Here is a 115,343-nt window from a genome sequence, read left to right as displayed (position 1 = left end):
CTCAATTTTTAAGCATTATTGCAATTGGTATCATTCCTTTATTTGTCTATACTGTATTACGTGGGTTTATTGATGCATTAGGAAAAACACGTACAACAATGATTATTACATTACTTTCCTTACCTATTAACGTCATTTTAAACTATGTATTTATTTTCGGTCATTTCGGCTTTCCGAAACTAGGAGGCGTTGGTGCAGCAATTGCTTCTACCGCAACATATTGGTGCATTTTATTTATTACGATTATTATTATCCGTACGAAAGAACCGTTTACATCTTTTGGTATCTTCAGGCGCTTATACCGACTTTCTATTTCAAGCTGGAAAGAATTATTAAAACTTGGGGTACCTATCGGATTTGCCATCTTTTTTGAAACGAGTATTTTCGCTGCCGTAACACTCATGATGAGTAATTTTAGCACAACAACAATCGCTGCACATCAAGCAGCAATGAACTTTGCTTCCCTTTTATATATGACACCTTTAAGTTTAGCAATGGCCATGACAATTGCAGTGGGTTTTGAAGTTGGAGCAAATCGCTGTGAAAACGCAAAACAATACAGTTTTATTGGAATTGGTTTGGCACTTGCTTTTGCCTTGTTATATTCTATCTTACTCTTTTTCTTTGACGATCAAATTGCATCTATTTATACAACAGATATTGCTGTTCATGATTTAGCAAAAGAGTTTCTCATTTTTGCGATTTTATTTCAAATTTCCGATGCAATTGCTACTCCAGTGCAAGGTGCACTCCGTGGTTATAAAGATGTGAATGTTACCTTGATTATGACACTTATTGCCTACTGGATAATTGGTCTACCTCTAGGTTATATATTAGCAACCTATACTTCTTTGGCAGCTAAAGGTTATTGGATTGGTCTTATTATAGGGCTAGCATTTGGAGCTACCTTTCTGCTTGTTCGTCTCTTTCAAGTACAACGTAAATATACATCACAAAAGAGTCGCTAATCCTAGCGGCTTTTTTCATCATGCATAGTTCCTCTTTAAACGTGTAACATAATAAAAAAGAAAGGTGTAAATCTATGGATGAAAAGAAAAAACAGCAGTCCTACGATGAAGAGTTTGCTCCTGAAATCTCACCTGGATACAGGCAAGATATTCATAAACCGCCTCAATATAAAAATACTTCCTTTTTAGTTGGGATTGGTATTTTCGGGACAATATTACTTGTACTCATCATTTTCGTCTACTTTTAATGGGAAGGGAACTATATTATGACCAAACAATCCTCACTCTTTTCTAAAAGAGTTGTAAAAACACAAAAAGGTTATGCTGGTGATTCTATAAATGTGCATAAACAAGTTGAACAAGGCAATCTAGAAATTGCAAAAAAAGAAATTGGGCAACAAAACGAGAACCTGTGAATACAAAAAATGTCCCCACTTTTCGGGGACATTTTTATTCTACACGTTGCCGTTGCTTCGCAATTTTAAACGTATTATCTTCTTTTATAATCTTCATTCTATAACTTAACTGCATTTCATTTAAACATTATGTCCCTCTCTTTTTTCGATATATTTATTCCATATTATCATAGAGTTTAAAAATTCTGATAATATTAATGCATATATCCACAAAAAAGGAGAAAATCATATGACATCTTATATGCGAGATATCCAGCAATCACTACCCAATATTCCTATACACTCTTATGAACAAAACGATAATGGCTGGGATAATGTAGCCATTATTATTAACAATGAATGGCTTTTCCGTTTTCCACGTAAATCCCAGTATGCAAAACGAATACCTCGCGAAAAAGAACTATGCGAAATACTTGCTCAATCGTTACAAGAGATAAAGGTCCCAAAATACCACATCTTATATAAAAATGAATTAGATTCACTTCCATTTTGTAGTTATTATAAACTCATTCATGGGGAGCCATTAACAGTACAAACAATAGAAAGATTAACTGTAAAAGAACGTGAAACAGTTATCTCACAGCTTGCTATCTTTCTCGCTTCTTTACATACCGTCCCAATAGAACATGCTGTAAAATGGGGATTTGATACTGCGAAACCTATCTCATATTGGCGACAGATTCAAACGAAATTACACGTTCATCTTGCTTGCACACTTACATTGTTAGAAAAAAAAGCTTTTGATTGTTTATTCGAGGATTTTTTTGAACATATGTATGCATCTGATTTCCAAAAAACAATGATCCACGCTGACTTTACACATCATCACATTTTATTTGATGGGGAGAAAAGAAGCATTGCTGGTATTATCGATTTTGGTGATGCTCAAATTGGAGATCCTGCCTTTGACTTCGCTGGATTATATAACAATTTTGGTAGTGAATTTACAAATGCCATATATAAACGGTACTGTACTCTCACTCCCCATCATGATTTATCTTTCTTTAAGCGTGTCATTCAATTTTATCAGTATAGTCCATTACTCCATAACCTTGTTTATAACTTTGAAACAAATAACGAACAGGAGATACAGAAGAATCGAAAACATTTACAAACTATACTTCAGGGAAGGAGTTAACTTCTTTCCCTATTCTTCTTTTCCTCGTATATCATTAATTTTTTATCCATTTCTACAATTAATTTATACATTTGAAACGCCTGCAAAATTTGCAATTGGACCCAAAAAGGAGCCTGTTGTTCTTTTAACCATTGAAATACTTTTACTCCATTTCCCATTAAGTATCCCTCCCATCATAAGTTCCCCTACGTATATACCGTAAATGATGAAAAGCTTTTCATGTCAATACCAAAAAGAGATGCAAATTTGCACCCCTTAATGTAGTATAGTATTCTTCGCTATCAATGCATCTTGCATCTCGTCTACTTTGCATTCATTACGAAAAGCACATCCAATACATTCAGAACAAAATGTACGTTCTGTGTAATATTCTGGTTGCTGTAACATTTCTTTCATTCTATATAAATCGTTCATTCCATCCATAATATCTTGCTCTTTTGGAACAGATTCGTACCTAGTTCCTTCTATTAAATTAACAACTTCAATTCTTTCGGGAAGAATCCCAAAAACTTTGTAGCTAAACACTGCCGTAAGCTTTTGAAAAAGAGCAAGCATTTCTTCATTTGCATCAACAACATACTTTTTAATTACAAACGATTGTGTAGACCATTCACCCACTTCAAACGTTAATGAAATGTGCACACCTAACTCGTCCATATATGTTTGTAACTTCTCATATAAAAATAAAGGTGGTGTTTTACTCGCATCATTTTTCACAAACTGTATTAGATGGTCCGTTAACTTTGCAAGAACAATATAATATTCTGCTTTAGAAGCGAACATTCCAATACGCACTTTATCCCAATGTTTCTCTAATCGTTTTAACAACAGCATTGTTGTTTGTTTTTCTACAGGTGATGTGTAATAGTCAATAATAATTTGATTTACAATCGATTGAACCATTTGTTTCCATTCAAACGAAGAAGGTTCTCTTCTTTTTATATAGCGAAAATAAAACTTATGTGGACAACGCATAAAATCATATAAATGATAATCTGTCATCGTTTTAATTGATATTTTCCCCTGCACCCATCTTCATCTCCCTCTCACCATTAAGAAAGGTGTTTTACAAATTCAGCACCAAACTGAAGACATTTCTCTACATCTTCATCTTCTGGCGTTAGTTCTACTTTTAGCCCTTCCATTACAACTTCAGCACCGCGCTCTTGTAACTTTTCTATTAAGATATCAACAGCTGCCCCGTATTTCGGATAAGCAGAATCACAAGATCCAAATACTGCTGCTTTTTTACCTGCTAAATGAATTTCTTCCATTTCGTCATAAAAATCTAAGAAATCATCAGGAAGCTCACCATCTCCCCACGTATACGCTCCTAAAATAATCCCATCATATTCCTCTAATATAGAAGCTTCTGGCGTCGTCATAATATCAATCACTTCAATATCATTTCCTGTTTCACGAATCGCTCCAGCTATATGATCAGCCATCTCCTCTGTATTTCCACTCATACTTGCAAAAATCATTACAAATTTATTCAACTGAATCTCTCCCTTGATTATGTATCGCTTCTTCTTCCTTGTTTCCTTTCTTCTCCTCTACATATTCAGCACGAATTACACGCCGTTGCCATTTTATATCTATATTTTTAATTTCCCTTTGCCCAAGGCGAAATATCTTTTTCATCTCTCCCTCATCCATTCTGCACTTGTGAATACATTGATAATAATTATCAATTTCAACTATACTTTTAGATTAAATGAAAATAATTATCAAAGTCAATAACTATTTTTTAAAAAATAATGAAAAGGTACAAGCTTGTCCGTCAGCTATTCATATACTATAAATGAGCATAGTTCTTTCTCAGCCCTCTCTAACGGAAAGAAATAGAAGCAACTGCGATAAGCGCAGTTGCCTTTTTTTGTACTCTTTTAAGCTTTTAGTAAATTCATTGTCGCCTGTAAAAATAACTCTGCCCCATTAATTAAAGCTGATTCATCCACATCAAACTTTGGATGATGATGAGGATAACAAGTTTTGATTTTCTCATTTCCAGTTCCTAATTTAATAAAACAGCCTGGCGCTTTTCTTAAATATGCCGAGAAATCTTCCCCTCCCATCGAAGGAGCTAGCTTTACAATTCTCTCCTTTCCAAACAACTCTACCGCACTTTCTTCTACTATTTTTGTAATAAACGTATCATTGATAACCGGGTCATATCCATAGCGATATGTATACGTATACGCTGCACCATGTGCCTCTGCAATCCCCTTAGCAATTTGTTCAATCATCTCTTCCGATTCTTTCCTTAGTTTTTGATCAAAGGACCGGACTGTTCCCATTAAATATGCTGTATCAGGAATAATATTATCTGCTGTTCCCCCGTGAAATTGTGTTATGGAAACAACTCTTTGCATAAAAGCGCCTGTATTTCTAGATACAATATGTTGTAAGTTCGTAATGATTTGCGCACCAACTGCTATCGGATCTACTGTTTCTTCCGGCCTAGCAGCATGGCCACCTCTTCCTTTTACTTCAATCGTAAATACATCGGGAGCAGCCATCATAGGCCCATATACAACTCCAACCTTCCCCGTTTCTAATCCAGACATTACATGTAGGCCGATAATATAATCCACATCATCCATCACACCAGCTCTCACCATTTCCTGTCCACCACCAGGATACACTTCTTCAGCATGTTGAAATAAAAGACGAATTTCTCCTTCCCAATCCTCATTCTTATTTGCTATCGCTTCTGCTGTACCTAATAAAATAGCGGTATGTGCATCATGCCCACATGCATGCATAACCCCTGAAATAACTGATGCATATGGTTTAGACGTTTCTTCCTGAATTGGCAGGGCATCCATATCTGCACGAATTGCTATTACTTTGCCTGCCTTCTTTCCTTTTTTCTTTGCCATCACACTATACCGCGTCGGTCTTGTCACCTCGAAAGCTGAAAATGAACATAATGTATCATATATAAATTGTGAAGTTTTTTCCTCGTGGAATGATAGTTCAGGAAATTGGTGAAAATGTCTCCGCCACTTTATAATATTTTCCTCTGACACATATGTCTGCCATACCTTTTTCAAACGCTCCATTCCTGACAACCTCCTTTTCATTCTTCACATTTCTTATTTCACTGTGATTATTTAATTTCCTTGTAAGATTTTCATTTTCAAAAAATCGATTTATACACTCACAACTCATTAAAAAAAGACAAATCCATTACAAATTCATATAGAATGTAATATAATTGCTAAGTTAGGGATTTTCTTTTTTAGTATTTAGTGCTACTATCAAAAAAGAGCCTTTTTGTCTTAATTTTACCTAAAATGTGGAATTTCGTTTTTTTCACAATGATGTAGGACATGATACCTACATATAGTTACTATTTCATAAGAGAGGGAAAGACATGGAAAGATTAAAAGAGATATGGTCTCGACCACTCACACAATGGTTTGCAAAGACGGTTTATTACCTTGCAATTTTATTTGCACTACTTTGGTTGTATGGATTCCATGATACAAACACAAGTACATTTATTTACAATGAATTTTAGGGTGGGAACGTTATGAAGTTATTAGAACAAATCGAAAAGTGGGCGACAGAAACGCCTGATCAAACCGCTTTCGTTTGGCGAGATGCGAAAATTACGTACAAACAATTAAAGGAAGATTCTGATGCATTGGCGCACTGGATTTCTTCTGAGTATCCAGATGATCGTTCACCAATTATGGTTTATGGCCATATGCAACCTGAAATGATCATCAACTTTTTAGGGTGTGTGAAAGCTGGACATGCTTACATTCCTGTAGATTTATCTATTCCAGCTGATCGTGTACTACGTATTGCTGAAAGTTCTGGTGCGAAATTACTTCTATCTCCGGTAGAAGTTGCTGTAACTGACTTACCAGTTCGCATCGTATGTGAAGACAACTTAAAAGACATTTTCTTTACTCATAAAGGGCAAACGCCAAACCCTGAGCATGCGGTAAAAGATGATGAGAACTTCTACATTATTTACACATCAGGGAGCACAGGTAACCCGAAAGGTGTGCAGATTACTTATAATTGCCTTGTTAGCTTTACAAAATGGGCTGCCCAAGATTTCAACTTACAAACAGGACAAGTATTCTTAAACCAAGCACCGTTCTCATTCGATTTATCTGTAATGGACATTTACCCATCGTTAGTAACAGGTGGTACACTTTGGGCAATCGATAAAGATATGATTGCACGTCCAAAAGACTTATTTGCTTCTTTAGAGCAATCGGATATTCAAGTATGGACTTCCACACCATCTTTCGCAGAAATGTGTTTAATGGAAGCTTCTTTCTCTGAAAGTATGCTACCAAACATGAAAACATTCTTATTCTGCGGTGAAGTATTACCAAATGAAGTAGCTAGAAAATTAATTGAGCGCTTCCCGAAAGCAGCAATTATGAATACGTACGGTCCTACAGAAGCTACTGTTGCTGTAACAGGCATTCACGTTACACAAGAAGTTGTTGATAAATATAAATCTCTTCCTGTTGGCTACTGTAAATCAGACTGTCGCCTTCTTATTATGAAAGAAGATGGCAAGATTGCACCAGATGGTGAAAAAGGTGAAATCGTAATTGTCGGTCCAAGCGTAAGCGTTGGTTATTTAGGAAGCCCTGAATTAACAGAAAAAGTATTCACAATGATTGATGGTGAGCGCGCCTACAAAACAGGTGATGCTGGCTATGTAGAAAATGGTCTTCTATTCTATAATGGTCGTCTTGATTTCCAAATTAAGCTTCATGGTTATCGAATGGAATTAGAAGAAATCGAACATCACCTTCGCGCGTGTTCTTACGTAGAAGGAGCAGTTGTTGTTCCAATTAAAAAAGGTGAAAAATACGATTATTTATTAGCGGTTGTTGTTCCTGGAGAGCATTCATTTGAAAAAGAATTCAAATTGACATCTGCAATCAAAAAAGAACTCAATGAGCGATTACCAAACTACATGATTCCACGTAAATTCATGTATCAATCTTCTATTCCAATGACACCAAATGGAAAGGTAGATCGCAAAAAATTATTGAGTGAGGTTACAGCATGACCGCATATGGATCATTTTATTTTTTCGCTATAGTGGGCATTTTATTAATACCTACTATCATAGCTGGATTAAAAGGTAAAATGTTGCGTAAATATAATGCCGTTCTAACGTTAGTAATGCTTGCACTTATTTTCTCTGACAAACCGAAGCAAGCAATGATGTTAGCAGCATTTATCATTTGGCAATACATCCTTATTAAAGGCTATTTATTATTAAGAAAACAAAATAATAATACGTCCATGTTTTACATGGCTGTTATTTTATCGATTTTGCCACTAATTCTGGCAAAAATCGCACCATTTGTACATGAATTAAAATTCATTGTATTTGCTGGTATGTCTTATGTAACATTCAGAGCAGTACAAATGGTATTTGAGATTCGTGACGGTTTAATTAAAGAATTCTCATTCTTTAATTTCTGGGAATTTGTTCTGTTCTTCCCAGCTATCTCGACTGGACCTATTGATCGTTATCGTAGGTTCCAAAAAGATATTCAAAAGCCACCAAGTGCTGAAGAATATCAAAAGTTACTCTATACAGGTATTAATCGTATTTTCCAAGGTTTCCTGTATAAGTTTATTATCGCTTATTTATTGCAGAAGCATTTTGTTGATGCAGTATTTGCGAATCAAGATACCATTTTCTCTAATGCGATTTATATGTATAGTTACAGTTTATACCTATTCTTCGACTTCGCAGGTTATAGTGCATTCGTAATTGGTGTCAGTTATATGATGGGTATTAAAACACCAGAAAACTTTAATAAACCATTTATTAGTCGTAACATTAAAGATTTCTGGAACCGTTGGCACATGACCTTATCATTCTGGTTCCGTGATTTTATTTATATGCGCTTTGTCTTTTTCGCAACAAAGAAAAAGCTACTTAAAAATCGCTACACGATTTCATATATCGGTGCATTTTTAAACTTTTTCATTATGGGCGTTTGGCATATTCTAGGTGAACATGTTTACCAGTACATTATTTACGGCCTTTACCATACTGTTTTGTTTATTTCGTTTGATATTTTCGAACGAAAAAACAAGAAACATAAATTTTGGCCAAACAATAAATTCATGCATGTTCTTGCAGTAGTGATTACGTTCCATTTCGTCTGTTTCGGTTTCCTAATCTTCTCTGGTCACCTTAACAGATACTTTTAATGAATAGCTTCTTTTCTTACAGCTAAGAAGTTACACATAATATATTTCGGATATAAAGGAGATTTTAAAAATGGCAGAATTTAAAGATCAAGTATTAGATATTTTAGAAGAAGTTTGTGAAAATGATATTGTAAAAGAAAATCCAGATGTACAATTATTTGAAGAAGGTATCCTTGATTCTTTCGGTACAGTATCTTTATTAGTAGAATTCCAAGAACGTCTAGATATCGAAGTATCTATTTCTGATTTTGATCGTGATGAGTGGGCAACACCAAACATGATTATTAAAAAGTTGGAAGAAATCCGATGAAAAAAGCAACTTTTGGACCGATGCTCTTAGCATTGGCCCTTTTTGCTGTATTCTTACTTATTCCAACACGCTTTCTACTTCCGCTTGTCAGTGATAAGAAAGTAGAAGAGGCGGCAACTTCTCTAAAATCAGAGAAAATACAAAGTATGATTTTACAGCAAAAAATGTTAGAAGATCCGAAATACCTTCCGATGTATGGTTCATCGGAATTTGCGAGAATGGATGCTTTTCATCCATCCAATTACTTTAAAGTAAAACCTGAAGGATTCACACCATTTCTTCTTGGTCGTGGCGGAACGCAAGACCTTATCCATGTGCTAAACTTTGCATCTACAATGGATCAATTAAAAGATAAAAAAATGGTCTTTGTTCTTTCACCACAATGGTTTGTACCACAAGGCATTGATGAAACACACTTTGCACCTAACTTTTCAAAACAACAAGGCTACCATTTCATTTTTAACAATGATTTAAAGCCTGAAATGAAAAAACAAATTGCAAAACGTTTATTGAACTTTGAAATTGTAAAAAAAGAGACGTTATTAAAAACATCTTTAGAAGGCATTGTCTATGATGATACTAAACATAAGATAAAAGCAATTGCAGCGAAACCATTTGCTTATCTTTACCGTAATATTTTAGATCGCAAAGACATATTTACAGTGATGTTCGATATTAAACCGCATAAAGAACAACTTGATCCAGCATTGAAACAAATGAACTGGAATGAAGCACGTAAACACGCGGATCAAACTGGTGAATTAGAATCAAAATCAAATCAGTATGGTATCGAAGATGATTACTTCAATAGCAAAATTAAAAAGAAATTGAAGCAACGCAAAGATTACTTAAAAAATGACGCTTATGATCACTCTCCAGAATATGAAGATTTACAAATTGCGCTCGATTTATTAAAACAATCTGGTGCAAAACCACTCTTCATTTCTGTTCCTGTAAAAGGTCCTTGGTATGATTATGCTGGATTCCCGAAAGAACGACGCGAATTATACTATAAGAAAGTTCATGAGCAAATTAAACAAGCTGGCTATCCAATTGCTGACTTTTCAAACCATGAGTATGACAAATACTTCTTAAAAGATCATATGCACTTAGGCTGGAAAGGCTGGGTATACATCGACGAAGCGATCCAGCAATTTTATAAAACAAACTAATAAAAAGACCGCTTGAATTATTCAAGTGGTCTTTTTGTATATATGCTTTGTAAATTTTCTACGGTTACCTTTACTTCTCCCAACACTCGTTCAACAATTTGCTGAGCTGATTCTTTTCTTGCTAATGAAGAAGCTTGTCCAGCCCAGAGTGACATATATTCCCCTTTGTTTTGTTTTGCAGCTTCTTGACGTATTTTAGCGGTTAATACATTTTGAACTGGATACATTGGGAGCATTTCTTCTTTTTCTTCATGTTGTTCTATAAATGTATTTCGAACCCCCCTTGCATATTTTCCAGAAAATGATCTCGTTACAGTTGTACTCGTATCTGTACTGTGCAGTACCGCTTTTTTATGTACATTATGTGTAATACTTTCTTCACTTGTTAAAAATGCTGTTCCCATTTGAATGCCTTCTGCACCTAGTGCCATTGCTGCAACAAGACCTTGTCCATTCATAATGCCTCCTGCCGCTACAATTGGGATATTTGATACTGCGGCTACCATTTGTGGAATTAATGCAAATGTACCGATCATAGAATCTTGTTCTTTCCCAATAAAAGTCCCGCGGTGTCCTCCAGCCTCGCTACCTTGTCCAACAATTACATCTACCTCTAATTCAGCAAGCACCTTCGCTTCTGCCACATTTGTAGCTGTTCCAATTATCTTTATGCCCTCTTTCTTCAACGATACAATTTCCTCTTGTTCTAACGTGTGAAATGCAAAGCTTATAACCGGAACTTTTTCTTCCTTTAACACGTGCAATTGTTCTTTATAACTTTTCGGAAGTTGTAATGATTGATTATACTCATCTATACCTAATTCTTTTCGTATCGGCTCTAATAAATTTCTTGCTACTTGTACTTTTTCTTCCTCAATTTGTATTTCTTTCGTAAGTAACAAATTTACTGCAAACGGCCTATCTGTTAACTCTCTTATTTTATAAATAGATTGACAAATTTGTTCCGGACTCATATAACCAGCCCCGAGCGTTCCTAGGCCGCCGCTATTACACACAGCCGCAACAAGCTCTGGTGTCGTAATTGCACCTGCCATACCAGCCTGAATAATTGGATACTTTATTTGTAATACATCATTTACTCTGCTTGTAAACATCCTTCTTCCCCTCCCTATGCCCTCTTATATCTTCTCGACTCAACAAACTTTTCCCTTCTTTTAAAAGGATCGAACTGCTTATAAACGAATATATTGAAAACGAAGGAGGAGATTTAAATGATTCAGCCAAATGTCTTACAACAAGGCGATACGGTAATGCTTATTGCTCCAGCAGGCCCTCCAGTAATAGAACACGTCCTTGCAGGAAAAAAAGTATTAGAAACAATGGGCCTATCCGTAATAATTGGTCAAAGTGTTTACGAGAAATACGGCTATCTAGCTGGAAATGATGCAATCCGCCTTCAGGATTTACATGAATCTTTTTCCAATCCTGAAGTGCAAGCCGTTTTTTGCGCAAGAGGTGGATACGGAAGTGGTCGTCTCCTTCCTCATATTCAATATGAACTCATTCGAAACAACCCGAAGATTTTTTGGGGATATAGTGATATTACTGCTTTACATATTGCCTTTTCACAATATGCAGGACTCATTACATTCCATGGACCTATGATTGAAGAATTAGGAAAAGGAGTGAATTCTCTTTCTTTATCTTCTTTCAATCAACTATTCTATCCGTATTCAAATATTTTACCAGCAGCAGAATGCATTACCACTACATCTACTTGTACAGTTTCCGCACCATTAGTTGGAGGTAATTTAACCGTTTTAGTAAGTACACTGGGTACCCCCTATGAAATCTATACAGCGAATAAAATTGTATTACTTGAAGATATTGGAGAAGAACCGTATCGTATTGATCGCATGTTCAATCAATTACATTTAGCAGGAAAATTGAATGAATGTGCAGGAGTTGTATTCACAAGCTGCCATGATTGTATAGCCTCAAAGCAGTCTCTATCATTACAAACCATATTGTATAACTATCTCGCTTCATACAATATTCCTGTATTACTCGGTCTTCCTATCGGGCATATACAGCCAAATGTCGGAATACCACTCGGTGTTACTGCCACAATGGACACGGAAAGAAATACACTTTCTATCCCTTCAGGTGTGAAATTTTAATCATCCTCACTGATTAAGATTTCACTTTATATTAGGTTAGAAGGAAATACTCTATATAATTTTTCATTCACAGCAAAAAAGGAAAAGCGTGTATCGCTTTTCCTTTTTACTATATATATCCATTTTGATTTTTCAACATATAAGTCGCTGCTATGAAGAAAAAAGGTGACCCACACTCACTTTCTCTCTTTGTTTTCACTTAGCATGGGGCAGGAAGAGGGTCTGACCGCTTTTATGCATGGTCGGATGCTCTCTTCCACCTAAATATTAGGTTTTATGTCGATTTTTCAATTTGTATTTATATATATTTCCTTATACCGAGTTGACTATAAGGAGTGCTGACAACAATTTTTTACTGATAATAATTAAATATACGCCCAGATGCTATATCCGCAACCTCTTCTGGAATAAACGTTTTGCTAAGCTCTGTACCAACATTCAATACCGCCGTTGCTTCTTGATCTAGATTTTCAAATAATTCTTTCCCACGTATCGTAATAAGGGGCGTTTCTTCCGGCAACACCTCTTTCACAAATTCTAATTGTGTAAAGAACGGTACGATCCATCTACCCTCTCCTTGGAAATAACGCAAACGAAGTGTTCCTTCTGATGCAGAATCATCCGCCTCTATAGATCCAGCAACATAAAAATGAGTTGTTAGCAACAATTCATAAAATTCCTTTTGTTTTTGTTTATCCTCTTCTGCTAAAACGAGTACTGTTTCTATTTTCTTTACTGGAATTTGCTCCATATGCTGCCACCCCTATTTTCAAAATAATTATACTTTAATTATACGAAATATTCTTATTTTTTTCTACATAATTATTCAAATATTTTATTGAAATAGTATCAATCATTCATCGTTACAACTGAACCAATCTTACCTTCTCTAATATTTCCGATGTTGTAACGATGGTAGCGAATTCCTCATGAAGATTTACGAGGGTCATATTATGAATTTCTTCTGCACAATATTGTAAACCATCCGGCCCTTTTCGATTAAATGTAGCTGTTGCATCACTTACTAAATACGTTGAAAAGCCTAAATTTCCAGCCATCCGTGTTGTTGTTTCCACACAGTGATTCGTCGTTAACCCAACAATAATAATCGAATTACAATTCTTCTCTTTTAATTGCTTTTCTAAATTTGTTCCCATGAATGCACTGTTCACACACTTTTGAATAACTATCTCCCCTTGTAATGGCTGTACTTCCTCTTTAAACTGACTTGTTTCTGCATTTGGATGAAACATCGATTCTATATTTTCTTTGTTTACATGTTGTATATGAAAAAGCGGCAAATCTCTTCGTCTCCACTCTTCTAATAAACTTTTCATATTCTCTTCTGCAAAAGGATTATTTCGCTCGCCCCAATAAGGTAGATTAAACGCTTTTTGTACATCAATAATAACAAGTGCTGACTGTTTCAGCATTATTCCTTCTCCTCTCCTGGCTGTAATTGAAATAAAAATCCAAGTTGTTGTGAAGCAGTAATAAAGCAAATATATACACAGAGCTCTACAATCTCTGCCTCACTCCAATACTGTTTCAACACATCAAACATCTTATCATCTATCGCTGAACGATTATGTACAAATACATGTGCAAAGGTTACAGCAGTACTAATCTCTTCTACCTTTTGCACATCATCTGGCTTTCCTTTTGCCATGCAATACAAACACTCATTTCCAAAAGCAAGTGTTCTACGTACTTGTTCTTTTAATTCTGCAGAAAGTGCCCCTTTTTCATATAATGTATTTTCTAATACACTCCAAGTATGTAGTATATCTGGACAATGCCCTAATAATTTTTGAAACTTTGTTTCTCCTACATCTGATAATGAAATTCTCTCCATCATTTCTCCTCCTATTCCTTTCTGTTTTATTGTAAAATAAAGTATAGCCTTTTCACATTTCATATGAATCTTTATTTATATATTTTCTTTACAAAAATTATTATTTTACTGGAGGTATAGTTACATATGCAATTAGATCGTGTAGATCGTAAAATTTTAAATGAATTATATAATGATAGTCGCCTCTCTATGCGAGAATTATCAAAACGCGTAAACTTATCCGCGCCTTCTACTGCAGAACGTGTTCGTAAGTTAGAAAATGAAGGAGTCATTCAAAAATATACAATTGATATTGATTATAAAAAAGCCGGGCTCGTCTTAGATTGTATTTTAGAAATCACCTTAAAAAATGGTGATACAACGCGCATGCAACAATTTATTCAATCGTATCCATCGGCAAGCTTTTGCTATCGCGTAACTGGAAGTCTTTGTTATATCGTTAAAATTTCTGTTCCTTCATTAGTTGAACTTGAAGAGTTTATTAATGATGTTTCTTCATATGCAACAACTGTTTCTCATATCGTATTATCGGAAGTATCCCTTACTCCTGATATCGAACATATTTTTCCAGAAGAACAAAATTAATTTTTATTCAAAATATAATAAAAAACCCCTTACAAAAAGAATAAAAATGTTTTATTATGTATTAAAATACATAAAGTTCGAGAAAGGGGCATTACATTGAAAATTTGGTTTTACGAAAAAACGATACAAGAAGATGATTTACTTGGCATTTGGGATAATGTTCCCACCATCCCTCGAATTGGGGAAAAGGTGGAAATTTCAAAAATGGTTCGTACAGTCACAGATATTAAATATGTAAAAAACGGAAACAACTTCCACGTTGAAATTGTTATCCATTAAAATAGCAGCTCTCCTCATTTATATTGGAGAGCTGCTATTTTTCGTTTCCTATACTCTTATCAATGTTCTGCCTTTGTTATAATAATTTTTTCATTCTCTACTACAACCGTTACATAATCATTCTCTTCTAATCTCAACTGATTCACAGCCTCATCTGGCAACTCTACAGCCATAAGTTGATCCGTTAAAATGACTTGACTATACATTTTATTTTGTTGTAATGGTACAACTGCCTTATCTTCATTGATAAAACGAAGAGGTGGTACCCCCACTTCTTTTACAGTTCGCCAATTTTTACGAATAAAAGGTGCCAACCATAATAAACTGATCAGAATTACAACGAGTCCAATCCATAAATTACTTTGTCCTTGTAATTCAGCAATCGAAATGACATCATCTGTTCCTTCACCACTCGTTAATTGGATGGTAGTTGCTATACAATTATTCAACGCATGAACAGCAATATTCGTCCATATATTTTTCGTTTTTATGTAAAGAAGACACATGACAACACCAAATACAAAAGCACCGACTACATCAAAATGTCCTAAACCAAAAATAAGAGAGGACACAATTACAGCACGTTTTATCCCCCACTTAAACGTTATACGCTGTAAAAAGAAACCTCGAAAGATAACTTCCTCCATAATAGGTGCAAAAATACATGCTGAAATAAAGCTAAAGATTTTTGTATATGTGCTACTCATATCAATTACACTATCATCACTTAATACACCCATTAAGAAATCTGGAACAAGATGTGCTAATATGTAAAATTGAATAAAAGATACACCGAATGCAAAAATCATTCCCATTGCGGTTGCAACTATGATTATCTTCCAGTTTAACCGTGATGGTTTATCAAAGAAGCTAGTAAATATAACATTATTTTTTCGTGTTTTTAAATATAACCATAGTAGTGGAAATACAAAAAACACCGAAATTTGCACTGCAACATCCATGACATTTTCTGAAGCGCCCGCAAAGGATAGCGGTAGCACCATTACTACTATACCCAAAATCATCCATGCAAAAAAATTACGAAGTCGTATACGTGAAAATGCATATTGAATAAAAAACACCCCCAAGATGATATATTTATATTTTAATATGAATATCATTAAAATTCTTCCTATTTTTCTCAGTTCGCTTTTAAATACTATACCTATTAAAATATATAATAAGGAATCTATTTTGTAATTTCCTCTTTGCAAGATTTTCTGTTATAATGTTAAATGTCGCTTTTTATACCTGTTTTTTCAAAACACATTATCATGATAGGAATAAGGAGGATTACGCACATGGATTTTTTTGAAAATGTCATTACTCCGATTCATAAGTTTATTACAACAACAAACGAATATTTATGGGGTTATATTTTAATTACATTGTTAATCACTGTAGGTTGTTATTTTACAATAAGAGCTGGATTTGTTCAATTCCGTCACATTCGTGAAATGATCCGTTTGCTAGGCGATGGCGCAAGCCCTTCTACACGTAAAGCACAAAAAGAAAAGCATGGTGTTTCTTCATTCCAAGCGTTTTGCATGAGTACAGCATCACGTGTTGGAACAGGTAACTTAGCTGGTGTAGCAATTGCTATTTCTACGGGTGGACCAGGTGCTGTCTTTTGGATGTGGCTTATCGCTATGATTGGCGGCGCATCTGCTTTCGTTGAAAGTACACTTGCACAAATTTATAAAATTAAAGACGGTAAAACATTCCGTGGTGGACCAGCATACTACATGGAAAAAGGTTTAAACAAACGCTGGATGGGTATGATTTTCTCCGTTTTAATCACAGTTAGTTTCGGTTTAGTCTTTAACGCTGTACAAGCAAATACCGTAACATCTGCATTCGATGGTGCTTTTCATATCGATCCAAAAATAGTTGGAGTTTCATTAGCTGCCCTATTATCTGTTATTATTTTTGGTGGCGTAAAGCGAATCGCACGTGTTGTAGAAATGATTGTACCAGTTATGGCAATCATTTATGTTGCAGTTGCACTATTTGTTGTCGTGACAAATATTACATTGATTCCAGAAATGATAAAAGAAATTTTAGCACACGCATTTGGCATAAAAGAAATCGCGGGCGGTAGCTTTGGTGCAGCTGTTTTACTTGGTGTCAAACGTGGTTTATTCTCCAATGAAGCTGGTATGGGTAGTGCACCAAACGCAGCTGCGACTGCTAACGTAACACATCCTGTTAAACAAGGTTTTATTCAAACACTTGGTGTCTTTACAGATACATTATTAATATGCAGTTGTACTGCTTTTATTATCCTTTTATCAGACGTTCATACTGGAACAGATTTAAACGGTATTCAGTTAACACAAGAAGCGTTAAAAGCACATATTGGTCCTTGGGCTCCAATCTTTGTCGCTGTAGCAATCTTCTTGTTTGCTTTCAGTTCTCTAATCGGAAATTACTACTATGGTGAAACAAATATTGAGTTCTTAAACGGAAGTAAAACCACACTTATGATTTACCGCATCGCTGTAATTGGTATGGTATTCCTAGGTTCTGTTGCAACCATTCAAGTTGTTTGGGATTTAGCCGACCTATTTATGGGCGTTATGGCAATCTTCAACTTAGTTACAATCATATTCTTAAGCAAATACGCATTTGCAGCATTAAAAGATTATATGAAGCAAAAAGAGGCTGGAAAAGATCCTGTCTTCTATGCCGACAGCATTCCTGGTTTAGAAAATACAGAATGCTGGGATCGTGAAAAAACAGAAGAAAAAGTTGGTTAAGAAAAATCCCCGCGAGCGGGGATTTTTCTATTATAGTACATCACGCTTTTGGAATAATGTACTTGATGTAACGAGTAATACTACAAAATAAGCAAGTACTAGCAGTAAAGATGTTGTGAAATTAAATTCTGTAAATGGTGGTTCAGCGCCGCCACTAATTAATTTGTTGCTGTCGTACATACTTAAGTCCAAATGGAAAAACACAACAAATTTCGCAGTACCTTTTCCAAACATCATAAGTGCCATCTTAATTGGCCTTTGTAGGAAAAATAGGAACAATGTAATAATTAATGGCAACACAGATTTTCTAAATACATTTGCCAAGAAAAAGGCAAGTGTTACAAAGAAGAACGGTGCAAGAAGTTGATATGAGATTGATTTAAGCAATATGCTTAACGTTAAATCTGTTTTCCCTCCGTCCATTGCAATTGCACCGATAATCATTGCAATTAACATACCAGCAAAGACAACAAATAACATTGTTAGTAATACAGAAATGTATTTAGAAAATAAAATCATAATTCTTTTTCTCGGACGAATTAATAATTGCTTAATCGTTCCTTTTTGAAACTCCTCTGTAATCGTACGAGAAGCAATCGTAATACCGAAAATTGTTGCAAATAAAATAACTAAACTAATATCTGACTTCGTAAAATCTAAATATGTTCCATTAAAATCTTTAGCTTCACCCCATTTTAATATTGCGAGGACACCTAAAATTTCTAATGCAGCAATTACACCTATTAAAATATACATACCTTTTTTTGCATGTAATTTTAGCAATTCATTTTGAATTAATTTAAACATTACGCTCTCACTCCCCCTGTAATCGCTAAGAACTCATCTTCTAACGTTTTATTTTGTACTGTAACGCCATATACAAGTACATCAGCATGCACAAGTTGTTTTACAATTTGCGGAATCTTTTCTTTTTCTACAGAAGTCACAACTACGCTTCCTTGTTCCTTACCTTTAATGATTTCATTCGCTTTCTGAATTTGATCTACCTCAAATGCCACTACAATCGTTTCATCATGCTTCGCTTGTTCATGTAAGTTATACTCCTGCACAAACTGTCCTTGCTTAATAATAACAACACGATCGCACATCAATTCAATTTCACTCAATAAATGACTCGATACGATGACAGCGATATTTTCCTCTTTCGCTAATCGTTGTAAATAATCACGAATTTGACGAATACCAGCCGGATCTAATCCATTCGTCGGTTCATCTAAAATTAAAATTTTCGGGTTATGCAGAAGCGCTTGCGCAATCCCCAGACGTTGTTTCATTCCAAGTGAATATGTTTTCACTTTCTTATGGATAGCGTGTTCTAATTCTACAAGTTTTACAATTTCAGTAATTCGTTCTTTACTAATCGGCTTAACTGCCATATTTGCAAAATGCTTTAAATTTTGCATTCCTGTCATATAGTCATAGAGTTCCGGATTCTCGACAATCGCCCCAATTTCTTCTAACGCCTTCTCACGTTCTGTCCGAATGCTATGACCACAAATTGTAATATCGCCTTTTGTCATTGAAATCAGACCAGTCATCATCCGAATTGTCGTCGTTTTCCCACTTCCATTCGGTCCAAGAAATCCATATACTTCCCCTTCACGAACCTCAAATGAAAGACCACGAATAATTTCATTTTTCCCTATTTTTTTATGGACGTTTTCTAATTTCACTACTACGTTTCCCAATGATTGTTCCTCCTTTAGACTTCTAGTTTTTTGTCGATGATATGACTTGTTATTACCATCAATAAAAAAGTTAATAATAAACTAAAAATTAAATAAGAAATATTTGAAGCATCATTAAAATAAAAAGATGTTTCGAAAAAACCATTTTTATCTATAACTCCAACATTTTTTATCGAAAATACATATATATTTATTTTGTCTAGCATATTAGTTATAACAAACTGGATTCCACCGAAAACAACAAAGAAAATTATAAATAACATTTTATTTAATGAGGATTTCACATTAAATAGTTTTACAACTATGATTATGAAATACAGAGAAACTAATGTACTCACTAAATCTATAATCCATAAGAAGATAGAGAACAAATGGTGTAAAAGCCCATAATTGTATAACCTATTAATGGCTTGTTGTACCCCTCCATTCGCTTTATTCTCATATATATTGATAGAAAGAAGATGTAAAAAAGCAATTCCTATTAACGACAATAGAGTAAACATTATTATAAAAAATAATAAATTCGCATATATATATTTCTTTGATGGGATGGCAACATATTGAATCATAGACCCTCTTACTATTTTTCTGAAAGAAGAGATCGCCAATAAGAAGATAGAAAATGCAGTCATACAAAATAAGAATATAAATATGATTAATGCTATATCTTGTCTATTTGAAACCCTTATCCCTGAGGACCCCTTCATATTAAATAATAAAATTAATGAAATAGTAATAAATCCAAAATAAATTATCCATACCTTCTTTTTATTACAATTATATAAATATCGAAGAAGTGAACTCATTTCCTGAACACCTCCTTAAACAACTCATTTACAGCTTTTCCCCTCTGAAAACGAAGCTCTTCTACATTCTCATGCAGTACAATCTCACCATCCTTCAAAAAGATAACCTCATCAAAAATGTTTTCAATTTCGCCAATTAAATGGGTCGAAATGATGATAGTACAATCTTCACGATAAAATTGTAATATAAGTTCTAGCACATGCTCCCGTGAAACAGGGTCGATTCCGCCAAGTGGTTCATCTAATATATAAAGTTTTGCTTTTCTCGAAAATGTTAAAATCAGCTGTAGCTTTTCAACCATTCCTTTTGACAGTACTGTAATTTTTTCTTCTAGCGGTATTTTAAATTCAGCTATCGTATCAACCGCCTTTTGAATATCAAAATCTTGATAAAAGTCTCTATAGAAAAATAAAGCCTCTTTTACAGTCATCCATTCATCAAATACTGGTCTATCAGGCATAAATGAAACAATCTTTTTTGTTTCTAAACCTACTTTCTCACCTGCTATTGTGATATTTCCTTCCGAAGGGTGCTGCAAACCTGAGATCATTTTCAATAATGTTGTTTTTCCACTACCGTTATCTCCAACAAGACCAACGATTTTTCCTTCTGTAATCTCTATGTTTAGCTCACGAATCACTGCTTTTAAACCATATCGCTTCCATAAGTTCTCTATTTTTAATAGCTCTGTCATCAGCTCTCCTCCCTTTTCTCTTCCAATGAGGAACGAAGGATTGAGAGAATTTCCTCTTCTGTAAAACCTAAATTGTCCATTCCGTTTATAAAAGAATGAAGCAACTCTTTTGCCATATCTTTGCGCAGCTCCATAATTTTCTCCCCTTCGCTCGTTACATATCTCCCCATCCCTCTGCGTGTTACAACGATACCTTCTCTCTCTAGTTCTTGAAATGTACGCTGAATTGTATTTGGATTGACTTGTAACTCACTCGCTAATTCACGTACAGAGGGAATTTTGTTACCAGGTAATAAATGACCTGTTACAATTTCCTTTTTTATGTATTCCATCATCTGAATATAAATCGGTATGTTAGGAGAAAACTCAATTTTCATTTCCCCCCTCCTTTTGTCTTAGTGTACTAGTTAAATAGTACACTAAGACAAAAGGGATGTAAATACTTGTAAGTTAAAAATATAACAAAAAAAGGTAGTGCAACCTTCGTTGCACTACCTTCCTATTTTATTTCGTTACCATTTCTGCTTCACTTTCTTCAAAAGGCCACTTCGGTAACATATTACGGAGTTCCTTATCAGAGCGATAACCCAGTGCGTATTCTGCCTGCATAATAGTATGAATCTCACGTGTTCCTTCGTAAATAACTGGAGCTTTTGCATTTCGCAAATATCGTTCTACTGGAAATTCATTTGAATATCCATATGCCCCGTGCACCTGCACTGCATCATTTGCCGCTTCAAATGCAGCGTCACAAGCGATCCATTTTGCTAAAGAAGTTTCACGTGTATTACGTTTCCCTTCATTTTTTAACCACCCAGCTTTATAAACCAATAAACGTGATATTTCAAGGTTTGCAGACATTTTCGCAATCATTTGCTGCACAAGCTGATGTTTCCCAATTTCTTTCCCAAATGTTTTTCTCTCTTCACAATACTTTACACTTGCCTCCAAACTTGCTTGAATCAGTCCGCACGCACCTGCTGCTACTGTGAAACGTCCATTATCTAATGAAGCCATTGCAATTTTAAATCCTTCACCTTCTTCTCCAAGAAGGTTTTCCGCTGGTACTTTTACTTCATCTAAAAATACTTCACCTGTGTTGCCAGCTCGAATGCCAAGCTTTCCTTTTATCGCTTTTGTCGATACTCCAGGAAATGTTCGTTCTACGATAAAACAAGAAATACCGCGGTGCTTTAATTCCGAATTTGTTTTCGCGAATATTAAAAAGTGATCTGCCACATCACATAACGAAATCCACGTTTTTGATCCATTTAAGACGTAATAATCGCCTTGTTTTACCGCAGTCGTTTGCATCGCAACAACATCTGATCCTGCATTTGGTTCTGTTAAACCGAAAGCCCCAATTTTTTCACCTTTCGCTTGTGAAACAAGGTACTTTTGTTTTTGTTCTTCTGTTCCCCATTGCAGAAGTGTCATACTATTTAGACCTGTATGTACAGATACAGCTGTACGGAAAGCTGTGTCACCGCGTTCTAATTCTTCACAAACAATAGCCAGCGTATTATAATCCATACCCACGCCGCCATATTGTTCTGGGATACAAACGCCCATAAATTGCAGTTCTGCTAAACGCTTCAAGATTTTTTGTTCAAAATGTCCTTTTTCATCCCATTCTTTAATATATGGAATAATTTCATTATCTACAAAGGACCTCACTACTTTTCTAACACTTTGTTGTTCTTCTGTTAACGAAAAATTCATTTGTACTGCCTCCTTATATCCATTGATTTTTTGTCATTCTCGTAATGATTTCCTGAGAATACCCTAATTTTCGCAAAATCTTTTCTGTATGTTCCCCGTGGAGTGGTGGATATTTTTGCATCTGTACTGGTGTCCTTGAAAGCTTTAATGGTGAACCTACAAGTTTAAGATTTTCAATTGTTGGATGTTTCATATGAACCGTCATATCTCTCGCCACGGCTTGCTCTGTTTCTAGCGCTTCTTTCACATTAAGAATTGGTCCATTTGGAATTCCTGCTTCATCCAAAAGTTGTTTCCATTCCTCTTTCTTTTTCTTCTTCATTTCAATAGCAATCATATTGACGAGCTCATCTTTATGCTGAAGGCGACTTGCATTTGTTTTATAACGTTCTAAGCTGGATAAATCTTGTCTACCTAGCAACAAACAAAACTTATGAAACTGCTCATCGTTTCCGACCGCAACAACAAGATCACCATCCTCCGCTTCAAATACTTGATACGGAACAATATTCGGATGCTGATTGCCAAGTCTCTCTGGTAATTCACCTGTACATAAATAATTGCTCGCTACATTTACTAATGCTGCTAATTGGGAATCAAATAAAGAAATATCAATTTCTTGCCCTTCTCCCGTTCTATTTCGGTGCTGCAGAGCCGCTAAAATCCCGATACACGTAAAAAGACCTGTGAGAACATCTGAAATTGCAACCCCTACTTTTGCAGGCTCTTCATCCTTTCCTCCTGTTATACTCATAAGCCCACTCATTGCTTGAATCATATAATCATAGCCAGGAAGATGTGAAGCAGGACCCTTTTGACCAAACCCACTAATAGAAGCTAGAATAATGTCTCCCTTCACTTCTTGTAACACATCATAACCAAGTCCCATTCTTTCAAGTGTCCCAGGCTTGAAATTTTGCACAACGATATCAGCATGAGAAACAAGCTTTTTCAAAATATCCTTTCCCATTTCTGATTTTAAATTTAATGTAAGCGACTCTTTATTGCGATTCGCACAAAGAAAATAAGCACTTTCTCCTTCTACAAAAGGCGATCCCCATCCTCTTGTATCATCACCATTTCCTATATTCTCAACTTTAATTACCTCAGCTCCTAAATCACCGAGAATCATTGTACAAAAAGGACCGGCAAGAACCCGAGATAAATCAATAATTGTAATCCCTTGTAGTGCTCCCTCCAACTCCTTCTCCTCCTATAGTAAAAACCAGCAAAACCAATGAGAAAAAAAGGAGACATGTTGGTTTTACTGGTTTGTATTTACAAGCTATTGTGTAAAAAATTATTGTACTTTTACTTGTGCCAACACTGATTTAAATGCATTGATTACTGTATCTACTTCTTCATAACTAATTGTAAGCGATGGCTCAATACGAATTGTTTTCGAATTAATTAACGTTCCTGCAACAAGAATTCCTTGATCAAACATCGCCTTCGATACTTCATAACCAATTTCATCCTTATGGAATTCAATCCCAATCATTAAACCTTGGCCACGGATTTCAAATACTTTGTCTTCATGTCCTTCCGCTGCCTTTTTCAACCCTTTTAAGAAATACTCCCCAACTTCCGCAGCTCGTTCTGGTAATTTATCTTCCAATAATACATGGATTGTTGCAATTGCAGCAGCACATGCAAGTGGATTGCCACCAAACGTTGTTGTATGCATGAATGGATTTTCAAACCAGCTTTTGAATACTTTTTCTTTAGCAACAATTGCACCCGCTGGCATTACGCCCCCGCCAAATGCCTTTGCAAGACAAATAATATCCGGTACAACATCATATAATTCTGCAGCAAACATTTTCCCAGTGCGTCCCATTCCTGTTTGTACTTCATCAAAAATAAGTAGTGATCCGAATTCATCACAAAGCTCTCTCACTTGTTTCAAATAATTTTCTGGAGGTAAAATAATACCGCCCTCTCCTTGGATTGGTTCTAAAATAACAGCTGCAACATCTTCTCCAACTAACGCGCATGTTTCAAATGTTTTTCTCATCATATCAATATCACCAAATGGGACGTGACGGAAGCCTGGAATTAATGGTAAGAATGGTTTACGGAACATTCCTTTTGCTGTTCCAGATAAAGAACCAAGACTCTTACCGTGGAAAGCACGTGTTGTGGAAATAAAAGTTGTTCGTTCACTGTACATTTTTGCTAGTTTTAATGCTGCCTCCACACTTTCCGTCCCACTATTTGTAAAGAAAGCATATTTCAAATCACCAGGTGTAATATCCGCTAAAATTTTTGCAAGAATCGCACGAAGTGGATCTAGTAAATCCTGACTATGCAATGCTTGACGCTTTAATTGATCCGTTACAGCTTTTACAACTTTCGGATTACGGTGTCCAACATTATAAATCCCGAATCCACCTAAACAATCAATATATTTTTTCCCATTGATATCCATGAAGCAAGATCCTTCATCAGACCATTCTACTGCTGCAAATTGCCCATCTTTTGTTACTGTTTTTCTATATGCGAGGAAGCCAGGATTTACGTGTTCTCTAAATCCATCTACTGTTTCTTTTTGGATCCAGTTCGCCTCTTCTGCAGAAACTTTCTCTTTTTCAATTAGTTGCAGTACTTTTGTAATATAATCATTTACACTCGTATTCTTCACATCTTGTTCATTAGATTTACTTTTCACATTCGTTTCCATCTATTTCACCTCTACAGTCTTTTTATTTGCAAACCAACCAATTGGTTCTACTTCTAGATTTATATTAATCTGCTTAATTTCTTGGAATTCCTCTAAACCAAACGTTCCTAAGCTACGACCGATACCACTTTGTTTATATCCGCCCCAAGGCGCCTCGTTGTATGTTGGGTGGTAACTATTAATCCACGTAATTCCTGCACGAAGCTTGCGGATTACACGTATCGCTTTAGCACCATCAACTGTAAATACACCTCCAGCTAAGCCGTAATCTGTACCGTTTGCTAGTTCAATTGCTTCCTGTTCATCCTTAAATTTTTGGATAACTACAACAGGACCAAAAATTTCTTCCTGCACAATACGCATATCAGGTTTTACATTGACAAAGACCGTTGGTTCAATAAAGAAGCCATCACCTTTCCCATCCGCCAGTATACGCTTTCCTCCGCAAACAATTTCTGCTCCTTCATCTTTTCCAATCTCTATATAGCGTAATACTTTTTCCATATGCTCCTGACTTACAAGTGGCCCCATCTCTGATTCTGGGTTATCACCAGGTCCAACATTAATTTGCTTTGCTCGTTCTACGAAACGATTAACAAATCTATCGTAAACGCTTTCTTCTACAAGAATTCTTGATCCTGCTGAACATACTTGTCCAGCACCTGCATAAATACCAAACAGAGCATAATCAACAGCTGTTTCAAAATCTGCATCTGCAAAAATAATATTTGGAGATTTCCCGCCTAGTTCTAGCGAAATCTTTTTCATATTATCTGCCGCTGTTCTCATAATGTGCTTTCCTGTTTTTGTTCCGCCCGTAAAGGAGATCATATCAACTTTATTACTTGCTGCAATCTCATTTCCTACTATTGGCCCGGCGCCCATTACCATATTGGCAACACCTTTTGGTAATTCTACTTTTTCCATTATTTCGAATAATTTCATTACAGTGATTGGTGTAACCTCAGAAGGCTTAAATACAATTGTGTTTCCAGCTGCTAAAGCAGGTGCAATTTTCCAAACACTCATTAGTAACGGATAATTCCAAGGAACTATTAAACCACAAACACCAACTGGCTCTCTCACTACCATAGCTTGCATCGGATCAGCTACATGATACGTTTGTCCGTCTGGCTTTGTAATCAACCCAGCATAATAGCGGAAACAAGCTGCCGCATCTCCAATATCTCCTTCTGCCTCTCGATATGTTTTCCCATTATCCATTGTTTCAAGACGCGCAAGTTCTTTCAAATTTTTATCAATTTCATCTGCTATTTTAAATAAATAAGATGCTCTTTCCGCAGCAGAAGTTTCTGACCAAATTCCGCTATCAAAAGTAGCTCTTGCCACTTCAATCGCGTATTTCGCATCCTCGATCGTTCCTTCAGGTGCATATGCGATAACCTTGCCATTCGCAGGGTTAATAATCGGTCTTTTCTCTTGATTACTAGAATCTCTCCATTCACCGTTTAGATACATTTTTAAATCTAGCACTGTATATAGCCCCCCTTTGTCAATCATTCATATATTATATAAGCAATAATTGTGCCAACATTTGAAATACGAAGCAATCATACAAAAACTGACGATTTCTTTAAATAACCTATACAAAGTTATGCATTTTTGCATAGATTATTACATTTCGCATAATTACAACAAAGAGAAGGGGCAGTCTATGTAGACTCCCCCTTTCTCCTTTAAAAATACGAAATTGTATCAATTGCTATTTCCTTTTCATTCATGATTTTTTGATATTTACGACTAACAGAAGACTGGCTTATCCCAAGAGCCTTTGCTGCCTTTGTTGTCGTTTTATACTGCTTCATTGCAAGTAAAATTAATTGTTCTTCTACAGAATGCAATGCTTCTTGTAGTGGCAAAACTCTTGTAATCACTGGCTTTGATTTTTTAAAATCATATCCAGGATTAAGGAATTTACTAACAAATTCAGCATCAATGACTGAATCATCTGCCGATACTACTAAACGTTCAATCATATTCTGTAATTCTCTTACATTTCCTGGCCATGAATAAAACTCTAGTAAATTTAGTGCATCAGGAGTTAAATGATAGTTTTTATTATATTTTTCATTTAACTCTTGTAAAAAATGAAACGCGAGTAGTGGAACATCTTCCATTCGTTCTCTAAGCGGTGGAACTTGCAGTGGGATGACATTTAAGCGATAAAATAAATCTTCCCGGAACGTGCCCGCTTCCACCATTTTTTCAAGACGTTTATTCGTCGCGGCAATAATTTGAACATTGATTTTCGTAGGTATTGTGCTTCCAATTGGAATTACCTCTTGTTCTTGCAATACTCTGAGTAATTTTACTTGCAGATGTAAAGGCATTTCTCCAATCTCATCCAAAAATAAAATCCCTTGATCCGCCCGCTTAAAATACCCTTCTTTTCCATTTTTATCAGCACCAGTAAAAGCACCTTTCGTATAGCCGAACAGTTCACTTTCTAACAATGTCTCTGGAATCGCACCGCAATTTAATTTTAAAAATGGCTTTGAAGATCTGTTTCCAAGTTGATGAATCGCTTGTGCAATCACTTCTTTCCCAACACCTGATTCTCCAGAAATAAGAACATTTGAAGAAAAATCAGCTATTTTTTTTGCTTGAGTAATAATTTGCTCCATTTTCGGACTACAATAAATAAGTTTCTTAAGAAAGCGATCTTTATTTTTAAAGCTGTCCAACTCTTTCTTATATTGTTCGGATATCTTTTTTATCTCATGCAATTCCGTCTTTAATCGCGTTGCTTCTGTAATATCTCTTGAGGCAATAATAATACGATGAAGCTCTCCATTTTCATTAAACACAGGATTTCCAACGGCTAATATCTTTCTACCTTTTTTTGTCTCTTGTACAATCGATACCTTTTTTTGTTGTTCCAACACTAATCGTGTAACTGATGGACTAAATAACCCTTTTTTCTCTAAGTCTAACAAATTTTTTCCTAAAAGATCCTTCAAATCTCTTCCCCAAAAATCATTGATAACGGTTTCACTATAACGGATTAATTCCCCTTTATGATTAACTACTAATATTTCATCATAAATGCTAGATAAAATTGCATGTAAGTCTTTATTTAAATCCTTTATATATTCAATTTCCATAGCCATATCCTCAACCATCGGTAAATCTTGCACAATAATGACCATTCCTTCGATTCTTTGATCGAAGCTTGGTATAGGACTGTAGTCAACTAATACTCCCATCTCATTTGTTATTTGTAATTGATTTAAAATCGTTTTTCCTGTTGCAAATACATTGTTAATATGTTCCCCATTAAAAATCTGTTCTGCTGGTGCATTCATTACTTTTTCAGGAGTAGATTTAATCATCTTCAAACCAGATTCATTACAATTTACAATTTTCTTTTCACGGTCTACTACAAAAATCCCCATTGGAATAGAAGTTAAAATAATTTTCAGTAGATCCACACTTTTATTTTCTTGTTTAAATAGTTCTGCAAAAACATCTTCTCTTCTTATGTATCCCGTTAACTCTCCTCTTTCATTTTTCACTATGGCAATAGGTGCCCCAATAATTTGAAAGAGAGCTGTTAAGGAAATATTTTTGCTAAGATGACATATTGTATCTAATGAAACAGCATTTGAAAGTAACATTTTAGTCGTTAAGCGCTCACTTCTTGATAGCAGCTCCTTAACATGGACGTATGCAGATAATTGATCTTCTCTTTTTAAAAACAGAAAAGATTCTTTCATATTTTCAGCGTCTATATTCCATTCCTGTTCAGATTGATCGATCGATATGGAAACAATAGGTCTAATTTTATCATGAGCAATGGAAAACATTTTGTTACTCCTCCTTTAAACTGCTTAACTTGTATTGTATCATTAAAATCGGATTTTTTTAATTAATCTGACAATATACATTTTTTACTTACTTAAATAAAAAAAGAAGATGGATAGTTCCATCTTCCTCCCTAAAATTAATCACTACCACTAATTAAAATATCTTCTTGAATATACGCTAATACCATCCCTGGGATTACTTTATCTCCTGCTTCTACTTCTAAAGATTGTACTTCTCCGCTACATCCCATTTTAATTACTTCCAGCTTACCATTCATATTTTTAATCGCAAACAGTGGTTCCCATTCATAAATTCGAGAGTCCTTATCAATAGCAACTTTTTCAACTGTTCCATAGCATGGGCTCGTAACTATTTCATAATACAAAATAAATCATTCCCTTCCTTTATTCTATTAATATTGCTCTGCCAACATTTGTGACTGGAGAATCATATGAAAAAAGCTTTGAAAATCTTCTACATCTTCTATTTCAATTCCTAGCTTAGGTGCCCAGTATTGCTCTTCTTCGATATCTTCCTGACTTAATAAAATCATTCTTCCATTTTGAATAGATGTGACCATTGCTTTTCCAAAAAATTGCTGTGAATACGTGACTGCTATATCATAGCGATGATGATTCGACACAATACAGTAATAACCAATTGGTTGCTTTTCAATTTGTTCTAATAAAATGTCCAGTTTCATTTGATTCCTCCCTTTAACTTAAAAATGCAACCATCCTCTTAGACGCGACGCTTCTACAATTTTACGAACCCCTTCTATATAAGCAGCAATTTTCATATTTACCCCAAACCGTTTTGAAGTGTTAAATACATCAGAAAAGCTAGATGTAATTTTTTCTTTTAAACATTGGTCTACATATTGCTCTGTCCAATAATATCCTTGGTTATTTTGGCACCACTCAAAATAAGAAACAATAACACCTCCAGAGTTCGCTAAAATATCCGGAACAACTAAAACATCTTTCTCTTCTAATATTGTTATCGCCTCTTTCGTTGTCGGACCATTTGCAGCCTCAATGATAATCTTACACCCAAGTCTTTCTGCATTATGTTTCGTAATTACTCCTCCAATTGCTGCTGGAATGAGTACATCACATTCTTTTTCTAGCAACTCTTGGTTAGAGATTGTTTTACTAAAGAGGTTCGATACAACACCAAAAGAATCTCGATTCTCTAATAAATAAGGAACATCTAGACCGTCTGAGTTATAAATGCCACCTAAAGCATCAGATACTCCTACTACTTTCACACCAATATCATATAAATATTTTGCCAAATGACTTCCAACGTTTCCAAACCCTTGAATGATTACCCGCATATTTTGAATTGGAATATGTTTTAATTCACTTACTAATTGGAGCGTGTATAATACCCCTTTAGAAGTAGCTGTTTCTCGTCCTTGTGATCCTCCTAGCATTAACGGCTTTCCAGTAATAAAACCAGGAGAATCAAATTCCCTAATATGATCATACTCATCCAGCATCCAAGCCATAATCTGAGCATTTGTATACATATCAGGAGCTGGAATATCTTTAGTAGGTCCAACAATTTGGCTTACTGCTCTTACATAGCCACGGCTAAGTAACTCTAATTCTCTAAAGCTCATCTTCTGCGGATCACAAATAATTCCGCCCTTTGCTCCTCCATATGGAAGTCCTGTAACTCCGCATTTTAAGCTCATCCATCCGGCCAACGCTTTTACTTCCTCTGCTGTAACATCTGGATGAAACCTGATACCACCTTTTGTTGGCCCTGCTGCATCATTATGCTGAGCACGATATCCTTGAAATACCTTTGTTGTTCCATCATCCATTCGAACAGGAATACTTACTTCTAAAAAACGCATCGGCTTCTTAAGAAACTCGAATACTTCCTCTGGATAATGCAAAACATGGAGTGCTTCTTTTAATATGGATTGAAATTCCTCTAAAGCATTTTCCGACTCAACTTTTTCTTGAATAGATTGTGTTACATCCTCTTTTTCTGATTGAATTGCCACGATAACACCTCATTTATTTATTTTTACTAGTGTTATAAAGCAATAATCGTGCCAACTGGAAATATAATGTTTATATTATCGTTTCAACCTCAACTCTTTCTCTTATTTACAAAATGTCTCACGTTCTTTATGAATAGTTGAATGATTTATGCATTATTGCATAATTGTAGCCTCTACAAAATAAAAAACACCGGATAAATCCCGATGTTTTTTATTATTTTACATTTCCTGCACTTCTTCAAAATGCATTTGCGGAGGTGCTGAACGAAACATGTTCGTAATATATAAAAGATAACCGATTCCAATGGCAGCCCAGCTAAGTCCAAGAATAAGCGAATGAATATTGAGGTTAAACCATAACACAGCCACTGTACCTGCACCTAAAATAGGCATAACTAAGAAATTTAAAAAATCTTTTGTTGTTTTATATCTTTTTTGCTTTATAACATAGTAGGCAATTACAGATAAATTAACAAATGTAAATGCAATAAGCGCTCCGAAGTTAATAAGAGATGCTGCTGTTTCTAAATCAATAAACATAGCAGAGAGCGCAATAATTCCCACAAAAATAATGTTATATACTGGCGTTCGCAAGCGAGGATGAATGTATCCAAATATCTTCTGCGGAATTACATTATCTCGCCCCATTACGTATAATAATCGCGATACACTTGTATGAGAAGCTAAGCCTGATGCTATTGTTCCCATAAATGTTCCTACTAAAAAGAAAGTTTGAAATAATTTTCCTCCGACGTATAATGCAATTTCTGGAGCTGCTGATTCTTGATCTTTAAATACGGATGCATCTGGAAAAAAGGATTGTGTAAAGTACGTAGTGACAATGAATAAAATTCCGCCAATTAAAGCAGTAAGAAAAATAGCTCGAGGAATCGTCTTCTTTGCGTTTGGTGTTTCTTCTGAAAATGTAGTTACTGCATCAAAACCTAAAAATGAAAAACAAAGAATTGTTGCCCCTGCAACTAACGGTGATATTTGTATATCTGATTGAAAAAACGGCTGAATGGAAAAGACTTCTCCAGTTCCTTCTCCTGCTATCAATCCTTTTATAACGAGAACTACAAACACAACCATTACTAGCACTTGAAATGTTACTAAGAACGTGTTGAAATTGGCAGTAACATTTACACTAATAATATTGATAAATGTAATAAGTAGAACAAAACCAATGACCCATGCCCAATCTGGAACACTTGGAAAAAGTGCCGACATATAAATTCTTGTTAATAGTGCATTCACCATTGGTAAAAACAAATAATCCAATAATGCTGACCATCCAACAAGAAACCCCAGCCTTGCACTAATTGTCTTTTGTGTATAAGTGTAAGCAGATCCAGCAGTAGGAAAAACCTTTACCATTTTTCCGTAGCTTGCAGCTGTAAATAACATCCCTGCTAATGCAATAAGATAAGCTCCAGGAACATGCCCACCCGTTTTTTCAGAAACGATTCCAAATGTATCAAATCCTACCATTGGTGTCATATACCCAACGCCTAGCATAACAATTGACCAAAGTCCTAATGAACGCTTTAACCCAACTCCTTTTCCCACCTATCATTCCTCCTACTTTCTCTATCTAATTTTCATGTACAGATTGATAACTAAACAGAAAACGCTTTCAACGAACCGTATATGTTATATAATGCATTACAAAACCCCTTTCTTTATTTTTTAAATATTCATGCAATTTTTGAGCCAAAATTGTCTTTGTTAAAAAATTTACTAAACAGCCATATTTTTTTATGCTCCAATGAAATTACAGGTGGGATTATTTTTCTAATTGCTTCGTTAATTTTCTATTCATTTTGACATAACTTATTCAATCTCTCATACCAATAAATACAAATGAAGTGAAACTTTAATCAGTCGGCGAATAAAAACTTATCATGAGATAATAACATTATGTAAACTATTCATAACAAAAAAGCTGCCTTTATATGAAAGACAGCTTTTTCAATCTTATCTATTAAAAATCGAATACGAAATCATCGTCTGATAACTTTTCAACATTTGTTGCTTTTACATAACCATTCCCTTTTACAGAGAAGAAATCATGGTTTTTCGTATCTGTACGTAAACCGTTTAATACGATTGGGTTAATTTCTTCTTCCTCAAAGCGTGGTTCTAATCCTAAGTTCATAAGCCCTTTATTCGCATTGTAACGAACAAAGCGATTTACATCTTCAACAAGACCAATGGATGTATAAATTTCTTCTGTATATGCCATTTCAATTTCATACAGTTCCATCAATAACTCTTGTGTTTCTTTTTGCACCTCTTGTTGTTCTTCTGCAGAAAATTCCGCAAAGATTTGCTGTGCTAAAATACCAACGAATACGCCGTGAATTGACTCGTCACGAATTATTAAGTTAATAATTTCACCACTCGCTGTTAATTTTCCTTGTCCTGCTAAGTAAAGCGGATAGAAAAATCCGCTATAGAACAAGTAACTTTCTAAAAATACACTTGCTACCATAGCCATGTATAATTCTTTTTTCGTTACTTGTGGCTTCAATAAACGACGATAGTAACCTGTAATAATACCTGCTTTTTTCTCAAGCAATGGATGGCTATCTACCCATTCAAAGATCTCATCAATTTCTTCTTCCGTTGCGAGTGTCGTAAAGATATGACTGTAACTCTTCGCATGTACTTCTTCCATAGCACCCATGAAAGCTAATACACTTTTTGCTTGCAAATTCTCAAGATGAACAAGTACAAGTGGCATCCCTTCGCCGCCTTGCTTTGTATCTAAAAGTGTTAAACCACCTAATACACGCTTATACACAATTTGCTCTTCTTTTGATAATTGCACCCAAGTATTTTTGTCAGAAGATACCGCAATTTCTTCTTCTGTCCAAAACTGAGCGATGTTTTGCTTCCAAAACATTAAACTAAAATCGTCTTCTTTTTTGTTCCAGTTTACCGCGCGCATTGAATCGCCCCTTCTCTATCAATAAGCTTTTCTAACATGCGGTAAAGCTTTCAGTTTGTAATGAAAACTTAACCGCATGTTAGACGTCTTAAATTTTATAACTAAGCATGAGCAGGGTCAGAAAAACCCTGCTCATGATGTCTTACTCTTTATTTTGTATATCAATCAATTATAGTTTGCATCAAACTGTACAAGCAACGCACTCTTCCACGCTTAACTTACGTGTTCTTGTATAATACAAACTCTTTAGACCTTTTTTATGTGCATAGATGTAATAACGTGCTAATTCACGCGTAGAAATATCGCTATTTACATAAAGAATTGTACTAATTCCTTGGTCAATATGCTCTTGAATTTCTGCGATTAAATCAATTAGTTTAAACTGATTCATATCGTAAGAAGATTTATAATACCAGAACGTATCTTTTGATAAATACGGCATTGGGTAATATGTTGTCGCATTTGCATACGTTCTTGACTCAATTTGACTTACGATCGGCATTACGCTTGAAGTTGCATTTTGCACGTAACTGATCGATTGTGTCGGAGCGATAGCCAATCTATATGAGTTGTATAAACCGTGCTTCTGTACTTCCTCTTTTAGACTTGTCCAATCTTCTTTTGTTGGAATATAGATTCCTTCAAATAACTGCTGTACTTTATCAGTTACAGGACTATAGTCTGTTGTTTCATACTTTTCAAAGTATGAGCCATTTGCATAATCCGACTTATCGAAGTCTTTAAATGTTTCGCCCTTTTCTTTCGCAATACCCATACTCTTTTCAATGGAGTAGTAATTTAACATCATAAAGAATGTACGAACAAATTCTTTCGCTTCTGCACTTTCATAAGCAATTTTATTTTTCGCTAAATATCCATGTAAGTTCATAGCACCAAGTCCAACTGAATGAAGCTCATCATTTGCTTTTTTCACAGTCGGCGCGTTTGGAATAACAGTCATATCAGAAACAGCTGTTAATGCTTCCATTCCTGCATGAACTGCTTCACGAATTTCTTTATTCTCCATTACGTTTACAATGTTTAATGATCCTAAGTTACAGTTAATATCACGGCGGATAATGTCATCTGTACCATAGTCATTAATTTCAGATGTTTCTTGTAACTGGAAGATTTCCGTACAAAGGTTTGACATCTTCACAGTTCCAACATCCTTTAACGGATGTTGTTTGTTCGCATTTGATTTAAACATTAAGTATGGATAACCAGACTCAAGCTGAATCATAGCAATTTTAATGAGCATATCACGTGCACTAATATCAAGTGGCTTCTTCTTCACATTCGGATTACTCATCAGTTCATCATACATTTCATCAATATCTATATCATCTAAATGTTTTCCGTACTCTTTATATACTGTATAAGGTGCGAAAACATGGAATGGTTCGTTTTTCTCTGCAAGCTCAAAGAACTTACTCGGAACGATAATACCGATTGATAGGGACTGAATACGGCTCTTCTCGTCGGCATTTATTTTTTTTGTATCGAGGAATTCTATAATATCCCAATGGAAAATGTTTAAATATACTGCTCCGGCACCTTTTCTTTGCATATTGTTACTCCATATCTTTAAAACGTATGGGGGATAGTCATTTCTGCTATCCTCTCTATATCGCTATAGAGTTCAGACCATATCTTCTTCTCACCAAATTCTTTGTTTAACCACTCATCGTATTTTTGATGTACATGAATATGACATAAATCACAAAGTGGCAATAAATTCATCATAAGGTTTGCTTGATCAAAGCTTTCAAAAAACGGAATGGAATAATGTGATGTAATCTTAGTGTATTTATATCATATTTTTCTAAACACCTTTGACAACGAAAATCATAAAACTCAAACATATACTCTCGCATCCTGGACCAGTTTTTCCCATACTTGTTCGTTGTGCCGTAATTCAGCTCCACAAAAAATTTATTATTACAACTTTTTGAACAAAAAACTTTTGAATCTCTAACAGTATATGCTGGCCTAGAAAAAGGGTTTTCACAGTAAGAACATATTAAATTTACAAGCTGACTTCTATTCAATGTCCACCTACACTCATGCAAACATGTTTTTGTTACACTTTTATCAGAATAAAATTCACTCGCACATATAACACAAACTAATTTATATCTTTTAGTTTGACATTTCTTACTACAAAACTTTTGATTTATCCTTTTTCCTACAAATGATTTTCCACATCCAAAACATATTAAATTATAGTTTGTATTAATAAGTGCAAGCTTCTTCCGACACTCTAATATTCCACACGTTTTGGATCGTTCCATCTCTCTTTTATTATTCTGATTAACCTCATATTTACTTTTACAAATAGGACATATTTTTGTTATAAAGCTCTTTTTTCTCCCCATAACTGGATACACCCTTTGAATTTGGTTGGTTTGAGAAGCCAGGTTCGAGCTATATAGTCACCTACATAGCCACTTGGTCGTTGAACCTTCTCCCTATCTAATAGACTTAGGAGCTCGGCTGCTGATTTCCTGCAATCTTGGATTTTTAGGGGGCGCTACGTAATTTCTTCGTAGTATCCTACCTAGATATACTCAGGCGTTCCAGCAATTGACCCGGTTTTATAGTTGAGCCATAAGTTAACCCAACTGATTCGCATATGAAAACGAATCTTCAAGCAATTTCATAACTGGTACAACACCGCTTGCTGCGTTATCAATACCTTTAATTTGCTCACCGCGTGCGCGTAGCTTAGAAAGGTTTAAAGCGACTCCGCCACCAATTTTTGATAGCTGCATCGCCGTATTAATATTAAATCCAATCGAATTTAAGCTATCATCCATCTCTAACAAGAAACAAGACACCATTTCTCCTCTTCTGCTTCTTCCTGCATTCAAAAAGGTTGGTGTCGCTGGTTGGTAGTTTTGTTTTACAATCATGCTTGCAAATTGTTTTGCTTTATTAACATCACCGCGTCCTAAGTATAATGACACAATTGATACACGATCTTCGTAGCTTTCTAAGTATTGTTTTTGATTATTTGTTTTTAATGCATAATCCTTATAAAACTTAGATGCCGCCATATAAGATTGGAACTCGAAGTTTTCACCGTATGCAACGTTGTATACTTCCTCTACTTCCTCCAACTTATACTCGTCCAGAACGTTGTAATAGTAATCGTGCTTATTCATATACTCGATTCGCTCTGCCACGCTATCAAAATGAACGGTATTCGCTCTCGCTTCTTCCATAAAGACTTCTAATGCTTCTTTATCTTTATGAAGCTGGTAGAAACCGTCTTGCATTTGCGTGATTTCATTATTCAGTTCAATGTGTCGCAATCTCCCGCACCCTTTCTTTAAAATATTCTACATCTTTATTTGTTCCAGATAACTCAAATTTTGATACAATAGGTACTTCGTATCTGGATGAGATTTTATCTGCACTTGCTCCGAACATATCTCCCCAGTTGCGATTGCCACTTGCAGATACGCCTTTTAAATTTGCATTATTGCGTTCTAAAAATTCTAAAACACGTTCCGGCACATTTCCAAAACCTGTTGTATACGTAATAAGAACAAAATCTTCGTCTAATACTAGATCGTCATTAATTTGAACGGCCGGCATATTTAATTTGTGGATGAAACGCTTCACGTTTCCTGTCATAGAATCATATGCAACTAACATTTCCGACCCTCCCCTTCTTTCTTTAATATCTAGATGTCGTTTCATGATTTCCCTATATATTGTATTACGTTTCAAAACAAGACACAAGATATATGTATAAATTCTTTCTTTTTTTAACTTTTACTTTTCGACATGACAAGTCCTTTTTTTCAATACAAAGACTATGAAACAACATTCTAAAACTCATGTCAATAAAGTGCTTTTCGAAAAAGTTGTCAACGAATTTAATCATATTTACAAAAATGTTATCAATATGTTTTGTCAAAAAACAGTAAATGCTGGAGAAATATATTTCTCCAGCATCACATAAAAAAGAACAGAATTTACGAGATAATCTGTTCGAAACCGGTTACACATTATTCAAATCACACAAGTAAGGATTTCTCTCTCTTGTGGATTAAACATTTATTAAATCGAGTACATATACTTTCTTTTTTGTTACACAATAAAACATATCATTGTAATGAAAAGGACAATTATTATGGCACACCAATTTATTCGTTAGTGTGATGAGAATTTTAAAAAGACTGTACACAAAGCATCGCTCATTCGCAATGTTCAATACGTAAAATATCCTTTATAAATAAATGATGAAAATTTTCGTCTTTATCTTGCATTGTAAATACTGGCGCTTCTTCATCAAAATATACAACCATTCCCTCTACATATTGATTCATATGCTGAAATTTCACAGTTGCTCGAATGTGAATTTCTTGCTCATATGCTACTTTCAATTTTTCTATAACTTCTTCTGTACGTTTCTCAGGAAACATAACCATTCCTACGAATCGTTTTCCTGTACCATCTTTCCACATGTAGTCCCAGTGCGGTAAAATACCTTGTTTAAATTCTCCCATAATTCTCCTCTCCCTTTTCCTTCTATTAAGAACGCGGTGTTTCTATATATGTATAAATAATTTTCCCGCCGTGCTGTGCATTCCCACTGAAATGTTTAAAATCTTCTCGATTTACTACAACCTCACGAAACGTATAAAATACATCCTTAGTTACAATATACTCTTCTATCTCTCCATTTTTCAGTTGATCTAAAATTGTATTTGCTAATTGTTTATCCATGTATTTCACCTCTCTGCAATATTTTATCCTATCTTTCACAAGTCGACAATGTTAAATTTCTTACATTCACAGCAAGTATCATATACTACCATAACGGTTCATCTATACTGAATCAATTCGATATTCAAGCTTATCCTATAAAATTCAAGAAATTGATGAATAACTGGTTGAAACTTTATTTTATGTTACAATAAGAATGACAACTAGGAGGGATAATATGATTCGGAAAGCAAAAAAGACAGATGCGAAGGCAATATCTCCTTTATTGTATAACGCTCTGCATGAAATTGCTGAAAAAATCACAGGTGGGAGAACAGGAACAGAAGTCTTGACAGGGCTTGAAACTTGGTTTTCAAAAAAAGAAAATCGACTTAGCTACGAGAACTGTTTCGTTGAAGAACAAGATGGACAAGCAATTGGAATCATCGTAGCCTATCATGGCAGCCATGCAAAACAACTAGATACTCCCATTGTAAAACACTTACGAAAAATCCATCAAGATTCATCTATTACGCTAGAAAAAGAAGCTGAGCTCGATGAATATTATATTGACACATTATCCGTTTCAAACACATATGGCGGACGAGGGATCGGCTCAAAATTGATTAAAGCAGCAGAAAATGATGCCTATGAAAAAGGCTATGAGAAAATCGCATTACTTGTAAATTTAGAAAACAAGCGAGCTTTCTCTTTATATAAAAAACTTGGCTACCAAGAGGATAAAACGGTTATGCTTGTTGGAGAGCCATATGCTCATTTAGTGAAACCACTATATAAAAAAGCTTTCGTTTCTTAAAAAAAAGCACACGATTCTTTATTGTAATCGTGTGCCTTTATGTTAAATTGGTATTCAATATATTTCCATTCATTGCTTCATGAAATGTATATTCTGTACAACTCCATGGCTTCCCATGAAAAATAGGCGGACCAGACCATCCTCTAGCACGTAGCTCAGCCCCAATCATCGTATTAAAATAACTATGCCCTATGAGCGCAATTTGCCCATGTACTAACGCATATCCGACTAATGTATCAGCTGCTTGCTTCGCTCTTCCTTGTACTTCACGATAAGACTCAACACCTTTAGAATATCCAATCATCCATAATGTACGCCCAATAAATGTCCATACTTCCGGTTTGCACTTCACCCATTTCGGAACAAAGAAACTAGATGGTACTTCTGCCTCTCGAAAAAGGGAGCTTTGTATAAAAGAAAGAGAATTCGTTAATTCTGCTGCTGGCTGTACCGTACGTTTTTGATCACTCGTTACAATAAGCTTCGCAGATTCGATTACTTCAACCGTCTCAATTGGTATGTCCATACTTTTTTCCATACCGTCTAAATCGTACCGCTCCATCCATTTGTGGAACGATGATACTGTCATTGATTCTGTAACATTGTTCAAGCGACCGTGACGAATAAAAGAAATTCGCATCTTCTCCACTCTCCATTCACCGCTCATTACCTATATTATTATGCACTTTTTCTTATTATCATCATACCATGGAGAAAGAGAAAGTCATACTTCCTTACATATCCGCACCGCTCTCATGAGTGACAGAAGCATGCATACCATCTAATCCATCAAAATATGTATCTGTTTCATGGATACGAATTATTTTTAATTGCTTATATGAAAATAAGAATAAAAGGATCATTATAAAACTTCCAACAATTTTAAACAACATTTTTACCGCCCCCAGTTTATTATACCCCTATATACTGATATAAGCACTTTTTTATCAATTCCCTCTCCTAAAATAGAAAAATACTTTATACATTTCTTATGAAAAATGACTATTTTTTGAAATTTTCTCATGGAAACATTTACAAACAGGGGAATATAGTTCAAAATAAAGGGAAATAAAAAAGAACAACATTGTTCTTTTTTTGGTAAAACTGTAACAAGGAGAGTTGCTTATGAAAACCGCAGAAACTGGAGATATTATCGAATTTAAAGGTGGAATGCAAGGCCGTGTTCAAAAAGTAAATAAAAACTCCGTTATTGTCGATATAACAATCATGGAGAATTTTAGAGAACTAGATATGGAACCTCTTACAGTTGTAAATCACAAAAACTATACAGTTATCAATCAACATGCGTAATATAATAGAAAAAAAGGATCTGCATGTATCATACAGATCCTTTTTCATTAACGATTATCGATTGTTTCAGGATATAAATCGTGATTCATCATGCGATATTCTGCCATTTTTTCATATTTTGTACCAGGACGACCATAGTTACAATATGGATCAATCGAGATACCACCACGTGGTGTGAATTTCCCCCACACTTCAATATAACGTGGATCCATTAATTTGATTAAATCATTCATAATGACATTCATACAATCTTCATGAAAATCTCCATGGTTACGGAAACTAAATAAATACAATTTTAATGATTTACTCTCCACCATTTTTTGCTCTGGAATATAACTAATATAGATCGTTGCAAAATCTGGTTGTCCTGTTTTTGGACATAAGCTTGTAAATTCAGGACAGTTGAACTTTACAAAATAATCACGGTTTGGATGATTATTATCAAATGTCTCTAAAATTTTTGGGCTATATTCAAATAAATATTTTGTATTTTGGTTTCCAAGTAACGTTACATCTTTTAAATCTTCATCTAATCTTCCTGCCATTTTTCATACATCCCTTCAATTCGATTCCTTATACGCCTCGTTTATTTCCCCACACTAACGCGTGAAGCTGAGGTAATACTTTTGCGTCATTCATTTCTTTGCAATGAACAGCTTTTTCAATGAGCCATTCATATTTTTGTAGTAAATTCCTAATAAGAATTGCATCATCCACTGTTTTCGTATCATCATTTCCAACTTGTAAGAAAAACGGTACATGCAGATAACGCTCATGCACTTTTATCGCATATTCAAAATCGTGATCATCAAATACAACGACTTTTAAGCTAAAATCTTTTCCTGCTAATCTTTCAATAACAGAATCCAGCATAATAAAATCAGTTTTCATCTGTGAGCTTGGGGGCTTTGGCGAAATTGTTATTTCGTCAATATGAAGCAACCATTCCTGCCATTTACTTCCTTGCGTCTCAATGGCGGTGCGAATTTGTTTTTCTTGTAATAAAGACAGAAAATCGTCTATATTTTTCAACAACACTGGATTCCCACCTGAAATCGTTACATGTGAAAAATTTTCTCCACCAATTTCTACAAGCTCACTCCATATCTCTTCGGGAGTCATTTTCCGAATTTGTTCTTTCGCTGATCCATCCCATGTAAAGGACGAATCGCACCACGCGCAACTATAGTCACAACCTGCTGTACGAATGAACATCGTCTTTTGTCCAACAACCATTCCTTCACCTTGAATGGTCGGCCCAAAAATTTCCAGAACAGGAATTTTACTCACCGATCATCCACTCCCGTCTTACTTCCGCATAACTTGTTGGTGTTTCAAATAGACGAACAAATTCAACCCGTGCTCCTTTATATTCATTTGCACGGTCTTCTTTTGTAAGTGCCTCTGCCATCTTCTCATATATCCAAACGACCATATTTTCAGCTGTCGTATTCATCGCTGGTAATGTTTCATTTAAATAACGATGATCCAAATAAATTTCTATTTCATTTTTCCAAATTTCTTTTATATCTCCAAAGTCAATAGCAAGTCCAATCTCATTTACATATCCACTAATTCCAAAAACAACTTTGTATGTGTGACCATGTAAATTTTTACATTTCCCCTCATAACAGTGCAAATGATGCGCTGCATCAAATGTAAATTCCTTACTTACCATCACTCGTTTATTATGATATTTCAGTTGTTCACGTTGAATGTCCTTGTCCACTTTTTGTAAATTTTCTACAATGCGAAATCCAAAAAAATTCTGTTCCATTATGCGTTCGCTCCTTCGCGTTCTTGTAAATACGTATCTAAACCTGCTTTACGAAGTTTACAAGCTGGACATTCACCGCAGCCATCACCGATTATTCCGTTATAACATGTTAATGTTTTTTCTCTAACAAACTCAAATGCGCCAAGTTCGTCTGACAATTTCCATGTTTCTGCTTTATCAATCCACATAAGTGGTGTATGAATAACAAATGGATAATCCATAGATAAATTTAAAGTAACGTTTAACGATTTCACAAATACATCACGACAATCAGGGTAACCGCTAAAATCTGTTTCACATACGCCCGTTACAATATGACGTGCTCCAACTTGTTTTGCTAGCACAGCTGCAAATGATAAGAATAGTAAATTTCGTCCATCTACAAATGTTGATGGCAATTCACCTTCTTCATGTGTAATCTCCATATCCGTCCTCGTTAACGCATTTGGAGCAAGTTGATTTAATAGGCTCATGTCAAGTACTGTATGTTTAATTCCTAACTCTTTCGCAATATCAGCTGCACAGTCAATTTCTAACTTATGACGTTGATTATAATTAAATGTCACAGCTTCGACTTCTGCGAACTGCTGCATTGCCCAAAATAAACATGTTGTACTATCCTGGCCACCACTAAAAACGACAACTGCTTTTTCTTTTTTCATCTCACTCATTCTCCTTCTCTACTACGAATAAGAAGAAAGAACGTTCTTGAACTGTCACAATAAAAAAACAAAACAATACCTAAGGATATTGTTGTTTCCATAGTTTTTTATAGAGGGAGTTCGCGAACCTCTCCCATGTTATACATGGAATTTCTTCTTTCATTAACAACACATATTGTAACATACTGCACATATCCAGAAAAACATCTGATTTTTCTGTCTTTTTTTCAGGTTTAAGATTCATTTTCTTGTATTTTAATAGTATGATTATACTTATATAAATCCATTTTGATTTTCCAACATATAAGTCGCTGCTATAAAGAACAAAAGGTGACCGCTACTTATTTTCTCTCTTTGTTTTCACTTTGCATGGGGCAGAAAGAGGAGCTGACTGCTTCTATGCATGGCCGGATGCTCTCTCACCTAAAAAGAAAGGTTTTATGTCGGTTTTTCAATTTGTACTTATATAACACCATACATATGAGAATAGGGAGGAGATAAACCTGAAACTCTTTATTATTTATCTCTTTTTAAACATATTATCCATCCTCGTTATGATGCTAATATATCACTCATTTTGGAATCAAAAAGGGAAACATTCACCTAAGTTAAATTCAACCGTATTTATATTATTTTGCAGTGCTGCAACAATTCTTTGTATTTCTTTTGCAGCAAGGATGGATAATGGATTTCAATTTGATATGCGTCATATTGTATTAATTGTTGGTACGTTAACAGGAGGTCCTATTGCGGGTGGATCGATTTTAGCTGTATTAAACATATACCGTTTTTTGTTAGGAGGCATAGGAGTTTTTCCATCTATTATAGCTTCCATTTGCTTATATATTATTCTCCTTGCCACATACAGACTCTTTCAAAGAGGGAGCAATCATATAAAAGTAGTACTTGCTATTTTATATAGTTTTGTATACGTATTTAGCTGGATTCCTTTTTTCCTTGCTGAAGTTTCTAGCACTGAATATTACCTCCCTCATATTATTGTGTATGAATTATGTACCATCATTGGTACCATTCTTATTCTTTATTTACTAAACGTACTACAATTACAAATACGCCTACAAGAAGAACTAATTAACGCTGAAAAATTTCACCTAATCGGAGAAATGGCTGCCTCTATCTCTCATGAAGTTCGCAATCCTTTAACTTCAACGAAAGGTTTTTTACAACTCCTACAATCCGAAGAATGCTCTGAAGAAGATCGAAAATTATATACAGAAATTGCTATACGTGGTATTGAACAAGCAAATCACGTACTCACAGATTATCTAACATTTGCAAAACCAAGTATAGAAAAAGAACAAGTATTACAAATCGAAGATGAATTACTTCATGCTGTATCTCTCATTACTCCACTAGCTAATTTGACAAATGTTCGTATAACTTACACAAAGCAAAGCAACATCTTTTGTATTTCTGGAGAAAAACAAAAATTTAACCAATGCTTATTAAACATTTTAAAAAATTGTATTGAAGCCATGCCAAAAGGGGGAGATCTTATTCTCACATTAATACCGAGTCATACACAGATACAGTTGGCTATAAAAGATACTGGTATTGGCATGGATCTAGAACAACTGAAACGTCTTGGTTCTCCCTTCTATTCAACGAAAGAAAAAGGCACTGGACTTGGGATGATGGTCGTATTCAGCATCGTAAAAGCAATGGGTGGAAAAATCGATATTTCAAGTGAAAAAGACATTGGTACAACCTTTCTATTAACTTTCCCACTCATACAAAAAACGTGATGAAATCATCACGTTTTTTCCGTTTCATCAACAAGTTCCGCAAAAGTCTTTACTTTCCCATGCGGTTTTTGATTTTCTTTTCGTGCCTTCCAACTACGCTCTTGCTCTTTCTTTTTGTGTGACATGCTTTCAACTCCTTCTATGTTCTCTTTATGTATTATTCCAAAATAAAAGATAAAAATATGCATCAATCCAGTTTCTTCATCCTCCACTAATAATTAGTCCTCATTAATTAGGATTTTATAAGTGGTTTATCCCCTACCCATCTTCTTTTTCTGCATCTTAAGGAGTGGATATTACTACCCTCGAAAAGCAGGGATAAATAAGAAGAAGCGAGATAATTACTACCTCGCTTCTTCTTATTTATTCAATATAGTTCCCATGTAAATGGGAATTTTTCTTTACCTTTGCAAAATCGCATATTTTGCTTCTTTTAACTGTGTAAGATGGCGTTGTTCATGTAAATCAAGGAATTGAATCCATTGATATAGATTAAGCTCCTGAAACACAGGATGTTTTAACGAATTTTCGAACAATTCTTTTTCGTCTATAATACTATGCAGCGTATGCAATAATTCTGCGCGTGAATGTTCGAGTAATTGAATTCCTTGTTGTTTTTTCATTAATGTTTCTGTTGGTTGCATTTGTTGAGGTGCTTCTCGTTTATATGTTCGATCAAGAGTAAGTTGGAGATCTTTGAGTGGAACTACTTTTTTGTCTTTTTTCTGTAAAGCATACACAAGGGATGAAGTGACAGATTGTTCAATTAGGTGTAGATGATGCATAATTTGAATGATACTCCATTTATCACGGCGCGGTTTTACATTCACTTCCGTATCATTTAACATCTCAATTTCTGATAATAGTGTATTTCTTGTAGATTGTAACGATTGCAGCAAAGTTTCCAAACTAATATTCATATTAGATTGAAGCATAATTCTCCCCCCTCTTTTTTGGTAAAAAAAGGTGTTTCCAACTTAGAAACACCTTTAGATAAATCTGAATTTTCTTATATTATCTCATTGTTTTATAAATGTGTCGATTACAAAATGTGAAAAAAACAAGGTTGATTTTTACAATTTTGTGTCATCCACTGCATGTAACCACGTTTGAATCTCAGTGATTACGCCTTGCACACACCCATCTGTAAATGGAGATGTCAAATTCGCAATTTCTACTAATTGTAAGAAGGATTGACTTCCACCCTTTTGACAAAGGTTCACATAATCTTCCCACGCTTCTTGTCTATTGTCTCTTGCTCGCTTCCAAAATTGCAGTGCGCAAATTTGAGCCAATGTATAATCAATATAGTAGAAAGGTGAGCTATAAATATGCCCTTGACGCTGCCAGAAACCACCACGTTCTAAATAATCATTGTCTTCATAGTCTCGATGTGGTAAGTACTTTCTTTCAATATTACGCCATGCCGCTTTGCGATCCTCTGGAGATGCTTCCGGATTTTCATATACATAATGTTGATATTCATCAACAGATACACCGTATGGTAAAAATAGAAGTGCTGAACTTAAATGAGAGAAATAATATTTATCCGTATCTTCCTCAAAGAATAATTTCATCCATGGCCACGTGAAAAATTCCATACTCATAGAATGAATTTCACACGCTTCGTACGTTGGCCAATTGTACTCTGGAATTTCAAACTTCCGGCTCTCATATACTTGAAACGCATGACCTGCCTCGTGTGTTAACACATCAATATCACCTGATGTTCCATTAAAGTTCGAGAAAATAAACGGAGCTTTATAATTTTCAATGTATGTACAATAACCGCCACCAGCTTTTCCTTTTTTCGCAACTAAATCTAATAATTCATTATCTAACATAAAGTTGAAGAACTCATCTGTTTCTTTTGATAATTCTTTATACATTGTCTTCCCATGATTAATAATCCACTCTGCATCTCCCTTTGGAGTTGGATTACCTGTTGCATATTCAAAATTCTCATCATAGTAAGCAAGCTTTTCTACACCAATGCGTGCTTGCTGCCTTTTTCGTAATTCTGTCGCAACTGGAACGATGTAATCTAGTACTTGTTTACGATAATTTGCAACCATTTCCGCATTATAATCTGTGCGATACATTCTTGCATATCCAAGTTCAACAAAGTTTTTAAAACCAAGTGTTTTCGCAATCTTCGTTCTTACTTTTACAAGTTCATCATAAATACTGTCTAACTCTTCTTCATGCTCTTCTAAAAAACCATAATAAGCTTCACTTGCTCTTTTACGCATATCTCTATCCGTATGTTGCATAAAAGGTCCAAGTTGTGATAATGTTCTCTCTTCTCCTTCAAAATCAATTTTTGCAGCCGCTAAAAGTTGTGTATATTGCGAAGATAATTTATTTTCTAATTGTAAATCTTTCACAACCTCATCTGAATATGTTTTTGAATTACATTCTGCTAAAGCAAATAATTGTTTCCCATAATAAGCCTCCAGTTCATCACGAAACGGAGAATTCATCAATGCTTTATAATATTTCGTTACATAGCCTTGTACAATCGGAGAATACTCATCAAAAAAATCTTGTTCTTCCTTATAAAAGGGATCCGTTGTATCAACAGAATGGCGGATATAACAAATATTTCCCATTGTACCAAAATCATTGCGAATCTCATTAATTACACCAATTACTTGCTTTTGCTCTTCTATCGTCTTTACATTCTCAAACTGTTCTAAAGCTACAGTGAATTTTTCTTGCAACTCTTCCGTATTTGGGCGTGTATATTCATAGTTCTTAAATGACATGAATATGCCTCCTCTCAATTATATGTACCCTTACTATAATTCCATTTCCTTTTCTGAATCTCCTTTTATTCTTCAACAGAATCCATTAGAAACTGTAACATTCCATCCATACTTCTTGTAGAACGGTGAATGAAATTACTACCTATATAAAATGAAACTTCCATTCGTGAGTTTTTTCTTTATCCCTCAAACCCTCACCTATCTTTCCCGCTTCTCTCTGAATCTTGAGGAAGAGGTTTTTCTACCCGTAAATAGCGGGATAATCAAAAAAGCCTTTGACCATTTTACATCGAAAGCTTTTTTAACATGTTATATAAAACCATTTTGATTTTTCGACATATAAATCGCTACTATGAATAACAAAAGATGACCTGCGCTCTTTTCCTCTCTTTGTTTCCACTTGGCATGGAGCAGGTAAAGGATCTGTCCGCTTCTACGCATGGCCGGTCGGTCGCTCTCTCTCATCAAAAAAAGAAAGGTTTTCTGCCGTTTTTTCAATTTGTACTTATATAAATTGAAATTCCCATCACTACTCGGGACTTTGCGAGATAACCCTTTGTTAACTTCCAACACATAAAGTCATGGCTATGAACAACAAAAGGAAATTACTACTCATTTTCTCCTTTTGTTTTCACTTGGCATGGGGCTGAAAAAGGATTTGGCCGCTTCTACACATGGCCGGTCGCTCTCTCCCATCAAAAAAGAAAGGTTTTCTATCACTTTTCATATTTCCCAACTTTTTTAAGCAAAGATAACAGCTCATTTTTCTCATCTTTTGTTAACATTCCAAAGGAATCCTGTATAACTTTTTCATGCTTTGGAAAAATAGAAGCGATGAAGGTCTCTCCTTCTCCTGTTAACTGTGCATATATAACACGGCGATCATTCGGGCATGGAATTCGTTTCACAAGCCCCTTTTTTTCTAACTTATCAACAACATACGTAATACTTCCACTTGCAATTAAAATACGCTCTCCAATTTGTTGAAGCGGCTGACTACCTTTATGATATATCAATTCTAATACAGCAAACTCAGTTGGATTTAGTCCGTTACTTTGTATTGATTTATTTGTAGCATCCATAACAAAGCGGTGCACACGCGATAATGCAATAAACAATTTTAAAGATTGAGAAATCTCTTCCCTCTCATCACTCAACTTCATACGATTTCAACCCTTCACTTAAATTCACAAAAATTCGAGACAATCTACCAAATAAAAAGTTTTTCCATAAAGCAAAATAGCTATCAATGGTTCATCTTTGTCTCCGAATGATCGCTCAATCATTTCTCATTTTTACTCTTTCCCACATGCTAAGTACTAACTTTCACACATGAAATAAAAACATGACAATTTTAACACAGTTTATATATAATGATAATAAAAAAAGGAGTAGCAATCTTGAATGGAAAATTACGAAGCATAACTTTTTATATACTGCTTGTTATATTACCGACACTGGGAATCGGTGCAACTTTCTATTCTTATCACACCTACCAAATGCAACAGGAAAACAAACAAGCTGCTCATACTGTTTTATTTTTATATAGGGACTACTTAGATCACCGTATTGGCGAAGCAATTTCCGCCTTAGAGATGCTTGCTATGGTCGTAAATACAGAAACAGAAAATACAAACGGAATTCAGCAAATATTACACGATACCGATGAAAAAGACGAGCGTTTTTCTGGATTATATTATACAAATAAAAACGGCCTAATTACTGTAGCATCAAAAGGTTTAACAACAACAATTCAGGTTGCAGATCGGTATTATATAGCAGAAGCTTTTAAATCAAAAAAAACAACTGTATCATCTGTCATTACAGATCGGGTTCTTGGACACCAAGCTATTATGATTGCCACACCCATTTTTACAAAACACAAACAAATTTCTGGTTTATTGTTGGCTAGTTTACGCTTTGATTATATATTGTCTGCTTTAAATGCTATTAAACCACAATATCATTTTGAAGTAACCGATGAGCATGATGTAGTCTTTTTAACAGATGATAATAACGAACCAACTGGGCAACATACAAACAAAATTTCTACTCCACTACAAAAATTAAAATGGAAAGTTGCTGTTTCTCCATTACCTATTCATAAAACAACTTTATACAAAACCGTTGCGGTAGAATGTCTGGTTACTTTATTTTTAATGACAATTTTATTTTTACTCGTTCAATATATTTTGCTGAAACGACAAACAAGATTGGAGAGACAACAAAATGAAATACAAAAAATTGAATTAGTTGGTACTTTTGCAGCTAGTACAGCTCATGAAATCCGTAATCCACTTACTGGAATTAAAGGTCTTGTAACACTCTTAAAGGAAAAACATATACAAGAACAAGACCAATTTTATTTTTCTGTTATCGAACAAGAAATAAAACGTATCAATGAAATTGTTAGCGAATTTCTTATTCTTGGTAAACCAACAGCGATTATCGAAAAAAAGTATGATGTAAGGGATATTATCAAAGAGGTCTCATTAATTATTCGATCCGAAGCAAATTTGCATAATATTATATTCACCTTGCAGTTACCAGACCATCCTGTTCATATCCGTTGTTCAAAAGATCATATGAAACAAGTGGTTTTAAATATTACAAAAAATGCAATTGAAGCTATGTCACCTGGTGATGTATTAACAATTCAGGTAACCAGTAATAAAGAGCACGCACAATTACACATTATTGACACAGGAAAAGGTATTCCAAAGCATATTCAAAAACACCTCTTTCATCCGTTCTTTACCAGTAAAGATACCGGAACAGGTCTTGGTCTTGTCATATGCAAACGAATTATAGAAATGTATGATGGACAAATTGTGATTGATAGCACAAAAAATAAAGGAACCACAGTTCATATAAAGCTTCCATTAGATTCAGCATAATTATCCTTCTCTGCGGAGGGTAATTATGTTTATTTCATAAAAGCAGTCACAAACATTTTCCAAAAAGCACTTGATTTTCCTTCATATTCTATTTGAAAAAAGGGTACCTTCATAAATGCGAACCATCTTGGTGTTTTTTGTTCTTTATATCGTTGATACTGTACAATAAGCTTGTCCAATTCTTGACTCACTTGAATTGTTTCAGTACTGTTTAATCCGTTTGTTAAACCTAAATGAATCATTTCTTCACGCTTCATATGAATATCACGCGAAAGTTTTTCCATTGTGTACTCCCGTTTTGCTGTAAACATCCATATCCCCCTCATTATTCTTCCATACTCTCTACTTCATTTTCACTCCATACATTCAGACTACAAATGTATATTGTAACCGAATTAGAATACTCAGAAATTCTAACATTTTCTCCCTGTAATTTACAAATCTTTATCCTCACTTTGAGAATTATTACAAATTATTCTATCTTTGTAAATACATTCGCAATAATAGACATTTTTTTCATGGTATTTTTTCCAAACGACAAATAAACTCTACTTTTACATTTTTGATTTCCAGTACTTCGACATTTTTCTCGTTTAATTTATGTAAAAAACGCAAATCATAATTATAGATTTGCGTTTCCATCTTCACAAATACAGTACCTTATTTTATTAAAAAAGATAAATTTTCTATAAAGGTAAACCTTAATCAGTGCGAACTTTCTTCATCCCCACTGATTATTAGCACTTACCAATCAGGATTTTAGTGCAGTTCATGCAAATTACATATCTAATTTGTTTCACTAACTAGAAATTTGATAAAGCTTTATTTATAACAAATCACCCACTCAGAAAGGAATTTTTTATATGCGTAAACATATCATTATTTTTTTCATTTTATTATCTACTGTCATTTTTCCTTTTCAAACGTATGCCCATACAAATAAAGTTGCCATTGTAATCGACGACTTTGGAAATAATATGAAGGGAACTGAAAGGATGTTATCACTTCCCATTCCACTTACTGTAGCTGTTATGCCCTTTCTTCCATCTACAAAACAAGATGCAGTAGCTGCACATCAAAAAGGGCATGAAGTTATTATTCATATGCCAATGGAGCCTATTAAAGGAAAAAAAGAATGGCTTGGTCCTAAAGCCATTACAACTGATTTAAGTGATCATGAAATTGAAAGTCGGGTCGAACAAGCGATTCAAGAAGTACCACATGCAATTGGGATGAATAATCATATGGGTTCTAAAGTAACAGCTGATGAAAGAATTATGCGAATCATACTATCAGTATGTAAAAAACATGGCCTATTTTATTTAGATAGTAAAACAAATCCCAATAGCGTAGTACCAAAAATCGGAAAGGAATTAGGAGTTCCTATTGTAGAAAATCAATTATTCTTTGATGATGTTTATACATCATCTCATATTACAAAGCAAGCACAGTTACTTCTACAAAAAATTAAAGAAAAGCCTGTCGTAGTAGCAATTGGTCATGTCGGCCCTCCTGGGGAAATTACTTCTCGTGTTATTGAGTCCACCATTCCTAAAGTACGTGAACATGCAGACTTTATTTTCTTATCCGACCTTGTCCTCTCACCACCACCTGTCTCCAAACAAAAATAGAGAGCAGCTATATGCTGCTCTCTATTTTTCATACTACTACCTTATATATAATCTACATGACTCACGCGAAATCCTTTTTTCTCTATTTTTGCAATTAATGATTCTAATGCTTTTTCACTTAAGTCATCTGTAATGTTCACAATAACACGACGAATATATTGATCACCATTGTCCAATGTAAATAATCCACCAATATGATAAGACCTGAGCAACGTTCCTAACTCCTTAATTGTCCCCTTACAATCTTGCGTTGCGATTGTTATTATATAACCACCCGTTTGCATCCCAAATGAATCTTCAATGACATCAAATATATTAGAATGTGTTAAAATGCCAACAAATTCATTGTACTCATTCAATACAGCTAAAAATGGAAGACGCCTAATTACATAAAAGGCTCGAAAAAAAGAATCCTTTTCAAAAATAAATGCAGATTTATCTTCCATAATATCTTTCACACATACATCTTCTAAACCCTCATTACATTTACGTTCTAAAATATCTACTTTATAAATGATCCCTTTAAATCTCTTCTCATCTTCTGCAAGTACAGGGATTGCTCTATATCCCTTCACGTCCATAATTTTTAACGCCTGTTCCCCCGAATCATTATCCTTACAAAATGTCACCTGTTGTTTCGGCAGAAAATGATATTTAACTCGCAAAATACGTTCCTCCTCACATGACGACATGTAATCTATATATAATAAGGAGACCCATATTTTATGAGTGAAATTATTTTTTTAAAACGCTTTCATTTATTAGTTTGCACGTAACGAATTATTCTCTTTATATAACTGAACTCTTAGTTCCTTTAATCATCAATAATTTCACGTGATAATTCATTAAATACTCTAACCCTTCTAGCCATTTTTTCGTCTCTTCTGGCGAGTTTCCCCATACAATCATTCCGTAATTATGAACAAGTATAGCACCGCCGCCTTCTATAAAATTAGGAACATGATTCTCTAATAAATCAGCAAACTTCTTTTCATTTTCTACAATCGGAATCGTAATCTCTGTAATTCCTTCTTTTCCAAAAACACGTTCTACAGTGCGTTTTTCAAATGTAACTGCTCCTTCTTTTCCATATAACTCTGATATTAAATGACTATCTACAGTTTGAACTTGCAAAATACACTCCGCATTACCTTTTTTATAAATATCTGCATGCATAAACGATTCAACTGCTGGTTTTTCATCATTTGCAAATACAGGCTCGCACATACTATTTACTACAATAAAATCCTCTTCTGCAAATAACCCTTTGTCTCTTCCTTCAATATTTACTAAAAATGTTAATGGTTCTTGTGATGTCCGCATAGATAAACTAATTTTTGTACCATAAAACCAATCACGGAGAGCCAATTCCATTTTTACATCTCTTAACTCTTTCCACTTCTTTAAAAAAAATAACATTTCGTCACCCCCATGAGAATATTACTGTAATGGTTTAGCCATTTCTATGTAAAAGAAGTATTTTTTGATTATTCCAAAAATTTAATTGAATTATCACATGAGAATCTCTTTTTGTCAATACAATTTCTTCATCTACCTGAAAATTAGGCACGTGTTACACAACAAAAAAAGCTCTTTCACAGAGCCTTTTTGTTCATCATTTGAAGCATCTCACTCTTCTCTTTCTCATTAATAATGCCGATTTTTTGTAACATATTTGTATACAATATAAGTTTATTATACAAGCGTTCCGACACCTTTTCCCCTTCTTTCCTCCAGTCAACTTTTTTTCTGTTGGTAAATTATATGAAGGAAACCGAAAAATGTGTCCATTTTTTTTGCACTGATACAAAACTTTTCAAAGTACCTCTCTCATCTATGTGTAAAACAATAAAACAGTAGGCCCTACAACTTTCGGATTGGAAACCTATATTTAACTAATCGTCCAGCGAATATTATTTTTTGTAATAAATTCTTCAAAACTATGAGGCATTTTTTTATCGCAAATTACGTGCCCAATATCAGAAAAACCGGCGATTCGATAATTTCCTTTTACCCCCAGTTTTGTATGATCACATAAAATAAATGCCTTTTCCGCTAATTGAATCATCGCTTCTGATAACTTAGCTTTTTCCAATTCAAAACTCGAGATTCCAAAACTAGGTAACAATCCATCAATTGAAATAAATGCCTTATGAAAATGAAACTGACGAATGACTTGCTGTGAAATAGATCCTGATACACGACAGTGTTTTGGAGATACCTTTCCTCCAATAAATAATACTTCACCATCAAACATTTTTTTATTTATAGAAGAAATGAATTGGGTTGCAACAGGAAATGAACTCGTCACAACAGTTAAGTTTTTCCGATGAACGAGATACGGGACCATTTGCAGGGGCGTGCTTCCATCATCGATAACAATGACATCTCCATCTTCTACAAAAGTTGCTGCTTTATAGCCAATTCTTTTCTTTTCCTCAATATATAGCATTTCTCTTTCTAGCATAGGGGGCTCTATCCCTGCACCCGGAAGTTGAACCGCTCCCCCGTATACTTTCTTCAACTTCTTTTCCCGATCAAGCTCTTCTAAATATCTGCGAATGGTTTCTGTTGATACTGAAAATTCACTTGCTAGCTCTGAAACTTTCACTTTTCCCTTAAACTCTACTTTTTCAAGAATACTACGCTTTCTCTCTTCTCCAACAATAGACATAACTTCACCTCATTTTTCTCTCTCCCACTTACTTTTTCGGTTCTGCTTTTTGCCCAAATTCTTTTTCCCAACGTTCTAAAGTTTTATCGCGATTATCAGCCGCCCATTTAAAATTGTTATTTTTATATAACTTGTCTGTTACATCTTTTGGGAAACCATCCGGAAGTTTATAATCATTTTTAATCGTCGCGAATCCATTTTTCTGGCTTTTTATCATCTTTAAATTGCGGAAGTACACGATCTACACCTTTTGGAGAGTATTCTTTCAACATTTCTTTCTTTTCTAGAGCTAAAAGACTAGAAGCTGCTATTCCCCATACAACATCTGCTTGTGTATTTTTCCCTTCTGCTAACAATTTCGCTGTAATAACCCCTGTTGAATCACGAACAATATTTAATTTCACATCTGGGTATTTCTTTTTAAAGGAATCAAGATAAATAGGTACAAGTTCTTCTTCAATTGCTGTGTAAGCTGCTAATGATCCAGACAGTTTGTCATCTTTCACTTTCGCCCCAGCAGTTTCTTCTTTCTTAGTACCACATCCCATTAATAAAGAAAACATTCCCCCGGTTGCTACAGCTTTAAAGAGTGTTTTTTCACTTTTTCTCTCTCCTTTTATTTTTCTTATGTACAACTCCAATATAAACGCCAAGTGTAAAAACAGTATTAAACCAACATTAATCTTTTGTTTGTTGTTTGTTTTTGTGTAATACGTTGCTACTTCAATGTTTTTTCATATTTTTTCACAACAAAAAAACAGAAAATTTACAATTAATTAAGAAAAGATTAAAAATTCCACAAAAAAATGAGACGTTTGTAAAAAACGCCTCATTTTTGCTTACCCTTTTTTGAATTACGATTTGCATATTTCGCTGGATTTTCATTTTCATACTCTACCGCAAATTCCGCATCCGGTAGGCTTTCTTTTGGAGTTTTATTATGATTCATTGCCGCATGTTGTTTTACTTTTCGTTTTACCACTTACAATACCTTCCTTCACTGTAATGACATCTTACTTTCTATATTAGTTTGAGAAAACTTTCAAAAATTATTGATGGGAAGTATTAACAAGTACAAAGCAACGTATATATGGAAACACTATATCTGAACAGGAAATTCATATTTCCTACTATAATAAAGAAGGAACGATTACTTTGAAGAAAAAACAACAAATTCATTCACCCATTTTAGATGAAACCTTGCCGCATCAAATGAATTTCCCCTCCTTTAAAGGAACAGGAAAACAAATGCAACAACCCTTTATTAATCAATACGATGTTGTAATTGGAGATAGTAAATACAATTCTAAAAATAGCCCACTTAACAATTGGAGTGATGAAGTTGATCCGGCCATTATGGCTGGCGAAGAATGGATCCATCCAACAAATGATATGGGATGGATTTCAGAAGAAAATCAAGAAGTGTTACGAAACAAAACAGACGGGGTTGAAGATTCATTTATGCACCCTCAATTTGGTATTAACGATTAAAAAACCATTCTACCTTTATAGGTAGAATGGTTTCATGTTATCCAATAATAATTCTCTCTTTGGGATATTTATAGCGAGGCGGTTGTTCCCTTCCACCACTTGCTAAAATAAATGTTAAAATACCAACACGACCAATAAACATAAGAACAATTAATACAAGTTTTCCAGCAGTTGTTAAATCAGAAGTGATACCTGTTGATAACCCAGTCGTTCCAAATGCAGAACATACTTCAACAATTAAACTCATAAATGGTGCATTTTCAGTCATCGATAAAATAAATAAAGCAGAAGCACATAATAAAATCCCCATAGTCATAACAACGGACGCTTTTAAAACGTCTTCCTCATGCAATTGCCGTTTAAAAACACGTACCGTTCTGTCACCTTTTGCAAACGTATATAGGGAAAGAATATTCACAGCAAACGTCGTTGTACGTATTCCCCCTCCAACTGAACTTGGAGAAGCACCAATAAACATTAAAACACTCATAAATAAAAGCGTCGGCTGTGACAAGTCACGTATATCCATTGTCGCTAATCCACCACTTCTCGTTGTAACGGATTGAAACAACGTATAAAATACCGTTTCATGCCAGGATTTCCCTAATAAAAACTGATTTCGCTCCAATAAAAAAATAACGATTGTTCCCACAATAATAAGCGAGAAAAATGTCGTTGTTGTCAATTTTGTAAATAGTGAAAAACGAAACAATTGATGTTTTTCCTTACTCAAATACTGTTTTACTTCCATTAGCACAGGAAAGCCAATTGCTCCTAAAATAATAAGAAGCATATGAATTATTTGTACAATATAGTCTTTCTGATATGGAATAAGCGACTGACCAGTTAAATCAAATCCACCATTCGTTGTTGCACTAACAGCGGCAAAAAAACCATGAAAATACGCTTCTTTCCAACTTGGGAAATAGAGTAAAAATCTTGTTCCTAATAGAAGCGCCCCAACCACTTCTATCGAAATAATCAAAATTAAAATAGACCGCATCAACTCAACAAGCCCTGATAAATTTCCTTGGTTATGATCTGCCATAATTAATCGTCTTCGCTGCAAACCTATTTTCTTACCTGTTATCATCCAAACAAATGTACCAAGTGCCATAATTCCTAAACCGCCTAATTGTAATACGAGCGCTAAAATCATAATACCTGCCGTATTAAACGTATCTGGAATAGAAACCACTGAAAGCCCCGTAACACTAACAGCGCTAACAGATATAAATAACGCATCTATAAAAGTCCATTTTACACCTGGCTTAATGACAAATGGTAAACTTAATAAAATTACAGAAACAATTACTGCTATGAAATAAAATAAAACAATAAGCTGTACCGGACGCAATTTTTGCAAAAATTTCTTTATATCTCTCATCCCATCACTTCGCTACCTTTTTTCTATCGATTAAACAAAGAAAAATCATCATTTTCTTTATTTGTAAATAACTGCTGAAATAGTTTTGCAAATACCATTCCATATACAGTTCCATTTCCCCCATACGGTAATGCATAATACAAATTAGAGACTTTATCATCTTCTTTACAAATAGGAAGACCATCATGACTTCCGCCAAATGCAGCAGCCCAATAATATTCAGCTCTTATATTTGAAAGATTTGGAAACATCTCTTGTATAATTTTAGTTAGCAATTCTCGTTTATGCAATAACTTTGTATCACCAAATTTCTGAAGTTGTATCGCTTCATCTAATCCGCCTACAATAATTCTATTTTTGTACGTACGAAAATACAAATACGGCCGAGCAGTTTCCCAAATTAATGATTGTTCGTGCCACCCATTAAAATGCTCTTGCTCATTTGTAACAATAGCATAAGAGGTTTCTACCGTTGTATTTGCTTCTTTTTTCCCAAATAGTGTTTCATATCCTGTAGCCATAATCACTGCTTTCGCTACAATTTTCTTACCTATTTTTGTGTAAGAAACCAAATCTTTTTGAACAGGCTTAATATGCACAACCTCTGTATTTTCAAAAGTAGAAGCACCTAGCTGGTTTGCTTTATGTATAAGACCATGAGCTAACATATACGGGTTCACTTCTGCATCCCCCCCTGTATATAATGCTGCCGGTTTTTTAAATGAATATCGTTTCTTAATATCAGATTCTGTAAAATACTCAACAGGAAATCCGTAACGTTGTAATGTACGATACTCTTCTTGAAGGAATGAAATATCTTCATTTTGACTTGCATAATATAAGCTTCTTCTCGGAATAAAACAAGGATCAATATCTAACATTGGAACAACCTGTTCCAATGTTCGCAGTGCCTCGTAACAAAGCTGATAAGCTCGCACCCCTTTTGCTTCCCCAAATGTATGAATCAAAGATGTCAATGACTTATCATGAACAAATTGTAGTAATCCTGTATTAGCAACTGTGCTTCCGTGTGCAATTTTTCGTTTATCAATCAACGTGACACTCATTCCTAATTTTGTTAAAAAATATGCAATTTGAGCGCCTGATTCTCCGCTTCCAACAATAAGCACATCACATATCATATCATTTTCTAATATCGGATAACAAGGCATACAAGCTTCTTCATTCCAGTATAACTTCCCTAATGCTAATTTCATAACTATTCTCCTACAATTGAATTTCCTCCCTTTTATTTTTTGTTACTTTACATAAAAAAATCCAGCTAGCCTATGCTAGCTGGATTTTCCATTTCATTCGTATGAACAAAAAAGATATTTGTTCAAGCCATATTAATCACTTTTTCACTTCAATTAGAGCGTTCCTCAAGCCAATTTCCAACTGTAGGATACGTTTGTTTTACAGCCGTTCCACCATATACAACTGACATATGTCCTGTCGGCAAGCACACATACTGTTTGTCTGTACTAGAAATATGATCCAGCAACGCCTCTACTTGGCATGGCAATGCAATATGATCACGTTTTGCAGAAATATTTAAGACATTTGCCTTAATGTTTTCAAGTTTTACTTTTTGACCTCGAATCACGAGCTCACCTTTAACCAATTTATTATTTTGATAAAAATCGCGAATCCATTGTCGATACGACTCACCTGGGAATGGGATACCATCTCCAACCCATTTTTGAATTAGCTTCCAGCTTTCAACAAAGCGCTCATTTTCTGAGCGGTCAAGTAAAGCAACATACGGACCAACAAAGTTTGTAATTGGCTTTAACATTTTATTTCCGAAATCAATCATTTCCGGCGGTATATTTCCAAATGTATCAACTGCTTTGTCTAAGTTAAAATACTTTTCATCTAATAATGGACCATATAATCCGGTTTCAGAGAAATCAAATGGACTTGTCATAAAAATTAAATTTCGAATCGGCATATGCGGGTGAAGTGCCGCATAAATGGATGTTAGCGTACCACCCATACAATATCCGAGTAGAGATACCTCGTCCGCTTTTGCAGTTCGCATTACTTTTTTAACTGCTTTTGCAATATAGTCGAACACAAAATCATCAAACTTTAAATGACTATCTTCTAAACCGAATGTGCCCCAATCAAGCATATACACATCAAAACCACGATCTACTAAATATTCCACCAAACTATTTCCTGGTGTCAAATCCATAATATATGGTTTATTAATTAGCGCATAGATCAATAAAATGGGAACTGAATGTGTTTTTTCCTGCTTTGGAATGTAACGATACAGCTTCGTTTTATTTTTCGTCCAAATGACCTCTTTTGGAGTTAAAGCAACTTGTGGCTCTGGTTCACGCAGTAAAACTTCACTCGCTCTTTTAAAACGACGATATGCTTTTCGATATTCTTCTGGGTATAGTTCCAATTGCTTTTCCCATTCTGTTACGAATGTAGTCATTTTCCTATCTCCTTTTTAACTGATTTCCTTCTTCAAGAAAGAAGTGCACTCCTGCTATGGATATGCACTTTTTCCTTGCTTCATTACATATATAATCCGCCGTTAATATTTAACTGTTGACCAGTGATATACGCTCCATCACGGCACAAGTATACAACACCTTTTGCAATTTCATCCGCTTGTCCGAAACGTTTCTTTGGAATCTTAGAAACGATTTTTTGACGAACATCTTCCGGCACTTCTGCTACCATTTCTGTATCAATGAATCCTGGGCAAATCGCATTCACTGTTACATTTGTTTTCGCAAGTTCTAGCGCTAATGACTTTGTAAATCCTAACATACCAGCTTTTGCTGCTGAATAGTTTGTTTGTCCAAATCCACCAGCTTGTCCAATAATAGAAGAAATGCTAATGATTCTACCCTCTTCTGATTCTGTTATGTAAGGAAGTGCCGCACTCGTTGTATTAAATACACTACTTAAGTTTACATCGATTACGCGATCCCAATCTTCACGGTTTAATTTTTTGAAAGTACGGTCTCTTGTAATACCAGCATTATTTACAAGAATATCTACCTTACCAAAATGATTCACAGCTTCATCTACAAGGCGTTTCGCATCTTCTAGCTTAGAAACATCTGCCTGAACTGCATATACATCATGACCTTCTGTTCCTAATTCATTCACTAGATTTTCAGCCGCTTCTTTACTGCTATTATAGTTAATAACAACCTTTGCTCCCTCTTTTGCTAATGCTACTGTAATCGCTTTACCAATTCCTTTTGCCCCACCTGTTACGATTGCTACTTTACCATTTAATTGAACCATTTCTATTCCCCCTTTATTGAATTTGTTAGATATAAGAATGCATCACCTTGATACATATTTTAAAACGATATTCTACATACAAACTATTTTCAGCTGTTCATACCATTCGTAAAAGAGGTTCTTACTTTCCCTTTTTGAACGTATAAACAACACTTCTTAACTACTTTTTATTCTCTGGTTTCAGAGGCGCTTTCGCCACTTCTTTCGCTGGTTCCTGTAATTTTGCTAACACTTCATTTTGTTTTTCAAGTAATCCTAAAATCTTATCCACTTTATCTTCTAATGTACGAATATCTTGTTTCACTTTTGTTACATCACGTTTTAGCGTAGGAGATTGTCCTAAAGAATCTGCTTTTTCTTCCAAAAACTCTTCGATGTTATCAACTTTATTTTCTAAGTTAATAACAAGCGTAGCTACTCTTGCGATATCGTCTTGGGTTGGCATGTTCACTTTTTCTAAATAGCCTTTTGTTGCATCATTCAACATCTTCTGATAAAACAAATTCAAATCTAGAACGCTTCCCATCCAAGCAGAATACTCTTCTGTTTTGATTGTTTCATTGAGCGTTTTTCCCCAAAATGTTTCGGTCTGTTCATAAGCTTCTTTCCATGCTTGCAGTGGATCGAATTTTTGATCAATCACTTCTCCTACACTCCTTTATTCGTTTTTGAAACAATTCAACCTATTCACTATTTTCCAATATTCTGAATAAAACTTCAAGTCTGTATTTTGTTTTTTTCTATATTCCAACAAATGTATTGACATAGAAAACAGATAGGTGTAAATTGCACTTATAAGCAAAAAATTCCATTTAACTGATTCATGAGGTGATGCACAATCATGCTACATAATGAACCAGAACAACAAGAAAGTTTGGAAACAAACCAAGCGAAACAACCAAACTCCATGCCAAAAAACTTCTTAGTTCCCTTCTTACTTCTCTGTCTAAAAGACTGGAGTCTTCACGGTTACAAACTGATTCAAATGCTAATGGATATTGGCTTTTCTTCCGTTGACCAAGGTAATGTTTATAGAACCTTGCGCAAGTTAGAAAAAGAAAACCTCATATCTTCCACTTGGGATACAAGTGAAGGAGGGCCAGCAAAGCGAATTTATTCTTTAACAGAATATGGAGAGCAATATTTAGCAACATGCGCGACCTCTTTTGAACATTACCAAAATATGTTGCGAACATTCTTCACGTTATACACCAATGCATTCTTTCCATTTTCTACTTCTCCAGAAAAGGATGAAAAAAAATCTTCATCTTCACCTGGTGGTACAGCAGAATAATCTGCGTTCACAATATGCAAAAAAATATTTGGAGGTCAAACCATGGAAACTAAACCATACGAACTGGTCGATGCATTTTGGAAAAATTGGTCACATTCTCTTTCCCTTTTCTCTTCAGCAGGGAAACAATTGGAGCAACTTACTTTAGAAACTTTAAAACAACAGCAGGATGCTTTGCATAAATTAACAGCAGGAGTAGATGAACTCGAAAAAGAACTACAACAATTCACTACTCAATTTAATAGTCAATATACAGAATACGTGAAGCAATTCACAGGCAACTCCTTAAATGAACAAATTAACGAATGGCAAGAAAAATGGAACGAACTTTCTAATCATATTCATCAACTTACTGTGTCTCCAACAAAAACATCTTTATCGATTCTTACTCAAACGAACGGCAAGTTTGAAGAAACAACAAAACAATTCATTGAACAACAACAACTTCAACGTGACGAGGGTCAAAAACAATTAGAAGGTTTTTTGGAAGAATTCAAATCTACACAACTGGAACTCGTAAAAAAGTTCGAGGAAAACTCAAAAAATCTATTTACTTCCATCAAGTAAGGAAAATGTGGCAGCTTACCGCAGAACAAACTAAACTCTTTCTTCCTCCCATTGCATCAAGATGGCTTACATTTTTCGATATGGAAAAGAAGGAGGAAAAAATGAATCCATTTCAAGAAGCGCAGTCTGTTCCAGAGCTTCATTATGATGAGATTCAAGTTGGCGATCAAGCATCCTTAACAAAAACGATTACCAATGAAGACATTATCACTTTTGCAAAACTGACCGGGGATGTAAATCCAATTCATATTCTGGACTCTTTTGCAAAAACAACAATGTTTAAAGAAAGAATTGCACATGGTATGCTTGTTTCAGGATTTATTTCGACCATTCTCGGAACAAAATTACCAGGAAAAAACACAATTTATTTATCACAAAATGTATCATTTCGTGCACCTGTAAAAATTGGTGATACCTTACGCGTAGTCGCAGAAGTTATCAAAAAACGTGATGATAAAAAAATTATTACGTTGCAAACAAATGTATATAATCAATGGAATGATATAGTTGTCGAAGGTACAGCAACAATAATGAAAAAAGAGTAGCATGTGTGCTACTCTTTTTTCGTATCCAATAACTTCTAATCTCACCGATTACTTCCGTGTATGACCAAACATATAACACATACACTAACGATACCAGTTTATACAGTGAGCTAGCTTGTATCAGCAAAACATTCCTTTACCGCTCATTAAAAACAAATAAACTGGAATATAAATTAGGATGTGTTATCAGTGGTAAAAACAAATAAATTACTTGTTCCTGGTGCTGAGCAAGCGCTAGAACAATTTAAATATGAAATTGCACAAGAGTTTGGTGTAAGCTTAGGTTCGAATACAGCATCTCGTTCTAACGGATCTGTCGGTGGCGAAGTAACAAAACGTCTCGTTTCCTTAGCACAACAACAATTACGTGGATAATTCTATAAATAATTGATTCAGGGGCAGATATATTCTGCCTCTTTTCCTTTTCAACATACATTGTAATTCTTTTTGACATACTACAAAGAGCAAGCCGAAAGGAAAGGTATATAATATGAAACGGATTAATATTAAAATGAGTCCTCCTCGTGTACTTACGTTATCTTTTATTGCACTATCCATTATCGGAACATGCCTATTAAAACTGCCTATCTCCACTACAACTTCAATTTCTTGGCTAGATGCATTATTTACAACTGTTTCTGCATTTACAGTTACAGGACTCGGCGTTGTTGACACCGGAAAAGTGTTCACCCTATTTGGGCAACTTGTCATTTTAACACTCATACAAGTTGGCGGCCTCGGCATTATGAGCTTTGCTATATTAATCGCGATTATGCTCGGGAGAAAAATCGGTCTCCAAAATCGAATCTTACTACAGCAAGCATTAAATCAAACAAATATCGGCGGAGTGATTCGTCTCGCAAAATCATTATTTCTATTTTCTTTTACCATTGAATGTTTCGCTACTCTTCTTCTTGCTTTTGAATGGGTTCCAAAATACGGTGTTTTTAACGGACTATATTATAGTTTTTTTCATGCCATTTCAGCATTTAACAACGCCGGATTTTCCATTTGGACTGATAATTTAATGTCACAATCTCATAGTATACTCGTCAACATAGTCATTTCCTCTCTCATTATTTTAGGCGGAATTGGTTTCACAGTCATAGTGGATATAAAAAGAAAACGCAACTTTAAGAACCTTACATTACACTCTAAACTTATGCTCTCATCTACTCTTATTGTAAATATTGCTGCTACAATTTTAATTTTTATATTTGAATTCCATAATCCAATTTCTATGAAAGGATTTACACCGTTTGAAGAAGGACTAGCAGCCTATTTCCAAGCTGTTTCCACACGTACAGCTGGCTTTAATACTGTAGACATGGCACAATTAACAAAACCATCTCTTTTACTAATGATGTTGCTCATGTTCATTGGAGCTGGTAGTGCTTCAACAGGTGGCGGTATTAAATTAACAACCTTTTTAATTATGCTACTCGGGGTTCTTAAATTTTTACAAGAGCAAGATGACATTGTCATCTTTAAAAAATCAATAAAAGATGGTTTGATTGTAAAATCACTTGCCATTGTAGTCATTTCAATCTCATTTATTTTTTTCGCCATATTAATTTTAAGTATCACCGAACAAGTTCCCCTCTTAATGAGTGCCTTTGAAGTATTTTCGGCATTTGGGACTGTTGGTCTCAGTATGGGACTTACCTCAAAATTGACAATAATCGGGAAGATAACCATTATATTTATGATGTTTTTTGGAAAGATGGGCCCTTTAACATTAGCATTTTCTTTTGCACGTAAAAACCAAAGAAAGATAAAATATCCAAACGAAGACATTTTAACAGGTTGACAAACATTTACATCACCCATATAATGAAAATACAATAGCATATCTCCAAAGGGGAGTAGCGTCCAAGAATCTATTCTTGGAAACAAAGTCGTCATTACGTAGAACTCTGTTCTTCCGGCTTTGTTGGCATTTTCATTACATATGTCTAGCAAGACCTTTGCCTATCAACGGCAGAGGTCTTTTTTGTTTTTTCCAGTTTATCCCACCGTCGATAGGCTGGAGTATGGGGAAACTAAACAGTGGGGAAACCTCTTCACTTGTTTAATATTTATACAAATGAGAGGAGAATGTACATGGATGTATCATTATTATTGGAGTATGGTTGGGTATTATTAATTTTAGTTGCACTAGAAGGAATTTTAGCAGCTGATAACGCGCTAGTTCTTGCTATCATGGTCAAACATTTACCAGAAGAAAAAAGAAAAAAAGCATTGTTTTATGGATTAGCAGGAGCTTTCGTGTTCCGCTTCGGATCATTATTTATGATTTCCTTCTTAGTCGACGTATGGCAAGTGCAAGCAATCGGTGCCATTTACTTAATGTTTATCGCTGGTAACCATTTATTCAAAACATACGTTAAAAAGAATTCGCATGAGGAAAATGAAGAGAAAGAATCAAAGAAAAAACAAGAAAACTTTTGGTGGACAGTATTTAAAGTTGAAGTTGCTGACATTGCGTTTGCTGTTGATTCTATTTTAGCAGCTGTAGCATTAGCGATGACTTTACCCAAAACAGGTCTTGGTACAATTGGTAGCCTTGATACTGGACAATTCCTGGTTATTTTTGCAGGTGGTATGATTGGATTGATTATTATGCGATTTGCTGCATCAGCTTTCGTACAACTATTAAAACGCAAACCAGGTTTAGAAACTGCCGCTTTCTTAATTGTTGGTTGGGTTGGTGTTAAATTAGCTGTTTATACATTGGCTCATCCTGCTTTAGGCGTTATTCCACACAGTTTCCCAGAATCAGCACCATGGAAAATTGGATTTTGGATTGTACTAATTGGAATTGCAATGGGTGGTTGGTTCTTATCTAAAGATACAAGTGTCCAAAATACACAAAAGAATTTGGATGAAAAAGCGCTGTAACAACAGCGTTTTTTCATTTACCTCACACTAAATAGTCCCCCTTCCAAAATAGATAGATGGAGGATAACTAATCCATTTGCCATCCTTGAAAGATAACGCCCCAATGATAGAAGTTTCATTTTATTACATAAAAAGTTGCCATTTCCCTCTATTTTTACAAACATATGATATCATACCACAATTTGTTAACGCTTTCATTTAGAAGGTATGTCCTTTTTGTGAAATATTGCACAAACTTATTGAAACTAAGAGTAAATACGTGTACCTTATTCATATGAAGAGTACTTACAGACAATGTACTAAAGGAGCGTATTAATTATGCTAGAACAAGGATTAGCTTACGTTGTACAACTTGCGCAGAAAAAGAAACAAATGTTGGATGCAAATCCAATGCAATATTTCATTCGCGCTGCACTAGCTGGCATCTATATTGGTTTTACTATTGTACTATGTTTTAAATTAGGAAATTTCTTCAATGTTGTAAATTCACCCGCAACATATTTAGCATCTTCTATGTTTTTTGGAATTGCACTCATATTAATTATATATGGTGGAGCTGAATTATTCACAGGAAATACAATGTATTTTACAGTCGCAACTCTGCGAAAAGAAACAACAATTGGCGATACACTTCGTAATTGGGTTGCTTGTTATGCAGGTAACTTAGCAGGTGCAGTATTTTTTGCATTGTTATTTTATGCAACTGGTATTTTCCAATCAATCAATCATGGACATTTAATGAGTACAGTCGTTGCAGTAAAAATGGGAACACCTACAATGCAATTATTTTTCAAAGCGATTTTATGTAACTGGCTCGTGTGCCTTGCATGTTTCCTACCTTCTCAAGTAAAAGGAGATACAGCAAAAATACTTATTATGATGTTTCTTGTCTTTACTTTCTTCTTATCCGGTTATGAACATAGTATTGCAAACTTATCATTATTTGCACTATCTTTAGTATCACCACATCCTGATACAATTTCTTTCGCTGGTGCTATCCATAACTTAATTCCGGTTACAATTGGCAACATTATCGGCGGATCCGTATTCGTTGGGATGGTATATCATTATTTAACTCAAAAAAATCCAGAACCTAAAGCGGCAGAAGATAACCTAGAAGCAGTTCAACAAGAAGAAATCATCCCTTTACAAGCACAGATGAAACACTAAAAAAGCTCCAAGGATCCCCTTGGAGCTTTTTAACTTCCAGTACATTTCACCTGTATATTTGAGGAAATCTCTCTCGTTTCTTTTCCTTTATTTATCCGCTCTAACATGTACTGCATACCAATTGAATCATTTGTATGTAAATGAATTTCCTGTACATAAAGGCCTTCCGTACAAAAAACTTCTAAAAAATCCAAACCATTTTTCTGACGCCATCCCATATTATAATCGAGCGATATAATATCTACATCAGAATTGCGCAAAAAATTTAAAGCAGTTTCGGCTGTTGTCGCTAAGACATAACCAAAGGGGCAAGGTCTTTGATCATCCATATACACTTTCATTTTCTACTTCTCCTTTATCCCGCTATTTGCGGACAGTAATACCTCCACTGGTTACAGTTTCACTTTATTCCAGATATATCATAGCCAAATAACATATTGTTCCAAGTGCAATAAACGGTCCGAATGGCAATGGTTGTCTTGATGTAATACGCTTGAGTAACATACCAATTCCAAAGAAACAAAGACTCAAACTAGAAGCACAACAAAGCACAATAAAAATTGCTTTCGCCCCTATTATAAATCCAAGTAGCGAAAGTAATTTCACATCCCCTCCTCCAAGTCCATTCGGAAATAGAATTTGAACGAGATATAACACAATAAATATCGTTCCTCCACCAATCAAACCCTCCCACCAAGGAACGAGTGAAATAAAAATATGTTCTATTACAAATAAACAAGCAAAAGAGAATAAAATTACATCCGGGATTAACATATAGAACAAATCTGTCATTGTAATGATAATGAGTAAAGAAAGTAACGTCCATATAAGAATTAGTTCTTTCTCCATTCCAATCACATACGTAAAAAAAAGAAATGCTCCCCCTGTTATCACCTCAAACAATGTATAAATAAAGGGTACTTTCATTTTACAATGAATGCAGCGACCTCTTTGTAAACAAAAAGAAATAATTGGAATAAGCTCTTTCGGCCTTAGCGTATGACGACAATAGTCACAATAAGAACGAGGAGCAATAATAGATTGTCCAATAGGAATGCGTACTGCTACAACCGTATAAAAAGAACCTAGCACCGTCCCTATTAAAAAAGCATATAAATAAAATATCACACCATCCTCTCCTTCCCCCAAAAAATATAGCAAAAAGAGAGCGACACTTCCATTTCGCATTATCTTTGTTCTAATAAAAAAGCAGGCCATTTCTTAGCCTGCTTTTCCCCATTTTACACTACAAAATAATATGCTTTTAATGGTCCATGTACACCTACAACAAGATTCATTTCAATATCAGCTGAGTTACTTGGACCTGTAATAAAGTTAATACAAGATGCAACTTCTTCTCCATTCTCTACACGCGTATTCATATCATGAACCGCTTGTGTAATACGTGGTACAATTGTTTCACGTGGAATGATTGCAAAATAAATCGTAGGCAAGAAGTGTAAAGAACGACCTTGTCCTTTATGACTTTGCACGACAATTGTACCGGATTCTGCTAATGTGTAATCACTAAAAGCAATACTGATATTTGCTTTTTCAGCTAAGCGAATATTTTCTTCTTTTTTCTCTGGATCCCAAGTGTTTACTTCAACATTTTCGTTCGGAAGTTCTATAGAAAATAGAGCATTCAAACCGTATGTATCAAAACGTTCGTCCCCCGATAATAAAATAGGTCCGCCGCCGTTTTCAGTAATTACTTTTCGAACTACTGCACTCAGTTCATCCTTTGTTGTTTCAATTACAGTCGTATGAATGTTGGTACATTGTTTTTTGAATACTGCTAACAATTCTTCCTCTGAATAATCTTTCAACGTTTCTACGTTTACATTATTCTTCCATACTGGACGCTGTACTCCTTCTGTTTTAAGCGCACGCCCAAGTTCTTTCGCAATGTTGTCTAAAAAGGAATCACGGTTTTGAATTGTCCCTGTCATCAGTCATTCCCGCCTTTCTTATGATCTTTATACCAATCACGGAATCTTTCTTTACTTGGAGCTGGGAACTCGCGAATATCCGTCCAGTTTTTCAGCGGTCCTACACCTTTCGTTACACGATTACCAGACGTAAATGGACTCATAGCAGCCGGAGCAATTTTAGATCCCATTTTGTATAAAGATGCGGAAGACGCACCCATACTAAACATCTTCATTGCTAATTTTTCTGCAAGTGGCGCTCGCCCTTCTTCCTCAACAATGACTTGGCGATGTTTTAATAACAAGTCATGCAATGGAATTTTTACCGGACAAGCTTCTGTACACGCTCCGCATAAACTAGAAGCATACGGAAGCTCTTTATAATCATCATATCCACCTAAAAGTGGTGTTAATACTGCCCCAATTGGACCAGAATAGATGGATCCATAAGAGTGACCCCCAACATGACGATATACAGGACATACGTTTACACAAGCTGCACAGCGAATACATTGCAACACTTGACGGAATTCAGAACCTAAAATTGTAGAACGTCCATTATCAACAACAACTAAATGAAATTCTTCTGGTCCGTCTACTTCCTCTTCCTGAATCGGTCCTGCTACCGTTACATAACTTGTTAATTTTTGACCAACCGCACTGCGGCACAGTAAACCAACAAGAACATCTAGTTCTTCCATAGTTGGAACCATACGTTCCATACCCATTACCGCGATTTGTGTTTTGGGAATAGACATAACAAGGTCAGCATTTCCTTCGTTTGTTACTAGACAAAGAGAGCCTGTATTTGCAACTGCAAAGTTACATCCCGTTACCCCAATTTCAGCATCCATAAATTTTTCACGAAGTTGTTTACGAACAAACTTTGTCATTTCATATGGATCATCAGAATTTTCATACCCAAGCTTTTCTTTAAACACATCACGAATTTGCGTTCTGTTTTTATGAAGTGCTGGTGCAATGATATGAGATGGTGGATCGTTATCTACTTGTAAAATGTACTCACCTAAGTCACTCTCTAATACTTCACAGCCAATTTCTTCAAGTGCATGGTTCATGCTAATTTCTTCCGTTACCATCGACTTTGATTTTACAACTTTTTTTGCTTGCTTCTTCTTTGCTACCTCTTGAATATACTGTGCTGCTTCTTCTTTCGTTTTTGCAAAGAAAACATGCCCGCCTCTTTTAGATACATTTTCACTCAGTTGCATTAAATAGTAGTCTAAGTTTTCTAACGTATGCTGACGAATTTGTTCACCAAGTTCACGCCATTCTTCCCAGTTTCCTAATTCATCGGCTGCTTTTAAGCGATTTGTATATAAACGCGTTTGTGCAGAAGATACTGCCCCGCGCATAAATGAATCTTGAATTCCATCGCCAACGCGATCATTAAATTTTTTCTCACTGATTTTCATAGACATAGCTTATGTTCCCCCTTCATGAGCGACTATTCAATACCTCAGCAATATGCATTACTTTTACTTCTTTACCTAAGCGCTCAATACGTCCGCCAATGTTTAACAAACACCCACAGTCAGCACCAATTAAATAACCAGCACCTGTTTCCATCACACTATCCACTTTCTCATCTACCATTTGTTCAGAGATTGGTGTCATTTTAACTGAAAACGTTCCCCCAAAACCACAACAATTTTGTACGTTTGGTAGTTCTTTTACAGTTAGCCCTTTTACATTTGATAGTAAAATCCCTGGAGCTTCTTTTACTCCTAGCAAACGTGTCATATGACAAGATTTGTGAACAGTCGCTGTTCCTTCTAAGTGCGCACCAACATCTGTAACTTTTAACACATCAACAATAAATTGTGTTAATTCATATGTTTTATCTGCTACTTTTTGTGCACGAGGTGCCCATTTCGGATCATCCTTAAAAACGTGTGGATACTCATGAAACATTGTCGCACAAGAACCAGATGGTGTAACGATATATTCTGCATCTTCGAAAGTTTCAATCATATGCTTCATCGCTTCTTTTGCTGCTTCTACATGACCGCTGTTATATGCTGGTTGTCCACAGCAAACTTGAGCTTCTGGAAATTCAATTTCACACCCCAAATGCTCCAACAATTCAACCGTTGCTTTACCAACATTTGTTTCAAACATATCAACTAAGCAAGTAACAAACAAAGTAACTTTCATAATTATAATTCCCCCTCATTACAACTTCGCCAACAATCATATGGTCATCAGATGACTTAACAGAAAGAAGAAGCTAGGCATAATTGAACTACCTAAACCTCTCCCTAAAAAGAAAACGCTTACTCAATCTTTCTCTATTCTATCAGAAAAATGAATTTTTGAAAGACTAAATCACGAATTTATATCTTGTCTACCTGTGACAATATGCTCTACATTTGTTAAATGATTTAGCATTGCTTGCTGTGCAGATTCCACATCTTGTTTCAATACCGCATCATAAATAACTTGATGCTCTTCTAAAAGTCGTTCTGCTGTTGTTTGTTCACCATATAAAATAATGCGTCTCGACTCACCAATCGTCTCAGCAATCATTTCCGAAACATGATTCATAAGTTCGAGTAAGATGTTGTTATGTGAAGATTCTGCAATTCCCATATGAAAATGAAAGTCCGCTTTTTCACCAGCCCTTTCATTCCCCATGCTTTTTTCCATTTCATCTAACCAATGCTTCATATTTTTCAAATTATCTTCTGTACGTTTTACTGCTGCTGCCCGAACTGCCCCGACTTCAAGCACTTTTCGTACTTCCAATAAATCTAAAATATCTTCCTTCTTCATTAACAACATGTTATTTAAAGGTTTTGTCAATGCTGAAGAATCGAAGTTCTTCACATATGTTCCTTCCCCTTGTTTCATTTCAATTAACCCCATAGCTCGCAAGGCACTAAGCGCTTCACGAACTGCAGATCTGCCAACTTGAAACTGCTCGGCTAATTGATGAACAGGAAGAAGTTTGTCACCAGGTTTTAATGTACCATTTTTTATCATCGTTAAAATGGCTTCAGATACTTCTTCGTAAATTTTTTTCGGCTTAATAGATTTGTACTCCAGTTAAATCACCTCAGTATCATCCAAACAACAATTCAAACGATTTATAAGAACATAGCATCCATAACCATTTTAGAACGAATTAGTAAGAAGTACAAATGTTTTGTTCATAAAATAGCCAAATTTTTGTTATATAGAGGAAATTGATGGTTATTATACCCAATAGCGGGTTGTAACTGGTATTTAATCTGGTATTATTCGCCTTCATTTCCTATTTCCCCCTCTATTCACGAATAGTAAGACCCCCACTTCAAAACGTGTTACGTTTAAGTGGGGAAATTGACAACTAAAACATACTTCCTTCTTCATTCGCAGGTAATTTTATAATAACCGTTGTTCCCTTTCCTTTTTCACTTTCGACTCGCCATTCTCCATCATGGATATGCACGATTTGTTTGACAATCGCAAGACCAAGACCTGTTCCACCATGCCTGCGACTTCGCCCTTTATCAACCCGATAGAAACGTTCGCCAAGCTGCTCTAAATGCTCAGCATCAATACCAATTCCCGTATCCTTTATTTTCAATTCACACTGCCTATCTTTTTTCTTCAATTGTATAGAAATGTTTCCATTTTGATTTGTATAACGAATAGCGTTGTCTAGCAAGTTATGAAGCACCTGTTGCATCCGATCCTCATCAATCGTTACAATAATATCTGGATCAAGATCCGTTGAAATATACAGCTCTTTTTCCATACATTTCAATTCGTACGTTTCTAATACATCTTCAATAAGCTGCGCAAATACAATCGGTTGTTTTTTTAATGGAAAATGGTCTCCTTCAAGTTGCGCCAAATCCAATAAATCATGAACAAGCCGTTGCATACGACCAGCTTCTCTATGAATGAGCTGTGTAAATTTTGATTGTTGCTGTCCCTTTGCAACTCCATCTAATATCGCTTCACTATACCCCTTAATATAACTTAGTGGCGTCCGCAGTTCATGAGAAACATTTGCTGAAAATTCCTTACGTTTGACATCTTCCATTTCTAATGAATTTGCCATTTTATTAAACGCTTTCCCTAAACGTCCTATTTCATCTTCCGACGAAATCGTAATACGCTCAGAAAAATCTCCTGTTGCCATATGATTTGCGACTCGTTCCATTTGTGAGAGCGGTTTTGTAATCGCAATAATAATTTTTCTACCAATCCATATTGTAAGTAAAATCATAACGAAAGCTAATGGAGCTAAAATAAGTCCCATATCATAGATTAAATCTTTAATACTCTTTAATGGAATATATGAGTACACAATCCCAACTAATTTCTTTTCTTCTAAAACAGGAATAACAACTCCCATAATATTACGCTCGAAATGTTCTTCATATCCAACCTTCGTAACAGTCTTTCCATCTAACAATGTTTGTCTATCACTCTCACTAATAAGGGAATGATGATGTACATCAAAAGGTATACAAGCACTTAAATCACGAGGATTACTAACGAAAAGTACATCCGCACTCGAGATACGATCAAATGCCTGAACTTTCTCTCCAAACGCTAACGTACCCTCGTCCTTTTTATATTGAGATACGAGCCTTTTCCCTTCCATTACTAACGAATCTTCAATGTTTTGAACATATAACTTTTCATATGAATATAAGGACACGAAATAAAGAAAAGAAACTGTTACACATACTGCACATACCACCGTAAGCCAAAGCTTTTGTACCATCGTAAACATGTTACACCTCAAATTTATAACCTACACCCCAAACTGTTTGAATGTAGTTTCCACTTTCTCCAAGTTTTAAACGCATCGTTTTCACATGTGTATCTACCGTTCTCGTACTTCCTGCGTAATCATATCCCCATACCTTTTCAAGTAATTGCTCACGACTAAACACTTGTCCATTATGCCCGCAAAGAAAATAAAGTAGATCAAACTCTTTTACAGTAAGAGAAATAGGCTCTCCGTCTATTTCAATTCGACGACTTTTTTCGTTAATTACGATTGGACCAAATTGAAGTTCTTCTTCTTGTTGTTCTTGCTTCGTATATCTTCTTAATACAGCTTCCATACGAGCAATGAGCTCACCTGGACTAAATGGCTTTACAATATAATCGTCCGCTCCCATCCGTAAACCATTAACGCGGTTCCATTCTTCTCCTTTTGCTGTTAAAAAAATAATCGGTACATCCGATGTTTTTCGAATTTCTTTACAGACTGAAATTCCATCCATCTGTGGCATCATAATATCTAAAATAACAAAATCATAATGATCTGTATCAAGCATATGAAGCGCATCTTTTCCGTTCTCTGCTTCTCCCCATTCATATCCGAAATTATCTAAATACATGCCAACAAGCTGTATCATATCACTTTCATCATCTACAAGTAACACTTTATGTTTGTTCATCTCTCTCCCTCTCTCCCTTCTCGCTGCGTAAGTTGAAACGGTCCCTTTCCAACCGCAATCGTTTGTTTCACTTTCATTTTCTGAATATCAATTACATACACTTCATTACTATCATAGCTAGCTACATAACCTTCTTTCCCACTTTTCAAAAAAGCAAATGGATTAGATCCTACCTCAAGAGCTCCTACTTCTTGATATGTTCGCGCATCAAATTTTCTTAATGTATTTGATCCATGACTTAATGCATACACGAATTTTTCATCTCCTGCAAGACTAACTGGCATAAATGGTGCATGTAAAGAGCGAATCATCTGTCCATCTGCTAAAGAATAAACCAATACTTTCTCATTCACTTGCTTCCCATCTCCATGTCCACCAATCCATATTTCCTTTCCATCAGCGCTGACCATTGCCCCTGTTGATGCTGGTGGTACCATAAATGAATGCACAACTTTCTTTTGGTCTAAGTCAATTGTTGATAACTGTGTATCATAAAAATTTAATACATGTAATTGTTTATCATTCTGCACCATTGTTAGCGGGCCTTTTCCTACCGAAACACTCTCTGTCTCTTTTCCATTTGTTGTAAAGAATCGTACTTTTTGTTCATTTTGATCAGCCATAAATAATTGTTTTCCATCATTTGATACGATGACATTCGTAATTCCTTTTCCCGTTTTCCATTTGTTCACTTCGTTTCCTTCTGTTAACGAGTATATATATGCATATTCTAACTGCTTACCATATACAAGCATGTCTTCCCCACTTGGCAGCAGCACGATTCCTGTAATAGGTTCTTTTAATTCCCATGTTGTTAATGTCTTTTTCGACTTTTCATCAATAAAACTAACGCTACCTTCTTTAATATTTGTTGTTATGATGATACTTTTATTTTTAGCAATCGGTGTATATGAATTCCCCTGACATCCTGCTAACAGAAACAAAAAACATAGCAGAAAAAAGTATTTCTTCAAAAGATTCCCTCCATCTTTAGATGATTTCGTTATAATTGTAAAATAGCAAATATTTGTGAGGAAAGTGTGAAATCTTCCTAGTCTTAATAAAACTACATATATAATGTACAACAAATAGAAATAGAGGTGTGCAAATTATGCTTTTTCCCGATTTAGCAAACAAAATTGTCCGTGAAGTTCGAAGGCTAATTACTGAAAATATTATAATTATTGATATACAAGGCACAATTATCGCTAGCACAAATCCAGCACGAATTGGACAATTTCATGAAGGCGCCCTTCGCTGTGCGAAAGAAAAGAAAACTGTCATCATTACAAAAGAAGATGAACGATATTTACAAGGGGTAAAAGCAGGAATGAATCTGCCTCTCCTTTTCCATGATGAAGTAATTGGCGTTATTGGCATTACAGGTGAACCCGAAAACATTTCACAATACGGGGAAATATTACGAAAAATGACCGAATTATTAATTCATGAAAATTATTTTTTAGAACAACTAGAACTCGAGCAACGTTCCTATGAAGCTTTTGTTTTTGATTGGTTGCAAAGCAATGATTGGTCTCCTAGTTTTCTCGACCGTGCGAAAACACTCGGTATCGATTTACATAAGAAAAAACAACTTATTTTATTTTCATTTGATCAAGATGATACAATGCTACAACGGAAAATTTGGCAGCATATTCGTAACTTGTTAGCTAAAGAGGAACTATTTGTACGCTGGGGAAATGACCGTTTTATATTATTTACAACAATGGAAGCAAAGAAAAGAACTTTTCAATTTTTAAAGAGATTGAAACACGATTGTGAATCTTTATTTCCGATTATACTATATATTGGTATTGGACAAACAGTAATGCCAAATGAAATGCATGTATCATACGAACAAGCATTGCGTGCGCTTTCGGTTGCCTTTAAAACAAAAGGCATTATATTTAATGAAGATTTACGTTTAGAAATGTGTTTACAAGATATTACCGCTAACACTCGTGAAGAATTTCTTCAACGCACCATTTATCACTTGCTACCTGCAACTGAACTCATGCAAACACTACGCTTATTTATCGATCATAATCAATCCTATAAACAAACAGCAGAACTGTTACACATTCATATTAATACATTACATTACAGACTTAAAAAAATAGAAGATTATACAGGACTTGACCCAAAACAATTTAAAGATTTAATTATTTTATACTTTGCACTTCTTTTATTAGATAATCATACAAAAAAAGACAGCAAAAACAATTAATCTTCAGTTGATTATACATAGAAAGAAATCCCCTACTTTTTTATGATTATAATGAAAACACTGTTACAACGTGTATATTCTTATTTTCATCATTCAGTAAATAGTCATTGAATGATGAAATGAGTCAAACTCTTATGAATAGGATAAACAAGTTAACAGTTTGAGGGGGATTTTCTAATGTTAGAACAACATATTATTGATTTATTCGTATCCATTGTTGGCAAAGATAATGTAGATACGTCCAACATGGGACGTTTAACGTATAGCTACGATGCAACTCCAAATTTCCAAGCGATGCCCGATGCGGTTGTCGCACCACGCAACACGAACGAAGTAGCTGAAATATTAAAAGTATGTAACGATCATAAAGTTCCAGTTTACGTACGAGGCTCTGGAACAAACCTTTGCGCAGGAACATGTCCACTTGAAGGCGGAGTTGTTCTTATCTTCCGCCATATGAATCATATTTTAGAAATAGATGAAGAAAACTTAACAATTACCGTGCAAGCTGGTGTCATTACACTTGATATTATTAAAGCAGTGGAAGAAAAAGGGCTATTTTATCCACCAGATCCAAGCTCTATGAAGATTTCTACAATCGGTGGGAATATCAATGAAAATTCCGGTGGCTTACGCGGTTTAAAATACGGTGTAACACGAGATTATGTTATGGGCCTTGAGATTGTCTTGCCAAATGGTGATATCATTCGCACCTGTGGTAAATTAGCAAAAGATGTAGCTGGCTATGATTTAACTCGTCTATTCATCGGCTCTGAAGGCACACTTGGTGTTGTAACAGAAGCCATTTTAAAACTTGTTCCAATGCCTGAAACAAAGAAAACAATGCTTGCATTATATCAAGACATCAATGAAGCCGCTCGTGCTGTATCAGCAATTATTGCCAATAAAATTATTCCAGCAACACTTGAATTTTTAGATCAACCAACAATTGAAGTGGTAGAAGAATTTGCACAGATTGGTTTACCAACAGATGTAAAAGCAATTCTCCTAATCGAACAAGATGGCTCTCCTGAAGTTGTGAACCGCGATATTGAAAAAATGGCTGAAGTTTGCCGTTCTATGCATGCGGTTGATGTTCGTATTGCAAAGGATGAAACAGAAGCAGATGCACTCCGTACAGCGCGTCGCAGTGCGCTCTCTGCTCTAGCAAGACTGAAACCTACCACAATTTTAGAAGATGCTACTGTACCACGTTCTCAAATTGCTCCTATGGTTGAAGCAATTAATGCCATCGCTAAAAAATATGATATTTCTATTTGTACATTTGGGCATGCTGGTGATGGAAACTTACATCCAACATGTATGACCGATGCTCGTAATGCTGAAGAAATGCACCGTGCTGAACAAGCCTTTGCAGAAATTTTCGAAAAGGCAATTGAACTTGGTGGTACCATTACAGGTGAACATGGCGTTGGTGCCATGAAAGCTCCTTATTTAGAGTTGAAATTAGGAAAAGAAGGCATCGCTGCTATGAAAGGTATTAAGCAAGCTTTCGATCCACATAACATTATGAATCCTGGAAAAATGTTTGCCAAGGACTCTCGTAAAAGAGTGGTGGTAGAAAGATGACAACATTAAATAAGGGCCAGATTCAAAAAGCATTTAAAGAACGCCTGAATGAAGATGAATTATTAAACTGTATGCGATGTGGATTTTGTTTACCAACTTGTCCTACCTATATTCAATCTGGATATAAAGAGTCTCATTCCCCGCGCGGTCGTATCGCTTTAATGAAGGGCGTTGTCGATGGATTAATTGAGCCGGATGAAGATATTGAAAATACATTAAATGTTTGCCTTGGGTGCCGCGCTTGTGAACCTGTTTGTCCATCTGGCGTAAATTACGGACATTTATTAGAAGAAGCACGCGATATTATGAATCAAAATAAAAAGTTCTCTATGCCCGTCAAAGCTGTTCGCAAAATTGTATTCGAAGGCTTATTCCCTCACCAAAATCGCATGCGAACATTAACAGGACTAATCGGTTTTTATCAACGCTCTGGCTTACAAACGTTAACACATAAAACAGGCATTATGAAGTTGTTCCCAGAAACACTCGCAACAATGGATCTCATCTTACCAAAAGTACCTAAGATGAAAGAAATGAAAAATCGCCCTGAATTTTTACCAGCTGAAACAACAAAGAAAAAACGTGTTGCTTTCTTTACTGGCTGTTTAATGGATACAATGTTTTTGGAAACAAACAACGCTACGATGAAACTCCTTCAACTTGCTGGCTGTGATGTTGTGATTCCAAAAGAACAAAGTTGCTGCGGAGCACTACATGGTCATGCCGGGGAAAAAAGTGGCGCAAAAGAGCTTGCAAAACGAAACATCCAAGCCTTTGAAGATTTAAAAATTGATTATATTATTACAAACGCCGGTGGTTGTGGCGCGTATCTCGTAGATTATGACTACCTATTAAAAGATGATCCAAAATGGGCAGAACGCGCAAAACAATTTGTTACGAAAATAAAAGATATCACTGCTATTTTAGTAGAATTAGATTTTCATAAACGAACTGATTTACGCCTTCCTCCGCAAATTATTACGTATCAAGACTCTTGTCACTTGCGTAATGTCATGCGGACATCTTCTCAACCTCGTATGCTCTTACAAGCAATTCAAGGTGTGACATATCGTGAAATGAAAGAAGCGGATCGTTGCTGTGGTTCTGCTGGTATTTATAATATTGTACATTCGGAATTATCCATGGAATTTTTAGATTACAAAATGGAACGTGTTCATGAAACCGATGCAACAACAATTGTCACTGCAAATCCAGGGTGCTTACTACAAATGAAACTCGGCATTGAACGTGAAAAGCTTTCTCATAAAATGAGAGGTATTCATATTGTAGATTTATTATTAGAAGCAATTGAATCAAACTCGTAATATATGTAACAATGTGAAAACGGCTATCTCTTTCTTCTATGTAAAGAGATAGCCGCTTTTTTATTCGCTACAAGATTAAAAATATGTTACCGTCTATAAAAAAAGAACAACAAAAAGATTACAACTTTGTAAAAAAGCATCCATTATATTCCTCAAAAAAATGGTAAAACCCTTGATGTGAATGGTTTTCATCTTTCCTAAATAGGTAATTTCACCCAAAATATCACCTTTATAAGCAAGGCAGAAAATGCTGAAATTTCCTTTTACAATCTAGTTTTCTCGCATTTCATCTCTTATTTAAATCTAGGATAAAATAGGTAATTTTATAGTCTATGTATTTTTTTCCATCTTTTTTCCGGCAATTTGTATGCTACGATGAATTTGTCAGTCGGACAGGCTGTCAAAAATAAATCTGTGTGAGAACAGTTAAAAAACTTTTACATAGGGGGACACATATCATGAAAAAGCGTGTTTTATTATCTGTAGCAGCAGCAACTGCATTTACATTCGGAGCATCTACTCTTAGTGCCGAGGCAGCAACGGTACAACCATCCACAATAAAGGTTCAAAATATTCAGCATTCTAAAGCCTTTATGCAACATATGAATCAACAAGAATTACAAAAATACTTACAATCTATGGGAATTAACTCTCTAGCACAATGGAATCAAGTAAAATTCCAACAAGGGAACTGCTTCATTCCTGGTCAGCAACCAAACGTACCTACTACACCAGAGGTTACTAAACCAGAAACTACTAAACCGGTAGAACAAAAACCGGCTGAAGAAACAGCAAAACCAGAGGCTCAAAAGCCAGCTGAAGAAGCAAAAGGCTCTTTAAGCGAATTTGAACAACGCGTTGTTGAATTAACAAATGCTGAGCGTGCAAAACAAGGCTTACCAGCATTAAAAGTTGACGCTGAATTAAGTAAAGTTGCACGTGCTAAATCTGAAGATATGCAAAAAAATAACTACTTCGATCATAATAGCCCAACATACGGATCTCCATTCGATATGATGAAGAAGTTCGGTATTTCTTATAAATCTGCAGGTGAAAACATCGCACAAGGCCAACGTACACCAGAAGAAGTTGTACAAGCTTGGATGAATAGTGAAGGTCACCGTGCAAATATTTTAAATAGCGGTTACACTCACATCGGTGTTGGTTATGTTGAAAGTGGAAACTACTGGACACAACAATTTATTACGAAGTAAGTATATGAATTAAAACCTTTCTTTTTAGAGGGGGAGAGAGGATCTGGCCGCACATAGAAGCGGTCAGATCCTTTTTCTGTCCCATGCCATGTGAAACCAAAAGGAGACAATGAGTGCAGGTCTCCTTTTGGTCTTCATAGCCGCGACTTATATATTGGAAAATCAAAATGGACTTATATATATAAGGAGTCTCCTATTATAGAAGACTCCTTTTTTCCCTCTATTCGCGAGCAGTAAGACCTTCATCTCAAAATTCAGCGAAAACAAGACGTTAGGTTTTGGGATCAACTGCCCGGAAAAGCTCGATTGGTGAGGGCCGATAATCAGCGTGGGGAGATAAAGAAGCCCCCACTGATTAAAATTTTACTTTATGTTTCATAATTTTCTAGTATATATGAATACAAAATACAACACATAAAAGCAATAGACCCACAGCTAATCACACCGATTAGTAGATACAATCCCCATTGTAGTTTCAAAAACAAACAAATTAATATGATAAGCGACATGTATTGAAAAATACGCTGACTAAACAAACGTATTTTCTGTAACACAATCGGCTCCTCTTCTTTTTTTCTTCCTTTTTTAAATCCTTTACTAACCATAAAAAGAAACGCGCTAATCCCTATTATAAGACCCGTTTGAAATGGTATATCTATTCCAGTGCCAATAGCAAGAATAAACATATGAATAAATAATAAAAATAGCGATACATTCTCTTTAAATCTCATCACAATATAGTGGTCATTCTCATTAAACTTATATACGTAACGTGAGATTATATACAACAGACCATGAAAAAAAACAATAAGATAAGGAATAAATAATACCACCACTTGCTTCCTCGCATATTCATTTGGTTCACCATTCTGATTCCAGTGCACCGCTAGATAATTCGGTAAATTTGGATATAGAAACAACGTAAATAGAAGGCCAGCAAAAAATATACCCATAATATATTTATATCTTACCAAGTAATCTTCACCTCTCTTTTCTATTTACGGCTTCGATTTTCACAAAAAATTTCCTGCAAAAAATATCTTTCTCAACTAAACAGAAAAACTTTACTTGTTCGACGTTTGGAAAGATTTCATGATGTTATTTAAATAGCTAGGAAGTGGAACCTCTACTGTTATCTCTTCTTTTGTAATTGGATGTAAAAATGCAATCCGCATAGCATGTAAGGCTTGACTTGACATATATGTGGATTGTCCACCATATAACGTATCACCAATTAGTGGATGACCACTATGACTCATATGAACGCGAATTTGATGTGTTTTTCCTGTCTCTAATTGTAACGTTACAAGCGTTACATCTTGATGCTTAAAATATTTCTCTACCCGATAATGCGTTACCGCTTGATCACCTTTTAAAGAAACTCGGCGTCTTGTTGCATGATGTCGATCTCTTCCAATCGCTGCGTCAATTATCCCTTGCTTCTTTTTTACTTTCCCTTCCACCAATGCCAAATACGTTCTTTTAATGTTACGCTCCATTAATAACCGATCCATAATAGCACCAGCTATCCCATGTTTTGCAAATACAACGCCACCCGTTGTATCTTTATCTAATCGATGAATATGCCGTACTTTCGTCTCCACACCTTGCATTTGTAAATGAAAAGCAACAAGGTTTGCAAGTGTTCCTGTTCCACCTTTGCTAGAAGGATGCGTATCCATATGCGCAGGTTTATTTACAATTAATACGTGATCGTCTTCAAATATCACTTCTAAATCACCGAACTCCGGCTGGACACCATATTCTTCCTGGATAAACATATGAACTTGCAATTTATCTCCTTCTGCTAAAGGTTCACTCCATCGTTTTCGTTCTCCATTGACGATGATACCTTTTTCCATACGAAGTTGATGTAATAGTTTTTTTGGGACGCCCCATTCTTCTTTTAACAAAGAATCAATGCTGATACCGCTCCATTTAGCAGGAACCGTAATTTCACACCATTCTCCCTTTCTTTTCATTTCCATGCTTTATCCACCTTATTTCTATTGATTCTACTATTGTAACGGAAAATGATTCATTATGCATTGTTTAAAGCAAAAGACAGTCTATTGCATAGACTGCCCTCTAAGCACGTAATTTCTTCATTTCTCGTAACATTTGTTCTGCTTTTTGCTCATAAGATAAATCTTTAAAAAAATCTGCTAATCGCTTGTAGTCATTGTAAGCATCTAATAAATCATCTATCGTTTCTTCCTGAGAAACTTTTGGCTTCGATTTCATTTTCACCGGGTACCGATAACCGGACATCTCATGTATTTTATAATATTCTTCCTCCACTTGAATTACTTTCACAAGTTCCTCTTCTTCAGCATCCATTGTGTACCCATCAAATTCCCTCAGTAATTCATAAATAATATGAGTCCATTCATCTTTTGGGTAAAACCCTTTTTCTAGTCTATAGCCGACAATGCGATACATGTGCCCATCATTTTCTGCAAACTGTACAGTATCATTTAACTTAAATTTAAAATAGCGAAACATTGTCTTCACCTGCTTTTATATGTATTGTTCTTACCACATACTATTTGCAAAAAGAGGGTGATGCTATTCATAAAAAAAAAGCGCTCATCCTATAAGAGAAACTGCTAAAAAACTTTTCTTTTTGGGTGAGAGAGGAAATGAGAGAAGATCCACTTTTGTGTTCATATCTGCGATTGATATGTCAGTAAATCAAAATGAATATATATGGAAAGAATGGCGGATCAAAAAAGACCACTGAAAAACTTCCGTTTTTCAGTGGTCTCTCTACAAGATGAGCGCTTTTTTAATCCGATGATTTTACTTTTTTCTTTCGGAACGGCAGCCACCAGTTCCAATCTCCGAACATTTTCATTAAACTTGGTACAAGCATAAGTCGAATTATTGTTGCATCAAGAAAAATAGCAAGTGCCACACCGAGTCCCATTTGCTTTACTGGTAAAATATCAGTAAATGCAAATGCTCCTGTTACAACAATCATAATGAGAGCAGCTGATGTAATGATACGACTCGTTGATACAAGTCCTTCTAACGTTGCCGTATCATTATCTCCTGTCTCTTCATACAATTCATGAATACGAGAAATAAGAAATACTTCATAATCCATACTTAAACCGAACACAAGGCCGAATATAAAGATTGGTAACACGAATAAAACTGAACTTTCTTCCAATCCAAAATGCCCACCTTCAAATAGCCAAATCACAATACCAATGGTTGCGCTTAAACTAAGTACATTCATCACAATGGCCTTAATTGGAATAAGTATAGATTGGAATGCAAAGAGCAAAATAAAGAAAGTGGAACCGAATATGACGGACATCCCAACCACAACTTTATCTTTAATTTCATCCTCTAACTCTTGTTGAAATGTTGTCATACCACCTAAATAATACGTAATACTGTCATCTTTATACGTGTCTTTAAAATCACGAACCCATTGCTTCGCAATTTCCGTTCTCGGCTTTGTATCCAAGGAAATTTGAAGAGTTGTTTTATTTCCTTTTGTATATGCTTCCAGTACAGGTTCCACTTGCGTACGCTGTGGGGATTGTAACAATGTAGCAAACTGTTCAGGTTTCATACCGTTTAGTTCATCATATAGACTTTTTACTTTATATACATGCTTATCTTTTTTCAGTTTTTGAATAACATCTTCTAACTTCTGTAAATTTTCTTTCTCTATGACATTACTTTTCATCTCTAGTACTAGTGTAACATCGGCATGTGTTTTTACAATTTTGTTAAATGACTCTTCATACCTTTCATATGCAATTCGTGTATCACTTTTCTCTGGCAATGCTTCTACACCAGGAAATTGCAGATTAGCAGTGCGCAGCGGCAACAAACAGACAATAATAAACAATGTAACAACGATAATCATCATAATAGGATGCTTCATAACAAATTGAGCGAACTTACGCCATATATTTGAAGTGCGAGGTGCAGTTTGATCCCTTTTCAAGATTCGCTTCCCTATTAACGATAACAATGCCGGAAGAAGTGTAAGTGAAAATAACATACTCATTATAACAACAATCATCCCGCTAATCGCAACAGACTGAATATAATCAATTTCAAAGAAAAACAAACCGGATAAACCAACAAAAACACATAACCCTGAAAATACAATAGCACGCCCCGCTGTTTGATATGTGACAGCTATCGCCTCTTTTACTGTCCGATATGCCACTTCCTCTCGAAACCGATTCACAAACAGCAATGCAAAGTCAATTGATAGCGCAAGCCCAATCATAGGTGCAACATTTAATACAAAAATAGATAACTCTTTATCTACACCAATAAAATATAAAATGCCCATTGTACTAATAACACTCAGCGCCCCATTTAAAATCGGCAAGATGGAAGCAAGCAAGCTACCGAATGAAAATAGTAGTACAAGAAAGGCAATTGGCAATCCGATCATTTCTGCTACTTTCAAATCATTTTGTGTCCGCTCATTAATTTCTTCATTAATCTTTGGAAAACCTGTTGGTGATACTTTCAAAGTATCGTTACTTTCCTTTTCTATTTCTTTTGCAAATTGTAATGTCTTTTCATTCCGTTCTTTACTTGTTTTCCCGGAAAATAAAATTGTCGCATACGCAATATCGTCTTGTAACATTTCTTTATTTTCTAATGGATGATGGAATGAATCATACGTTTCTTTCGTTTGAATTCTTGTTGTAATGTCTTCGATTCTTTTTTGAAAATCCTCTTTTGAAATTCCTCTATTCTTCTGGAAAACAAGAAGGAGCGTATCTTGAGACTGTTTAAAATCTTTATCTAAAATTGCTTTTGTCGTTTGATAGTCTCCTTTTGTTTGGAAACCATCGCCCCCTAATACCCCTGGAAGTTTTGGTGCGAAAATGCCGAGTGCTATCGCTAACACAACTAATGTAATTATGACTGTATAGCGAAGTTGATAAAGAAAACTACCGAATTCCCCCCATTTATCTATTTTATGTACATTTGTCTTCACACATCTTCACCTACTTTATATAATTAGTGAATCTTTCTATATAAATCCAGTTTAATTTTTCGACATATAAGTTGCTGCGACGAAGAACAAAAAGTGACCGCTACTTGTTTTCTCTTTCTGTTTTCATTTGGCATGGGGCTGAAAAAGGATCTGACCGCTTCTATCCACGGACGGATCTTCTCTTCCACCTAAAAAATGGTTTATGTCGGTTTTTCCATTTGGATTTATATATATTTTAGCACATATTACCATAATCAATTAGAGAATTTGGTATGAAAAAAACGTCCGAAAAACCCGGTAATCTGAGCCTTTTCGGACGTGTCTCATCTCTCTTGATTCGTTCCAAATCGCTCTGAAAATAAGCGATGAAAATAAATAGCAATAATTAATGCAATACCACTTAAACAATAGCCAGCTAAAATATCAGTCGGATAATGTACAGATAAAATAATCCTACTTAATCCAATCCATATGATTAGCAATGCCATCGCAATCGTAATAACAACTTTCCCAGCCACATTTTTTACGTTTGCAGCAATGATATAAGCAAGAAATCCATACGTAATCATTGATAGCATAGCATGGCCGCTTGGAAAACTATATCCAAGGGCATCAAGCGCTTCATTTAAGCTCGGACGATCTCTTTTCATCATTTCTTTTATTCCTTTATTCACAAGATGTGTCATTAACACGACCGTAGGATACACAATCATCGCTGCATAGTAACGTTTCTTCCAAAACACGAACAGACTAAGAATAAGCGTGCTTATAATCCCAATTGCAGATCCCATTTTTGTAAAATATGTAAAAAACGCAAGTGAACTTTCTGTTTGTAATCCTCTTACAAGATCTTTCACATATATATCAAGTGTTGTTACATCATCTGCTTGTACTCTCCAAGCAATGAGAGCAAATGCAGCAAACAACAAGAGAATACAAGCGAGCTCATATCGATGTAATTTTCGTTTCAAATTTTTCCTCCTATTATGAAAAAATGCGGTTCCTATTTAGAAACCGCATTTTATTATATATCCAGTTTGTTTTTCCAACACATAAATCGCGACTATGAAAATAAAAAGGAATCTCCACTCATTTTCTCCCTTTGTTTTCACGCGGCATGGGGCGAAAAAAGGATCTGACCGCTTCTATGCCCGGCCGGACCCTCTCTCCCACCTAAAAGATTCAGTTCTCTGTTTCTATTTTCCTTTTGTTTTTAACTCTGTCCAGTAACGATCATACTCTTTTAATTTATTGTCTACATCAACAAGCCACTCTGTACGAGCTAATTCGTCTTTCGATAAGAAAATCATATGATTATCACGATACTCTTTACTGTGAAGTTCCCATGCTTTTTCATTTGGATTACTATATCCAATGGATTCATAGTTTTTCACACTTACTTTTTCATCCATTAAGTAGTTCATAAACTTCTCGGCAAGATCTTTATGTTTCGCACCTTTTGGAATTGCTAATGTATCCGCCCAAATTGTACCGCCTTCTTTTGGAACAACATACTCTACATCTTTATTATCTTTTGCAATGAACGCTGCATCTCCAGACCAGACTGTTCCAATCCAAGCATCCTCTGTAATAAACTTTTGTTTAATATTATCTGTATCAAATGCAAGTAAGTTAGGAAGTAATTTTTGCAAGTCAGCAGCTGCTGTCTTTAACTCTGCATCATTTTGTGTGCTGTTTGAAAATCCGTTCTTTTTCAGACCCACTCCTAACACTTCACGAGAATCATTTAATAAAGTAACATGTCCTTTATATTTCTCATTCCATAAGTCGCTCCAACTTGTTGGCGCTTCTTTTACATACTTTTTATTGTAAGCAATTCCTGTTACACCCCAAGTGTATACAAGCGAGTATTTATTCTCTGGATCAAATGAAGGTGTTTTAAAATTTGAAACAAGATTTTTTACATTTGGAATGTTCTTCTTGTCCAATGGCTCTAATAAATCCATTTTTGCCATCGTTTTAACCATGTAATCTGACGGTTGAATTAAATCATATTTTGCACCACCAGCTTGTAATTTCGCAAGCATTTCTTCGTTACTTGCGTATTTATCATAGTTAATTTTCACGTTATATTTTTTTTCAAAATCCTTTAACACTTGCTCATCAAAGTTATCAGCCCAGCTATAAATATTTAGCTCCTCTTTCTTTTCACCACAGCCAGCAAGTACACCGGCAACAAGGCTAAAGCTAATTGCTGCACCAGCTATTGTTTTCATCCATTTCATCGATTCATTGCCTCCTCGTTCTTTGTAATTCTCTCTTATAATGGAAGATGTCCTCCAGAGTTTTCTTCACCATCTGCACCTTTATTACGGAATATTTCCGATGCAACCATTAATCCAACAATAACAACAATTAATATTGTAGAAAGAGCATTAATTTCAGGTGTTACTCCGCGTTTCACCATACTGTAAATATATAATGGCAATGTTGTTGATCCTGGTCCAGACACGAAGAAACTAATCACAAAATCATCGATTGATAATGTAAATGTTAATAATGCCGCTGAAATAACCCCAGGTGCAATTCCTGGAAACGTTACATAACGAAACGTTTGCCATGGGGTTGCACCTAAATCATTCGCCGCTTCTTCTAAATCACGTCCCATACCAGAAAGACGTGCTGCTAAAATCACAACAACAAACGAAATACTAAATGTAATATGTGCAATAATAATGGTAACTTGTCCAAGTTCCATCCCAATTTGACTAAATAAAATGAGTAATGATAATCCCATTAAGATATCCGGAATTAGAATCGGTAAATATACAAGACCATTAATTGCTCCTTCAAAACGATATTTATAACGATGTAATGCAACAGCAAAAATCACGCCAAGAACCGTTGTCACAACTGTCGTCACGATTGCAATTGTAATACTATTTACAAATGCATCAATGACATCTTGCTTTTGAAACAAATCTGTATACCAATGGAAGGTAAATCCTTCCCATTCTGCGTTAATACGCGAATCGTTAAAAGAATATACCATTAGAACCATCATTGGAAAATACAAGAACAATAAAATCAACCAAGAATAAGATACTAAAAACTTCTTCATCTTTGTCTATTCCCCTCCGTTTCCGTATTTATATACTTTCGTCGCACGATAATATAAGTAAATTAACAGAACAGAGAACAGAACAACAATAATTGATAATGCAGATCCAAATGGCCAGTCACGCGCACCTAAGAATTGGTTTTGAATCACGTTTCCGATCAATGCTACTTTTGATCCACCCATGACGTCTGATACAACAAACATTCCGATAGATGAAACAAATACTAGAATCGAACCAGTAGCGACCCCTGACATCGTCATTGGCAATGTCACATTCCAAAATGCCTTCATTGGTGTTGCCCCTAGATCATATGCTGCTTCTAACTTACGTTTATCAAGCTGCTCAATCGCTGCATACACTGGTAAAATCATAAATGGAAGTAAAGAATATACCATTCCTAATATTACAGATGGTGTATTATATAATAAATTTAAAGGTTCATTAATAATGCCTAACTTCAGCAATAATGTATTTACAAGACCTTGTGAACGTAAAATAACAATCCATGCATATGAGCGCACAAGAAAGTTAATCCAAAACGGAATCGTTGCTAATAATAGAAGAATAGAACGATATTTACGATCAACAATTGTAATTGTATATGCAAATGGATAACCAATGAGTAAGCAAAGTACTGTTGTAATAACTGCAATTTTCACTGTTTCCCATAATGTATTCATATACAACGGATCAAACACGCGCGATATATTATCTAATGTAAATTGCATTTCCACTGTCCCGTATGCTCCGCGCTGTAAGAACGCAAATGCTAATACGAATACAAGCGGAAATAAAAAGAAGATTAGCAACCATGTAACTGTAGGTAATGCGAGTAGTTTCCCTTTTTTCAATTTAAGGTCACCTCATCCTCTTGCTCCCAGCCTACATATACATTATCACCGATACTCCACTGCGCTGCTTCTTCGGCAGTTTGATATGCCATTAATAGTTCTGATGTTTTTTCATCGCGTACATAAAGCTTTTCCATATTTCCAACAAATTCAACATCTTCAATATGCCCAAGATGGTATTCTTTTAAAATCGGGTGCTCAACCGAACGTATTTTTACATTTTCAGGGCGCACTGCTACGTAGCTTTCCCCATTTTTTATAATATTATTTTCACCAATGAACGTCGCAACAAACAATGTTTTCGGTTCTTTATAAATTTCCTTTGGCGTTCCGATTTGCTCAATATGTCCTTTATTCATAACAACAATTCGATCACTCATACTCATTGCTTCTTCTTGATCGTGTGTTACATAAATGAACGTAATTCCTAAATTACGCTGCAAATTTTTCAATTCACGCTGCAAATCTTTTCTCAACTTAAAATCAAGCGCTCCAAGTGGTTCATCCAGTAATAACACACGCGGATTATTTACGATTGCTCTTGCAATTGCAACACGCTGTTGTTGTCCACCAGAAAGTTTTGCAGGCTTACGATTACGGAATTCAAGGAGCTGCGTTAAGCGCATCGCTTCTTCTGCACGTTCTTTTTGTTCTGCAGCTGATACTTTTTGCATCTTCATACCAAAACAAATATTTTTCTCCACCGTCATATGTGGAAATAATGCATAATGCTGGAACACTAGGTTCATATGACGCTTATAAGGTGGTAAATCGTTAATTCTATCCTCGTCAAGTAAGACATTCCCTTTTGTAGGAGTTTCAAAACCTGCAATCATACGAAGTAACGTTGTTTTCCCACACCCACTCGGTCCAAGAATTGTTAAAAATTCTCCTTCTTTAATATCTAAAGAAAGAGGTGGTATAATCACTTGATCTCCAAAATGTTTTTCTACTGCTTCAACTTTAATAATCTTTTTCATTTTCCCGTCCTATCTACCTCAAATTTTCAATCTTTATATTCATGAATAAATATTAGTTTTCTATCAATTCTTTTGTTTCGATCCAAACAAAAACGATTGTTTAACAGCGTCCTTATCTATTCTTTATGTAGTATGTTTGATTCATTTTCGCATGATACATATGTCGAACAGAAAAACCCCTTCAGGCGAGAAGGGGTTTTTATCATACGGCTACGCCTACTGATAAACACCATCATCATTTTAACAACTTTCGTATGAATTTTAAAGCACTTTTTGTAGAAGAATAACGAATTTTCATATCAAATACTGTAGATTGGGATAAAATGCTTTTATAGTGTGAAAATGTGCGAAAACTTTGTTTTCCATGATAACTTCCTAATCCACTGCTCCCAACACCACCAAAGGGTAGATATGGCGTAGCAAGATGATATACAACGTCATTTATACACCCACCGCCATATGAGACATTACGTGTAATTTGTCTTTGAATTTCTTTACTCTCTGAAAATACATATAAAGCTAATGATTTAGGTTGTCGCTGAATTCTTTCCATGATGTCTTCTATTTTCTCATACTCTATAATCGGCAAAATTGGACCGAAAATTTCATCTTCCATAACGGAATCCTGCCATGTAATATTCGTTATAATACTAGGCTCAATATGCAGAGTTTCCTCATTATATTTCCCACCAATTTCAACCCTACCATCTTGTAAGAAAGAACATAATCTTTCAAAATGACGTTTACTGACAATCCGAACGTAATTTTCATTTTGCAGTGGTTTTTCGCCATATTGATTTTTAATTTCAATTCGTAGTGCTTCAATAAATTGTTCTTTTACAGAAGAATGAACATATATGTAATCAGGTGCAACACATGTTTGTCCCGCATTCAAGAATTTCCCCCAAACTATGCGCCTTGCTGCTATTTCTAACTTTGCATCATTATGCACAATACATGGGCTCTTTCCACCAAGCTCTAACGTAAGGGGAATCAAACTTTTAGCTGCCGCCTCCATAACAATTTTACCCACTCCAACGCTACCGGTGAAAAAAATATAATCAAACGGCTCTTTTAACAGTGCTGTGCTCTCTTTGGTACCGCCTTCAACAACCGCAACAAGTTCGGCCGGAAATAACTCTTGTAACATATTTGCAAGAAGACTAGAAACATTAGGTGTCAATTCTGACGGCTTTAATACAACCGTGTTTCCAGCGGCTATTGCCCCTACAAGGGGTGCAACCGCAAGTTGAAAGGGATAATTCCACGGAGCCATTACAAGGGTAACACCATAAGGCTCTGGAACCACTTTTCCTTTCGAACCAACATGTGTAAGTGCGGTACGAACGCGCTTCGGCTTACTCCATGAAGAAAGATGTTTCACTAAAAATGAAATTTCCTTTAATACGTATCCAACCTCTGTCGTAAATGATTCATGATCTGATTTATTTAAATCCAATTTTAACGCTTGAAAAATATCAGACTCAAAACGCTGAATCCCTTCATATAATCTTTTTAAATGTTGCTTTCTTTCTTCTATATTTCTTGTGTGACCTTTATAAAAATATGACTTTTGCTCGTTCACAATAGAAGTGATATCCATCTGCTATCCCCACCTTCTATATTTGCATTGCTATTTCAACATATAAATCACTACTATGAAAACAAAAAGTGACCTACACTTATTTTCTCTCTTTGTTTTCACTTGGCATGGGGCAGGAAAAAGATCTGACCGCTTCTATGCTTGGACGGATCCTCTCTACCACCTTAAAAAAAGGTTTTATATTGGTTCTTCAATATATATTCCACCTTTTACTTAACATTTTCCTACTCTTAAAGTTTAATTATATACGAGTTTGCATTTCATATAAAATACATTTGCTCATAAAAAAAGCTGTTGAAAGGAAAACCTTCAACAGCTTCTTCATAATTAACGATATAAGCGAACTGCACCTGCAGACTTATCATCCGATTGGCCAACTACTTCAAATTTCAGGCCAAGTTTTGGTAAAATGCGTCCTGCATCTGGAATTTGCTTATTAATATAAGCTTTAGAATCGTCGAACTTCGCAACACCTGGTAGTCCACTGTATTCAAATGTTCCACGAGTTGGTGATACAACTTTCCATGCTGGTGTTTGATCGAAAGAGAACGCTGCATCAGCAATTTGATAACGTGTGCTATCTTTAAATGTTGGCTTACCATTTAAAGTTCCTGCAATTGCTTCAGGATGAGAATCAACTACACCAAGGAATCCGTATCCTGGATGCACGCCAACCCAGTTATCTGTATAGCTTGAGTCTGCATACCATACAACCATACCTGTGTTATATACTGGACCGCGAGCATATTTTAACGCTTCATCAGCACCAGCAGAGTTTCTCCACTCTACATAGTAGTTGTGCTTTTTCTTTTCAATTCCAGTAGAAGCAACGAAGCCATCTAGTTTGAATTTTGGTGTACCTTCTGCATCATCAGAGAATACAACATTACCATCTACTGTTAATGTTGCATTATCAAGAGTAAATCCATCTAATGCTAAACCACCATCAGTAATATATTCAAATACAAGCTTCACTTTCTTACCTTTAAATTGGCTTAAATCATAAGATTTGTCTACCCATTTTCCAAGAGTGGTATCTGCACCACCTTTTACATTTTTATTACCAATTGTATCGATTAATGTTTTCGATCCATCTTCTGCTACTGCATGTACTTCTAAGAGATCATAGTCTGTTTCAATTTCATATAATGATTTGTAATCAAACTTTGCATTTGTTGCATTTGTTAAATCAAATAAAGGTGTTTCTAATGTTGTATGAAGATCATCACCTTTTGTACTATAGTAGTACTTCTTACCAAACGCAGGCTGAATTCCTTTTACATCTTTATCCGGTAAATTAACACGGATCAGACCTGGGCGATCCGTTTTTGTTACGCTTTGATCTAAGTATGTTGCATAACCAATTCCTCGGTTTAACTTATCATAATCTAATTCCACAATATTCGCCCAGTTTCCACCAATTGTTTTTTGGAAGAACTCTTTGTTTTGCGGAGAGAAACTTGTTGGCGTTGTTCCAGCAATTTTACCTGCCCAGCTACCACCACTCATAATAGACCATGACTGAACTGGCTCGCCGCCGCCAGAATATTTTGTATCATACTCATCTGGAAGACCTAAATCATGACCATACTCATGCGCGAATACACCAACTGCTCCATCTTCTGGTTCAATTGTGTAGTCAAACGCTGCCATTTTCCCATTCCAGTATGGTACTTTTGATTTTGTACCTTCTATTTCATATGGTTTTTGACCAACTGTCCAACGATGTGACCAAATTGCATCATCACCCAATTTGCCACCACCAGCTTCTTGTCCAACACCAGCATGGATAACCATTAAGTGGTCGATCAAGCCATCTGGTTGATTTTGATTGCCATCTTTATTTACATCATATTGATCAAATTGATCGAATTCTGATAAATCAAGACCGCTATCTACCGCTGCTTTTAATGCATCTTTGATCAGGTCACGAGGTCCTAGTGGTCCTTTATTATCATGACCATCTCCAGCATCTGCGCCGTAATCAGCAGCTTTTCCTGGAACTGTTAACCACTTTGTAACTGTTCCATCTACTGTATAGCTACCGCCAGATTGTTCCTCATAATACTTCTTAAATGTTTCAATTTTGCTTCCATCATCTAATGCAAATGGTTCGTCACCAAATAACATTTTTTGATAATGTTCTTGGTTAAAATCACTAGAATACATATAACCAGGTTCTTTATCAATATTGTTATGTTTGAAGTCAGCATACTCTACAAGTAAAACAAGTACTTTGTCTTTACGAACTTTTCCATTATACTCTTTTGCCTTTGCAGAAGTAGTTGGCACTTTACCATTTAATGCGCCTTTAGCGGGAACTGCTCCAGCTCCATTACCATTTGCTGGTGTTTCTAATTTTTCTTTTGTATCTGTCTTTGCATCTTTAACCTTCTTCAGGAAATCAGACGCTTCTTTTGTAACAGAATCCCCAGTTGTTTCTTCTTTTCCAGGTTTGTCACCCTTCTTTTTCTCTACATACTTTTCGACAGCTTTCTTTGTTTCTTCATTTGAAGCTGATGAATCAATCACTCCTCGGTTTTTAAGAGCATTAGCTAAGCGCTCTTCTGGAATTAAATGATCATCAATTGGACTTGTAGATACTGTTTTTGCAGGTGTTTCTGCATAAACAGACTGGCTACCAGCCCCAAACGAGCAACTAAGAACAGCTGCTACAGCAAGTGTTGATAACACTTTAAACGGTTTCTTTTTCATCCCTTTTTTCCTCCCCCAATAAAATATGTACCAATATTTAGATAATAATAAAAATTCAGTAATTTTTCAATATTTTGTTTGATTTTGTGCTATTTTGTAACTTTCGTAACATTTTTGTAAAAATTACATATTTTCCACAAAATATTTCTCCATATATCAGTTATTTCTGAAGATATTGATAATTTTTGATAAAACTATTACAATTTCTTTATAGAATGACAAAACAATAACTTTTTATTGATTTTACCTACAAAATATACAATAAATTAACATTATTTTTACCAAATTAACTTTTCGAAATATTATAATGTGTTTAAAAGATTGTTTATTTTGTACGATTCATTACATATTAGGGAGGAATACACTTTGTACAAAGAAAAGGCAGATACGCTAGATCAGGATTGGATTGATTTAATGCTTGAAGCTTTAGATGCTGGGATTGCTATTCAAGATATCGAACACTTTTTCCAACGTATGAACCAGCCTACCAGAAACTAGCAGAGGCGTTCTTTTTAACGAAATTTGTGTTATAATAATGACATCATAAGCCGACTACATACTTACAGAAAGGTGCACAAAGATGATAGGAGAACGTATAAAACGCCTTCGGTTGCAAAGAGGGATTTCTTTAACAGAACTTGCTGAAAAAGCAGGTGTTGCAAAGTCTTATATTAGTTCCATTGAACGTAATTTACAAAAGAACCCTTCCATTCAATTTCTTGAAAAAATTGCTAATGTTCTGCAAATTCCCGTGGATACGCTCCTTCATGACGAAATACCATCCGAAAATCAATTGGATTCGGAATGGACACATCTCGTCAAAGAAGCCATGAACTCCGGTGTATCAAAAGAACAATTTCGTGAATTTTTAGAGTTTACAAAATGGAAGAGAAATCAGAAATAATATATACGAAAAGAAGTGCATACTGGGGGGCACTCTTTTTTTAGTTACAAAAAAAGCGGGGAATCCCCGCTTTTTTGTCTGTTATTTCCTTATTGATTATCTCTCTTCGCCTTCAGTTTGGTTTGCATTGAATGTCCATTCTAAGTTTAATTTATCGCCTTGGAATTTATTTTGCTCTTGACCATTTTCTTCAAATACAAATTGTACCCATAGGTAGTCTTCTGTTCCAGCTTCTAAGCCACCCTTTTCACCCCACTCTGGAGCAAAGATGTCTTTTGCTAGAAGATCTGGATCAGCATTTTGTAAATCTGCTAATGTTGTTTCATATACAGGCTCGCTTTGTTTATCCCAGTTCCAAATAAATTTCACTTTAATATGCTTACCGAAATCTTCCCCAGCGTTATCACCTTTCGCATCTGTAACTGAATATTTCGTTGCTAATTTAACATCTTTAATTGCTAACGTGCCGCTGTTCTTTAATAAGAATTCTTTCTTAACAGAATCGCCTGGTTTAAGGTCCTTAATATCTACAATTGTTTGAGGGTCCAAAGTAAGATCTAATGTACCCGCTGCAAACGTATTGTTCGATACTTCTTTGTCACTAAAGTAAGCGAATGTTCCTCCACCGATTAAAGATAATCCCAATGCCGCTGAAGCGACTCCCATACCTAATTTTTTCTTTAAACTCACTGTAAATTCCCCCTAGCTATTTTTTTTATTGTTATCTCTTAATGTAGGATAAGAGGTATAACCAATAGAACGCCTGTTATTTTTCTACGGCCAATGTATATACAATACCCCTTGAATTTATCTGTTCTTTAAAAGCTACCTTATGTTCATTATAAAGAACGTAGAGGTGTAATTGCAACTATAAAATAATATTAATTTTGAAACTATTCTCTATTCATCCTTAAAAAGACTTAATCCTTCCGATACTTCATTTGAATATACTTTTTATTAAAATATAATCCACACCATACTAAGCCAAGCCCTATTAAAATCATACTGCTTTGCTGCGTACCTGTACGTGGTAGCTGCCAGTTACTATTAGAATTTATGGATGCAGGAGGTTGCATTTGATTGCTTCCCATTTCATTTTCGGTACCCTCACCATTGCCGGTTGGTCCCTCTGCATAAAAAATAAATTTTACTATTGTTTGTAATCCTTGATACTCATTTCCTAACTCTTTAGGAACATGTATCGTATAGATAAGCTCGTCAGTTCTATCAACTGCTAATGTACGCTTTTCCATACTTTGAAGTTCTTTTAGACTTCCCTCGTACAGCACTCCCTGTTTATCTTTTACAGTGACCGTAAGAGCTTCATATAATTTCGTAGACCCCTCTGAAGCCTCGCTCTTTATACTATATGATAATTTCTTTGTTCCTTCATTACTAATACGTATACTTCGATTTTCCCAGTCTCCTGGCTTCATATTTGAAACATGAAATAGTACTTCTTTTGGCTCAAGACTTATATCTATTTCTCGCCGCTCCTCTGCATACACTTGGTCAATATTTTTTGTAATACCAATGAAAACTACTAGAATCAGACATATACTCATGATAAATAACCACTTCTTATTCATGTGCATCCCTCATATAACAAGAATTGGTATGAAAAAAAGGCAGGAAAAACCTACCTTTTTTCTATCAATCCTATTATTTTTCTGACCCTTCTGTTTGTTCTGCTTCAAATGTCCATTTCAACTCAAGTTTATCACCTTGGAATTGATTTTGATCTTGCTTATTATCTACAAATTCATATTGTACCCAAAGATAATCGGAATCACCATGCTTCAAACCACCCTTTTCAGCAAACCAACCTGCAAAAATACTTTCTTCCACTGCATCTGGAGACATAGCCTTTAAATCAGCCAATGTCGTTGAGAAAATAGGTTCACTTAATTTATCCCAATTCCAGAAGAAATTCACACGGATATGCTTACCAAAGTCTTCTGAATTATCTCCTTTTGAATCTATTACATTATAATTAGTTAATAATTTCACAGTTTTTATATCTAATGAACCATTATTGACAAGCTTAAAGTCACGTGTCATTTTATCCCCTGGCTTAATATTATCAACATCAATAATCGTAGTTGGATCTACAGAAAGATCTAATGTACCTGCTGCAAATGTATTATTTGATACTTCCTTATCACTAAAGTATGCAAATGTTCCTCCACCAATTAAAGATAGTCCTAACGCAGCTGATGCAACACCCATTCCTAATTTTTTCTTAATTCCCATTCCATATTCCCCCTGAACTTCATTTTTTTATGTTAACCTCTACATTTGTAGAAGGTATAACCCAAAAATCAGTGGTTTTCATGTACAGCGCTTGAATCTTGTTTCTGCACTTCTTCTTTATTCTATTCAGGCTGTTGTAATACTGGATTGGTCTTTTTCGCTTATTGAGCTTGATTGACTTGTTCTTGTTTAGGGTTTGACGGTTGCTTTATTTCTTCTTGTTTGTTTGATTTTTTTTGCTCAGAAGAAGGTACGACTTGTTCTTGTGTAGGGTTTGATGGTTGCTTTGTTTCTTCTTGGCTGTTTGACTCTTTTTGCCCAGAAGAAGGTACGACTTGTTCTTGCGTAGGGTTTGATGGTTGCTTTATTTCTTCCTGGCTGTTTGACTCTTTTTGCTCAGAAGAAGGTACGACTTGTTCTTGCTCTGTTTTTCCAGACGTGTTATTAACCTGTTGCGCTTTTTTCTCTTCTATTTTCTTTTGTAGGGTTAGAATAAATCCTTCCATTTTTTGTACTGATATTTGCTTATCAACATTATCCTTAATACTCCCTACTTTAGTAAAACCCGCTTGTACATATTGAAGCACTTGCTTACTTGAATCGCTATTATTTACTCTTACATTTTCTACTGATTGCTTATAATAATCTTCTATTTCTGTATATATGTGTTGCAAGGCTTCTCGTTCCACTTTCACTTTTTCAAACTGTTCTCTCCATTGCTGCGCTTTTTGTTCGAGTACTTCTACAGAATCAGCTTGCGTTTCCTTATTCATTCCTTCAGTTCCATTTAAAATCAAATTCTCATGCTGTTGCGTTTCTTTCACCAAAGTATCAATCGTTTTTGGAAATACAATTGCAGTTGAAACAGTAGAATGTATTTTTGTCTCATTTACAAAAGCAGCCTCTGTATACGTAACTACTTGTGATCCCATATAGAAAGCTATTGAACACATACATGGTAACATGAGTATTGTTTTTATTTTTTTTGATGATTTCATCATTCCAACCTCTCCCATTACTCGCATTCAATTCTCTATAAAGAACATAATTTCATTATATAGAATAAAATCCGAAAATCAAATAAAAAATATAGAATTTTTTTACATTTTTTGTGACATATGACCTTTTTGTATGGTAAAAAAACCTAATTCTATCAATCTAATCTCTCGTATACATATCTCCGTATAATAGTTCGAAAATAATATATATAAATAGACTATCAATTTGATAGCCTATTTATATAATTATTTCTCGCTACCAACTGTTTGCTGTGCATCAAATGTCCATTTCAGCTCAAGCATATCTCCTTGGAATCGATTTTAATTTTTTTCCATTATCTACAAACTCAAATTTCACTTTAAATGTATTCTTGTTTCTCGCCTTAATTCCCTTCTCCTTTAATAACTCCAAAAGTGCATCATTATTAACTGGTATTGAAGGTTTCCCCAATAATATCTTTATATTTATAATCTCTAAAATGAAGAAAATAACGGAATTATACAGATTGTCCTACATCTGCAGATTTCTTTTTCTTTTCGCTATCAATGCTACGGATTGCACTAAAAATAGAAATTGCAGAGTACCCAAGTAAACATATGCCTGGAATAATTAAAAGTAAGGCTGCTCCTGCTTTTGAATTCGCATAATTCAACAAATATCCCACATATGGAACTGTAATATTTCCATATTTCCCAATAACATTTTCTGCTAAGACTGGTTTTAAATCCGGCCCATTATTATTGTCACCTTTCGTTTCATACATTACTTTCCCATTTACGTTTTTCACATCAATAATACGGTGAGTTACAATTTTTTTATCGCTTTCTTTAAAAGTAATTACATCGTCTTTTTTATATTTAGATCCATCTTTCGTTGGTTCGATTGCAATAATTGACCCTGTTAAAAATGTTGGTTCCATCGATCCAGATAGTACTGTTTTAAATTGATATCCCATTACAGTCGGATCCCCGCCGCTTGCTTTTGATGAGATGACAATAAACGCTAAAAAAACCATTAACGCAAATAAAACAAATGAGATGACGTTACTCATAATCTTCCAAACTAGTTTCATCATTATCTCCTCCTCTTTATTATGTATATGCACGTAAAAACTAGGATATCCTAAGTTGTTCTTAAAAAAGAACTCAAGTCAATACTATAATGAACGAATGAAAAACGCAATAAAAAATAGGCAATTGATCATTGCCTATTCCACTTCTGAAACCGCATTCTTTTTAGCTCGTCTTACCACATATAAACCGATTATTATTAAAGCAATAATTCCAGCTCCAATACTTACCATCAACCCAAAAGGATACGTAGGTTCAGCTGGCTTTATATTTTTTTTCGGCATTGCAAATGTAACATCTTCCTTAGAAAGAACATTAATACTTTCAATCTTTTGATTGTTTTTCGTCACGTCTACTATTCCAATTACATCCCCGCGATGAATCCCCTTTTGATATAGTTTTTCTTTATCAACCGGAGCCGTTCTAAAGACTGTTTTTACATTCTTACCTTCATCTTTCTTCAACATCAATTCTGCACTTTTTTCAAGTTCACAATCTATATTTTTATCTAAATATGTTGCTTTCTGATGCCAATTATTTTTATCTAAAACCATTTGCTTAGCAAATTGTGAGAAAGAATGATCTGCAATTTGACGCATATCTTCGTAAATCTCTGGTCTTTGTGACGCCATCACAACATTGACAATACGATTACCATCTTTCTCATTTAATAATACAAGTGTATTGCGTGCTTCATTTGTAAAACCTGTTTTTCCACCAATACTATATGGATTTTCGAAATAAGTAGCCTTATTAAAAATAGAAACCGTTTGTCTAGATGTTGTAACCGTTGTTCGTTTCGTATTCATAGCTTGTAAAATCTCAGGGTATTGTTGAACCCCTCTCGTGATCATTGCCATATCATATGCCGTCGTATAATGATTCGGATCATGTAAACCATTCGGCGTTACAAAATGACTATCCTTTGCCCCTAACTGCTTCGCTTTCTCGTTCATCATATTCACAAAGTTTTCTATACTTCCACCAATACGTTCACCAATTGCATACGCAACATCATTTGCACTTAATACCATTAAAATTGTTAGTGCTGTATTACGATTGATTGTTTCACCTACCTGAAATTCAAGCTGATAATTACTCTTTTCCTGATCTAATGCAGGTTGTGAAAACGTAAATTGCTCCTCTGGCTTCGTATGCTCCATTAATAAAATAGCAGTCAATACTTTCGTCATACTTGCCGGAAATGCATGTTGATGTGCATTTTTGTCATACAAAACATCCCCTGTTTTTGCATCAATTGAAACTGCAAACTGCCCAAACACATTTGGACCCGGACCAGGTGCCGGCACTGGTTCAGTTCCAGTTTCAGCGTACAATGTCATAGGCGTTAAAAAGAATAAACAAATCACCATAATAAAAACCGAAATTTTCTTGCAATTTACCATATGACTCTCCCTTTTCTATTTTCTTTTACCTTATATACTAATTCTACCAATCCGACATTAAATTGGTATTTAAATGGAAAATTAATTGCCGTTTTTCACTATATCATAATTTTACAAGAAAAGACATAATCATGCGCATAAAAATAAGAAGGACTCATTCTTACTTGTCCTTCTCATCAGCCAATAAATCTATTAAATTATTCCCTGCTTCCTCTTCTGTAATCTCATCGGTCATTCCCATGAAGGACCAACCCTTTGAATCTACCCATTCAATAAACTCATCTAAAAACTCATCATGAGAGACATCAACATCAAGAATCGCACCATTTATTGAGATCGTTCTATTTCTAGATACACGTATCTTGAAAGATTTTCTTACCATTTGTATATACCTCTTTAATCTATAAAGTATTTATAAATCTATTTTCTGTTTCTGTTATACCCTATTTCCACGAAATTGTAAAAAGAAGATCCTACCAAAACAAATATAAATTTAATATTTATTTGCTATGTTGCTTAATATAATCCTCATAAGTAGTTATTGCACTAGCATCACCAGCACCAGCTTTTGCACTGTTAAACACATTTCTCGCTTCCAATCTGTTTTGTCCGATATCAAGATCATGTAAAATACGGTGAACATATACTAAAGCTGTTGTATCATGATTTTGAATTGAAATATGAAGCAATTTTCTAGCTCGGTCTAAATCTTCCTTTAAATTGCCTTTAGTCAACGAAGCAGCTTCTTTTAAAGTGGTATCAATTAACTTGAATCCCCATTCGTTCACTTCCCAATCTGGAGCATCGGTCTTCTCTAGATTTTCATACCTTTCCCAACCAGTAATCGTATTTAAATCACTATGCGTTTCTCTTATCTTCATTCCAATATCTTTTGATTTATCTACCTCTTCGATTTGCTCAGTCTTTTCAGCATTCATTTCTTTCTTATCTGTTTTATAAAACAACATAATGCCACCGAATATTAATCCAAATAAAACAAGATACCCAACAAGAATAATTCCTTTTCCGCTCCTTCTAAACAAAGTGATACGCCCCTTCAAATTATTTCCTATTTTAAATTATATCAATTTTAAATTGTGTTATAGGATAAAATTAATATTTAACTTAATGAAACGCAAAAAATCACTTCAGCTTCATGAGTGAGTAATTCTCTTACTATTTACTATTAAACTACATGAAAATGTGCTCCCAACAAAATATAAATGTGTTATTCTACCAGGTTCCATTTTAAACATTGTAGTTAAAAACTATTGTAAGGTGCCACTTAATTTTGTATAATCAAACCAACAGAATTATCAGACATATATAAATTATCACTTTTATCATGATCCCGTAGCTCAGCAGGGAGAGCGCCACCTTGACAGGGTGGAGGTCGTGAGTTCGAGCCTCTCCGGGGTCATAAAACTTAATAGTATCAAGGCTTGAGAGGACATTCTCAAAAGCTAAAACTGTGGAGGTCTCCATCAGACACCACAAGTTAAATGAGGACTACTTCTAGTCAGCTAATCAGCTAGCTCGGGGGTAGTCCTCTTTTTTTTGTTTCTATAAAACTGAGAAAGGACTGATAAGAAAATGCTACTTAAGTTTGCTATGAAGGACTTCAAGGAGGAAAAAGAGTTCGCTAATCTGTCTCCTCGTACTATTCAAGCTTACATGGCTACACTGCATGAGTTCCAAGCGTTCTGCTCTGAGAGGGAACTTATTGATACACGAGACATTAGAGAAGCAACTGTTAAGAGCTATCTCATGTATTGCCAAAAGACGAGAGGGAACAACGTAGTAACTAGAAATACCAAGCTTCACCATCTCAAGATTTTCTTTAACTATTTACAACATGAGGACGTTATCACTGAGAAAGAAAACCCTATTCGTAAAATGAAGCTGGCTAAAGAGGATATAAAAATTGAGGTTTTTCAAGATGAACATATCAAACAAATGCTTTGCTACTATAGGAGACTTAAAGCAAGAAATAAAAGCTTCCACGCTTATCGAGACCACACTATTATTGTTTTCCTTTTAGGAACTGGCTCAAGGTTAGGAGAGCTTACCAATATACGCTGGAGTGAATTGGACTTGGTAAACCAAACGGTAACCCTATTCGGTAAAGCTCGTAAGCAACAGACTGTCCCTCTCACGGACAAGCTTGTAAAAGAGCTTTGTGAGTACAAGATGTTTGTAGAACGTGAGCTAGGTAAAACCCCTGAGTACGTCTTTACTACTCGGGAAGGTACTCAGCTTACACCTAATGGTATCAAACTCATATTTAAGCGGCTCAAACAAGTAATGAACTTTAAAGATGTTCGCTTATCAGCTCATACTTTCCGTCATACTTTTGCTCATCGTTGCTTAATGGCTGGCATGGACGTTTTTACTCTCCAAAGAATGCTGAGACATAGCAACTTGAGAATGACTGAGAGGTATCTTGCTCTTTGGGGAACTGCCTTGAAAGAGCAAAACGATAAGTTTAATCCACTTAATTCACTTGAGATTTAAGACAAATAAAAAGAGAACCCTGCTCTAGTTTGGCGACCTGACAGGGTTCTCTCTTGGAGGAAAACTCGAAGGAGCTTTCTTGTTTGCTATTGTATCATGCTCATTGGTACTAGCTCAAGGGGTGTTCCTTCTATAAAGATGGAGGGACTATATAATATGAAGGAACTAAGAAGCCACCAAGTATTTGATTCATTAGACCAACTCAACGAGTTTACTGATAAGGTGCTAGCTCAAGTGGAAATGAATGAACTAGATAGAAGCGTATTTATTATGCTGAGCAGGTACTCTGTAAAGGTACTAGGAGTTTGCTGGCTCAAAGTAAACACAATAGCAGAAGCTCTAGAGGTTAGCTATAAGACTGTACAGAGAAGCCTAGCTCGTTTAGTAAATAAGAACATAATCAAACGAGTGGAAACTATGAGGGCCGTCTCTGGGGGTTATGGAGCTTCCCTTACTATTATGTGTCCTATCGGGTTGTCCTATCGTGAGGAAGATGTAGAGCCTTGCCACGCACCTACTGAGGAGGAAACTGAGCAGGATATAATTTAACTTATCGAGCATATACTACATGGTATCCGACTCAAGGAAGTACGTGTGCTACATTAAATACTGTGGAGGAATGCCATGTAGTATGCTATATGGGTTGTACTATGTAGCTCATCCTCGTGATAACAAAAGAACAAAAACACACGAGTAAGGTTGATTAGTAAATCTATCTAGACCAATGTATAGGGAAATATTTACATATGTTTCTGAGCAGGATAACCTAAGGGAGACTTTTTTCACAAAAAAGACCCTTGGTTCATCTGTTCCCCAAACAGGTGAACCTCTTTTTTATTCCAATGAGGACGGACTGAAAAGTCTCCTCAAAAAAAATAAATTAAAAAAATTCTAATATGGTTTTCCTTATAGGGGTGGGTCGATGAGAAGGACTAGGGGGTTGCTCAAAGGGGTAAGCCGACTAGGATGACTGTGGAGGGTAGCCTCAAGAGTATATCTATTAAACACAATATAGTTCCTTGAAAGTATTAAATCTGTAAATGTTAACTACCGACACATCCGTATAGGGGTATACTTATATATTTAGGGGGGGAGGATATAGCTGGAAGCTAGGAAGGAAAGCTGAACAGGTAAGCTAGAAAACTAGACTCGCAGAGCCTTCTGATAAGCTCACAGAGAAGTCCTAGTGCCTTATTAGTACAAACACATTAGAATGATTTATAGAGCCTTATAAGGCGTTCTCATTAGCATACTACATAGTCCTTCTCATATGTATTACCTATGTAGTAGCTAATAGGGTATGCATACTTAGTCCTGTCTCATTGTGTATCATATCCCTATGAGTACGGTACTGTGTAGGTGTAGATACATAGGGTGTACTGTATAGGGTAGATGTATAGGTGTACCTGTAGCAGTCCTACCTCAAGGGTACAACAAAGAAAGAGCCACCTGTGTAGGTGACTCAATGGCTTGTATCTATAAAGCATCTTCCTGCTCTGCCATCTGAATAGGGTGAAAGCCTACCGTGTAATTTGAGGTGGCATCTACGATAGTACTCGATAGCTTGAGACTCTGTGGGGAAAGTCTTGGAGTGTTTGAATGAGCCTTTACTAATATGAGTTTGCCAGCTACCCCTAGACAAGCTAGCACCTTTACATTCTTTGTTGGCACTATTACCTGCGACACTTACCTCTCTCAGGTTATCCCATGTATTTAGGGTTTTATCCCTGTTAACGTGGTCAACAACATAACCATCTCGGATAGGTCTGCCTAGCTTCCACTCCAGAGCTAGCTTGTGCAAGTTCTTGACCCTATCATTAATCCTAACTTGTGGGTATCCTTTTGTTTTGCTAGTAACAGCAGTCTCTATAATAGGGAAGTCAACTGAGAAGGTAAACTCTATCTTAGTCCCATCTCGTTTGGTTACTGTGTAGATACGCTTATCATCTTCAATCCTCCAAGGTGTAGGCTTAATCTTATGATTAACATACGAGCCTACTGAGGTAGTAACTGCGTCAGTCCACCCTTTAAAGTAGCCCTTGTCAGCTCGGCAAATCCTTTCCAATTTAGAGTCTACCTTCCTCATGTTAGCACGAGTTAGCGACTCCCCTTGAGAATGCCAATATTTGATTCTCTCCACAATCAACTCTCTAGTCCATCTCATTTGCTTACTCATTATCCTTGTCCCCTTTAAGTTTTCGCTTATTGATTTCATGATAGAGTTTGCCTTGACTGATACCTATCTGAGAAGTGATTTCCTTAACACTGTACTCTCTTGAGTCATACATCTTGAGAGCGGTCTTCACCTTATCATCATCCACTCTAGGACGCCCTATGTGGGCACCTCGCTTTCTAGCGGCTTCTTGTACTTCCTTAACTCGTTCAACAATTAAGTCTCGCTCTAGCTGTGCTATGGAGGCTAACAAAGTTAGGGTAAACTTACCAGTACTGCTTGACGTGTCTATATTCTCCTTGAGGGAGACAAATGTTACTCCTTCTTTGTCCAGCTCGTCAATCGTTGTTAGGATATCCAATGTGTTCCTGCCTAGCCTTGAGATGGATTCTACTATTAAGCTGTCGCCCTGCCTTAACAGTTCCCTTACTTGCTTTAAGCCTTCACGTTCCTTAGTGGTTCCTGTAAACTTCTCAGTTACTAACTTGTCATATCCGTATACTGTTAAGGAGTCTATTTGTCTGTTTAGGTTCTGCTTATCAGTGGACACTCTAGCGTAAGCAATTCTCATTTGTATCATCTCCTTTGTTATTAAGGATAGTTTATCATGAGGAAGATTTATTTGTAAACACTAAATGTAATCTTATTTGTAATAACTTTATGGAATCTGCAAAAGGCTTGCCTACAGTGTTCCACCTCAAGGGGATGACTATTACATAAACTATCGTTTTATGTAATCTTGGAGTAGACTCTAAGGAATGACTATGCGTACGCTAACGAGCTAGGATATCTCGGATTCACATAACACAGCATTACTATTCTACCAGTTACTACTATATAGTTCTGATATGAGTTTAGCTAAAAAGGATTGCATCGAGGTCGGGGTTTACCTATTTAGCACACCTCTGTATATTACCTGTGAGTATGTAACTTACAAGTAATAAAAGGCCAATTAGAATACTTTCAAATCAATTATATAGTGACCTAGAAGTTATTCTAATCGGCTTCTCTTGTTTAAGATCCAGGTCTGATTCGTTATACACAAAAGTGAATCTATCGAGAGGGAAGTTTTCAGGATTTTGGTTTGCCAGGCGCCTGAAAAATCTAAGTAAAATTTAAAACTTCGGGTCTAATTCACGAGATAATACGCTAGGTTTTACAAGAGATAAGCCGTCCTAATGTATTTGTATTCCTTCGAATATACGTACTCAATTTCGCTGATAATTCTCTAGGAAAAACGATTATAAAATACGAAATAATAAATTTAAGATGCAAAAAACCGCCCTTACAGGCGGTTTTCTTTTACACTTCTATATCTTTTCCCCCTGTTACCACTTTATCTCTCCACAACACTAGTAGTTTTCTAAATTCAGAGGTTTCAATTTTACACTGATTATTTGGGGGATCCATAAAAAAGTTAATAGCACTTGTATAATTAGGTTCAATGTAGACGGCTGCCACATTTCCTTCTATTTCATATTGCGGGAATTTTCCGCCTACTACATTATCTAAAACCTGTATATATTCATCTGCCTCATCGTCTAAAATATCTTCTAAAAATGAGAAATAATAGAAACCTCTTTTGGCAAACGTATTCGTAATCCGCCAAGTCCATCACGATAAAATTCGTATGTATATTTCATTTTTCACCTCCTTGTATAAACAGGATACGCAGTTATTATCTCATTGTTTTTTATAATCATTTCTACTTTAAATCCATGAGATGTTTGTCCTACATACCTAACTGTATCCGTATGCTTCTTTGATAGAATCAAGTACCTGTACTTCATCCCATTCTTTAGGGAAAAATGAAGAAAGGGCTGTTTTTGTTTCACCGCCTACTTTTACTTTTGCTTTATATACCCCTACAGAATTTGGTGCATGGGTAATTCTAACTATCTCGCCCCCCATCATACTTTCATGGTGATATTCGATAGCTTTTAATCCCCACCTTTTTTGTCTTACTTCTCCATGAAAAAGATGATCCATAAGTGATGGATCAAATCTACACGGGACTCTTCCACCTCTAACAAACTGATAGATTGCTAGTTTTTCAATATCTTGACTCATCTTTTTCCTCCTACCGTGGGACAAGTCGTATGTAGCCGGTACAGTCGACACAGGACCCGTATTTACTATCGACGCGAAAGTAAACGTCGATGGATATCCGCAGTATTGCGTGCATAATCCGAGAGGGAAAACGTACTACATTACGGCTAGTGTGAAGTATGTGAGTTGGCTTAGATAATTTGAAGGGAAATACAAACCTTGTCCACTAAGTTTATATTTATTTCGAATTTTCTTCTCTAAATTTTTTAACTGCATCTGTCCAAATAAGAATTAATTTCCTTAATTCTTTTGTATCTATTTTACACCAATCACCCATACCATCATCGGCAAGATTGTCATAAATACTCGTTTCTTCTTTTCGAATCTCAAGACCACACACATTACCACTTAATTCTGTATATTCGATTTCTTCATTTAATACAGCATCTATCGCATTTATTGCGTAAGATGGAGGGGCACCTTGAATATCAGACATCAAAAAAGTTGCTATTAAATATTTTTTTTCATCCTCCATTTTAATTATTAATGATTTATTGCCACTCTTAAATTGTATTGTATCAAATTGATATGAAATCATTGTTGTGTTCTCCTTTTTGATATTTAATATAAAGGGTATGCAGAAATTATCTTTCCGTCTCCATTAATATACATTTGAATTTCCATGCCATTTGGTAGATCTCCAACATAAGTATTACGAGTCCCTGGAACAAATTGTTTATTTCTATAGGCTTCATTAATTGCATTAACAATTTCTTGTGCATCCCAGTCTTTTGGAAAGAACGTTGATATTCCTCCATTCGATGTTTTAGGAACACCATTAACCTCAATTTCTGCTCTATATACACCGTATTGGTTTGGAGACGATTCTGTTCCAGGCATTAGTCTACCTGGCGAATTTGGTATAACTTCTGAATGGTATCCTACTGCTTGACCTCTTGCATTAATTTCTCCTTCAAAAACATGTTTTACGGCTCTATCATCCCTAAAATTTCCTGTATCTTTGAGGTCGTCGATTGAATCAATAAATTTTTTAACTTTGGTCTCTTCATCTATAGTTATTTTTGTATCACTCTTCAAACCACCTCCATCGTTAGCAAACTGATGAGTCGATAGCTTTTCTTCAGCTTCAAAAGCAGTAGAATTCAAACTAGACCTTAGATTAAGTCCATTTGTATCAGCAAACGCCAATCGATTTTCTATGCTTAAATTATCAACCCAATTTGTAACAGTTTGTTGTATACGTGGTACTTTGATGTCCTTTACTTTTGCATATCTGGCTCCTTTTAACACTTTTGTGATTTTACCAATACCTTTATCACCAATTAGTCCTACTCCTATTCCTGTTAGGGCATAACTAAACCATATTACAGCATCTTCAAAATCACCATTTTTTACATTCTTAATATATGAATCTGAAAGGACATTGTACATGGTTCTAAGGGTATTAAAAGGGTGCGATGCAGCATACCCCATATCTTCCCACGTTTCCTTGTCTCCCAATGCTTTAAAATCTTCTATTCCGTCTCTAACAGCTCGTCCAGAACCGACACGTACACCTTCATCAAGCTGGTCTAATATAGTCTTGTCATTCTTCATGAAATCAGATTGACCAGGTTCTTCAACACCTTGACTGGAAAACCGTTCTGCTTCACGCTTTGCTATAATTTCTTGAATAGAAGTTGTCCACTCCATATTCAACCCTTGTGTACTAAACGTGCCACTTGCGGGACTAAAACCTTTCCCACTTTGGACTTCAGCAAGACCCGTCGCAATGCTAGCTACTAATTGAATTGCTGTACTATAGTTATTGCTAGACGTTTGATTAAATTCATATAGATGATCTAACTTTTCTTGCAGTTTTTTCCTCATGACAGTAAAAAGATTCGCCATAGCGTCCATACCCGGGATTGGCATAGCTTGACTGACGGCTTCCATACTTGTTTTCATTCGGTCAATTTCTTGAATTTGTTCTAATATTTCTTGTTCGATTACATCCGTTGAGGCTACCTTTGATTCAAATTGACTTGGAAAAGCATCATTCTGACGAATCAATTCCTCACATAAGTAAATGATTCCTTGTGCTAAAGGACGAAAAGTTTCTGTAAAGAATGCTTTTGCACTGCTATAAGTTTGTCCTTGTAGAACAGTATCAATTGCAAAAGCGTCAATCGACTGAATAGCTTGTTCCATACCTTGAATGGTAGCCGTACATACAGCATTCATGCTCTGAGTCTGGTTCTGTACTTCTCCCAAATACATATTTAAACTCATGCATTGACCTCCCTTACTAATTGTTGTTGCTGATAGGAAAGGTCGTTTTCTAAATCACTAAGGTCTCGTCTTTCTTTAAGCAACGTTTCTTTTTGGTTTTCCAATTCGAATGTAAGTTTTCGCTCAATGTGCCCTGCTTCTTGGCGCATATTCATAAAAAAATGAGATAAATCTTTATCCCCATGCCAAGTTTCTAGAATTCGATTAAATAAACGATTGCTTCGACTTTTCCATTCGTGAAAATCTGCTTCCGCTTGTTCCTGAGTTTGGATCGCAGATTGATTCCGATCCTGTTCTTCAAATACACTTTTTAATTTTTGATTTAATTGATTGATTTGTTTTTCAATATCTTGAATCATCGTATTCCTCCTACCATTTTACCTTTACGTAGGTTTTCACATTAGCGAAGAGTGTTGTGAAGTTCGTTATCCATTCTCTCGAACTCTTGGGCTACTGAATGAATATTATCCACCGCTTGTTGAAAGGCGGCACAAAATTGTTTCGTTAAATCTAAAGCTTGTTGGTTCGCTTCTTGCGCTTTGGAGTTAACAGATAGCGTAGTACGTGTCGCCTTTTTTATAGAACGATTTGTCGCACTTTGGATTGTATCCGAAGCTGCTCTCATCTGTGTAGCGATTTGTTGTGCCGCTTGAAAATTACTTTGAAATTGTCCCATTGTTTAAATCCTTTCTACTATATTCATGGAGAATTATACCATATTTCTAAGTTTCTCCATTAGGAATTGTGTTGGTAATGAAAAAGGATATATAGTTACGGTGAATCTAACCTCTTCACCTAGATTCTTTATTTCATCTTAAATAGTACGTATTGTACAAGAAACCAATATAAATATACTATCTACATAGAAAGCTACAAATCACCTGAGAAGTACAACTCAAAAATTTCCCCTGTGGAGGTTGTTGCAAAAAGTACTTGACCAATGAATATAACTCCTTTAGTATTTTCCGTAAGAAACTCTAATTGAAGTGGTTCTCAATGAGAATAATAACTTGAGAGTCCTGATACATATAGGTTAAATATCCCCAAACCTCTACAGTCCACTGGGAAGTTACCCTTGACAGGGTGGAGGTCGTGAGTTCGAGCCTCTCCGGGGTCATCGTTTACCGTGAAATAGCGTTCTATCAATGGATAGAACGCTATTTTTATTCGTTGTTTTAGCTGACAGGATTGCGGTAAACCGCCAAACTGTATGTCCGTATGGAAGCCTCCTATTTCGTTATAAAACGGAAAGGAGTTTTTTTGTTTGTCTTCAAATCGTTTAAAAGGAAAAAGTCTGAAACAAACGCATACTACTCACCATACTTTGAATGATTTACACGTCTATTTACAATGTTCACTCATATAAAAAAACTGACGGGTGCCTTACGTCAATACCGCGCGAACTTGTATTTAAACGAAAAAGGCATCCCTAATTCATCTACTCTTAATACAGAAATAATACGAAACAATGTCCTTTATATGTGAAGTGAAAAGGTTAAAAATCTTAACGAGCCTTTAAAGAAAATTTAAATATTACCTTTAGATAAAATGTTATGTAAATCACTCATAAATAGGGGATACATAATTAATTTTCACTAGACTAACATTCAATCATTTTTAACTTGATCACATACAATGATAAGAATAATAAATAAGGAGATGCATAATAATGTCGAAACCGTCCTATGGTTACGTTACACTTGTAGGTAACAATCCTATAGAAATTAAACCAGGTGCAAACATAAAATTTAATAGAAACGGTCCATTAAATCGTATGGTGTTTACCCCGCCTAATGACACCCTAATAATACTTAAATCAGGCGACTATAAAATCGAATATATATTATTAATTGATGGTCCTGCTTCTACTTCAGTATATGGTTTAATTTTAAATGATTCTTTAGTAGGTGGGCGACTTACTAATTATGGTATACAAAGACAAGTGGCTGGAGCGAGTCTGATACTCACTGGACAAGCTATTATCAATATTCCCAAACGCTCAACACTACAACTTCGAAATATAGGATCAACTACAGATGTGTTACTACCAATTCTAAACGGACACAAAATTAATGCTGCATCATTAACTATCGAGATATGAAATTAATAACTTGTATGGAATATCGATATCCTACGGTTGAAATGAGAGATGAAACTTTGGATTAAGTATGAACAAAACGAAAGGCACTCTTAAGAGTGCCCGTATAGTTTATCGGTATTACTTAGGTATCCAATAAAAAACGGTACCAACGATAATCAAAAGAATAAACAATACAACGATTAGAGCAAAACCGCTCCCCCAACCTCCATTGCACTCATACCCGTATCCATAATCATAATAGACACCCATAAAACGGGACGAACGTATAACTACTTAGCTATAAACGTTGATATAGCGGTATTCGTAACTGGCGCTGGCCCACAGTTTGACTTACGTTAGACTAACGACTTCTAGTAAAAGCTCGACAGGGTGGAGGTCACTGGTTCGAACCCAATCGGGATCATAAAATACGGCAAAATAGCGTTCTATCAATGGATAGGACGCTATTTTTATAATCAATCATGGGAAATATTTTTCAACTATATATACACAAAGAGAGGGCATATATTTATCCCTCTCTTCTGTCCCACCAATATTAATCTTGCTCATCCATCATTTCCTCAAACGCAGCAGACACTTTTTCAAACTCCTTGTCACTCTCAATGTATGACAATTCACCATCATCTTCTACTTTTAAAAAGAAGATGTCAATATCTTCATCTGTTTCCTTTTGAAGGTCCTCTACAAAGCCGACAGCAATGTATTCTGCTCCTTCGACATTCATCGTTCCCAGCACTTCAACTTCCTGCTCCTGATCACTCTCATCGCTAAGGGTAAAAATTTCGCCTACTTCAATTTCCTCCATATGCGTACTCCTCCTTTCATAATCTAAAAAATAGAGCGTTCAAATCGCATACCTACTAACATATCTTTCCATAAAAAATCAAATCAATGCGCAAAAAACAACAAATTCTTGCTGCTTCAGCGTAAATACCCATCCAAAAAGATATCATTCGTGAATATAAACTAACATATTTCGTATTAGATAATTGGATCAACTAAAGTAATTAAAGTCCCAACGGTTTCAAAAAATTAGAAATATCCTATTTTAGATTTTCGAAAGACCTCCTTGATCCATAATTATTTCTTTTATATAGGAAGCAGGGAAGCCATCTTGTAACAGCTGTTTCATCATTTTCATATAAGGGTTAATATGCTTAAAATATTTCTTATAGGATGCACATAGATAATTTAATCCTGGCTCATTTTGATTTGAAACTAGAAATCTATTTTTAGGACATTCACCATGACAAGCGAATCGAACCTCGCAATTTCTACACACTAAGGGCAGTGTATCTCGCTTCTTCATACCAAAGGCAAGCTGTGATGGGGAATTTATCATATTTACTAATCCGTCTGTAATATTTCCTAATCGATATTCAGGATAAACGTAATGATCACAAGAAAACAGATCACCATTATGTTCCATAGCGACCGCTCTACCACACTCTTTTGCAAAAATACAGACTGGTGACGGAATTCCGATCCAGGAAGCTAATGCCCATTCAAAATTCATAACATAAATCGCCCCTACATCATGCTGCACCCACTCAGTGAATTACCCCTCCTTAACACTCTTACGAGTCGTTTGAAGAAGGGGCTTCCTGTTTCATAGAGCGTTGCTGCTTGGGAATCCAAGCAGTCTTACATACTCTCCATAGGCGTCGTTTATACTGTTCGGACACAACCTTGCCCTACAGTTTCATTCTTCAGTCGTTCTCACAAGTAATTGCTCT

122 protein-coding genes, 1 tRNA gene, 5 pseudogenes and 2 riboswitches (1 of these 130 running past the window's edge) are annotated in these 115,343 nt (G+C 35.4%); of the genes and pseudogenes, 37 read left to right on the top strand and 91 right to left on the bottom strand.

Features of this window, described 5'->3' with window-relative positions:
- The 4 genes from JDS96_RS08505 to JDS96_RS08490 all read left to right on the top strand — a co-directional run.
- Positions 1–968 carry the 3' portion of an MATE family efflux transporter gene (locus tag JDS96_RS08505; RefSeq protein WP_199666594.1) on the top strand. The gene continues 391 nt to the left of window position 1, outside the view, so 968 of the gene's 1,359 nt are visible here — the last part of the coding sequence; the start codon falls outside the window, past its left edge; the stop codon is at positions 966–968.
- Positions 969–1,042: 74 nt separating this feature from the next.
- A complete protein-coding gene (locus JDS96_RS08500) occupies positions 1,043–1,216 on the top strand; it encodes a hypothetical protein (RefSeq protein WP_006094135.1) in 174 nt (57 codons plus the stop codon).
- 18 nt (positions 1,217–1,234) lie between these two features.
- Complete coding sequence (locus JDS96_RS08495) at positions 1,235–1,384, top strand: hypothetical protein (RefSeq protein WP_003196135.1); 150 nt, start codon at positions 1,235–1,237, stop codon at positions 1,382–1,384.
- 229 nt (positions 1,385–1,613) lie between these two features.
- On the top strand, positions 1,614–2,522 hold the full coding sequence (locus JDS96_RS08490) for an aminoglycoside phosphotransferase family protein (protein WP_199666593.1): 909 nt from the start codon (positions 1,614–1,616) through the stop codon (positions 2,520–2,522).
- Here the strand turns inward: JDS96_RS08490 and JDS96_RS08485 are convergent.
- From JDS96_RS08485 to JDS96_RS08465, 5 genes are all read right to left on the bottom strand, one after another.
- Positions 2,519–2,680, bottom strand: a complete 162-nt coding sequence (locus JDS96_RS08485) for a hypothetical protein (protein ID WP_016113979.1) — start codon at positions 2,678–2,680, stop codon at positions 2,519–2,521. The genes JDS96_RS08490 and JDS96_RS08485 overlap by 4 nt on opposite strands.
- Positions 2,681–2,777: 97 nt before the next feature.
- Positions 2,778–3,551, bottom strand: coding sequence for a hypothetical protein (locus tag JDS96_RS08480; RefSeq protein ID WP_097787086.1), 774 nt, complete (start codon positions 3,549–3,551; stop codon positions 2,778–2,780).
- A gap of 23 nt (positions 3,552–3,574) precedes the next feature.
- Positions 3,575–4,021: a flavodoxin gene (locus tag JDS96_RS08475; protein ID WP_016113977.1), complete on the bottom strand. Its 447-nt coding sequence runs from the start codon at positions 4,019–4,021 to the stop codon at positions 3,575–3,577.
- The gene (locus tag JDS96_RS08470; protein ID WP_199666592.1) at positions 4,014–4,166 is read right to left on the bottom strand and encodes a hypothetical protein; all 153 of its coding nucleotides are present in this window, start codon (positions 4,164–4,166) and stop codon (positions 4,014–4,016) included. Before JDS96_RS08470 ends, JDS96_RS08475 begins: the two co-directional genes overlap by 8 nt.
- 245 nt (positions 4,167–4,411) lie before the next feature.
- Positions 4,412–5,590: a M20 metallopeptidase family protein gene (locus JDS96_RS08465; protein WP_374220993.1), complete on the bottom strand. Its 1,179-nt coding sequence runs from the start codon at positions 5,588–5,590 to the stop codon at positions 4,412–4,414.
- Between the two features lie 314 nt (positions 5,591–5,904).
- On the opposite strand from JDS96_RS08465, the gene JDS96_RS08460 reads away from it, so the two are divergent.
- The 5 genes from JDS96_RS08460 to dltD all read left to right on the top strand — a co-directional run bounded on the left by JDS96_RS08460 (position 5,905) and on the right by dltD (position 10,223).
- On the top strand, positions 5,905–6,051 hold the full coding sequence (locus JDS96_RS08460) for a teichoic acid D-Ala incorporation-associated protein DltX (RefSeq protein WP_006094128.1): 147 nt from the start codon (positions 5,905–5,907) through the stop codon (positions 6,049–6,051).
- A gap of 12 nt (positions 6,052–6,063) precedes the next feature.
- Complete coding sequence (dltA, locus tag JDS96_RS08455; protein ID WP_199666591.1) at positions 6,064–7,578, top strand: D-alanine--poly(phosphoribitol) ligase subunit DltA; 1,515 nt, start codon at positions 6,064–6,066, stop codon at positions 7,576–7,578.
- A complete protein-coding gene (dltB, locus tag JDS96_RS08450; RefSeq protein WP_018781031.1) occupies positions 7,575–8,741 on the top strand; it encodes a D-alanyl-lipoteichoic acid biosynthesis protein DltB in 1,167 nt (388 codons plus the stop codon). The genes dltA and dltB overlap by 4 nt, the downstream gene beginning before the upstream one ends.
- Positions 8,742–8,811: 70 nt before the next feature.
- Positions 8,812–9,051, top strand: coding sequence for a D-alanine--poly(phosphoribitol) ligase subunit DltC (gene dltC, locus JDS96_RS08445; RefSeq protein ID WP_003196126.1), 240 nt, complete (start codon positions 8,812–8,814; stop codon positions 9,049–9,051).
- Positions 9,048–10,223 (top strand): D-alanyl-lipoteichoic acid biosynthesis protein DltD, encoded by a 1,176-nt coding sequence (dltD, locus tag JDS96_RS08440; protein WP_018781033.1) that lies wholly within the window; start codon positions 9,048–9,050, stop codon positions 10,221–10,223. Before dltC ends, dltD begins: the two co-directional genes overlap by 4 nt.
- A gap of 17 nt (positions 10,224–10,240) precedes the next feature.
- On the opposite strand, the gene JDS96_RS08435 is transcribed toward dltD, so the two are convergent.
- On the bottom strand, positions 10,241–11,338 hold the full coding sequence (locus JDS96_RS08435) for an NAD(P)H-dependent flavin oxidoreductase (protein WP_199666590.1): 1,098 nt from the start codon (positions 11,336–11,338) through the stop codon (positions 10,241–10,243).
- Positions 11,339–11,455: 117 nt separating this feature from the next.
- Between JDS96_RS08435 and JDS96_RS08430 the strand changes: the two genes are divergently transcribed.
- Positions 11,456–12,364, top strand: a complete 909-nt coding sequence (locus JDS96_RS08430; protein WP_199666589.1) for a S66 peptidase family protein — start codon at positions 11,456–11,458, stop codon at positions 12,362–12,364.
- Between the two features lie 352 nt (positions 12,365–12,716).
- On the opposite strand, the gene JDS96_RS08425 is transcribed toward JDS96_RS08430, so the two are convergent.
- From JDS96_RS08425 to JDS96_RS08415, 3 genes are all read right to left on the bottom strand, one after another.
- Positions 12,717–13,115: an SseB family protein gene (locus JDS96_RS08425; protein ID WP_199666588.1), complete on the bottom strand. Its 399-nt coding sequence runs from the start codon at positions 13,113–13,115 to the stop codon at positions 12,717–12,719.
- A 112-nt stretch (positions 13,116–13,227) separates the two neighbouring features.
- Positions 13,228–13,797 (bottom strand): cysteine hydrolase family protein, encoded by a 570-nt coding sequence (locus JDS96_RS08420; RefSeq protein WP_003196120.1) that lies wholly within the window; start codon positions 13,795–13,797, stop codon positions 13,228–13,230.
- Positions 13,797–14,219, bottom strand: a complete 423-nt coding sequence (locus JDS96_RS08415) for a carboxymuconolactone decarboxylase family protein (RefSeq protein WP_018764186.1) — start codon at positions 14,217–14,219, stop codon at positions 13,797–13,799. The genes JDS96_RS08420 and JDS96_RS08415 overlap by 1 nt, the downstream gene beginning before the upstream one ends.
- 126 nt (positions 14,220–14,345) lie before the next feature.
- Here JDS96_RS08415 and JDS96_RS08410 point away from each other — a divergent pair, with 126 nt between their 5' ends.
- Positions 14,346–14,804 carry an Lrp/AsnC family transcriptional regulator gene (locus tag JDS96_RS08410; RefSeq protein WP_003196118.1) on the top strand — a complete coding sequence of 153 codons (459 nt, stop codon included), beginning with the start codon at positions 14,346–14,348 and terminating at the stop codon, positions 14,802–14,804.
- Between the two features lie 96 nt (positions 14,805–14,900).
- Positions 14,901–15,083: a DUF3913 family protein gene (locus JDS96_RS08405; protein ID WP_098039863.1), complete on the top strand. Its 183-nt coding sequence runs from the start codon at positions 14,901–14,903 to the stop codon at positions 15,081–15,083.
- Between the two features lie 59 nt (positions 15,084–15,142).
- Here JDS96_RS08405 and JDS96_RS08400 read toward each other — a convergent pair whose 3' ends face one another.
- Entirely contained in the window at positions 15,143–16,156 is a 1,014-nt protein-coding gene (locus tag JDS96_RS08400; protein WP_199666599.1) for a CPBP family glutamic-type intramembrane protease, read from the bottom strand.
- Between the two features lie 228 nt (positions 16,157–16,384).
- On the opposite strand from JDS96_RS08400, the gene JDS96_RS08395 reads away from it, so the two are divergent.
- Entirely contained in the window at positions 16,385–17,842 is a 1,458-nt protein-coding gene (locus JDS96_RS08395; protein ID WP_206777035.1) for an alanine/glycine:cation symporter family protein, read from the top strand.
- 30 nt (positions 17,843–17,872) lie between these two features.
- Here the strand turns inward: JDS96_RS08395 and JDS96_RS08390 are convergent, their stop codons facing one another.
- The 20 genes and pseudogenes from JDS96_RS08390 to JDS96_RS08295 all read right to left on the bottom strand — a co-directional run bounded on the left by JDS96_RS08390 (position 17,873) and on the right by JDS96_RS08295 (position 38,998).
- Entirely contained in the window at positions 17,873–18,649 is a 777-nt protein-coding gene (locus JDS96_RS08390; RefSeq protein WP_199666587.1) for an ABC transporter permease, read from the bottom strand.
- On the bottom strand, positions 18,649–19,551 hold the full coding sequence (locus JDS96_RS08385) for an ABC transporter ATP-binding protein (protein WP_199666586.1): 903 nt from the start codon (positions 19,549–19,551) through the stop codon (positions 18,649–18,651). The genes JDS96_RS08390 and JDS96_RS08385 overlap by 1 nt, the downstream gene beginning before the upstream one ends.
- 14 nt (positions 19,552–19,565) lie before the next feature.
- Positions 19,566–20,357 carry a hypothetical protein gene (locus tag JDS96_RS08380; RefSeq protein WP_018781040.1) on the bottom strand — a complete coding sequence of 264 codons (792 nt, stop codon included), beginning with the start codon at positions 20,355–20,357 and terminating at the stop codon, positions 19,566–19,568.
- Positions 20,354–21,052 carry an ABC transporter ATP-binding protein gene (locus JDS96_RS08375; protein WP_003206361.1) on the bottom strand — a complete coding sequence of 233 codons (699 nt, stop codon included), beginning with the start codon at positions 21,050–21,052 and terminating at the stop codon, positions 20,354–20,356. The genes JDS96_RS08380 and JDS96_RS08375 overlap by 4 nt, the downstream gene beginning before the upstream one ends.
- Entirely contained in the window at positions 21,052–21,429 is a 378-nt protein-coding gene (locus JDS96_RS08370) for a GntR family transcriptional regulator (protein WP_098173109.1), read from the bottom strand. The genes JDS96_RS08375 and JDS96_RS08370 overlap by 1 nt, the downstream gene beginning before the upstream one ends.
- A 127-nt stretch (positions 21,430–21,556) precedes the next feature.
- Entirely contained in the window at positions 21,557–22,774 is a 1,218-nt protein-coding gene (locus JDS96_RS08365; protein WP_003196109.1) for an acyl-CoA dehydrogenase family protein, read from the bottom strand.
- Positions 22,775–22,787: 13 nt separating this feature from the next.
- On the bottom strand, positions 22,788–23,975 hold the full coding sequence (locus tag JDS96_RS08360; RefSeq protein ID WP_199666585.1) for a CaiB/BaiF CoA transferase family protein: 1,188 nt from the start codon (positions 23,973–23,975) through the stop codon (positions 22,788–22,790).
- A 99-nt stretch (positions 23,976–24,074) separates the two neighbouring features.
- Positions 24,075–25,457: a putrescine aminotransferase gene (locus JDS96_RS08355; RefSeq protein ID WP_003196107.1), complete on the bottom strand. Its 1,383-nt coding sequence runs from the start codon at positions 25,455–25,457 to the stop codon at positions 24,075–24,077.
- Positions 25,458–26,951, bottom strand: coding sequence for an aldehyde dehydrogenase family protein (locus JDS96_RS08350; protein ID WP_199666584.1), 1,494 nt, complete (start codon positions 26,949–26,951; stop codon positions 25,458–25,460).
- A 203-nt stretch (positions 26,952–27,154) separates the two neighbouring features.
- Positions 27,155–29,284, bottom strand: a complete 2,130-nt coding sequence (locus JDS96_RS08345; RefSeq protein WP_098135130.1) for a sigma 54-interacting transcriptional regulator — start codon at positions 29,282–29,284, stop codon at positions 27,155–27,157.
- Between the two features lie 137 nt (positions 29,285–29,421).
- The gene (locus JDS96_RS08340) at positions 29,422–29,670 is read right to left on the bottom strand and encodes a biotin/lipoyl attachment domain-containing protein (RefSeq protein WP_003196104.1); all 249 of its coding nucleotides are present in this window, start codon (positions 29,668–29,670) and stop codon (positions 29,422–29,424) included.
- A gap of 27 nt (positions 29,671–29,697) precedes the next feature.
- Complete coding sequence (locus tag JDS96_RS08335) at positions 29,698–29,988, bottom strand: SAV0927 family protein (RefSeq protein ID WP_016113952.1); 291 nt, start codon at positions 29,986–29,988, stop codon at positions 29,698–29,700.
- 18 nt (positions 29,989–30,006) lie between these two features.
- Positions 30,007–31,305 carry a Glu/Leu/Phe/Val family dehydrogenase gene (locus JDS96_RS08330; RefSeq protein ID WP_003196102.1) on the bottom strand — a complete coding sequence of 433 codons (1,299 nt, stop codon included), beginning with the start codon at positions 31,303–31,305 and terminating at the stop codon, positions 30,007–30,009.
- Positions 31,306–31,524: 219 nt separating this feature from the next.
- Positions 31,525–32,874, bottom strand: coding sequence for an APC family permease (locus JDS96_RS08325; protein WP_199666583.1), 1,350 nt, complete (start codon positions 32,872–32,874; stop codon positions 31,525–31,527).
- Between the two features lie 415 nt (positions 32,875–33,289).
- Entirely contained in the window at positions 33,290–34,258 is a 969-nt protein-coding gene (gene nrdF / locus JDS96_RS08320; RefSeq protein WP_003196100.1) for a class 1b ribonucleoside-diphosphate reductase subunit beta, read from the bottom strand.
- Positions 34,259–34,439: 181 nt separating this feature from the next.
- Positions 34,440–35,825: pseudogene (locus JDS96_RS08315) on the bottom strand (ribonucleoside-diphosphate reductase subunit alpha); the annotation flags it as partial.
- 1,051 nt (positions 35,826–36,876) lie between these two features.
- Positions 36,877–37,575: pseudogene (locus JDS96_RS08310) on the bottom strand (ribonucleotide reductase N-terminal alpha domain-containing protein); the annotation flags it as partial.
- Positions 37,562–37,921, bottom strand: coding sequence for a class Ib ribonucleoside-diphosphate reductase assembly flavoprotein NrdI (gene nrdI, locus JDS96_RS08305; protein ID WP_006094109.1), 360 nt, complete (start codon positions 37,919–37,921; stop codon positions 37,562–37,564). The pseudogene JDS96_RS08310 and the gene nrdI, both read right to left, overlap by 14 nt.
- 545 nt (positions 37,922–38,466) lie before the next feature.
- Positions 38,467–38,778 carry a hypothetical protein gene (locus tag JDS96_RS08300; RefSeq protein WP_003196094.1) on the bottom strand — a complete coding sequence of 104 codons (312 nt, stop codon included), beginning with the start codon at positions 38,776–38,778 and terminating at the stop codon, positions 38,467–38,469.
- 25 nt (positions 38,779–38,803) lie between these two features.
- Positions 38,804–38,998, bottom strand: a complete 195-nt coding sequence (locus tag JDS96_RS08295; protein ID WP_003196093.1) for a hypothetical protein — start codon at positions 38,996–38,998, stop codon at positions 38,804–38,806.
- Positions 38,999–39,215: 217 nt separating this feature from the next.
- Between JDS96_RS08295 and JDS96_RS08290 the strand changes: the two genes are divergently transcribed.
- Positions 39,216–39,794, top strand: coding sequence for a GNAT family N-acetyltransferase (locus tag JDS96_RS08290; RefSeq protein ID WP_003196092.1), 579 nt, complete (start codon positions 39,216–39,218; stop codon positions 39,792–39,794).
- Between the two features lie 37 nt (positions 39,795–39,831).
- Here JDS96_RS08290 and JDS96_RS08285 read toward each other — a convergent pair whose 3' ends face one another.
- Positions 39,832–40,434 (bottom strand): histidine phosphatase family protein, encoded by a 603-nt coding sequence (locus JDS96_RS08285; protein ID WP_199666582.1) that lies wholly within the window; start codon positions 40,432–40,434, stop codon positions 39,832–39,834.
- A 94-nt stretch (positions 40,435–40,528) separates the two neighbouring features.
- On the bottom strand, positions 40,529–40,687 hold the full coding sequence (locus JDS96_RS08280) for a hypothetical protein (protein ID WP_003196090.1): 159 nt from the start codon (positions 40,685–40,687) through the stop codon (positions 40,529–40,531).
- 232 nt (positions 40,688–40,919) lie between these two features.
- Between JDS96_RS08280 and JDS96_RS08275 the strand changes: the two genes are divergently transcribed.
- A complete protein-coding gene (locus tag JDS96_RS08275) occupies positions 40,920–41,105 on the top strand; it encodes a YkvS family protein (RefSeq protein ID WP_003196089.1) in 186 nt (61 codons plus the stop codon).
- Between the two features lie 47 nt (positions 41,106–41,152).
- Here the strand turns inward: JDS96_RS08275 and queF are convergent, their stop codons facing one another.
- The 4 genes from queF to queC are packed head-to-tail and all read right to left on the bottom strand — an operon-like array spanning position 41,153 to position 43,544.
- Positions 41,153–41,650 (bottom strand): preQ(1) synthase, encoded by a 498-nt coding sequence (gene queF, locus JDS96_RS08270; RefSeq protein ID WP_003196088.1) that lies wholly within the window; start codon positions 41,648–41,650, stop codon positions 41,153–41,155.
- Between the two features lie 28 nt (positions 41,651–41,678).
- Positions 41,679–42,395, bottom strand: coding sequence for a 7-carboxy-7-deazaguanine synthase QueE (gene queE, locus JDS96_RS08265; protein WP_199666581.1), 717 nt, complete (start codon positions 42,393–42,395; stop codon positions 41,679–41,681).
- Complete coding sequence (gene queD / locus JDS96_RS08260; protein ID WP_003196086.1) at positions 42,388–42,882, bottom strand: 6-carboxytetrahydropterin synthase QueD; 495 nt, start codon at positions 42,880–42,882, stop codon at positions 42,388–42,390. The genes queE and queD overlap by 8 nt, the downstream gene beginning before the upstream one ends.
- Positions 42,882–43,544 carry a 7-cyano-7-deazaguanine synthase QueC gene (queC, locus tag JDS96_RS08255; protein ID WP_018764167.1) on the bottom strand — a complete coding sequence of 221 codons (663 nt, stop codon included), beginning with the start codon at positions 43,542–43,544 and terminating at the stop codon, positions 42,882–42,884. Before queC ends, queD begins: the two co-directional genes overlap by 1 nt.
- Positions 43,545–43,637: 93 nt before the next feature.
- Positions 43,638–43,681, bottom strand: a riboswitch (PreQ1 riboswitch).
- 420 nt (positions 43,682–44,101) lie between these two features.
- Here queC and JDS96_RS08250 point away from each other — a divergent pair.
- Positions 44,102–45,310 (top strand): ATP-binding protein, encoded by a 1,209-nt coding sequence (locus JDS96_RS08250; RefSeq protein WP_097794840.1) that lies wholly within the window; start codon positions 44,102–44,104, stop codon positions 45,308–45,310.
- Between the two features lie 8 nt (positions 45,311–45,318).
- On the opposite strand, the gene JDS96_RS31945 is transcribed toward JDS96_RS08250, so the two are convergent.
- The 4 genes from JDS96_RS31945 to JDS96_RS08235 form a co-directional block, all read right to left on the bottom strand.
- Positions 45,319–45,435 carry a DUF6254 family protein gene (locus JDS96_RS31945; RefSeq protein ID WP_000018497.1) on the bottom strand — a complete coding sequence of 39 codons (117 nt, stop codon included), beginning with the start codon at positions 45,433–45,435 and terminating at the stop codon, positions 45,319–45,321.
- Between the two features lie 276 nt (positions 45,436–45,711).
- Positions 45,712–46,245: a DinB family protein gene (locus JDS96_RS08245; RefSeq protein WP_003196082.1), complete on the bottom strand. Its 534-nt coding sequence runs from the start codon at positions 46,243–46,245 to the stop codon at positions 45,712–45,714.
- A gap of 138 nt (positions 46,246–46,383) precedes the next feature.
- Complete coding sequence (locus JDS96_RS08240) at positions 46,384–48,078, bottom strand: M3 family oligoendopeptidase (RefSeq protein WP_003196081.1); 1,695 nt, start codon at positions 48,076–48,078, stop codon at positions 46,384–46,386.
- Between the two features lie 716 nt (positions 48,079–48,794).
- Positions 48,795–49,241 carry a MarR family winged helix-turn-helix transcriptional regulator gene (locus tag JDS96_RS08235; RefSeq protein ID WP_199666580.1) on the bottom strand — a complete coding sequence of 149 codons (447 nt, stop codon included), beginning with the start codon at positions 49,239–49,241 and terminating at the stop codon, positions 48,795–48,797.
- 210 nt (positions 49,242–49,451) lie between these two features.
- Between JDS96_RS08235 and JDS96_RS08230 the strand changes: the two genes are divergently transcribed.
- The gene (locus JDS96_RS08230; RefSeq protein ID WP_374220992.1) at positions 49,452–50,975 is read left to right on the top strand and encodes a DUF3149 domain-containing protein; all 1,524 of its coding nucleotides are present in this window, start codon (positions 49,452–49,454) and stop codon (positions 50,973–50,975) included.
- A gap of 29 nt (positions 50,976–51,004) precedes the next feature.
- Here the strand turns inward: JDS96_RS08230 and JDS96_RS08225 are convergent, their stop codons facing one another.
- The gene (locus JDS96_RS08225; RefSeq protein ID WP_006094100.1) at positions 51,005–51,286 is read right to left on the bottom strand and encodes an aspartyl-phosphate phosphatase Spo0E family protein; all 282 of its coding nucleotides are present in this window, start codon (positions 51,284–51,286) and stop codon (positions 51,005–51,007) included.
- 552 nt (positions 51,287–51,838) lie between these two features.
- On the opposite strand from JDS96_RS08225, the gene JDS96_RS08220 reads away from it, so the two are divergent.
- Positions 51,839–52,606, top strand: coding sequence for a divergent polysaccharide deacetylase family protein (locus JDS96_RS08220; RefSeq protein WP_006094099.1), 768 nt, complete (start codon positions 51,839–51,841; stop codon positions 52,604–52,606).
- 41 nt (positions 52,607–52,647) lie between these two features.
- Here JDS96_RS08220 and cbpA read toward each other — a convergent pair whose 3' ends face one another.
- The 5 genes and pseudogenes from cbpA to JDS96_RS08195 all read right to left on the bottom strand — a co-directional run bounded on the left by cbpA (position 52,648) and on the right by JDS96_RS08195 (position 56,262).
- A complete protein-coding gene (gene cbpA, locus JDS96_RS08215) occupies positions 52,648–53,271 on the bottom strand; it encodes a cyclic di-AMP binding protein CbpA (RefSeq protein WP_018764164.1) in 624 nt (207 codons plus the stop codon).
- A 124-nt stretch (positions 53,272–53,395) separates the two neighbouring features.
- Positions 53,396–54,025 (bottom strand): class II aldolase/adducin family protein, encoded by a 630-nt coding sequence (locus JDS96_RS08210; protein ID WP_003196074.1) that lies wholly within the window; start codon positions 54,023–54,025, stop codon positions 53,396–53,398.
- Between the two features lie 472 nt (positions 54,026–54,497).
- On the bottom strand, positions 54,498–55,280 hold the full coding sequence (locus tag JDS96_RS08205; RefSeq protein WP_003196072.1) for a DeoR/GlpR family DNA-binding transcription regulator: 783 nt from the start codon (positions 55,278–55,280) through the stop codon (positions 54,498–54,500).
- Positions 55,281–55,308: 28 nt separating this feature from the next.
- Positions 55,309–55,843: pseudogene (locus JDS96_RS08200) on the bottom strand (type 2 periplasmic-binding domain-containing protein).
- Positions 55,844–56,109: 266 nt separating this feature from the next.
- Positions 56,110–56,262, bottom strand: coding sequence for a hypothetical protein (locus JDS96_RS08195; protein WP_000240797.1), 153 nt, complete (start codon positions 56,260–56,262; stop codon positions 56,110–56,112).
- A 173-nt stretch (positions 56,263–56,435) separates the two neighbouring features.
- Between JDS96_RS08195 and JDS96_RS08190 the strand changes: the two genes are divergently transcribed.
- Positions 56,436–56,771 (top strand): DUF3905 domain-containing protein, encoded by a 336-nt coding sequence (locus JDS96_RS08190; protein WP_199666578.1) that lies wholly within the window; start codon positions 56,436–56,438, stop codon positions 56,769–56,771.
- A gap of 37 nt (positions 56,772–56,808) precedes the next feature.
- Here the strand turns inward: JDS96_RS08190 and JDS96_RS08185 are convergent, their stop codons facing one another.
- The 5 genes from JDS96_RS08185 to phaR form a co-directional block, all read right to left on the bottom strand.
- Positions 56,809–58,158, bottom strand: a complete 1,350-nt coding sequence (locus tag JDS96_RS08185) for a TrkH family potassium uptake protein (protein WP_003196068.1) — start codon at positions 58,156–58,158, stop codon at positions 56,809–56,811.
- Positions 58,159–58,181: 23 nt separating this feature from the next.
- Positions 58,182–59,375, bottom strand: coding sequence for an NAD(P)/FAD-dependent oxidoreductase (locus JDS96_RS08180; RefSeq protein WP_199666577.1), 1,194 nt, complete (start codon positions 59,373–59,375; stop codon positions 58,182–58,184).
- A gap of 149 nt (positions 59,376–59,524) precedes the next feature.
- Positions 59,525–60,610 (bottom strand): class III poly(R)-hydroxyalkanoic acid synthase subunit PhaC, encoded by a 1,086-nt coding sequence (gene phaC, locus JDS96_RS08175; RefSeq protein WP_003196066.1) that lies wholly within the window; start codon positions 60,608–60,610, stop codon positions 59,525–59,527.
- Between the two features lie 83 nt (positions 60,611–60,693).
- Positions 60,694–61,437 (bottom strand): acetoacetyl-CoA reductase, encoded by a 744-nt coding sequence (locus tag JDS96_RS08170; RefSeq protein ID WP_003196065.1) that lies wholly within the window; start codon positions 61,435–61,437, stop codon positions 60,694–60,696.
- 160 nt (positions 61,438–61,597) lie between these two features.
- Positions 61,598–62,080 carry a polyhydroxyalkanoic acid synthase subunit PhaR gene (gene phaR / locus JDS96_RS08165; protein WP_003196064.1) on the bottom strand — a complete coding sequence of 161 codons (483 nt, stop codon included), beginning with the start codon at positions 62,078–62,080 and terminating at the stop codon, positions 61,598–61,600.
- 198 nt (positions 62,081–62,278) lie between these two features.
- Between phaR and phaQ the strand changes: the two genes are divergently transcribed.
- From phaQ to JDS96_RS08130, 7 genes are all read left to right on the top strand, one after another.
- Positions 62,279–62,731: a poly-beta-hydroxybutyrate-responsive repressor gene (gene phaQ, locus JDS96_RS08160; protein ID WP_003196063.1), complete on the top strand. Its 453-nt coding sequence runs from the start codon at positions 62,279–62,281 to the stop codon at positions 62,729–62,731.
- Positions 62,732–62,773: 42 nt separating this feature from the next.
- A complete protein-coding gene (phaP, locus tag JDS96_RS08155; protein WP_003196062.1) occupies positions 62,774–63,298 on the top strand; it encodes a polyhydroxyalkanoic acid inclusion protein PhaP in 525 nt (174 codons plus the stop codon).
- 101 nt (positions 63,299–63,399) lie between these two features.
- Positions 63,400–63,843 carry a MaoC family dehydratase gene (locus JDS96_RS08150; RefSeq protein ID WP_018764158.1) on the top strand — a complete coding sequence of 148 codons (444 nt, stop codon included), beginning with the start codon at positions 63,400–63,402 and terminating at the stop codon, positions 63,841–63,843.
- Positions 63,844–64,032: 189 nt separating this feature from the next.
- Positions 64,033–64,218 carry an alpha/beta-type small acid-soluble spore protein gene (locus JDS96_RS08145; protein WP_000241213.1) on the top strand — a complete coding sequence of 62 codons (186 nt, stop codon included), beginning with the start codon at positions 64,033–64,035 and terminating at the stop codon, positions 64,216–64,218.
- A gap of 115 nt (positions 64,219–64,333) precedes the next feature.
- Positions 64,334–65,653, top strand: coding sequence for a TrkH family potassium uptake protein (locus JDS96_RS08140; protein ID WP_003196060.1), 1,320 nt, complete (start codon positions 64,334–64,336; stop codon positions 65,651–65,653).
- A 38-nt stretch (positions 65,654–65,691) separates the two neighbouring features.
- Positions 65,692–65,871, top strand: a riboswitch (yybP-ykoY riboswitch).
- A 75-nt stretch (positions 65,872–65,946) separates the two neighbouring features.
- Positions 65,947–66,744 (top strand): TerC family protein, encoded by a 798-nt coding sequence (locus JDS96_RS08135; protein ID WP_033795989.1) that lies wholly within the window; start codon positions 65,947–65,949, stop codon positions 66,742–66,744.
- Positions 66,745–67,062: 318 nt separating this feature from the next.
- Positions 67,063–67,914, top strand: a complete 852-nt coding sequence (locus tag JDS96_RS08130; protein ID WP_003196057.1) for a formate/nitrite transporter family protein — start codon at positions 67,063–67,065, stop codon at positions 67,912–67,914.
- Positions 67,915–67,943: 29 nt separating this feature from the next.
- Here JDS96_RS08130 and JDS96_RS08125 read toward each other — a convergent pair whose 3' ends face one another.
- The 9 genes from JDS96_RS08125 to JDS96_RS08085 all read right to left on the bottom strand — a co-directional run bounded on the left by JDS96_RS08125 (position 67,944) and on the right by JDS96_RS08085 (position 76,248).
- Entirely contained in the window at positions 67,944–68,255 is a 312-nt protein-coding gene (locus JDS96_RS08125; RefSeq protein ID WP_199666576.1) for a cyclic-phosphate processing receiver domain-containing protein, read from the bottom strand.
- Positions 68,256–68,319: 64 nt separating this feature from the next.
- Positions 68,320–69,102: a prepilin peptidase gene (locus JDS96_RS08120; protein WP_199666597.1), complete on the bottom strand. Its 783-nt coding sequence runs from the start codon at positions 69,100–69,102 to the stop codon at positions 68,320–68,322.
- 53 nt (positions 69,103–69,155) lie between these two features.
- On the bottom strand, positions 69,156–69,866 hold the full coding sequence (locus JDS96_RS08115) for a LutC/YkgG family protein (protein ID WP_199666575.1): 711 nt from the start codon (positions 69,864–69,866) through the stop codon (positions 69,156–69,158).
- Positions 69,866–71,287 (bottom strand): LutB/LldF family L-lactate oxidation iron-sulfur protein, encoded by a 1,422-nt coding sequence (locus JDS96_RS08110; RefSeq protein ID WP_003196053.1) that lies wholly within the window; start codon positions 71,285–71,287, stop codon positions 69,866–69,868. Before JDS96_RS08110 ends, JDS96_RS08115 begins: the two co-directional genes overlap by 1 nt.
- A 16-nt stretch (positions 71,288–71,303) precedes the next feature.
- On the bottom strand, positions 71,304–72,023 hold the full coding sequence (locus JDS96_RS08105; protein ID WP_199666574.1) for a (Fe-S)-binding protein: 720 nt from the start codon (positions 72,021–72,023) through the stop codon (positions 71,304–71,306).
- Between the two features lie 171 nt (positions 72,024–72,194).
- Positions 72,195–72,884 (bottom strand): FadR/GntR family transcriptional regulator, encoded by a 690-nt coding sequence (locus JDS96_RS08100; RefSeq protein ID WP_255258758.1) that lies wholly within the window; start codon positions 72,882–72,884, stop codon positions 72,195–72,197.
- A 313-nt stretch (positions 72,885–73,197) separates the two neighbouring features.
- Positions 73,198–74,598: a sensor histidine kinase gene (locus tag JDS96_RS08095; protein WP_003206404.1), complete on the bottom strand. Its 1,401-nt coding sequence runs from the start codon at positions 74,596–74,598 to the stop codon at positions 73,198–73,200.
- Between the two features lies 1 nt (position 74,599).
- On the bottom strand, positions 74,600–75,274 hold the full coding sequence (locus tag JDS96_RS08090) for a response regulator transcription factor (protein WP_199666573.1): 675 nt from the start codon (positions 75,272–75,274) through the stop codon (positions 74,600–74,602).
- Positions 75,271–76,248, bottom strand: a complete 978-nt coding sequence (locus JDS96_RS08085; RefSeq protein WP_199666572.1) for a YncE family protein — start codon at positions 76,246–76,248, stop codon at positions 75,271–75,273. Before JDS96_RS08085 ends, JDS96_RS08090 begins: the two co-directional genes overlap by 4 nt.
- Before the next feature lie 137 nt (positions 76,249–76,385).
- On the opposite strand from JDS96_RS08085, the gene JDS96_RS08080 reads away from it, so the two are divergent.
- The 4 genes from JDS96_RS08080 (at position 76,386) to JDS96_RS08065 (ending at position 81,630) form a co-directional block, all read left to right on the top strand.
- The gene (locus JDS96_RS08080; protein WP_006094082.1) at positions 76,386–77,501 is read left to right on the top strand and encodes a CdaR family transcriptional regulator; all 1,116 of its coding nucleotides are present in this window, start codon (positions 76,386–76,388) and stop codon (positions 77,499–77,501) included.
- Between the two features lie 177 nt (positions 77,502–77,678).
- Positions 77,679–79,091 (top strand): glycolate oxidase subunit GlcD, encoded by a 1,413-nt coding sequence (gene glcD / locus JDS96_RS08075; protein ID WP_199666571.1) that lies wholly within the window; start codon positions 77,679–77,681, stop codon positions 79,089–79,091.
- Positions 79,088–80,416: a (Fe-S)-binding protein gene (locus JDS96_RS08070; RefSeq protein ID WP_199666570.1), complete on the top strand. Its 1,329-nt coding sequence runs from the start codon at positions 79,088–79,090 to the stop codon at positions 80,414–80,416. The genes glcD and JDS96_RS08070 overlap by 4 nt, the downstream gene beginning before the upstream one ends.
- Before the next feature lie 458 nt (positions 80,417–80,874).
- Positions 80,875–81,630: a CAP domain-containing protein gene (locus JDS96_RS08065; RefSeq protein WP_199666569.1), complete on the top strand. Its 756-nt coding sequence runs from the start codon at positions 80,875–80,877 to the stop codon at positions 81,628–81,630.
- 368 nt (positions 81,631–81,998) lie between these two features.
- Here the strand turns inward: JDS96_RS08065 and JDS96_RS08060 are convergent, their stop codons facing one another.
- From JDS96_RS08060 to JDS96_RS08010, 11 genes are all read right to left on the bottom strand, one after another.
- Complete coding sequence (locus JDS96_RS08060; protein WP_018764147.1) at positions 81,999–82,604, bottom strand: DUF1648 domain-containing protein; 606 nt, start codon at positions 82,602–82,604, stop codon at positions 81,999–82,001.
- Positions 82,605–82,694: 90 nt separating this feature from the next.
- Positions 82,695–83,618, bottom strand: a complete 924-nt coding sequence (locus tag JDS96_RS08055) for an RluA family pseudouridine synthase (RefSeq protein WP_003196042.1) — start codon at positions 83,616–83,618, stop codon at positions 82,695–82,697.
- A 100-nt stretch (positions 83,619–83,718) separates the two neighbouring features.
- The gene (locus JDS96_RS08050) at positions 83,719–84,135 is read right to left on the bottom strand and encodes a hypothetical protein (RefSeq protein WP_003206419.1); all 417 of its coding nucleotides are present in this window, start codon (positions 84,133–84,135) and stop codon (positions 83,719–83,721) included.
- Positions 84,136–84,418: 283 nt separating this feature from the next.
- Positions 84,419–86,614 carry an MMPL family transporter gene (locus JDS96_RS08045; RefSeq protein WP_199666568.1) on the bottom strand — a complete coding sequence of 732 codons (2,196 nt, stop codon included), beginning with the start codon at positions 86,612–86,614 and terminating at the stop codon, positions 84,419–84,421.
- Positions 86,615–86,937: 323 nt separating this feature from the next.
- Positions 86,938–87,585: a phosphatase PAP2 family protein gene (locus JDS96_RS08040; RefSeq protein ID WP_199666567.1), complete on the bottom strand. Its 648-nt coding sequence runs from the start codon at positions 87,583–87,585 to the stop codon at positions 86,938–86,940.
- A 225-nt stretch (positions 87,586–87,810) separates the two neighbouring features.
- Entirely contained in the window at positions 87,811–88,860 is a 1,050-nt protein-coding gene (locus JDS96_RS08035) for a polyamine ABC transporter substrate-binding protein (RefSeq protein ID WP_003196038.1), read from the bottom strand.
- Between the two features lie 35 nt (positions 88,861–88,895).
- Entirely contained in the window at positions 88,896–89,696 is an 801-nt protein-coding gene (gene potC, locus JDS96_RS08030) for a spermidine/putrescine ABC transporter permease PotC (protein ID WP_003206425.1), read from the bottom strand.
- Positions 89,697–89,702: 6 nt separating this feature from the next.
- Entirely contained in the window at positions 89,703–90,548 is an 846-nt protein-coding gene (potB, locus tag JDS96_RS08025) for a spermidine/putrescine ABC transporter permease PotB (RefSeq protein ID WP_018764143.1), read from the bottom strand.
- Positions 90,545–91,528, bottom strand: coding sequence for a spermidine/putrescine ABC transporter ATP-binding protein PotA (gene potA, locus JDS96_RS08020; RefSeq protein WP_199666566.1), 984 nt, complete (start codon positions 91,526–91,528; stop codon positions 90,545–90,547). Before potA ends, potB begins: the two co-directional genes overlap by 4 nt.
- Before the next feature lie 235 nt (positions 91,529–91,763).
- On the bottom strand, positions 91,764–93,131 hold the full coding sequence (locus tag JDS96_RS08015; protein ID WP_018764142.1) for an aldehyde dehydrogenase: 1,368 nt from the start codon (positions 93,129–93,131) through the stop codon (positions 91,764–91,766).
- A 327-nt stretch (positions 93,132–93,458) separates the two neighbouring features.
- A complete protein-coding gene (locus JDS96_RS08010; protein WP_199666565.1) occupies positions 93,459–95,846 on the bottom strand; it encodes an immune inhibitor A domain-containing protein in 2,388 nt (795 codons plus the stop codon).
- 366 nt (positions 95,847–96,212) lie between these two features.
- Here JDS96_RS08010 and JDS96_RS08005 point away from each other — a divergent pair, with 366 nt between their 5' ends.
- Positions 96,213–96,344, top strand: coding sequence for an anti-repressor SinI family protein (locus JDS96_RS08005; RefSeq protein WP_003196032.1), 132 nt, complete (start codon positions 96,213–96,215; stop codon positions 96,342–96,344).
- Positions 96,345–96,426: 82 nt separating this feature from the next.
- Positions 96,427–96,750, top strand: a complete 324-nt coding sequence (locus JDS96_RS08000) for a helix-turn-helix domain-containing protein (protein WP_003196031.1) — start codon at positions 96,427–96,429, stop codon at positions 96,748–96,750.
- 96 nt (positions 96,751–96,846) lie between these two features.
- On the opposite strand, the gene calY is transcribed toward JDS96_RS08000, so the two are convergent.
- From calY to JDS96_RS07960, 9 genes are all read right to left on the bottom strand, one after another.
- A complete protein-coding gene (gene calY, locus JDS96_RS07995) occupies positions 96,847–97,440 on the bottom strand; it encodes a biofilm matrix protein CalY (RefSeq protein WP_199666564.1) in 594 nt (197 codons plus the stop codon).
- A gap of 230 nt (positions 97,441–97,670) precedes the next feature.
- Positions 97,671–98,339 carry a TasA family protein gene (locus JDS96_RS07990; protein ID WP_199666563.1) on the bottom strand — a complete coding sequence of 223 codons (669 nt, stop codon included), beginning with the start codon at positions 98,337–98,339 and terminating at the stop codon, positions 97,671–97,673.
- Positions 98,340–98,412: 73 nt separating this feature from the next.
- Positions 98,413–99,003, bottom strand: coding sequence for a CalY family protein (locus tag JDS96_RS07985; RefSeq protein ID WP_006094072.1), 591 nt, complete (start codon positions 99,001–99,003; stop codon positions 98,413–98,415).
- Positions 99,004–99,164: 161 nt separating this feature from the next.
- On the bottom strand, positions 99,165–100,004 hold the full coding sequence (locus JDS96_RS07980; protein ID WP_199666562.1) for a DUF4047 domain-containing protein: 840 nt from the start codon (positions 100,002–100,004) through the stop codon (positions 99,165–99,167).
- Positions 100,005–100,247: 243 nt separating this feature from the next.
- Positions 100,248–100,304: a hypothetical protein gene (locus JDS96_RS33220; protein ID WP_374220994.1), complete on the bottom strand. Its 57-nt coding sequence runs from the start codon at positions 100,302–100,304 to the stop codon at positions 100,248–100,250.
- Between the two features lie 194 nt (positions 100,305–100,498).
- Complete coding sequence (gene sipW / locus JDS96_RS07975) at positions 100,499–101,074, bottom strand: signal peptidase I SipW (protein ID WP_016113886.1); 576 nt, start codon at positions 101,072–101,074, stop codon at positions 100,499–100,501.
- Between the two features lie 135 nt (positions 101,075–101,209).
- A complete protein-coding gene (locus JDS96_RS07970) occupies positions 101,210–102,478 on the bottom strand; it encodes a D-alanyl-D-alanine carboxypeptidase family protein (protein WP_199666561.1) in 1,269 nt (422 codons plus the stop codon).
- 160 nt (positions 102,479–102,638) lie between these two features.
- Positions 102,639–102,860, bottom strand: a complete 222-nt coding sequence (locus JDS96_RS07965) for a hypothetical protein (protein WP_006094068.1) — start codon at positions 102,858–102,860, stop codon at positions 102,639–102,641.
- A 118-nt stretch (positions 102,861–102,978) separates the two neighbouring features.
- Complete coding sequence (locus tag JDS96_RS07960) at positions 102,979–103,521, bottom strand: hypothetical protein (RefSeq protein WP_199666560.1); 543 nt, start codon at positions 103,519–103,521, stop codon at positions 102,979–102,981.
- Positions 103,522–103,825: 304 nt separating this feature from the next.
- Here JDS96_RS07960 and JDS96_RS07955 point away from each other — a divergent pair.
- The 3 genes from JDS96_RS07955 to JDS96_RS07945 all read left to right on the top strand — a co-directional run bounded on the left by JDS96_RS07955 (position 103,826) and on the right by JDS96_RS07945 (position 105,541).
- Positions 103,826–103,898, top strand: a tRNA-Val gene (locus tag JDS96_RS07955).
- A 173-nt stretch (positions 103,899–104,071) separates the two neighbouring features.
- The gene (locus JDS96_RS07950; RefSeq protein WP_199666559.1) at positions 104,072–104,992 is read left to right on the top strand and encodes a tyrosine-type recombinase/integrase; all 921 of its coding nucleotides are present in this window, start codon (positions 104,072–104,074) and stop codon (positions 104,990–104,992) included.
- A 156-nt stretch (positions 104,993–105,148) separates the two neighbouring features.
- On the top strand, positions 105,149–105,541 hold the full coding sequence (locus JDS96_RS07945; RefSeq protein WP_242479877.1) for a helix-turn-helix domain-containing protein: 393 nt from the start codon (positions 105,149–105,151) through the stop codon (positions 105,539–105,541).
- A 913-nt stretch (positions 105,542–106,454) separates the two neighbouring features.
- Here JDS96_RS07945 and JDS96_RS07940 read toward each other — a convergent pair.
- The 4 genes and pseudogenes from JDS96_RS07940 to JDS96_RS07925 form a co-directional block, all read right to left on the bottom strand.
- Positions 106,455–107,168 (bottom strand): HNH endonuclease signature motif containing protein, encoded by a 714-nt coding sequence (locus tag JDS96_RS07940; protein WP_199666558.1) that lies wholly within the window; start codon positions 107,166–107,168, stop codon positions 106,455–106,457.
- Complete coding sequence (locus JDS96_RS07935; protein WP_199666557.1) at positions 107,161–107,736, bottom strand: recombinase family protein; 576 nt, start codon at positions 107,734–107,736, stop codon at positions 107,161–107,163. Before JDS96_RS07935 ends, JDS96_RS07940 begins: the two co-directional genes overlap by 8 nt.
- A gap of 731 nt (positions 107,737–108,467) precedes the next feature.
- Positions 108,468–108,808 (bottom strand): annotated as a pseudogene (locus tag JDS96_RS07930) (hypothetical protein).
- Between the two features lie 97 nt (positions 108,809–108,905).
- Positions 108,906–109,235, bottom strand: coding sequence for an EndoU domain-containing protein (locus JDS96_RS07925; protein ID WP_242479876.1), 330 nt, complete (start codon positions 109,233–109,235; stop codon positions 108,906–108,908).
- A 16-nt stretch (positions 109,236–109,251) separates the two neighbouring features.
- On the opposite strand from JDS96_RS07925, the pseudogene JDS96_RS31935 reads away from it, so the two are divergent.
- A pseudogene (locus JDS96_RS31935) lies at positions 109,252–109,413 on the top strand (N-acetylmuramoyl-L-alanine amidase); the annotation flags it as partial.
- 39 nt (positions 109,414–109,452) lie between these two features.
- Here JDS96_RS31935 and JDS96_RS07920 read toward each other — a convergent pair.
- Genes JDS96_RS07920 through JDS96_RS07905 form a run of 4 tightly spaced genes read right to left on the bottom strand, consistent with a single transcriptional unit; the run spans position 109,453 to position 112,182 of the window.
- The gene (locus JDS96_RS07920; protein WP_242479875.1) at positions 109,453–109,812 is read right to left on the bottom strand and encodes a hypothetical protein; all 360 of its coding nucleotides are present in this window, start codon (positions 109,810–109,812) and stop codon (positions 109,453–109,455) included.
- A 23-nt stretch (positions 109,813–109,835) separates the two neighbouring features.
- Positions 109,836–111,506: an EndoU domain-containing protein gene (locus JDS96_RS07915; protein WP_199666556.1), complete on the bottom strand. Its 1,671-nt coding sequence runs from the start codon at positions 111,504–111,506 to the stop codon at positions 109,836–109,838.
- Positions 111,503–111,865 carry a DUF3958 family protein gene (locus JDS96_RS07910; RefSeq protein WP_199666555.1) on the bottom strand — a complete coding sequence of 121 codons (363 nt, stop codon included), beginning with the start codon at positions 111,863–111,865 and terminating at the stop codon, positions 111,503–111,505. The genes JDS96_RS07915 and JDS96_RS07910 overlap by 4 nt, the downstream gene beginning before the upstream one ends.
- 41 nt (positions 111,866–111,906) lie before the next feature.
- Entirely contained in the window at positions 111,907–112,182 is a 276-nt protein-coding gene (locus JDS96_RS07905; RefSeq protein WP_199666554.1) for a TIGR04197 family type VII secretion effector, read from the bottom strand.
- Between the two features lie 993 nt (positions 112,183–113,175).
- On the opposite strand from JDS96_RS07905, the gene JDS96_RS07900 reads away from it, so the two are divergent.
- Positions 113,176–113,607, top strand: coding sequence for a hypothetical protein (locus JDS96_RS07900; protein WP_199666553.1), 432 nt, complete (start codon positions 113,176–113,178; stop codon positions 113,605–113,607).
- A gap of 117 nt (positions 113,608–113,724) precedes the next feature.
- On the opposite strand, the gene JDS96_RS07895 is transcribed toward JDS96_RS07900, so the two are convergent.
- The 3 genes from JDS96_RS07895 to JDS96_RS07885 all read right to left on the bottom strand — a co-directional run bounded on the left by JDS96_RS07895 (position 113,725) and on the right by JDS96_RS07885 (position 115,123).
- Entirely contained in the window at positions 113,725–113,856 is a 132-nt protein-coding gene (locus JDS96_RS07895) for a YjcZ family sporulation protein (RefSeq protein WP_199666552.1), read from the bottom strand.
- A 286-nt stretch (positions 113,857–114,142) separates the two neighbouring features.
- Positions 114,143–114,412, bottom strand: coding sequence for a DUF1292 domain-containing protein (locus tag JDS96_RS07890; RefSeq protein WP_033798120.1), 270 nt, complete (start codon positions 114,410–114,412; stop codon positions 114,143–114,145).
- 243 nt (positions 114,413–114,655) lie between these two features.
- A complete protein-coding gene (locus JDS96_RS07885; protein WP_206777033.1) occupies positions 114,656–115,123 on the bottom strand; it encodes an SPASM domain-containing protein in 468 nt (155 codons plus the stop codon).
- Positions 115,124–115,343 lie beyond the last annotated feature (220 nt).

The organism is Bacillus cereus group sp. N21 (genome assembly GCF_016483395.1).
GTDB lineage: Bacteria > Bacillota > Bacilli > Bacillales > Bacillaceae_G > Bacillus_A > Bacillus_A pseudomycoides.
Note: the sequence above shows the minus strand (reverse complement) of the source record. Positions and strands in the feature narration are given on the sequence as shown.

Bases quoted from the DNA above. Each gene is read 5' to 3' on its own strand.
- JDS96_RS08245 (WP_003196082.1), bottom strand. From the start codon at position 46,245: ATGCTTCAATCTAATATGAATATTAGTTTGGAAACTTTGCTGCAATCG.
- JDS96_RS08495 (WP_003196135.1), top strand. From the start codon at position 1,235: ATGACCAAACAATCCTCACTCTTTTCTAAAAGAGTTGTAAAAACACAA.
- JDS96_RS08375 (WP_003206361.1), bottom strand. From the start codon at position 21,052: ATGACAGAGCTATTAAAAATAGAGAACTTATGGAAGCGATATGGTTTA.
- JDS96_RS31945 (WP_000018497.1), bottom strand. From the start codon at position 45,435: ATGTCACACAAAAAGAAAGAGCAAGAGCGTAGTTGGAAGGCACGAAAA.
- JDS96_RS07940 (WP_199666558.1), bottom strand. From the start codon at position 107,168: ATGAGTAAGCAAATGAGATGGACTAGAGAGTTGATTGTGGAGAGAATC.
- JDS96_RS08295 (WP_003196093.1), bottom strand. From the start codon at position 38,998: ATGGATAAACAATTAGCAAATACAATTTTAGATCAACTGAAAAATGGA.
- JDS96_RS08120 (WP_199666597.1), bottom strand. From the start codon at position 69,102: ATGCGAAATGGAAGTGTCGCTCTCTTTTTGCTATATTTTTTGGGGGAA.
- JDS96_RS08135 (WP_033795989.1), top strand. From the start codon at position 65,947: ATGGATGTATCATTATTATTGGAGTATGGTTGGGTATTATTAATTTTA.
- JDS96_RS08415 (WP_018764186.1), bottom strand. From the start codon at position 14,219: ATGGAGAGAATTTCATTATCAGATGTAGGAGAAACAAAGTTTCAAAAA.
- queC (WP_018764167.1), bottom strand. From the start codon at position 43,544: ATGAAAAAAGAAAAAGCAGTTGTCGTTTTTAGTGGTGGCCAGGATAGT.
- phaC (WP_003196066.1), bottom strand. From the start codon at position 60,610: ATGACTACATTCGTAACAGAATGGGAAAAGCAATTGGAACTATACCCA.
- JDS96_RS08335 (WP_016113952.1), bottom strand. From the start codon at position 29,988: ATGAAACTGGACATTTTATTAGAACAAATTGAAAAGCAACCAATTGGT.
- dltB (WP_018781031.1), top strand. From the start codon at position 7,575: ATGACCGCATATGGATCATTTTATTTTTTCGCTATAGTGGGCATTTTA.
- JDS96_RS08055 (WP_003196042.1), bottom strand. From the start codon at position 83,618: ATGGAAATGAAAAGAAAGGGAGAATGGTGTGAAATTACGGTTCCTGCT.
- JDS96_RS07895 (WP_199666552.1), bottom strand. From the start codon at position 113,856: ATGGGTGTCTATTATGATTATGGATACGGGTATGAGTGCAATGGAGGT.
- JDS96_RS08345 (WP_098135130.1), bottom strand. From the start codon at position 29,284: ATGTTTTCCATTGCTCATGATAAAATTAGACCTATTGTTTCCATATCG.
- JDS96_RS08015 (WP_018764142.1), bottom strand. From the start codon at position 93,131: ATGGATATCACTTCTATTGTGAACGAGCAAAAGTCATATTTTTATAAA.
- JDS96_RS07915 (WP_199666556.1), bottom strand. From the start codon at position 111,506: ATGAGTTTAAATATGTATTTGGGAGAAGTACAGAACCAGACTCAGAGC.
- JDS96_RS08355 (WP_003196107.1), bottom strand. From the start codon at position 25,457: ATGGAAACGAATGTGAAAAGTAAATCTAATGAACAAGATGTGAAGAAT.
- JDS96_RS08380 (WP_018781040.1), bottom strand. From the start codon at position 20,357: ATGAGTTCACTTCTTCGATATTTATATAATTGTAATAAAAAGAAGGTA.
- JDS96_RS08035 (WP_003196038.1), bottom strand. From the start codon at position 88,860: ATGAAATGGATGAAAACAATAGCTGGTGCAGCAATTAGCTTTAGCCTT.
- JDS96_RS08420 (WP_003196120.1), bottom strand. From the start codon at position 13,797: ATGCTGAAACAGTCAGCACTTGTTATTATTGATGTACAAAAAGCGTTT.
- JDS96_RS07905 (WP_199666554.1), bottom strand. From the start codon at position 112,182: ATGGGACAATTTCAAAGTAATTTTCAAGCGGCACAACAAATCGCTACA.
- JDS96_RS08465 (WP_374220993.1), bottom strand. From the start codon at position 5,590: ATGGAGCGTTTGAAAAAGGTATGGCAGACATATGTGTCAGAGGAAAAT.
- JDS96_RS07925 (WP_242479876.1), bottom strand. From the start codon at position 109,235: ATGAGTCAAGATATTGAAAAACTAGCAATCTATCAGTTTGTTAGAGGT.
- JDS96_RS08395 (WP_206777035.1), top strand. From the start codon at position 16,385: ATGGATTTTTTTGAAAATGTCATTACTCCGATTCATAAGTTTATTACA.
- JDS96_RS08150 (WP_018764158.1), top strand. From the start codon at position 63,400: ATGAATCCATTTCAAGAAGCGCAGTCTGTTCCAGAGCTTCATTATGAT.
- JDS96_RS08430 (WP_199666589.1), top strand. From the start codon at position 11,456: ATGATTCAGCCAAATGTCTTACAACAAGGCGATACGGTAATGCTTATT.
- sipW (WP_016113886.1), bottom strand. From the start codon at position 101,074: ATGAAACTAGTTTGGAAGATTATGAGTAACGTCATCTCATTTGTTTTA.
- JDS96_RS08300 (WP_003196094.1), bottom strand. From the start codon at position 38,778: ATGGGAGAATTTAAACAAGGTATTTTACCGCACTGGGACTACATGTGG.
- JDS96_RS08010 (WP_199666565.1), bottom strand. From the start codon at position 95,846: ATGAAAAAGAAACCGTTTAAAGTGTTATCAACACTTGCTGTAGCAGCT.
- phaP (WP_003196062.1), top strand. From the start codon at position 62,774: ATGGAAACTAAACCATACGAACTGGTCGATGCATTTTGGAAAAATTGG.
- JDS96_RS08460 (WP_006094128.1), top strand. From the start codon at position 5,905: ATGGAAAGATTAAAAGAGATATGGTCTCGACCACTCACACAATGGTTT.
- JDS96_RS08290 (WP_003196092.1), top strand. From the start codon at position 39,216: ATGATTCGGAAAGCAAAAAAGACAGATGCGAAGGCAATATCTCCTTTA.
- JDS96_RS07935 (WP_199666557.1), bottom strand. From the start codon at position 107,736: ATGAGAATTGCTTACGCTAGAGTGTCCACTGATAAGCAGAACCTAAAC.
- JDS96_RS08230 (WP_374220992.1), top strand. From the start codon at position 49,452: ATGATAATAAAAAAAGGAGTAGCAATCTTGAATGGAAAATTACGAAGC.
- queF (WP_003196088.1), bottom strand. From the start codon at position 41,650: ATGGCAGGAAGATTAGATGAAGATTTAAAAGATGTAACGTTACTTGGA.
- queD (WP_003196086.1), bottom strand. From the start codon at position 42,882: ATGGAACAGAATTTTTTTGGATTTCGCATTGTAGAAAATTTACAAAAA.
- JDS96_RS08275 (WP_003196089.1), top strand. From the start codon at position 40,920: ATGAAAACCGCAGAAACTGGAGATATTATCGAATTTAAAGGTGGAATG.
- phaQ (WP_003196063.1), top strand. From the start codon at position 62,279: ATGCTACATAATGAACCAGAACAACAAGAAAGTTTGGAAACAAACCAA.
- JDS96_RS08410 (WP_003196118.1), top strand. From the start codon at position 14,346: ATGCAATTAGATCGTGTAGATCGTAAAATTTTAAATGAATTATATAAT.
- JDS96_RS08125 (WP_199666576.1), bottom strand. From the start codon at position 68,255: ATGAAAGTGTATATGGATGATCAAAGACCTTGCCCCTTTGGTTATGTC.
- JDS96_RS08105 (WP_199666574.1), bottom strand. From the start codon at position 72,023: ATGAAAGTTACTTTGTTTGTTACTTGCTTAGTTGATATGTTTGAAACA.
- JDS96_RS07950 (WP_199666559.1), top strand. From the start codon at position 104,072: ATGCTACTTAAGTTTGCTATGAAGGACTTCAAGGAGGAAAAAGAGTTC.
- JDS96_RS08095 (WP_003206404.1), bottom strand. From the start codon at position 74,598: ATGTTTACGATGGTACAAAAGCTTTGGCTTACGGTGGTATGTGCAGTA.
- JDS96_RS07965 (WP_006094068.1), bottom strand. From the start codon at position 102,860: ATGGTAAGAAAATCTTTCAAGATACGTGTATCTAGAAATAGAACGATC.
- JDS96_RS07990 (WP_199666563.1), bottom strand. From the start codon at position 98,339: ATGAATAAGAAGTGGTTATTTATCATGAGTATATGTCTGATTCTAGTA.
- JDS96_RS08065 (WP_199666569.1), top strand. From the start codon at position 80,875: ATGAAAAAGCGTGTTTTATTATCTGTAGCAGCAGCAACTGCATTTACA.
- JDS96_RS07885 (WP_206777033.1), bottom strand. From the start codon at position 115,123: ATGAATTTTGAATGGGCATTAGCTTCCTGGATCGGAATTCCGTCACCA.
- JDS96_RS08115 (WP_199666575.1), bottom strand. From the start codon at position 69,866: ATGACAGGGACAATTCAAAACCGTGATTCCTTTTTAGACAACATTGCG.
- JDS96_RS08435 (WP_199666590.1), bottom strand. From the start codon at position 11,338: ATGTTTACAAGCAGAGTAAATGATGTATTACAAATAAAGTATCCAATT.
- dltD (WP_018781033.1), top strand. From the start codon at position 9,048: ATGAAAAAAGCAACTTTTGGACCGATGCTCTTAGCATTGGCCCTTTTT.
- JDS96_RS08110 (WP_003196053.1), bottom strand. From the start codon at position 71,287: ATGTCTATGAAAATCAGTGAGAAAAAATTTAATGATCGCGTTGGCGAT.
- JDS96_RS07890 (WP_033798120.1), bottom strand. From the start codon at position 114,412: ATGGAGGAAATTGAAGTAGGCGAAATTTTTACCCTTAGCGATGAGAGT.
- glcD (WP_199666571.1), top strand. From the start codon at position 77,679: ATGTTAGAACAACATATTATTGATTTATTCGTATCCATTGTTGGCAAA.
- JDS96_RS08225 (WP_006094100.1), bottom strand. From the start codon at position 51,286: ATGTTTACAGCAAAACGGGAGTACACAATGGAAAAACTTTCGCGTGAT.
- JDS96_RS08390 (WP_199666587.1), bottom strand. From the start codon at position 18,649: ATGTTTAAATTAATTCAAAATGAATTGCTAAAATTACATGCAAAAAAA.
- JDS96_RS08485 (WP_016113979.1), bottom strand. From the start codon at position 2,680: ATGGGAAATGGAGTAAAAGTATTTCAATGGTTAAAAGAACAACAGGCT.
- JDS96_RS08180 (WP_199666577.1), bottom strand. From the start codon at position 59,375: ATGAAATTAGCATTAGGGAAGTTATACTGGAATGAAGAAGCTTGTATG.
- JDS96_RS08500 (WP_006094135.1), top strand. From the start codon at position 1,043: ATGGATGAAAAGAAAAAACAGCAGTCCTACGATGAAGAGTTTGCTCCT.
- JDS96_RS07980 (WP_199666562.1), bottom strand. From the start codon at position 100,004: ATGATGAAATCATCAAAAAAAATAAAAACAATACTCATGTTACCATGT.
- JDS96_RS07945 (WP_242479877.1), top strand. From the start codon at position 105,149: ATGAAGGAACTAAGAAGCCACCAAGTATTTGATTCATTAGACCAACTC.
- nrdF (WP_003196100.1), bottom strand. From the start codon at position 34,258: ATGCGCGCGGTAAACTGGAACAAAAAAGAAGACGATTTTAGTTTAATG.
- JDS96_RS08490 (WP_199666593.1), top strand. From the start codon at position 1,614: ATGACATCTTATATGCGAGATATCCAGCAATCACTACCCAATATTCCT.
- JDS96_RS07900 (WP_199666553.1), top strand. From the start codon at position 113,176: ATGTCGAAACCGTCCTATGGTTACGTTACACTTGTAGGTAACAATCCT.
- potC (WP_003206425.1), bottom strand. From the start codon at position 89,696: ATGAAGAAGTTTTTAGTATCTTATTCTTGGTTGATTTTATTGTTCTTG.
- JDS96_RS07970 (WP_199666561.1), bottom strand. From the start codon at position 102,478: ATGGTAAATTGCAAGAAAATTTCGGTTTTTATTATGGTGATTTGTTTA.
- JDS96_RS07910 (WP_199666555.1), bottom strand. From the start codon at position 111,865: ATGATTCAAGATATTGAAAAACAAATCAATCAATTAAATCAAAAATTA.
- JDS96_RS08425 (WP_199666588.1), bottom strand. From the start codon at position 13,115: ATGGAGCAAATTCCAGTAAAGAAAATAGAAACAGTACTCGTTTTAGCA.
- JDS96_RS08130 (WP_003196057.1), top strand. From the start codon at position 67,063: ATGCTAGAACAAGGATTAGCTTACGTTGTACAACTTGCGCAGAAAAAG.
- potA (WP_199666566.1), bottom strand. From the start codon at position 91,528: ATGAAAAAGATTATTAAAGTTGAAGCAGTAGAAAAACATTTTGGAGAT.
- JDS96_RS08235 (WP_199666580.1), bottom strand. From the start codon at position 49,241: ATGAAGTTGAGTGATGAGAGGGAAGAGATTTCTCAATCTTTAAAATTG.
- JDS96_RS08470 (WP_199666592.1), bottom strand. From the start codon at position 4,166: ATGAAAAAGATATTTCGCCTTGGGCAAAGGGAAATTAAAAATATAGAT.
- JDS96_RS08370 (WP_098173109.1), bottom strand. From the start codon at position 21,429: ATGAAAATTGAGTTTTCTCCTAACATACCGATTTATATTCAGATGATG.
- JDS96_RS08365 (WP_003196109.1), bottom strand. From the start codon at position 22,774: ATGAATTTTTCGTTAACAGAAGAACAACAAAGTGTTAGAAAAGTAGTG.
- JDS96_RS08205 (WP_003196072.1), bottom strand. From the start codon at position 55,280: ATGTCTATTGTTGGAGAAGAGAGAAAGCGTAGTATTCTTGAAAAAGTA.
- JDS96_RS07985 (WP_006094072.1), bottom strand. From the start codon at position 99,003: ATGGGAATTAAGAAAAAATTAGGAATGGGTGTTGCATCAGCTGCGTTA.
- JDS96_RS08280 (WP_003196090.1), bottom strand. From the start codon at position 40,687: ATGTTGTTTAAAATTGTTGGAAGTTTTATAATGATCCTTTTATTCTTA.
- JDS96_RS08080 (WP_006094082.1), top strand. From the start codon at position 76,386: ATGCTTTTTCCCGATTTAGCAAACAAAATTGTCCGTGAAGTTCGAAGG.
- JDS96_RS08140 (WP_003196060.1), top strand. From the start codon at position 64,334: ATGAAACGGATTAATATTAAAATGAGTCCTCCTCGTGTACTTACGTTA.
- nrdI (WP_006094109.1), bottom strand. From the start codon at position 37,921: ATGTTAGTTGCATATGATTCTATGACAGGAAACGTGAAGCGTTTCATC.
- JDS96_RS07920 (WP_242479875.1), bottom strand. From the start codon at position 109,812: ATGATTTCATATCAATTTGATACAATACAATTTAAGAGTGGCAATAAA.
- JDS96_RS08185 (WP_003196068.1), bottom strand. From the start codon at position 58,158: ATGAGAGATATAAAGAAATTTTTGCAAAAATTGCGTCCGGTACAGCTT.
- JDS96_RS08210 (WP_003196074.1), bottom strand. From the start codon at position 54,025: ATGTTATTTTTTTTAAAGAAGTGGAAAGAGTTAAGAGATGTAAAAATG.
- dltC (WP_003196126.1), top strand. From the start codon at position 8,812: ATGGCAGAATTTAAAGATCAAGTATTAGATATTTTAGAAGAAGTTTGT.
- JDS96_RS08050 (WP_003206419.1), bottom strand. From the start codon at position 84,135: ATGTTTCGCTATTTTAAATTTAAGTTAAATGATACTGTACAGTTTGCA.
- dltA (WP_199666591.1), top strand. From the start codon at position 6,064: ATGAAGTTATTAGAACAAATCGAAAAGTGGGCGACAGAAACGCCTGAT.
- JDS96_RS08285 (WP_199666582.1), bottom strand. From the start codon at position 40,434: ATGCGAATTTCTTTTATTCGTCACGGTCGCTTGAACAATGTTACAGAA.
- JDS96_RS08070 (WP_199666570.1), top strand. From the start codon at position 79,088: ATGACAACATTAAATAAGGGCCAGATTCAAAAAGCATTTAAAGAACGC.
- JDS96_RS08000 (WP_003196031.1), top strand. From the start codon at position 96,427: ATGATAGGAGAACGTATAAAACGCCTTCGGTTGCAAAGAGGGATTTCT.
- JDS96_RS08250 (WP_097794840.1), top strand. From the start codon at position 44,102: ATGCTAATATATCACTCATTTTGGAATCAAAAAGGGAAACATTCACCT.
- JDS96_RS08240 (WP_003196081.1), bottom strand. From the start codon at position 48,078: ATGTCATTTAAGAACTATGAATATACACGCCCAAATACGGAAGAGTTG.
- JDS96_RS08170 (WP_003196065.1), bottom strand. From the start codon at position 61,437: ATGGTTCAATTAAATGGTAAAGTAGCAATCGTAACAGGTGGGGCAAAA.
- JDS96_RS08090 (WP_199666573.1), bottom strand. From the start codon at position 75,274: ATGAACAAACATAAAGTGTTACTTGTAGATGATGAAAGTGATATGATA.
- JDS96_RS08220 (WP_006094099.1), top strand. From the start codon at position 51,839: ATGCGTAAACATATCATTATTTTTTTCATTTTATTATCTACTGTCATT.